The sequence below is a fragment of the Brevundimonas intermedia genome (assembly GCF_027922165.1).
Lineage (GTDB): Bacteria > Pseudomonadota > Alphaproteobacteria > Caulobacterales > Caulobacteraceae > Brevundimonas > Brevundimonas intermedia.
On record NZ_BSFD01000009.1, the window covers coordinates 1 to 111,992 of the forward strand.

General features: G+C 65.2%; 109 protein-coding genes (1 of these 109 running past the window's edge). 45 read left to right on the forward strand and 64 right to left on the reverse strand.

The window, feature by feature from the left end; genetic code table 11:
• Positions 1 to 218: 218 nt before the first annotated feature.
• The 11 genes from PKE72_RS11530 to rfbF all read right to left on the reverse strand — a co-directional run bounded on the left by PKE72_RS11530 (position 219) and on the right by rfbF (position 12,628).
• Positions 219 to 851 (reverse strand): D-sedoheptulose-7-phosphate isomerase, encoded by a 633-nt coding sequence (locus tag PKE72_RS11530; RefSeq protein WP_271165523.1) that lies wholly within the window; start codon positions 849 to 851, stop codon positions 219 to 221.
• Positions 848 to 1,813 carry a GHMP family kinase ATP-binding protein gene (locus PKE72_RS11535; RefSeq protein ID WP_271165524.1) on the reverse strand — a complete coding sequence of 322 codons (966 nt, stop codon included), beginning with the start codon at positions 1,811 to 1,813 and terminating at the stop codon, positions 848 to 850. The genes PKE72_RS11530 and PKE72_RS11535 overlap by 4 nt, the downstream gene beginning before the upstream one ends.
• A gap of 23 nt (positions 1,814 to 1,836) precedes the next feature.
• Positions 1,837 to 3,186, reverse strand: a complete 1,350-nt coding sequence (locus tag PKE72_RS11540) for an HAD-IIIA family hydrolase (RefSeq protein ID WP_271165525.1) — start codon at positions 3,184 to 3,186, stop codon at positions 1,837 to 1,839.
• Positions 3,183 to 4,142 (reverse strand): NAD-dependent epimerase/dehydratase family protein, encoded by a 960-nt coding sequence (locus PKE72_RS11545; protein ID WP_271165526.1) that lies wholly within the window; start codon positions 4,140 to 4,142, stop codon positions 3,183 to 3,185. The genes PKE72_RS11540 and PKE72_RS11545 overlap by 4 nt, the downstream gene beginning before the upstream one ends.
• Before the next feature lie 58 nt (positions 4,143 to 4,200).
• A complete protein-coding gene (locus PKE72_RS11550) occupies positions 4,201 to 6,939 on the reverse strand; it encodes a rhamnan synthesis F family protein (protein ID WP_271165527.1) in 2,739 nt (912 codons plus the stop codon).
• Positions 6,940 to 6,947: 8 nt separating this feature from the next.
• Positions 6,948 to 8,009, reverse strand: a complete 1,062-nt coding sequence (locus tag PKE72_RS11555) for an NAD-dependent epimerase/dehydratase family protein (RefSeq protein ID WP_271165528.1) — start codon at positions 8,007 to 8,009, stop codon at positions 6,948 to 6,950.
• Positions 8,010 to 8,135: 126 nt separating this feature from the next.
• A complete protein-coding gene (locus tag PKE72_RS11560) occupies positions 8,136 to 9,245 on the reverse strand; it encodes an NAD(P)/FAD-dependent oxidoreductase (protein WP_271165529.1) in 1,110 nt (369 codons plus the stop codon).
• 8 nt (positions 9,246 to 9,253) lie between these two features.
• Entirely contained in the window at positions 9,254 to 10,198 is a 945-nt protein-coding gene (locus tag PKE72_RS11565) for an NAD-dependent epimerase/dehydratase family protein (protein ID WP_271165530.1), read from the reverse strand.
• Positions 10,195 to 10,761: a dTDP-4-dehydrorhamnose 3,5-epimerase gene (rfbC, locus tag PKE72_RS11570; RefSeq protein ID WP_271165531.1), complete on the reverse strand. Its 567-nt coding sequence runs from the start codon at positions 10,759 to 10,761 to the stop codon at positions 10,195 to 10,197. Before rfbC ends, PKE72_RS11565 begins: the two co-directional genes overlap by 4 nt.
• Positions 10,762 to 10,770: 9 nt before the next feature.
• Entirely contained in the window at positions 10,771 to 11,823 is a 1,053-nt protein-coding gene (locus PKE72_RS11575; RefSeq protein ID WP_271165532.1) for an NAD-dependent epimerase/dehydratase family protein, read from the reverse strand.
• 34 nt (positions 11,824 to 11,857) lie between these two features.
• Positions 11,858 to 12,628, reverse strand: coding sequence for a glucose-1-phosphate cytidylyltransferase (gene rfbF / locus PKE72_RS11580; protein ID WP_271165533.1), 771 nt, complete (start codon positions 12,626 to 12,628; stop codon positions 11,858 to 11,860).
• Between the two features lie 221 nt (positions 12,629 to 12,849).
• Here rfbF and PKE72_RS11585 point away from each other — a divergent pair, with 221 nt between their 5' ends.
• From PKE72_RS11585 to PKE72_RS11600, 4 genes are read left to right on the forward strand one after another with little or no spacing between them, the layout of a single operon-like run.
• Positions 12,850 to 13,635, forward strand: a complete 786-nt coding sequence (locus tag PKE72_RS11585) for a hypothetical protein (RefSeq protein ID WP_271165534.1) — start codon at positions 12,850 to 12,852, stop codon at positions 13,633 to 13,635.
• 19 nt (positions 13,636 to 13,654) lie between these two features.
• Positions 13,655 to 14,740, forward strand: a complete 1,086-nt coding sequence (locus PKE72_RS11590) for a GSCFA domain-containing protein (RefSeq protein ID WP_271165535.1) — start codon at positions 13,655 to 13,657, stop codon at positions 14,738 to 14,740.
• A 45-nt stretch (positions 14,741 to 14,785) separates the two neighbouring features.
• Complete coding sequence (locus PKE72_RS11595) at positions 14,786 to 18,073, forward strand: glycosyltransferase (RefSeq protein ID WP_271165536.1); 3,288 nt, start codon at positions 14,786 to 14,788, stop codon at positions 18,071 to 18,073.
• Entirely contained in the window at positions 18,066 to 18,944 is an 879-nt protein-coding gene (locus PKE72_RS11600) for a class I SAM-dependent methyltransferase (protein WP_271165537.1), read from the forward strand. The genes PKE72_RS11595 and PKE72_RS11600 overlap by 8 nt, the downstream gene beginning before the upstream one ends.
• Positions 18,945 to 18,951: 7 nt before the next feature.
• Here the strand turns inward: PKE72_RS11600 and PKE72_RS11605 are convergent, their stop codons facing one another.
• The 5 genes from PKE72_RS11605 to putA form a co-directional block, all read right to left on the reverse strand.
• Positions 18,952 to 19,821, reverse strand: a complete 870-nt coding sequence (locus PKE72_RS11605) for a hypothetical protein (RefSeq protein ID WP_271165538.1) — start codon at positions 19,819 to 19,821, stop codon at positions 18,952 to 18,954.
• Positions 19,803 to 20,477, reverse strand: coding sequence for an ABC transporter ATP-binding protein (locus tag PKE72_RS11610; RefSeq protein WP_271165539.1), 675 nt, complete (start codon positions 20,475 to 20,477; stop codon positions 19,803 to 19,805). The genes PKE72_RS11605 and PKE72_RS11610 overlap by 19 nt, the downstream gene beginning before the upstream one ends.
• Complete coding sequence (locus PKE72_RS11615; protein WP_271165540.1) at positions 20,477 to 21,454, reverse strand: KpsE/RkpR family capsule polysaccharide export protein; 978 nt, start codon at positions 21,452 to 21,454, stop codon at positions 20,477 to 20,479. Before PKE72_RS11615 ends, PKE72_RS11610 begins: the two co-directional genes overlap by 1 nt.
• A 233-nt stretch (positions 21,455 to 21,687) precedes the next feature.
• Entirely contained in the window at positions 21,688 to 22,461 is a 774-nt protein-coding gene (locus PKE72_RS11620; protein ID WP_271165541.1) for an ABC transporter permease, read from the reverse strand.
• Positions 22,462 to 22,579: 118 nt separating this feature from the next.
• Complete coding sequence (gene putA, locus PKE72_RS11625; protein ID WP_271165542.1) at positions 22,580 to 25,711, reverse strand: bifunctional proline dehydrogenase/L-glutamate gamma-semialdehyde dehydrogenase PutA; 3,132 nt, start codon at positions 25,709 to 25,711, stop codon at positions 22,580 to 22,582.
• A 108-nt stretch (positions 25,712 to 25,819) separates the two neighbouring features.
• On the opposite strand from putA, the gene PKE72_RS11630 reads away from it, so the two are divergent.
• The 7 genes from PKE72_RS11630 (at position 25,820) to PKE72_RS11660 (ending at position 31,512) form a co-directional block, all read left to right on the forward strand.
• Positions 25,820 to 26,281, forward strand: a complete 462-nt coding sequence (locus PKE72_RS11630; RefSeq protein WP_271165543.1) for an Lrp/AsnC ligand binding domain-containing protein — start codon at positions 25,820 to 25,822, stop codon at positions 26,279 to 26,281.
• Positions 26,282 to 26,357: 76 nt separating this feature from the next.
• Entirely contained in the window at positions 26,358 to 27,443 is a 1,086-nt protein-coding gene (locus PKE72_RS11635) for a glycosyltransferase family 4 protein (protein ID WP_271165544.1), read from the forward strand.
• Between the two features lie 55 nt (positions 27,444 to 27,498).
• Positions 27,499 to 28,998, forward strand: a complete 1,500-nt coding sequence (locus tag PKE72_RS11640; protein ID WP_271165545.1) for a phosphomannomutase/phosphoglucomutase — start codon at positions 27,499 to 27,501, stop codon at positions 28,996 to 28,998.
• 230 nt (positions 28,999 to 29,228) lie between these two features.
• The gene (locus tag PKE72_RS11645) at positions 29,229 to 29,723 is read left to right on the forward strand and encodes a class I SAM-dependent methyltransferase (RefSeq protein WP_271165546.1); all 495 of its coding nucleotides are present in this window, start codon (positions 29,229 to 29,231) and stop codon (positions 29,721 to 29,723) included.
• Positions 29,724 to 29,778: 55 nt separating this feature from the next.
• Complete coding sequence (locus PKE72_RS11650) at positions 29,779 to 30,042, forward strand: DUF6894 family protein (RefSeq protein ID WP_271165547.1); 264 nt, start codon at positions 29,779 to 29,781, stop codon at positions 30,040 to 30,042.
• Complete coding sequence (locus tag PKE72_RS11655) at positions 30,039 to 30,782, forward strand: Crp/Fnr family transcriptional regulator (RefSeq protein ID WP_271165548.1); 744 nt, start codon at positions 30,039 to 30,041, stop codon at positions 30,780 to 30,782. Before PKE72_RS11650 ends, PKE72_RS11655 begins: the two co-directional genes overlap by 4 nt.
• Before the next feature lie 49 nt (positions 30,783 to 30,831).
• Complete coding sequence (locus PKE72_RS11660; RefSeq protein WP_271165549.1) at positions 30,832 to 31,512, forward strand: Crp/Fnr family transcriptional regulator; 681 nt, start codon at positions 30,832 to 30,834, stop codon at positions 31,510 to 31,512.
• On the opposite strand, the gene glmS is transcribed toward PKE72_RS11660, so the two are convergent.
• Positions 31,473 to 33,287, reverse strand: a complete 1,815-nt coding sequence (gene glmS, locus PKE72_RS11665; RefSeq protein WP_271165550.1) for a glutamine--fructose-6-phosphate transaminase (isomerizing) — start codon at positions 33,285 to 33,287, stop codon at positions 31,473 to 31,475. The two genes, PKE72_RS11660 and glmS, sit on opposite strands and share 40 nt — an antisense overlap.
• Before the next feature lie 179 nt (positions 33,288 to 33,466).
• On the opposite strand from glmS, the gene glmM reads away from it, so the two are divergent.
• The 3 genes from glmM (at position 33,467) to PKE72_RS11680 (ending at position 38,769) form a co-directional block, all read left to right on the forward strand.
• Positions 33,467 to 34,816 (forward strand): phosphoglucosamine mutase, encoded by a 1,350-nt coding sequence (gene glmM / locus PKE72_RS11670; RefSeq protein ID WP_271165551.1) that lies wholly within the window; start codon positions 33,467 to 33,469, stop codon positions 34,814 to 34,816.
• Between the two features lie 262 nt (positions 34,817 to 35,078).
• On the forward strand, positions 35,079 to 36,914 hold the full coding sequence (locus PKE72_RS11675) for a DUF885 domain-containing protein (protein WP_271165552.1): 1,836 nt from the start codon (positions 35,079 to 35,081) through the stop codon (positions 36,912 to 36,914).
• Positions 36,915 to 36,939: 25 nt separating this feature from the next.
• Positions 36,940 to 38,769, forward strand: coding sequence for a DUF885 domain-containing protein (locus PKE72_RS11680; RefSeq protein WP_271165553.1), 1,830 nt, complete (start codon positions 36,940 to 36,942; stop codon positions 38,767 to 38,769).
• Between the two features lie 7 nt (positions 38,770 to 38,776).
• On the opposite strand, the gene PKE72_RS11685 is transcribed toward PKE72_RS11680, so the two are convergent.
• Genes PKE72_RS11685 through PKE72_RS11700 form a run of 4 tightly spaced genes read right to left on the reverse strand, consistent with a single transcriptional unit; the run spans position 38,777 to position 41,167 of the window.
• Positions 38,777 to 39,685, reverse strand: coding sequence for an NAD(P)/FAD-dependent oxidoreductase (locus PKE72_RS11685; RefSeq protein WP_271165554.1), 909 nt, complete (start codon positions 39,683 to 39,685; stop codon positions 38,777 to 38,779).
• Positions 39,682 to 40,821, reverse strand: a complete 1,140-nt coding sequence (locus PKE72_RS11690) for a DUF1176 domain-containing protein (RefSeq protein ID WP_271165555.1) — start codon at positions 40,819 to 40,821, stop codon at positions 39,682 to 39,684. Before PKE72_RS11690 ends, PKE72_RS11685 begins: the two co-directional genes overlap by 4 nt.
• Positions 40,822 to 40,826: 5 nt before the next feature.
• Positions 40,827 to 41,039 carry a hypervirulence associated TUDOR domain-containing protein gene (locus PKE72_RS11695; RefSeq protein WP_271165556.1) on the reverse strand — a complete coding sequence of 71 codons (213 nt, stop codon included), beginning with the start codon at positions 41,037 to 41,039 and terminating at the stop codon, positions 40,827 to 40,829.
• Positions 41,036 to 41,167, reverse strand: a complete 132-nt coding sequence (locus tag PKE72_RS11700; protein ID WP_271165557.1) for a hypothetical protein — start codon at positions 41,165 to 41,167, stop codon at positions 41,036 to 41,038. Before PKE72_RS11700 ends, PKE72_RS11695 begins: the two co-directional genes overlap by 4 nt.
• A gap of 184 nt (positions 41,168 to 41,351) precedes the next feature.
• Here PKE72_RS11700 and PKE72_RS11705 point away from each other — a divergent pair, with 184 nt between their 5' ends.
• From PKE72_RS11705 to PKE72_RS11715, 3 genes are all read left to right on the forward strand, one after another.
• A complete protein-coding gene (locus tag PKE72_RS11705; protein ID WP_271165558.1) occupies positions 41,352 to 42,572 on the forward strand; it encodes an NADP-dependent isocitrate dehydrogenase in 1,221 nt (406 codons plus the stop codon).
• A 280-nt stretch (positions 42,573 to 42,852) separates the two neighbouring features.
• Entirely contained in the window at positions 42,853 to 43,434 is a 582-nt protein-coding gene (locus tag PKE72_RS11710; RefSeq protein ID WP_271165559.1) for a DUF2939 domain-containing protein, read from the forward strand.
• A gap of 45 nt (positions 43,435 to 43,479) precedes the next feature.
• Positions 43,480 to 44,031, forward strand: a complete 552-nt coding sequence (locus tag PKE72_RS11715) for a DUF2939 domain-containing protein (RefSeq protein ID WP_271165560.1) — start codon at positions 43,480 to 43,482, stop codon at positions 44,029 to 44,031.
• Between the two features lie 337 nt (positions 44,032 to 44,368).
• On the opposite strand, the gene alaS is transcribed toward PKE72_RS11715, so the two are convergent.
• Both alaS and PKE72_RS11725 read right to left on the reverse strand, forming a co-directional pair.
• Complete coding sequence (gene alaS, locus PKE72_RS11720) at positions 44,369 to 47,017, reverse strand: alanine--tRNA ligase (RefSeq protein ID WP_271165561.1); 2,649 nt, start codon at positions 47,015 to 47,017, stop codon at positions 44,369 to 44,371.
• A 230-nt stretch (positions 47,018 to 47,247) separates the two neighbouring features.
• The gene (locus tag PKE72_RS11725) at positions 47,248 to 48,114 is read right to left on the reverse strand and encodes a pirin family protein (RefSeq protein ID WP_271165562.1); all 867 of its coding nucleotides are present in this window, start codon (positions 48,112 to 48,114) and stop codon (positions 47,248 to 47,250) included.
• Positions 48,115 to 48,379: 265 nt separating this feature from the next.
• Between PKE72_RS11725 and sdhC the strand changes: the two genes are divergently transcribed.
• From sdhC to PKE72_RS11755, 6 genes are all read left to right on the forward strand, one after another.
• Positions 48,380 to 48,844, forward strand: coding sequence for a succinate dehydrogenase, cytochrome b556 subunit (sdhC, locus tag PKE72_RS11730; protein ID WP_271165563.1), 465 nt, complete (start codon positions 48,380 to 48,382; stop codon positions 48,842 to 48,844).
• Positions 48,841 to 49,245, forward strand: coding sequence for a succinate dehydrogenase, hydrophobic membrane anchor protein (sdhD, locus tag PKE72_RS11735; RefSeq protein WP_271165564.1), 405 nt, complete (start codon positions 48,841 to 48,843; stop codon positions 49,243 to 49,245). The genes sdhC and sdhD overlap by 4 nt, the downstream gene beginning before the upstream one ends.
• A 7-nt stretch (positions 49,246 to 49,252) precedes the next feature.
• The gene (gene sdhA, locus PKE72_RS11740; protein ID WP_271165565.1) at positions 49,253 to 51,037 is read left to right on the forward strand and encodes a succinate dehydrogenase flavoprotein subunit; all 1,785 of its coding nucleotides are present in this window, start codon (positions 49,253 to 49,255) and stop codon (positions 51,035 to 51,037) included.
• A gap of 12 nt (positions 51,038 to 51,049) precedes the next feature.
• On the forward strand, positions 51,050 to 51,847 hold the full coding sequence (locus PKE72_RS11745; RefSeq protein WP_271165566.1) for a succinate dehydrogenase iron-sulfur subunit: 798 nt from the start codon (positions 51,050 to 51,052) through the stop codon (positions 51,845 to 51,847).
• A 17-nt stretch (positions 51,848 to 51,864) separates the two neighbouring features.
• The gene (locus PKE72_RS11750; RefSeq protein WP_271165567.1) at positions 51,865 to 52,296 is read left to right on the forward strand and encodes a gamma-glutamylcyclotransferase family protein; all 432 of its coding nucleotides are present in this window, start codon (positions 51,865 to 51,867) and stop codon (positions 52,294 to 52,296) included.
• A gap of 76 nt (positions 52,297 to 52,372) precedes the next feature.
• The gene (locus tag PKE72_RS11755; RefSeq protein ID WP_271165568.1) at positions 52,373 to 53,203 is read left to right on the forward strand and encodes a DNA adenine methylase; all 831 of its coding nucleotides are present in this window, start codon (positions 52,373 to 52,375) and stop codon (positions 53,201 to 53,203) included.
• On the opposite strand, the gene PKE72_RS11760 is transcribed toward PKE72_RS11755, so the two are convergent.
• From PKE72_RS11760 to PKE72_RS11770, 3 genes are all read right to left on the reverse strand, one after another.
• Positions 53,185 to 54,135 (reverse strand): hypothetical protein, encoded by a 951-nt coding sequence (locus tag PKE72_RS11760; RefSeq protein WP_271165569.1) that lies wholly within the window; start codon positions 54,133 to 54,135, stop codon positions 53,185 to 53,187. The two genes, PKE72_RS11755 and PKE72_RS11760, sit on opposite strands and share 19 nt — an antisense overlap.
• A 32-nt stretch (positions 54,136 to 54,167) precedes the next feature.
• A complete protein-coding gene (locus PKE72_RS11765; protein WP_271165570.1) occupies positions 54,168 to 55,310 on the reverse strand; it encodes a ParB/RepB/Spo0J family partition protein in 1,143 nt (380 codons plus the stop codon).
• A 185-nt stretch (positions 55,311 to 55,495) separates the two neighbouring features.
• Complete coding sequence (locus tag PKE72_RS11770) at positions 55,496 to 55,669, reverse strand: hypothetical protein (RefSeq protein WP_271165571.1); 174 nt, start codon at positions 55,667 to 55,669, stop codon at positions 55,496 to 55,498.
• 78 nt (positions 55,670 to 55,747) lie between these two features.
• Here PKE72_RS11770 and PKE72_RS11775 point away from each other — a divergent pair, with 78 nt between their 5' ends.
• The 7 genes from PKE72_RS11775 to PKE72_RS11805 all read left to right on the forward strand — a co-directional run bounded on the left by PKE72_RS11775 (position 55,748) and on the right by PKE72_RS11805 (position 61,981).
• Positions 55,748 to 56,068 (forward strand): 2Fe-2S iron-sulfur cluster-binding protein, encoded by a 321-nt coding sequence (locus tag PKE72_RS11775; RefSeq protein WP_267515239.1) that lies wholly within the window; start codon positions 55,748 to 55,750, stop codon positions 56,066 to 56,068.
• 159 nt (positions 56,069 to 56,227) lie between these two features.
• A complete protein-coding gene (locus PKE72_RS11780; protein ID WP_271165572.1) occupies positions 56,228 to 57,889 on the forward strand; it encodes a DNA-packaging protein in 1,662 nt (553 codons plus the stop codon).
• Positions 57,890 to 57,948: 59 nt separating this feature from the next.
• Positions 57,949 to 58,884 (forward strand): signal recognition particle-docking protein FtsY, encoded by a 936-nt coding sequence (ftsY, locus tag PKE72_RS11785; protein WP_271165573.1) that lies wholly within the window; start codon positions 57,949 to 57,951, stop codon positions 58,882 to 58,884.
• 1 nt (position 58,885) lies between these two features.
• Positions 58,886 to 59,536 carry an inner membrane-spanning protein YciB gene (locus PKE72_RS11790; RefSeq protein ID WP_271165574.1) on the forward strand — a complete coding sequence of 217 codons (651 nt, stop codon included), beginning with the start codon at positions 58,886 to 58,888 and terminating at the stop codon, positions 59,534 to 59,536.
• 114 nt (positions 59,537 to 59,650) lie between these two features.
• The gene (locus PKE72_RS11795; protein WP_271165575.1) at positions 59,651 to 60,265 is read left to right on the forward strand and encodes a MarR family winged helix-turn-helix transcriptional regulator; all 615 of its coding nucleotides are present in this window, start codon (positions 59,651 to 59,653) and stop codon (positions 60,263 to 60,265) included.
• A gap of 406 nt (positions 60,266 to 60,671) precedes the next feature.
• Positions 60,672 to 61,553 carry an AraC family transcriptional regulator gene (locus PKE72_RS11800; RefSeq protein WP_271165576.1) on the forward strand — a complete coding sequence of 294 codons (882 nt, stop codon included), beginning with the start codon at positions 60,672 to 60,674 and terminating at the stop codon, positions 61,551 to 61,553.
• A gap of 101 nt (positions 61,554 to 61,654) precedes the next feature.
• A complete protein-coding gene (locus PKE72_RS11805) occupies positions 61,655 to 61,981 on the forward strand; it encodes a hypothetical protein (protein ID WP_271165577.1) in 327 nt (108 codons plus the stop codon).
• A 442-nt stretch (positions 61,982 to 62,423) separates the two neighbouring features.
• On the opposite strand, the gene PKE72_RS11810 is transcribed toward PKE72_RS11805, so the two are convergent.
• From PKE72_RS11810 to PKE72_RS11835, 6 genes are all read right to left on the reverse strand, one after another.
• The gene (locus PKE72_RS11810) at positions 62,424 to 62,756 is read right to left on the reverse strand and encodes a hypothetical protein (protein ID WP_271165578.1); all 333 of its coding nucleotides are present in this window, start codon (positions 62,754 to 62,756) and stop codon (positions 62,424 to 62,426) included.
• A gap of 278 nt (positions 62,757 to 63,034) precedes the next feature.
• Complete coding sequence (locus PKE72_RS11815; protein ID WP_271165579.1) at positions 63,035 to 63,463, reverse strand: phasin; 429 nt, start codon at positions 63,461 to 63,463, stop codon at positions 63,035 to 63,037.
• 41 nt (positions 63,464 to 63,504) lie between these two features.
• Positions 63,505 to 64,278, reverse strand: a complete 774-nt coding sequence (locus PKE72_RS11820) for a creatininase family protein (protein ID WP_271165580.1) — start codon at positions 64,276 to 64,278, stop codon at positions 63,505 to 63,507.
• A gap of 26 nt (positions 64,279 to 64,304) precedes the next feature.
• Entirely contained in the window at positions 64,305 to 64,919 is a 615-nt protein-coding gene (locus PKE72_RS11825) for a TetR/AcrR family transcriptional regulator (protein WP_271165581.1), read from the reverse strand.
• Positions 64,919 to 66,529: a DHA2 family efflux MFS transporter permease subunit gene (locus PKE72_RS11830; RefSeq protein WP_373878097.1), complete on the reverse strand. Its 1,611-nt coding sequence runs from the start codon at positions 66,527 to 66,529 to the stop codon at positions 64,919 to 64,921. The genes PKE72_RS11825 and PKE72_RS11830 overlap by 1 nt, the downstream gene beginning before the upstream one ends.
• Positions 66,526 to 67,626 carry an HlyD family secretion protein gene (locus PKE72_RS11835; protein ID WP_271165582.1) on the reverse strand — a complete coding sequence of 367 codons (1,101 nt, stop codon included), beginning with the start codon at positions 67,624 to 67,626 and terminating at the stop codon, positions 66,526 to 66,528. Before PKE72_RS11835 ends, PKE72_RS11830 begins: the two co-directional genes overlap by 4 nt.
• A gap of 121 nt (positions 67,627 to 67,747) precedes the next feature.
• On the opposite strand from PKE72_RS11835, the gene PKE72_RS11840 reads away from it, so the two are divergent.
• The 3 genes from PKE72_RS11840 to PKE72_RS11850 all read left to right on the forward strand — a co-directional run bounded on the left by PKE72_RS11840 (position 67,748) and on the right by PKE72_RS11850 (position 71,328).
• Positions 67,748 to 69,049: a flavin monoamine oxidase family protein gene (locus tag PKE72_RS11840; RefSeq protein ID WP_271165583.1), complete on the forward strand. Its 1,302-nt coding sequence runs from the start codon at positions 67,748 to 67,750 to the stop codon at positions 69,047 to 69,049.
• Entirely contained in the window at positions 69,046 to 69,801 is a 756-nt protein-coding gene (nth, locus tag PKE72_RS11845; RefSeq protein WP_271165584.1) for an endonuclease III, read from the forward strand. Before PKE72_RS11840 ends, nth begins: the two co-directional genes overlap by 4 nt.
• A 108-nt stretch (positions 69,802 to 69,909) precedes the next feature.
• Positions 69,910 to 71,328 (forward strand): methyl-accepting chemotaxis protein, encoded by a 1,419-nt coding sequence (locus PKE72_RS11850; RefSeq protein WP_271165585.1) that lies wholly within the window; start codon positions 69,910 to 69,912, stop codon positions 71,326 to 71,328.
• 139 nt (positions 71,329 to 71,467) lie between these two features.
• Here PKE72_RS11850 and PKE72_RS11855 read toward each other — a convergent pair whose 3' ends face one another.
• Positions 71,468 to 71,935, reverse strand: a complete 468-nt coding sequence (locus PKE72_RS11855; protein WP_271165586.1) for a MarR family winged helix-turn-helix transcriptional regulator — start codon at positions 71,933 to 71,935, stop codon at positions 71,468 to 71,470.
• A gap of 147 nt (positions 71,936 to 72,082) precedes the next feature.
• Between PKE72_RS11855 and PKE72_RS11860 the strand changes: the two genes are divergently transcribed.
• A complete protein-coding gene (locus PKE72_RS11860) occupies positions 72,083 to 73,567 on the forward strand; it encodes a methyl-accepting chemotaxis protein (protein ID WP_271165587.1) in 1,485 nt (494 codons plus the stop codon).
• Here the strand turns inward: PKE72_RS11860 and PKE72_RS11865 are convergent.
• A complete protein-coding gene (locus PKE72_RS11865) occupies positions 73,564 to 74,436 on the reverse strand; it encodes an ATP-grasp domain-containing protein (protein ID WP_271165588.1) in 873 nt (290 codons plus the stop codon). The two genes, PKE72_RS11860 and PKE72_RS11865, sit on opposite strands and share 4 nt — an antisense overlap.
• 92 nt (positions 74,437 to 74,528) lie before the next feature.
• Here PKE72_RS11865 and PKE72_RS11870 point away from each other — a divergent pair, with 92 nt between their 5' ends.
• A complete protein-coding gene (locus tag PKE72_RS11870) occupies positions 74,529 to 75,545 on the forward strand; it encodes an adenosine kinase (RefSeq protein WP_271165589.1) in 1,017 nt (338 codons plus the stop codon).
• Between the two features lie 166 nt (positions 75,546 to 75,711).
• Here PKE72_RS11870 and PKE72_RS11875 read toward each other — a convergent pair whose 3' ends face one another.
• Positions 75,712 to 76,842, reverse strand: coding sequence for an aromatic ring-hydroxylating oxygenase subunit alpha (locus PKE72_RS11875; RefSeq protein WP_271165590.1), 1,131 nt, complete (start codon positions 76,840 to 76,842; stop codon positions 75,712 to 75,714).
• Positions 76,843 to 76,951: 109 nt separating this feature from the next.
• On the opposite strand from PKE72_RS11875, the gene PKE72_RS11880 reads away from it, so the two are divergent.
• The 3 genes from PKE72_RS11880 to PKE72_RS11890 all read left to right on the forward strand — a co-directional run bounded on the left by PKE72_RS11880 (position 76,952) and on the right by PKE72_RS11890 (position 80,740).
• On the forward strand, positions 76,952 to 77,917 hold the full coding sequence (locus PKE72_RS11880) for an alpha/beta fold hydrolase (RefSeq protein WP_271165591.1): 966 nt from the start codon (positions 76,952 to 76,954) through the stop codon (positions 77,915 to 77,917).
• A complete protein-coding gene (locus PKE72_RS11885) occupies positions 77,914 to 78,537 on the forward strand; it encodes a class I SAM-dependent methyltransferase (RefSeq protein ID WP_271165592.1) in 624 nt (207 codons plus the stop codon). Before PKE72_RS11880 ends, PKE72_RS11885 begins: the two co-directional genes overlap by 4 nt.
• Positions 78,538 to 78,643: 106 nt before the next feature.
• Positions 78,644 to 80,740, forward strand: coding sequence for a transglycosylase domain-containing protein (locus tag PKE72_RS11890; protein ID WP_271165593.1), 2,097 nt, complete (start codon positions 78,644 to 78,646; stop codon positions 80,738 to 80,740).
• Positions 80,741 to 80,758: 18 nt separating this feature from the next.
• Here PKE72_RS11890 and PKE72_RS11895 read toward each other — a convergent pair whose 3' ends face one another.
• Together PKE72_RS11895 and PKE72_RS11900 are read right to left on the reverse strand one after the other, a co-directional pair.
• Positions 80,759 to 81,619, reverse strand: a complete 861-nt coding sequence (locus PKE72_RS11895; protein ID WP_271165594.1) for an HAD family hydrolase — start codon at positions 81,617 to 81,619, stop codon at positions 80,759 to 80,761.
• A 41-nt stretch (positions 81,620 to 81,660) separates the two neighbouring features.
• On the reverse strand, positions 81,661 to 82,188 hold the full coding sequence (locus tag PKE72_RS11900) for an S-type pyocin family protein (protein ID WP_271165595.1): 528 nt from the start codon (positions 82,186 to 82,188) through the stop codon (positions 81,661 to 81,663).
• Between the two features lie 113 nt (positions 82,189 to 82,301).
• On the opposite strand from PKE72_RS11900, the gene coaBC reads away from it, so the two are divergent.
• Complete coding sequence (gene coaBC / locus PKE72_RS11905) at positions 82,302 to 83,531, forward strand: bifunctional phosphopantothenoylcysteine decarboxylase/phosphopantothenate--cysteine ligase CoaBC (protein ID WP_271165596.1); 1,230 nt, start codon at positions 82,302 to 82,304, stop codon at positions 83,529 to 83,531.
• On the forward strand, positions 83,528 to 83,986 hold the full coding sequence (dut, locus tag PKE72_RS11910; RefSeq protein ID WP_271165597.1) for a dUTP diphosphatase: 459 nt from the start codon (positions 83,528 to 83,530) through the stop codon (positions 83,984 to 83,986). The genes coaBC and dut overlap by 4 nt, the downstream gene beginning before the upstream one ends.
• 74 nt (positions 83,987 to 84,060) lie before the next feature.
• Here the strand turns inward: dut and PKE72_RS11915 are convergent, their stop codons facing one another.
• Genes PKE72_RS11915 through PKE72_RS11925 form a run of 3 tightly spaced genes read right to left on the reverse strand, consistent with a single transcriptional unit; the run spans position 84,061 to position 85,549 of the window.
• The gene (locus PKE72_RS11915; protein WP_271165598.1) at positions 84,061 to 84,645 is read right to left on the reverse strand and encodes a Smr/MutS family protein; all 585 of its coding nucleotides are present in this window, start codon (positions 84,643 to 84,645) and stop codon (positions 84,061 to 84,063) included.
• Complete coding sequence (locus PKE72_RS11920; RefSeq protein ID WP_271165599.1) at positions 84,642 to 84,881, reverse strand: helix-turn-helix domain-containing protein; 240 nt, start codon at positions 84,879 to 84,881, stop codon at positions 84,642 to 84,644. The genes PKE72_RS11915 and PKE72_RS11920 overlap by 4 nt, the downstream gene beginning before the upstream one ends.
• 23 nt (positions 84,882 to 84,904) lie before the next feature.
• Positions 84,905 to 85,549 carry a DUF2975 domain-containing protein gene (locus tag PKE72_RS11925; RefSeq protein ID WP_271165600.1) on the reverse strand — a complete coding sequence of 215 codons (645 nt, stop codon included), beginning with the start codon at positions 85,547 to 85,549 and terminating at the stop codon, positions 84,905 to 84,907.
• Between the two features lie 465 nt (positions 85,550 to 86,014).
• On the opposite strand from PKE72_RS11925, the gene rdgB reads away from it, so the two are divergent.
• Positions 86,015 to 86,617, forward strand: coding sequence for an RdgB/HAM1 family non-canonical purine NTP pyrophosphatase (gene rdgB, locus PKE72_RS11930; protein WP_271165601.1), 603 nt, complete (start codon positions 86,015 to 86,017; stop codon positions 86,615 to 86,617).
• Positions 86,610 to 87,782: a radical SAM family heme chaperone HemW gene (gene hemW, locus PKE72_RS11935; RefSeq protein WP_271165602.1), complete on the forward strand. Its 1,173-nt coding sequence runs from the start codon at positions 86,610 to 86,612 to the stop codon at positions 87,780 to 87,782. Before rdgB ends, hemW begins: the two co-directional genes overlap by 8 nt.
• 61 nt (positions 87,783 to 87,843) lie before the next feature.
• Here the strand turns inward: hemW and dapB are convergent, their stop codons facing one another.
• The 3 genes from dapB to dnaK form a co-directional block, all read right to left on the reverse strand.
• Positions 87,844 to 88,593, reverse strand: a complete 750-nt coding sequence (gene dapB / locus PKE72_RS11940; RefSeq protein ID WP_271165603.1) for a 4-hydroxy-tetrahydrodipicolinate reductase — start codon at positions 88,591 to 88,593, stop codon at positions 87,844 to 87,846.
• The gene (gene dnaJ, locus PKE72_RS11945; protein ID WP_271165604.1) at positions 88,590 to 89,792 is read right to left on the reverse strand and encodes a molecular chaperone DnaJ; all 1,203 of its coding nucleotides are present in this window, start codon (positions 89,790 to 89,792) and stop codon (positions 88,590 to 88,592) included. Before dnaJ ends, dapB begins: the two co-directional genes overlap by 4 nt.
• 173 nt (positions 89,793 to 89,965) lie before the next feature.
• The gene (gene dnaK / locus PKE72_RS11950) at positions 89,966 to 91,873 is read right to left on the reverse strand and encodes a molecular chaperone DnaK (protein ID WP_271165605.1); all 1,908 of its coding nucleotides are present in this window, start codon (positions 91,871 to 91,873) and stop codon (positions 89,966 to 89,968) included.
• A 220-nt stretch (positions 91,874 to 92,093) separates the two neighbouring features.
• Between dnaK and PKE72_RS11955 the strand changes: the two genes are divergently transcribed.
• Positions 92,094 to 92,723 carry an alpha-ketoglutarate-dependent dioxygenase AlkB gene (locus tag PKE72_RS11955; protein WP_271165606.1) on the forward strand — a complete coding sequence of 210 codons (630 nt, stop codon included), beginning with the start codon at positions 92,094 to 92,096 and terminating at the stop codon, positions 92,721 to 92,723.
• Here PKE72_RS11955 and PKE72_RS11960 read toward each other — a convergent pair.
• Both PKE72_RS11960 and PKE72_RS11965 read right to left on the reverse strand, forming a co-directional pair.
• Positions 92,710 to 93,519, reverse strand: a complete 810-nt coding sequence (locus tag PKE72_RS11960) for a siderophore-interacting protein (protein ID WP_271165607.1) — start codon at positions 93,517 to 93,519, stop codon at positions 92,710 to 92,712. The two genes, PKE72_RS11955 and PKE72_RS11960, sit on opposite strands and share 14 nt — an antisense overlap.
• Positions 93,516 to 94,160: a PadR family transcriptional regulator gene (locus PKE72_RS11965; RefSeq protein ID WP_271165608.1), complete on the reverse strand. Its 645-nt coding sequence runs from the start codon at positions 94,158 to 94,160 to the stop codon at positions 93,516 to 93,518. The genes PKE72_RS11960 and PKE72_RS11965 overlap by 4 nt, the downstream gene beginning before the upstream one ends.
• A 108-nt stretch (positions 94,161 to 94,268) precedes the next feature.
• On the opposite strand from PKE72_RS11965, the gene PKE72_RS11970 reads away from it, so the two are divergent.
• Positions 94,269 to 95,021, forward strand: a complete 753-nt coding sequence (locus PKE72_RS11970; RefSeq protein WP_271165609.1) for a dienelactone hydrolase family protein — start codon at positions 94,269 to 94,271, stop codon at positions 95,019 to 95,021.
• Here PKE72_RS11970 and PKE72_RS11975 read toward each other — a convergent pair.
• The 14 genes from PKE72_RS11975 to PKE72_RS12040 form a co-directional block, all read right to left on the reverse strand.
• Positions 95,018 to 95,482, reverse strand: coding sequence for an OsmC family protein (locus PKE72_RS11975; protein WP_271165610.1), 465 nt, complete (start codon positions 95,480 to 95,482; stop codon positions 95,018 to 95,020). The two genes, PKE72_RS11970 and PKE72_RS11975, sit on opposite strands and share 4 nt — an antisense overlap.
• Before the next feature lie 14 nt (positions 95,483 to 95,496).
• Complete coding sequence (locus PKE72_RS11980; protein WP_271165611.1) at positions 95,497 to 96,192, reverse strand: GNAT family N-acetyltransferase; 696 nt, start codon at positions 96,190 to 96,192, stop codon at positions 95,497 to 95,499.
• Positions 96,193 to 96,256: 64 nt separating this feature from the next.
• Positions 96,257 to 96,718 carry a copper chaperone PCu(A)C gene (locus PKE72_RS11985; protein ID WP_271165612.1) on the reverse strand — a complete coding sequence of 154 codons (462 nt, stop codon included), beginning with the start codon at positions 96,716 to 96,718 and terminating at the stop codon, positions 96,257 to 96,259.
• A complete protein-coding gene (gene trpS, locus PKE72_RS11990; RefSeq protein ID WP_271165613.1) occupies positions 96,718 to 97,758 on the reverse strand; it encodes a tryptophan--tRNA ligase in 1,041 nt (346 codons plus the stop codon). Before trpS ends, PKE72_RS11985 begins: the two co-directional genes overlap by 1 nt.
• Before the next feature lie 123 nt (positions 97,759 to 97,881).
• Positions 97,882 to 99,477 carry a murein biosynthesis integral membrane protein MurJ gene (murJ, locus tag PKE72_RS11995; protein ID WP_271165614.1) on the reverse strand — a complete coding sequence of 532 codons (1,596 nt, stop codon included), beginning with the start codon at positions 99,475 to 99,477 and terminating at the stop codon, positions 97,882 to 97,884.
• Positions 99,478 to 99,642: 165 nt separating this feature from the next.
• Positions 99,643 to 102,345, reverse strand: coding sequence for a [protein-PII] uridylyltransferase (gene glnD, locus PKE72_RS12000; RefSeq protein ID WP_271165615.1), 2,703 nt, complete (start codon positions 102,343 to 102,345; stop codon positions 99,643 to 99,645).
• A gap of 50 nt (positions 102,346 to 102,395) precedes the next feature.
• The gene (gene typA / locus PKE72_RS12005) at positions 102,396 to 104,228 is read right to left on the reverse strand and encodes a translational GTPase TypA (RefSeq protein WP_271165616.1); all 1,833 of its coding nucleotides are present in this window, start codon (positions 104,226 to 104,228) and stop codon (positions 102,396 to 102,398) included.
• A 138-nt stretch (positions 104,229 to 104,366) separates the two neighbouring features.
• Positions 104,367 to 104,852, reverse strand: a complete 486-nt coding sequence (locus PKE72_RS12010) for a GNAT family N-acetyltransferase (RefSeq protein WP_271165617.1) — start codon at positions 104,850 to 104,852, stop codon at positions 104,367 to 104,369.
• A gap of 11 nt (positions 104,853 to 104,863) precedes the next feature.
• Positions 104,864 to 105,340 carry a DUF6265 family protein gene (locus PKE72_RS12015; protein ID WP_271165618.1) on the reverse strand — a complete coding sequence of 159 codons (477 nt, stop codon included), beginning with the start codon at positions 105,338 to 105,340 and terminating at the stop codon, positions 104,864 to 104,866.
• Between the two features lie 33 nt (positions 105,341 to 105,373).
• Positions 105,374 to 106,198: an AraC family transcriptional regulator gene (locus PKE72_RS12020; protein WP_271165619.1), complete on the reverse strand. Its 825-nt coding sequence runs from the start codon at positions 106,196 to 106,198 to the stop codon at positions 105,374 to 105,376.
• Between the two features lies 1 nt (position 106,199).
• Positions 106,200 to 106,634, reverse strand: a complete 435-nt coding sequence (locus tag PKE72_RS12025) for a DUF1178 family protein (RefSeq protein ID WP_271165620.1) — start codon at positions 106,632 to 106,634, stop codon at positions 106,200 to 106,202.
• 7 nt (positions 106,635 to 106,641) lie between these two features.
• Entirely contained in the window at positions 106,642 to 107,481 is an 840-nt protein-coding gene (locus PKE72_RS12030; RefSeq protein ID WP_271165621.1) for a carbon-nitrogen hydrolase family protein, read from the reverse strand.
• A gap of 4 nt (positions 107,482 to 107,485) precedes the next feature.
• Positions 107,486 to 107,743 carry a glutaredoxin 3 gene (gene grxC / locus PKE72_RS12035; protein ID WP_271165622.1) on the reverse strand — a complete coding sequence of 86 codons (258 nt, stop codon included), beginning with the start codon at positions 107,741 to 107,743 and terminating at the stop codon, positions 107,486 to 107,488.
• Positions 107,744 to 107,792: 49 nt separating this feature from the next.
• Entirely contained in the window at positions 107,793 to 108,587 is a 795-nt protein-coding gene (locus PKE72_RS12040) for a ComFC family protein (RefSeq protein WP_271165623.1), read from the reverse strand.
• Here PKE72_RS12040 and PKE72_RS12045 point away from each other — a divergent pair.
• On the forward strand, positions 108,586 to 109,479 hold the full coding sequence (locus PKE72_RS12045; RefSeq protein ID WP_271165624.1) for a methyltransferase domain-containing protein: 894 nt from the start codon (positions 108,586 to 108,588) through the stop codon (positions 109,477 to 109,479). The two genes, PKE72_RS12040 and PKE72_RS12045, sit on opposite strands and share 2 nt — an antisense overlap.
• A gap of 6 nt (positions 109,480 to 109,485) precedes the next feature.
• Here PKE72_RS12045 and PKE72_RS12050 read toward each other — a convergent pair whose 3' ends face one another.
• The 5 genes in view from PKE72_RS12050 to argJ are tightly spaced (at most 25 nt apart) and all read right to left on the reverse strand, a layout consistent with a single transcriptional unit that may run on beyond the window.
• Positions 109,486 to 109,665 carry a Flp family type IVb pilin gene (locus PKE72_RS12050; protein ID WP_271165625.1) on the reverse strand — a complete coding sequence of 60 codons (180 nt, stop codon included), beginning with the start codon at positions 109,663 to 109,665 and terminating at the stop codon, positions 109,486 to 109,488.
• A gap of 25 nt (positions 109,666 to 109,690) precedes the next feature.
• Positions 109,691 to 110,101: a (deoxy)nucleoside triphosphate pyrophosphohydrolase gene (locus PKE72_RS12055; RefSeq protein ID WP_271165626.1), complete on the reverse strand. Its 411-nt coding sequence runs from the start codon at positions 110,099 to 110,101 to the stop codon at positions 109,691 to 109,693.
• The gene (locus tag PKE72_RS12060; RefSeq protein ID WP_271165627.1) at positions 110,098 to 110,394 is read right to left on the reverse strand and encodes a type II toxin-antitoxin system RelE/ParE family toxin; all 297 of its coding nucleotides are present in this window, start codon (positions 110,392 to 110,394) and stop codon (positions 110,098 to 110,100) included. The genes PKE72_RS12055 and PKE72_RS12060 overlap by 4 nt, the downstream gene beginning before the upstream one ends.
• Positions 110,384 to 110,611, reverse strand: coding sequence for a hypothetical protein (locus PKE72_RS12065; RefSeq protein ID WP_271165628.1), 228 nt, complete (start codon positions 110,609 to 110,611; stop codon positions 110,384 to 110,386). Before PKE72_RS12065 ends, PKE72_RS12060 begins: the two co-directional genes overlap by 11 nt.
• A 20-nt stretch (positions 110,612 to 110,631) precedes the next feature.
• Positions 110,632 to 111,992 carry the 3' portion of a bifunctional glutamate N-acetyltransferase/amino-acid acetyltransferase ArgJ gene (gene argJ, locus PKE72_RS12070; RefSeq protein WP_271165629.1) on the reverse strand. The gene runs 34 nt beyond the window's last position, so only the last 1,361 of its 1,395 coding nucleotides appear in the window; its start codon lies off the right edge, out of view; the stop codon is at positions 110,632 to 110,634.

A 111,992-nucleotide genomic window follows, 5' to 3' on the forward strand; every position in this document is an offset into this window, starting at 1 on the left:
AGCAGGGCTTCATCGACGCCGCCAAGCTCGAAGAACTCGCCACCAAGCTGGGGAAGGGCACCTATGGGGCCTATCTGAGGCGCGTACTCGCACAGGCCTAAATCCTGAGGTCGTCATTCCGATTGACTTTATCAAAGAAACTTCGCGCAACGCCAATTTACAAGGATAAATCAACCCCAACGTCGTTTACAGATGTTGGCCTAGTTCCGAACTGAAATTCAGAATCGGGTGACCCCTAGGTCCTGCGGATTAACGAGATGGGCATGCCGCAGATACTGTGCGAGGATATGCATCAGGCTCTGATGTATATCTTCAACGATCCCATAGTTTCCTGAAGCCACATGAAGCGAAACGTCGGCCATTTTCGACGCAGTCCCGCCGGCGAACCCGGTCATGGCAACAACTTTCAAACCATGCTGATGGGCCGCCTCAATAGCGCGGACTATGTTCGGAGACTGCCCTGAAGAGCTTGTGGCGATCAATAAGTCGCCCGGTCGCCCAAGGGACGTTACTTGATAGGCGAAGATATCATCGAACGAAATGTCGTTGGCGATCGCCGTGATTAGCTCTGGCGAAGACGACAATGATTTAACCCTGGTGCGGATATTTGTACCGGTGCGTATACCTTTCAGGTAGTCGCAGAGCAGGTGGTTGGAAATCGCCGCCGAACCGCCATTTCCACAAGAAAGTATCGTTGCGTCGGTCTTTATGACATCGAGGAGCAAGCGGGCAGCTGCGTCAATGGCCTCGGGTGCAATGCTACGCCGGGCTAATTGCAGTTCAGCGAAATAGGCTTCGCTATACGCGCTTGCACTATCGAAGCTGCGAGTTGGAAAAATCTTAATGCTCATCGGTCAGTGCACGGATCGGAAAAGATGATACGCGTGCCAAGTGGATCAAACCGGAAGGGCACATGCTTGAGGCCGACGGCCCGCTTCACAGGCTCATGGCAGTCAAGCGGCGCATGCACAAGAAGAAAGCCGCCAGCCCCTGCTCCAAGAAGCTTCCCCCCAGTGGCCCCAGCTGACAGGGCTGCGGCGTACCAGTTGTCAATCTGACTGCTACTAATCCCGCTAACCAGTTCGCGCTTAAGGAGCCAGTTCTCATGCAAAGTGGTGCCGAAATCTGAGATTCGACCGGCTTCAAGATCCGACTGCATGCGATAGACCAAGTCCATCATTCGCAGCAGACGCCTCTCGACAGCAGGGTCGCTCTCCATGGCCATGTTCTGCGCAGCAAGCAATTGTGAGGCGCTGCGGGTGGTACCGGTATAGAACATCATCAACTCGGACTGCAAACGCACCTGATTCTCTGGGAGAATCAGAATCGGCTGCACATCCACGGTGTCATCGGGCCGGAATTCAATAACATTAATTCCGCCAAAGGCAGAGGCGTATTGGTCCTGCTTGCCGATAGGCTCCCCACACCGCTCAATCTCGACCTCACAGGCCCAAGCGGCTAGGTCGCCGGCCGTCGCGCTCTCGCCCAGATAAGCCTTCATGGTGTTCAGAAGCCCAACGGTAAACGCGCTTGAGGATCCCAACCCCGTGCCTCTCGAAGGGATGTCGGCAGTCGTAGTCACCTCAACGCCGCCCTTCACCTGAAGCATCTCAAGGGAGTGGCGGAAGAGGCGGTGCTGGATCTCAGCCAAGCTCGTGACTTCTTCGGTCTGGGAGTAGGCGAGGCGAATGCCGCCATCAAACTTCGGGTTTACGCTGATGTATACATATTTGTCGATTGTGCAGCTCAGAACAGCTCCGCCGTGGCGGCGGTAGAAGGCAGGAAGATCGCTCCCTCCGCCTACGAAGCTCATTCTCAAAGGCGTTCGGCTGATAATCAATAAACCGCTTCCTGACTCTGGCCCACACGCGACTCGAGCGGTCCAGTGGCAATCAAGGAAACAGCTTCAGCAAGGTCAGCGACGACGTAGTCAGGATGGCAGGGGTATTTTCCGTCCGCCCCTCCCTCCCCGGTCTGCACTAAGATCGACCTCAGGCCAGAGCGCCGCGCTGCCTCAATGTCCGCTGTGCTGTCACCAATGAACCAAGACTTCTTCAGGTCAACGTTGAGGATCTCCCTCGCCTGTTCGATGAGTGCAATCCCGGGCTTGCGGCACTCACATTTCCGCTTGAGAGTGGGGACTTCGCCGACAAATCCCGCGTCCGGGTGGTGCGGACAGTACTGAATGAGATCGACGAAGGCCCCGTGATGGCCAAGAAGGGTCTGAAGGCGGCGGTGTATTCGCCCCATACCCGCTTCATCGCACTCCCCACGGGCGATCACGGGCTGATTCGTCGTCACGATGACTCGAAACTCGAGAGCGTTTAGTCTGGCCACAGCCGCGCCTGCGCCATCGATCAGACAAAGCTGGTCAGGATCGCTGATATAGCCGTTCAACTCATTGAGTGTGCCATCGCGATCGACGAAGACGGCGTGCTGCGGCATGCTACGTCGCGCCCGCGCTACCCTGCCGCTCTTCAAATGAGCTTCCGCGAGCTCAAGACGGGATGGCGTGCCGATATCTTTAATATATTCAAAGCTCCTGTAGCCAAAAAGACGAGCGCCTGCCGCGAGCAAAGCCGGGAGGTGATCCTTGGCCAGATCCTGTGGTCGCCCGGTTTCAAGCAACCGCCCCAACCCTTTCCGTCTACATACATAGAACGCGGCGTTTACGAGGTTGTCGTAATCGACCCCGTCTGCATGGGGGTAGCCATGCATGGCGACGACGCGATCCGCGTCATCCAATTCAATCAAGTCGGAGTCGGCTGGATGATCGTTTGGATGGACCAGAAGGGTGACGTCCGCCAAATGAACGCGGTGGTGCTCCAGCATCGCCGCTACGTCGATATCAAAGAGCGTATCACCGTAGACCAGAAGAAACTCGTCATCCAGATCGTCGATAGCGGCGAATAGCGCTCCGGCTGTACCCAACGGCGTGTCGCCGTCGTCGCGAAGGGCCACACGTAAAGGTACGTTCGCGGTAGCGGTCGCAACGAATTCGTCAATATCTTTCGCTCGGTGGTTCACCAAAAGCAAGACATCTTCGATTCCCTGGTCAGCGAGCGCACGCAGTTGTCGCCCGAGCAAAGGTTCGCCGCAGACCTCCACCAAGGGCTTCGGTCGTCCATCAAGTCGAACGGCCAATCGCGTTCCCTTGCCGCCGGCCAAGATGACCGCCTGCTTCAACGACGCGCCTCCTGCACGGCGATATCCAGCACCGCTTGCTGGACTGCTTCAATCGAGGTCCGAGAACTGGACCATCCAGTCGCAGCTAGACGCGAAATATCGTAATTTACGCGAGCAACGTCGCCAACCCAACCCTTACTACCCAATCCATACCGGATTTCAGCATCCGGTGAAACGTGATCGCGCACGGCCTCAGCGATAAGGCGCACCGATGCGCCCTGATCCGCAGGGCCGATATTAAACACCACATACTTTCCCGACTGACCGGTGATGTGCAACATGGCGTTAACTAGGTCCTTCACGTGAATATAGGGCTTGCACTGAGCCCCATCGCCAAGAACGTCCAGAACTCCCGGTGTCCGGTTCAGCTTGCGTACAAAGTCTAGGATGACCCCATGAGTGGCTGGGATGCCCACCACATTCGGAAATCGAAATATATCGGCCCGCTGTAACCAAGACTCGACCGCCGCGCGTATTTGCGCTTCAGACGCCAGCTTCATCGCTCCATAGTTCGAGACTGGCTCCCAAGGCCCTGTGGTCTCCGTAAGACTGGCACCTGCGTGATCGCCGTAGATAGCTGAACTAGAAGCGAAACGAAGAGAAGGAACGCGGAACTCCCGCATGAATTTCAGCACGCCGAACGTTGTTAGAAAGGTCCGATGCAGATCCACCGAGGGATCCTCAACGCCGGCAGGAATGTCCGAGTTGGCGGCGAGATGCCAGACCTCGCTTACCACAATCCCGGCATCCATCACAGCGCGCCCTAGGGCTTCCGCGTCAGCGCAATCGACCTGGCGAAAAAGCAATCTTCCGTCGTCGGGAACATCAGGTAGCGCATCGCGCCGCCCCAGAGACAAATCGTCGATCACCAGCACCTTGAAGCCACGTTCAAGAAGGACGCGTGCCAAATTTGTGCCGATGAACCCAGCACCTCCGGTGATCAGTGAAAAAGTCATACCACGCCCAACCCGACCGGTGCGGGCTCCACATTCAATGGCTCAAAGCCGCATTGGCCTATTTTTGGTTTCGCATAGCATGTTCCAGGGGCGACAACGGATTATCGTAGCCCAAGTCCGCGTGACGACGATAGCCCCTAGAATCAAACCCTTCGTTGGGATTGCGATCTTCGCGGTGACCATACTCTAGATAGTGCTTCAACGGCTCGACACCAGCTTTCGCCACATCACCGTAAGCCGCAATATAGAAAGCCGGATCGAAATGTGGATGGGGACGTAAGCCCATTTTCCAACCATAGGACATGTAGTGGAGCAACGGCGACGCCGTTGTTTCCAACCAAGAGGCCTGCCCGCGATAGAAGTTCGGGTCGAACAGCAAATGAGGCTGTCCACCCCGAGCGCCATGCGCCAAGAAGTGCTTTAAGGCATCGCCATACAGCTCCGATTCATACTGCTCGCAGTAGAAAACGTCATCAAAAATCGGATGGCTGCGCCGCTTCGAATCCCCGCCGCGCAGCAGATACATAGCCATTGGCGTGTCGCCGTCTGCCAACTCCGGAGTGAGCCGTTCAGCGTACTGCAGGTCGATAAGGGGGTGCGGATTCCGGCGCTCAGCCCAACCATACTGCACGAAATGCACCAAAGGATTCTTCCCCGAATCCGCGACATCGGAATTCTGAACCAGGTAGTATGAGCTGTCGAATAGCCACGTCAGTTCTTTTCCGCCAAGGAAACCGCCCGAAGCATACTCGGCCAAAGCATTTTCTTCAGGAACTTCACTAACCGAAATCGCACCTTTATTGCATAGCGCATTGAAATAATCGCCTAAGACTTGGATATCCGATCGCGTCGATCTAACGCCTGACTTCTTACCCAAGCTCCAGATTGACGACGAGCGTTTCTCCAGGGCGCGAAGAGTTTCGCTATTTCGCTCCGCCTGACGCGCCATGAGCATCTTCTGTTTTTTGAGTGTATTCTGCAGGTCCTCGATCGCCTGATGAAGCTCTGCACCCAACGCCCGACCAGAATGACGCGCTTCACCCAAAAAGTAATTTTGCAGGGCCGGCTGTACGCGCTGCAGTAGCTCAACCTGATGGCGTAAATCACCGGTTGGAAGGTAGCCAGTAATTCGATCAAGCTTGTATTCAAGCAGCGTATGACTCACCGAAGCGCTTTGCGAGTCTAAGACGCAGTAGGTGACGTAGCCCGCGTCCGCAGCGACGTTCACCCAAAGGCGCTCAAGTGCGTGCGCTAGGGCGCCGTCAGTCGGATGGGGCTCCTTCTCGAAGTCATCATAGTCCCAGCCCGCTTCAAGCATCTTCTTCACCGCCACGGGACGGAACCAAAACATCCCGCCGTAGACAGCGATAGGTGAAAATTGGTCCAAACGAAGCGCGACCCCCATGCGGGTTGCCGCCTCGATAGCTCGCTGGCGGTTGACAAACCAAGCGTGTCCCGGCGTTGGGTAGCCAAAATGGTACATCGCGGGAGCAACGATTCCGAGCCGGGGATTGCTTTCAAAGAGATCCAGAAGGTTCGCTACGAAACCTTCGCTTCCGACCGTGTTGTGCAGCATATGCCGTTTGAATCGCGCGCCCTTTTGCGGATCTACCTGTGGAGATTTCTTCGTATGCAGGCGACAGATCAGATCATAGTCCCCATTGTTCAGCAAATCTTCGCACGTTACGAGTAGAGCAGCCATGTCGCGCCCACACAATACTTCGACCACACGCACAATAGTCTTTTCTATTTTGGGGTGTCCCGCAACGGCGGCCTCGATACGAGACTTGCGCGCCGCATCCGTTGTGGTGCAAATGAAGTCAAATTTCCCGGGAATGTTAGACGCATACTCCAACAGTTCCGGGACAAGTTCGTCATAGTGGGCGTGTGCGAAGACGGCGATGCGCCCGACGTCGGGCCTCTTGCGTGTCTTCTTTAGCCGCACGTCGGGCAGGACGCGTAGAAGTGAAGCGTTGGTGTACAGGGTACGCGATGTGGTAGCGCGCGTTATATTCTGCCAAATCAATCCTAAATTGTAAGCTGATCGCTTCTCGACGAGATCGAGCGCGCGCGCCACATCCACAGCCTGTTCTTCTACAAAGATCGGATCGTGGAACAATGCGCGTCGCTTGAGGATGGGCGAGCGCCCTTCGATCGTGCGGTCGATTTCCATGAAAGCCGCGTAGGGTGCGCCGTAGTCTTCAGGCTTCACATATGAGGAAACCGCAAAACCGCGCTTCTGAAAATACCCAGTTACCTCTAGCTCATGCAGACGGATCGAATCTTCATAGCTGCGGATAACCGGAATATTGTCCCAGTAATTCTTAAAATATTTTGACTCAAGAATCGGCTTCCTAAAGCTGATGAAGTGCGAATTAAGATGGAAAGGAACGAACTCGCGTCCCATCGCGGGATCCCCAACCACCTCCTTGTGGGCTGTGATGCCCCACATGGCGCACTTGGTCTTTTCCATAGTTCCGAACATTTCGGAGAATGGGAAAATTGGCCCGTAAAAGGTATGATTGAAGAGAATGACCTCCTCATAAGCCTTTAGCTGTTCGAACCCAATGTGATTGAGTCCGGCCCTGTAGGCACCCACGTCAAAACCGTCGTTACTACGAACTAGGATTTCGTCAACAATAGGCTCGACCTTGGCGCGCGATTCCTTGGTCAGCTGCCCGTTTACCACGAATACTATACGTTCGCAGTGCTCTCGCATCGAACGCAGCAGGACAACCATGTAATCATCTAGGATGCCTTGGCCGTCATAAAAGAACGAAATCGCCAGTCGTTTCATCGGTCAGATCACTTAGTCAGAAGCTGAGAATCGATCCAGTCGCACAGCGACCGCAAGCCGGCGTCCAGGGACCAGCGCGGCGTCCAGTCGAGCGCCGCTTCGGTGCTGGCGATCACGCAGGTCGCACTGCGGACGTCGCCATTGCGGTATTGCCCCGACACATGGGGTTCCGGTGCGTCATAAATACGGGAGATGTTGGTTGCGAGATCGCGGATAGTGGTCACCCGACCAGTGCCGACATCGTATACTAGGCGCTGCGGCAGAGGTCGGGTAGCCGCCCGTGTCAGAGCATCGGCCACATCCTCAATATAGACGAAGTCACGTCCAATATTGCCATCCTCATACAGTGGAATGCTCTTGCCTTCCTTCGCCCAGCGGATGAACAGCGGTACGATCCCAGTGTAGGCATTGGTCAGAGACTGGCCAGGTCCGTAGACGTTCTGAAGACGTAGGAACACCAGTTCAATGCCAAAGGAATGCGCCCACGCTGAAAGAATCTGCTCTTGCGCCAGTTTAGTCGCGCCGTAGACGCTGGTCGGACTGGGCATTGTCGTCGCCGCGTCCGATGGCAGGGAACGAGCGCCAGGGAAATCCCACTGACCAGCCGCGAGTTGGGCGTCGGACCTCTGCCCGGGATAAAGAACCTTTCCCTGATCGGCCGCCCAACTACCCTCACCATAAACGGCGCGACTGGAGCTCAGCACGATCCTTCGCGGCCTCAAACCGGCGCTCGCGAAGGCGTCAAGCATGCGGGTAGTGCCGACAACATTGACCTCCGCATGGCGGCTAGCCTCGGTAAGGGACTGCCCCGTACCGGTTTCGGCCGCTAGGTGGATAACGGTGTCGATCTCGATCTTCTCTTGGAAGAAGTCGCGCCAAGCCTCAGGGTCGCACACATCACCTTTGATCAGCTCCACACGCACATCCAAAGCGGCAGGGCGGACTCGATTAGCGTGAACCTGGGGGTGCAAATTGTCGAAAGCAATGACCCGATCAAACTCAGAAGCGAGCGCCTCTGACATGGCGCACCCTATGAACCCCGCGCCTCCGGTAACCAGGCAAGTTTTCATGGTCAAGATCCTCAGCCATTCCGATAACGGCCGTCGACAGGCCGATGAATAATAAATCAAGTCAAAGGGTTACCCTCCGACACTATACAAAATACTATTCGGGTGCCGACCGACGAAGAAAGAAAACTACCATCCGGCCCGGCGCGCCACATATTCTGCGATTGCGAGAGACGAAGTCAGACCTGGTGACTCGATTCCCTGCAACAAAGTTAGCCCTTTAATCCCCAAATCATCCGCAGTTTCGACGCAAAAGTCTGCATCAGGCCCCGCTGGCCCGACCAGTTTCGGCCGAATCCCGGTGTAATCTGGCGTTAGGTCCTCTACAGCGATATCAGGGTACCAGCGACTGATAGACTGATAGAAAGACAGTTGGCGCCCTGGACTGAAGGAATAGTCGATATCATCGACCCATTCCACGTCCGGGCCGAAACGCGCCTGGCCGCCGAGATCAATCGTGGCATGTGTGCCCAGGCCGCCAGGAACGGGCACGGGGTATACGAGATGTTTGAAAGGCGAGCGTTTTCGCAACCGGAAATAGTGGCCCTTTGCGTATCGCAGTGCACGAGTGGCTCCCGGGGCCACGCCTTCGAGTGATTGTCCGACTTTCTCACCGTTTAGGCCGGCTGCAACAACGAGCTGATCGACCATCACTGAAGCTGGATGTTCACCGCCGACGAACAGTTCAAAGCCGCCATTCGGCAGAGTTCTGCCGCGCTCAAACTTCGCGTTAAAAGCAAAAATGCCGCCATTCGCCTCCACGTCGCCCTGGAGAGAGAGCATGAAGGCGTGACTGTCCAAAATGCCGGTGGACGGAGAAAGCAAGCCAGCTACGGCCTTCACAGCCGGCTCCATCAGCCGGACCTCCGCGCCACTCAGCATCCGAAGATTGGTGATGCCGTTACCCCTCGCCTTCGTATAAAGAGCGTCAAGGGTGCTTATCTCGGCGGGCTCCACTGCAATAATTACCTTGCCGCAACGCTGGTGCGGAAGTCGGCGAGTCGATAAGTACTCGTAAAGTAGATCGCTGCCACGCACGCAAAAACGAGCCTTTAGGCTGCCCTGCGGATAGTAAATCCCAGCGTGTATAACTTCACTGTTCCGGGAGCTGGTTTCCTGACCTATACCTTTGTTTCGCTCGATCACCAAGACTGAGCGGCCGGCTTCGGCGGCCGCGCGCGCGACTGCCAAGCCCACGACACCTGCGCCAATGACCGCAACGTCAAAGTCAGCCGACATGCTGCAATTCAGCTCGCGGTCAGCCAGGGGAGAGACTCGGCGTAGTAGGCCGCTAAACGGTCCCAGGCAGCATCATCCGACCAGCCGATCGGCGGCGCCAGGCGATCCGAATTCAGACGGATCATCGGCTCATCAAAGTTAATCTGCTCTCCCAGTTCCAGCTTGCATTCAAGACCCAATCTCGGCCGCATGGCGGCTGCGAAACGCTGGGCGAAGGCGCCTTGGCTTTCCGCAAACCCGATCGGACCAATAGTTTGATCTGTCACAGACGTCACGATGTCCGCGACGAAAGCAGCATAATGCAAAGCCAAACGGTCGACGAAGATGTTGTCTCGGAGGTACGTCGGAGTATTGACACGGGCAGTCTCTCCCTTGGCCCATGTCTGGATGAGGAAGTTACAAAAACGCGGCTCCTCCAGCACACCGAACGGGTTGGCGATGTTGAACTTGCCGAGGCGCACGCCCACACGGCGGGCCCAAAACCTTACAACCTGATAAGAAAGGCTCTTCGAAAGCCCGTAGGGTGAGAATGCCTCCAACAGGCCGTCACCCACGCCGTTGTCGTTCTCGAACACGCTGCCAGTGGCCACCACGGCACGCAGACCATTCGCTTTCATGGCCTCCAGGACAAGCGCCATATTTTTCGTGTTAGCGGCTATGGCCCCCGACACGTCAAAATCAAGGCTCTTGTAGTTGCCCACTTCGGCCGCGTGATGGCAGAGTACATCAAAAGACTCGGAGCGAGTCATGGCCAAAAAGCCGTCGTCGCCGAAGCTTATCGACTCGCGGATCTCGGCAATCGCCGCAAGCTCACGAATCCGCACGCCTCTGACGCCGTCAGAGTTACCAAGGTCGCCTCGCGTCGTGGCGACGACCTTATGGCCTGCTTCGACCAACGCCTTGGCAAACCATAAGCCCGTAAACGAGGTGCCACCGGTGAGGAGAATTTTCACCCAAGGCTCCGGAATGAAGCGACCCCGTGGAATGTGGGATCGAAGTCAGGCCAAGCCGCGTCCTTCTGGGAAATCTCGACTGGCTCGATCGGCCACTCCACGCCGATCTTCGGATCACTCCAACGAATTCCGCGCTCAGCCTCAGGGGCGTAGGCGTCACTCACCATGTAGATCGCTTCAACGTCGTCTGTAAGCGTCAGGATGGCGTGCCCAAAACCGCGGGGAACATACATTGACATACGGTTCTCGGCAGAGAGTTCCGCGCCGAACCATTTGAGATAGGTAGGAGATTGCGGACGCAGGTCCACAATCGCGTCCCAAAGCGCACCCTGGATGCAACGCACAACCTTGACTTCGGCGTGGGGCGTCATCTGATAGTGCATTCCGCGTAGGGTGCCCTTCTTGCCTGAGAGCGAGTTGTTCATCTGGACGAAATGAGAGACTAGGCCCTCCCGCGCGAACTCAGTTTCGCAAAAGGCCCGCGCAAAGAATCCGCGATCGTCGCCGCGCTTCTCCAGTTCGATTAGTCTAGCGCCCTCGAGCGGCGTTTTGTGAAAAATCATCTGCGGATCCTACTTCGCGTATGTCCAGTCGAGGTTCCGGGACAGCCGCCCGGCTTGGATATGACCTTCAAGCATCTTGAGACGCATGAACGGCGAGTTCCTGAAGTCAGGATCATCGAAGGCCATCCGCTCTAGCCCGACAAGGAGACGATCAATGGACGCCAAAAGAGTCACTTGGGGTTGATGTTTCGGCGCTAACTCGCGGAAGAGGGAGAAATCCACCTTGTAGGATCGTTTGTCAGGCTGGGCGTCAGTGTTGATGCTCAGCTTAGTGCCCATGACCTTGTTCTGCACGGCCTCGGCAAGGTCCTTGACCTGATAGTTCCATTCATCAGAGCCGATGTTGACGCACAGGTAGGCTCCGCCATTATCTGCCGAACGATCAACGGCCCAATCTATCGCCCGGGCCATGTCCATGACGTCGATCAGCGGCCGCCACGGACTGCCGTCCGAAAGCACGGTGATCTCGCCTTTTGCTATCGCGCAAGCGACAAAGTCGTTCAGCACTAAGTCCAGCCGAAGCCGGTCGGACATGCCGCAAGCCGTGGCGAACCGCAGGCATGTGACAATCATGCCGCCTCGATCCATTTCGACCAGAGCCTTTTCTGTGCCTACCTTCGAGCGAGCGTACGCGGTTTGAGGTGCTAGTTCGTCGGATTCACTGCGGGCCCCGCCCGGCGCGAAGCCGTAGACGCTGCAACTGGAAGCGAAGATGAAGTTCTTGACGCCTGCCGCGGCGGCCTTACGCGCGCAGGCGATACTTGCCTCCTGATTCACTTCGTGGGTGACGGCTTCATATTGGTTACCCATCGGGTCGTTCGAGATGGCGGCCAAATGCACGACCGCGTCGACGCCTTCGAAGCAGCGGTCGGGGATGTTCCGAACATCGCCGAAATACTGCCCCGTAAGCACGTGTTCGGGCGAATCCAGCGCACCCGACAAAGCATGAGCGAAATACCCCGTGTCGTAACCCCAAATTTCGGCCTCGGGACGAGCCTCGCGCAAGTAACGACCTACGCCAGGACCCACATAGCCCTGATTACCAGTCACTAGGATTTTCAATTTATCGATCCTTCAGCCCACTTGAGGAGGGAGGTTACCAAATTTTCCATGGCGCCTTCCCGGCGCTCCATAGCTCTTCGAGATGACGTTTGTCCCGCAACGTGTCCATGGGCTGCCAAAACCCGTTGTGGAAATACACGCTCAATTGACCGTCGGCCGCCAGTTGCTCCAGGGGTTCGCGCTCCCAGACGGTGGAGTCGTCTTCGATATACTGCTCTACAGCGGGATTAAGGATGAAGAAGCCGCCGTTGATCCATCCACCGTCGCCAGTGGGTTTCTCCATGAACCCGGTTACACGCGAACCCTCGTGCGTCATCGCACCGAAGCGTCCCGGGGGCTGGGTCGCTGTCACGGTCGCCAGGCGCCCCTCCTTCTTGTGAAGTGCAATCCCCGCCGCAATGTCCACGTCGCCCACGCCGTCTCCATAAGTTAGGCAGAACGCTTCGTCGTCCCGGACATAGGGCATGATACGCTTAATCCGCCCCCCGATCATCGTATCCTCACCTGTATCTACGAGAGTAACCTTCCATGGCTCAGCTTTGGCGTTGTGAATCGTGGTCTGGTTGGATGCAAGATCGACGGTCACGTCGCTACGATGCATATAATAATTTGTGAAGTACTCCTTGATCACGTAACCTTTGTAACCAAGACAAACAATGAATTCTGTAACGCCATGGGCACTGTACATCTTCATGATGTGCCATAAAATCGGCATTCCCCCGATTTCGACCATGGGCTTCGGACGGGTGCTGGTTTCCTCAGACAACCGTGTGCCCAGGCCGCCCGCTAAAAGAACCGCTTTCATATGTTGTCCCCTGATAGAAGCGCGCTCGTCGTAGTCGGTGGGTCTGGATGACGTCAAGTCGAAAGGATCAGGGTGAACAGCCCACCTGAGATGGCGGGCGGTGTTCATAACGGTCGACAACGAGGCCGCGTGTGATTTAGATCGTCGGACCATAGGGCAGTAATATCGGGCCGACTCAACGACTGCTTGAACGAACTTATTGTAGGGAACCAAAGGGCCTAATGACCAACATCGTCGCCATGGGGCACAGCCATCTCACGCGAGTCCGATCCGCCCTTGACCATAGGAATTTGCCGCCCGCCGGAACCGGCCCAGCGGATATGGCTGCGGTCTGGCTGCACGACGTCTGGGTACACAACACCGACTACGCCGCTCTTGGCGACAGCGGGCACATTGAATTCAACGCCTACGTAATCGCTCAGGCCGAATCGCAGATCGTTGATATGGCTGATACAATTTATTGCGTTCAATTCGGCGGATCGGGACACGTGGTCTTGGGGCTCCAGCGCCTGTCGCCTGCCTTTGATTTTGTATACGCGGGCGCTCCAGATCTTCCTATTGAGCGCGGCGCCACGGTCCTTCCTGCGGATTTGGTGTCTCGCGCGCTCGATGCACACATGGCTCCGTATATGCTCCAGCTGGAGGCCCTTCGTCGGATGATCAAACAACCGATTGTCTGCCTGGAAACGCCACCACCGTATGAAGATGACGCCTATGTCGCGTCCCATCTCGGCAACTACATCGCACAGCCTGAGAATGTGGTTGGTGCCCCCCTGCGCCGCAAGCTATTCCTTTTACATTCTCAAAAGGTACGTGATTTTTGTCGTTCAAACGACATAGAATACATGGGGGCTCCACCCCACACCATGACTGACGACGGATACTTGGTGCGTGACGGATACGGTGAGGACGCTACGCACGCCAACGTATGGTATGGTGAGCAGGTTCTTCTTCAGATCGAAGAGCGCATTTCGCAAAAGATCGGCGCCTATACCGCTTTCGCCTGACAACACTTAAGGCAACCCGATGACATCTCATCCCTACAAAAATCTTCCCTCGCATACGCGCTGGTATCGGGCGGTCAGCACCATTGAGCTCAGCGCCTTTGATCCCGTCGTCGATTTTCCTTTTGTGATCGCGAGGCACGACAAGGTTGCGACTGCAGGCAGTTGCTTCGCGCAGCATATCGCTCGCCACATGAGGTTGCGTGGGTTCAGCTACTTTGTGGTTGAGCAGGGGCACTTCCTAGCGAGCGACGCGATCTTGGAAGAATTTCAATACTCGACCTATTCCGCCCGATACGGCAACGTTTACACTTCTCGACAGCTGAAGCAGTTATTTGAACGCGCCTATGGATCAACGGCGTATGATCTGGATTCGTGGCCACTTGGCCACGGCCGATACGCCGATCCGTTTCGTCCGACAATTCAGCCCGGCGGGTTTTCATCGTTGGCGGAACTCGAAATTGATCGCGCCCAGCACTTGGCGCAGGTCCGTCGCATGTTTGAAGAGTTGGATTATTTCGTCTTTACGCTGGGGCTGACCGAATGCTGGTTTGACCGTGCGACGGGCGCGGCGCTGCCGATCTGTCCTGGTGTCAGCGGAGGCGAGTACTCCGACGATACAACAGGATTCGTCAATCTTTCAGTCGCCGAGGTCGTGGCCGACATGAAGGAGTTCTTGCAGAATCTGGCGCGGGTCAATCCTCGGGCGCGGGTGATTTTAACCGTTTCGCCCGTACCTCTGGCCGCCACAGCCATAAATCGCCATGTAGTAACATCGACGGTATATTCAAAGTCTGTTCTTAGGGTGGCGGCTGAGGAATTGACATCCGAATTTCCTCACGTCACTTACTTTCCCTCCTTTGAGATCATCACGGCCGGACCGTCGGCCGGCCGCTATTTCGGCGAAGATAGGCGCTCGGTATTGGAAGACGGCGTAAAGCACGTAATGGGCCTGTTCTTCAAACATGCAACTGATGCCGGCGCGGTGGATGCAGCCGCGTCAACAAACGCCGAAGCATCGAGCGTGGCCGAGGGGCGAGCCTCGATCAACGCGATGAAGGAGGTGGTGCAGGTTCTGTGTGACGAGGAGCTTTTGGCGAGGGAGTAGCTACGCAAGCGCTCCCAGCTTGCAGTCAAAGCCTCATAAGGACCCATGCCCTCATCCGTTTCAAAGACAGCTATGTTTCCGCAAGGCGCCAATTCTCGAGGCCGCGTCCCTTCCGACATCCGGGATGAATTGGCCCTGCTCAACGACCAATTGATGCAGCTGACGCATCGTATCGTGGCACGCGATTCCGACTTCGTGGCCATGTTGCAGCGCCAGGCGGAACTTGAGGCCCAGGTGGAGCTGTTGTTGCGGTCAAAAGCGGGCAAGCAATTGCCGCGCCCGTTGCGCGTTCTCAAGAAGCGATTACGGCAGATGGGCCTCCTCCCAAACTTGCGACGAAGCGCCTCCATCGCGACCGGGGACGAGTACCAGGTGCTGCAAAACGCCCGTCGCCATGCCCCTCCGGAACTCCTGCCCTTCCTAAGCGAACTCGACCGCTACCAGTCTTGGTGCTTTGCCAATGCTTTCACAGAAGTCGCGCGGCGTGATCTTGATGCAGCCCTATTGGCTGCGGGAAAGTTACCACGATTTTCAATCATCACGCCCGTCTACAACACCTCGGCCCGTCATCTGGACGAGCTTTTGGCCTCAATAATATATCAAGTCTATTCTAACTGGGAGCTTATACTGGTTGATGACGGAAGCGACTCCGCCGAGACGATCGCAGCTCTGTCACGCATCGAAGGTCTCGATCCGCGAATCCTCGTCATACGCGAAGATGAGAACCGCGGGATAAGCCACGCCACGAATCTCGGCGTTGATGCAGCACAAGGAGAAGTCGTCGCCTTCGTCGACCATGACGACCTGCTGACCCCCGATTGTTTGGGCGAAATCGCTCTCTATTATGCGGCTCACCCTGAGGCGGACATCGTCTACAGTGATGATGATAAGATCGACGACGAGGGGCGTCGATTTGCCCCCCAGTTCAAGCCCGACTGGTCGCCGAGCTTGCTGATGTCGTTCATGTACATGAGCCACATTTTCACGGCGCGCCGATCACTGTACGTCGCCCTCGGCGGACTAAACAGCCACTTTGACGGTGCCCAAGACTACGACTTCGCTTTACGCGCCAGTGAACATGCCCGCCATATCGGGCATGTTCCCAAGATTTTATATCATTGGCGCGCGACGCCGGGTTCCACGGCCGTATCAGGCGACGCCAAGCCGAAAAGCCTGGAGCGCGGCCGGCAGGCCGTCCAAAATGCCCTGCTTCGACGAGGGATCGATGGGCAAGCCATCATTCCCGACTGGGCCAATGCAGCCAAAGTCGGCATGTTCGAGATTGAGTTCGCGGATGATGGGCCCGCCGTCACGATTGTGATCCCGACGTTCAACAAGGCCGAACTTTTACGCGACTGTCTGAAGTCGCTACTTAAGACAACGTATCAAAACTACGACATCCTCGTAATCGATAACGGAAGTAACGAGCCTGAGGCGCTGTCACTGCTTCAGGAGGCCGCAAATGACGGCGTTCGTGTCGTGCGTATTCCGCAACGAGAAAATGGTTTCAGCTACGCCGCCCTAATGAACCAGGCGGTAGCCGAGGTGTCATCTGAATTCGTGCTGTTCTTGAACAACGACACCGTCATCCGTTCAGACAGCTGGTTAAGCCAGATGATGGGATACGCCCAAATGCAGGGCGTGGGCGCTGTCGGCGCTCGGCTCTACTTTGAAGATGGATCCATTCAGCACGCAGGCATCGTACATGGTTATAACGATGGCCTGGTCGGGCACGCTTTCAGAAGTCTTGCCCCGCACGACTGGGGCTATATGGGTTTTGTCCGGACAGCGCGGGAATATTCTGCTGTCACCGCAGCTTGCATGTTAACTCCCCGAGCACTTTTTCTAGAACAAGCCGGCTTCGATGAAGACAACTTTGCTGTTGCATACAACGATGTTGATTATTGCTACAGGCTGATAGGCAGCGGACATCGATGTGTCTATGTTCCTACTGCTGAACTTTTCCATCTAGAGGGCAAGACCCGATCCCGGCACGATGCCCCCGAAGAGGTGATCAATCTGCGTCGCATCTACAAGGACTGGCGGGATCCTTGGTATAATCCTAACCTTTCTCTGGCGACGGAAAGTTTTGAACCCATTCCACGGCGTTCGCCCGGCCGCTTCCAGGGGCGGCTGCGGGTGGCCGCCATCTCCCACAATTTGGAGCGGGAGGGGGCGCCGAACACTCTCTTTGACCTCATGGTTGGTCTCAAGCGAGCGGGGATCGTCGACCCCCTCATTCTGTCGCCACGAGACGGACCGTTGAATGCCGATTACACAGACGAAGGCATTCCTGTCGAATTCTTCACCCCTCCCGCCGTGGGATGTCTCGACGCTAGTTTCGTGGATTTGACAGCGCGCCTCTCGCAGCGCCTAAGGCAGCTCGCCGTGGACGTTGTGGTCGTTAACACGGTGCCGATGTTCTCAGGGGTTTCGGGGGCTACCCTGGCGGGCATTCCGGCGATATGGTGCCAGCACGAAAGTGAAGCGTGGCATACATATTTCAATGCAGAAGCGCCTCGTGTCCGCTCGCGTGCCTTTGCTGCCTTTTCTCAAGCGTATTGCGTCACGTATGTTGCGGACGCCACTCGCGAGGGCTGGGCTCCCCTTCATCTTCGGAACAATAGCCTCACCGTCCGGCACGGCATTCCGCCTGAGCGACAGGCTGCAGAACTGGCAAAGTGGAATCGCAAGGATGCTCGTGAGCGGCTAAAGATCGCCGACCACGAAGTCGCAATCATGCTGATGGGGACCGTTTGTGATCGAAAAGGACAAATCGATCTAGTCGAGGCCGTCCGGCAACTCCCGCTTGACGTCCAGCAGAATGTCCGCGTCTTCATTGTGGGCGCGCATGTCGAACTGACCTATCGGGACCGTCTGCTGAAGGTGCTAGGCGAAATGGCCCCCGACATGTCTGGAAGGGTGAGGCTCACCGGAGCGGTACAGGATATGTCGCTATATTACGCTGCGGCGGACATCTCGATCTGCACCTCCCGCATCGAAAGCGCGCCAAGGACTTTGGTGGAATCGATGGCGTTCGGTCTCCCCATTATCTCTACGCCTGTCTTCGGCATACCGGAGATTCTTGACTTCGGTGTAAACGCTCTCTCGTATGCGCCCGGGGACTGCAAAACGCTCGCAGACCTGCTGACTCGTCTTGTTCGCGACACGGCCCTAAGGCAAGCAATGGGGACGCAAAGCCCGCTCGTCCTGAAAAGTCGCCCCGGTTACGCCGAAATGCTGGATCAATACAGCGCGCTCATCCGCGAAGCGGCCATGCTGGGCCACGACCGTCTTCCTCTTTCTTTTGAAAGTATATTATCGAGTGACTGAATCCAATGCCGCTGCCGACCATTGGGACGCAATGTATGCCTCGGCGACGCGTTCGGCCTGGACCCAGAACCCTATTGTCGCGCAAGAGGTCTATACACGCATGACAGGGCAGTCTGGCTTCTGGCTGGATTGGTTGTTCACGCAAAAGCTCCCGCCCGTGAACCGTCTGCTCGCGGTCGGGTGCGGGGACGGGGGCCACGAATTGGCCATCGCTCGCCTGAACTTCGCTCGCGAAGTGGTCGCATTTGACGCATCTCCCGTGGCCATCCAGCTCGCACGAGCGTCGGCGGAAGCTGAAGGGCTTTCAATAGACTTCTCTGTCAGGCTCTTCGAGGAATTCATCGAAGAGCCTGGGCAAGCGGATGCATTCGACGCGGTTCTATTCTCTGGCTCATTGCACCATGTCGTCGATCTTGAAGGCATGCTGACTTCGGTAAGAAAGGTTCTCCGCCCCGGCGGTATGGTGATCGTAAATGAGTATGTCGGGGCCTGCTACCAGCTTTACCCCCGGTCTCAGGTGGACACTGTCAACAGGGTGCTCGGCCAAGTTCCTCAAGCGTTCCGGACGAGCCGCGACGAGCAGTTGCGGCTTCCAACCATGGATATGATCATCGCGAACGATCCTTCGGAGGGGGTCCGCGCGCCGCTAATACCAGTATTGTTGCCGATGTATTTCCAGCCGACCTACGAGCGCTTCGTCGGCGGAGCCTTGCTGCACCCGCTGTTCGGGCATCTGAATGCTAACAAGGTCAACGACGGGTCACCCGAGAGCGAGGCTTTGGTGTCGATGCTGATCGCGATTGAGAACGAATTGACGGCGGCAGGCTGCCTTCCAAACGACTTCATGTTCGGCCTCTATGAAAAGGCATGAATCTAAGTCAGTTGTCCGGTGCCCTTTCCACGATCACTTCATCGAGTTCCAGCCAACCGGCCAACGCCGAGGTCATGATACTTATGCGGAAGTCAGCGGGCTCTACCTTCGTCCAAGTTCTCGACAGCGTCAGTTCGTACTTTCCAGCGCGTACGAATTCATGGCGTAGATAGACTGCGTCTGCGCCATGCCCCCATTCTATGAACAGGTCCGCCAGGTCTTGCGGTTCAATTTTGAACCTCGCCTTGGCGACCCACACTCCGGGCGGAAGCGCGATGTTAGGTCCGTTGAATAGCAGTCGCCGCCTGCCCAAAAGTTCAATTCTACGGTCGTCGCCCTGGGTATCCTTCTCGTAGGTGAACATATCGACGCCCCATGCCACGCGCGTGCCGGGCAATGTCGGAAGTCGATCATATAGCGCGAAGGCGGCCGCGCGAGGATTGGCGCAGGCAGATGATCCCTCCCCCACTGCCTCAACATGCCCAAGGCCTGGAATTTTTAGACTAGGATCCGATTGATAAGCGACCGCCGCGCCCCGCTCAGCTACGGTTGATGCGATCGCCAAGCGTAGCCCCGCGTGATAGACGGCTTCACGCTCATCGAACCCGTCGTTGATGAGCAGATCCAGTACATGGCTTGGCGAAGCTGTATGGACGATCCAGTGTGCGCGCGCGTCCCCGGTATCGCTGAACCATCCAACGACCACAGAGTTGTCGTTGAAGTCATCAAGAGTTTCGCCCGCCTGGATTTCCGCATACTCCCAGCCCGCCCGTGCGCAGGCCTCGGCTATCTGGGCGCGCCAACCCGACACAGCCGCCGTGGGAACCTGAAAAATGCGGACCTGCTTAAAGGACTGCATCACGCCGCTTTCAACCATTTATAGACATCAACGGCTTCGCCAACATCATCGAAAATTCTGGCTCTGCCCCCTTCAATGACTAAGGCACGTTCACATAGGGATGCAATCATATGCATGTCATGCGAAGCCATGATGTAGGCACGGTCTGCACGTCGTTCAAACAGTTCTTCATTGCACTTACGCTGGAACCGCGCGTCACCGACGGAAACCAACTCATCGATTAGATAGCAGTCAAACTCTATGGCCAGTGTAAGACCAAAGGCTAGGCGCGCTCTCATGCCAGCCGAGTAATGCTTCACGGGCCTGTTCATTGCAGGTCCTAACTCCGCAAACCCTTCTACTCTTTCAAAGACTTGTTCAAAATCACGCTCATATATACGCGTAATAAAGCGAATATTATCGAGCCCTGTCAGGCTGCCCTGAAAGCCACCGCCCAGCCCGATCGGCCATGACGATGTCATCGACCATTTCACCGTGCCAGACGAAGGTTGAAGGATTCCGCCAAGGATTTTTATAAGGGTCGACTTACCCTGCCCGTTTCGACCGAGTACGGCCAACCGACCTTGGCGGCCGAGATCGAAACTGAGATCGCGCAGCACAGGCCTTGAGCCTGGCGCAGGATAAGTCTTGCCCAGTCCGTCAACGCGAAGGCCCACTCCCTCGGCGGTCGTCATCAATGTGTTCTGCTTTCTCGAATGCTAGCCAGCACAAGCCATCCGATACCGTACAACACTAAGGCCGTGGCGAAGACTGTGAGGATCATCATCCAGCGGCGTGGTTCCGAAGAGCTATCCGGCGCAGTTGGGTTCACCACCCGGACCAGATAGAGGTGCTGACGGCGTCCGTCCAACCGTGCGTTGTTTAGTGCGGCAGTGGCCGAAGCGACCAGTCGGTCCGAAAATTCCTTTTCGAGCACCAGATCCTCATAGGCCGCGATCTTAGGCGCCAAGGACCCGCGCTGCCCAACCACGCGCGCCTCCTCCAGGCCAATCTGACGCTGAAGCGCCGCGACTTCACTGTTGATCACACCAATTTGGGGGCTTTGGGGAGTGGTCGACACGACCTGAGCAAGTTGCGCCTGCAGAGTCGCCAGCCTCAACTTCAACTCGCCTATCAACTCGGACGCCGCGAGCGCGGTACGACCCGGATCAATCACTCCTTCTCGATTTCGAAAGGCGGTTAAGCCTGCTTGGGCGTTCATCAATCTGGCCTGCGCTTCCTGCAATGTGCGTTCAGACTCAGCCAGCGCATCACTGGAAGACCGCTCATTCAACCGATTGACTAGGCGTTCTCCGCCATCGAGCAGCGCGTTGTTGATCCGCTGCGCTTCCTTGGGAGAAAAGGCTTCAACACGTAGGGTACTTATGCCCGTTGCAGACTCATGTCCGACCGTCACATAGGATTGAAAGCCTTTATAAAAGGCGTCAAACGACCGATTAGCCCACGGTTGCGGCCGCCGCGAGAAAATATCAATGTCAGCGCGCCCATAAGCCTGACCAATATTCAACGTCCTTTGCAGGTCAAGCACGGCGTCGCGCGAGCGGACATACTCGTGTACAGCGAAAACGCTGGAAGAACCGCTCGAAATCCCAACCCCCTGAAGCGCCGCCCCCAGAACGGACGGTTGTTCTTGCGAGGAGCTTCGGACCATAAATTTCGCCTCCGATACATATCGCGGCGACGCTACAACAAGGTAATATAGCATTGCTAACAATGTTGGCAGTATAACAACTACCAAGAAACCTACCGGCAACCTCTGAAGAAGACCAATTTCAGGTTCGGTAGATTCCAAATCAGTATTGTTAGGTCCAATATAATTTAGCCGAGGCTCAGTCATTTACCGCCCAATCCACATATGTAGCAGTGGTGTGTTTTAAAGTGACATCAATCGATATCAATAAGACGCTGCGCACGTGCCAAAAGCACTAAGCCCAGCAAATTCAACCCCAAAGCCCACGCCGTTATATAGACAATACTGTAGTGGGTTGGAACAAATTCCCCAAAAACGGAAGCGCGAATCATCTCCACGCCATGTGGAAGTGGGTTTAGAAGGTAGAGGGCCTGGTACTGCTGCGGCACCCAATCAACCATAACAAAAGCACCAGACAGAGGAATCATGAGGTACATGGAGACAGGCAAAATTCGCTCCATAAACTCAAATCGGATAGCGATGGCAGCAAAAGTGACAGCAAACCCGTGAGAAACAACCGCTAATGCGAGATAGCCAAAATACAGGAGGAGATAATTTCTAGGAGGATGAACAACGCCAATAATGAGAAGAAATATATAAACGACGATAAAAGCCATGGTCCCGCCTGCCAGCTCCATAAGCGATCGAGATATGTAAATATGCAGCGGCCGAACGCGCCGATGGTACAGTAGGCCAGCGTTTGCCTGAAGGGCCCCATTGGCGTTGCTGACAATGTGTCGGAAAAGGAGGATGGACATATATCCAGTCATAACGAAAGCGGCGACGTGAATGCCGTGTTCGTACTCCGGTTTAATTATCCACCAGAGCCCCATGACGCCAAGACAGAAAAGCAGCGGCTCGGCTACTAGCCAGAGAAAACCAATGCCTTCTCGACCAAAGCGCGTCACAATCTCTCGCATGATCAACGAGCCGATTATCACGGCGTGACGCTTAGCGTAGCGGAACATGCCTTCGCCTTTAACCGCGGACCAAGGCGGCGCGCAGGAATTCAAATAGCACGCCACATCACAGGAGACAGAACGAGTGTCAAGGCCTGCTGACTAGCCACCCCGTCAATCGTGGCCACTACAGATTCAAAAGCGCCGGATCCCCTCCCTGGGCCGCGATGTTCACGCTGATCGCCTTCTCCGACGCATAGCGGATCAGGCTGTTGGGGCCGCCCGCCTTTGGGCCCGTGCCTGACAGTCCTTCACCGCCGAAAGGCTGGACCCCAACTACCGCGCCGGTGATGGAGCGGTTCACGTAGACGTTGCCGGCGGGGACCAGTTCGATCACCTCGGCGGCGAAGGCTTCGATGCGGCTGTGGACGCCGAGGGTCAGGCCGTAACCACGGGCGGCCAGTTTGCCGGCGACCGACTTCAGATCGGCCGAGTCGTAGCGATAGATATGCAGGATAGGGCCGAACACCTCGCGTTCCAGGAAATCGGCCGTGGGGATCTCGGCGATGGTGGGGGCGAACAGGTCGCCCTTTTCGGCGCCCAGCGGCAGGGTGGCGCGGGCGAGGATCTTCGCCTCCTTGGACAGGCGCTCGACGTGGGCTTCCAGGGCGCGGCGGGATTCGGGGTCGATCACCGGGCCGATGTCGGTCTTGGGATCGGCTGGGTCGCCGACGGTCTGGACGGCCAGGGCGCCCTTCAATCCTGCGATCAGGGCGTCGGCGGAGTCCTTGGGGACATAGAGGACGCGCAGGGCCGAGCAGCGCTGGCCGGCCGAGCCGAAGGCCGACTGAATCACGTCGTCGATGACCTGTTCCTTCAGGGCCGTGGTGTCGATGAACATGCCGTTCAGACCGCCCGTCTCGGCGATGAAGGGGATGATTGCGCCGAGGCGGGCGGCGATCGAGCGATTGATGGCGGCGGCCGTGTCGGTGCCGCCGGTGAAGGCCACGCCGTCGATTCCGGGGTGGGTGACCAGAGTCGCGCCGACCGTCTCGCCGCGCCCGGGAACCAGGGCCAGCAGGTCGGGGTTCAGACCGGCCTTGTGATACAGGCGCACGGCCTCTGCGGCGATCAGCGGCGTTTGTTCGGCGGGCTTGGCCAGGACGGCGTTGCCGGCGGCCAGGGCGGCGGCGATCTGGCCGGTGAAGATGGCCAGGGGGAAGTTCCACGGCGAGATGCAGGCGAAGACGCCACGCCCGTGCAGGATCAACTGGTTGGTCTCCCCGGTCGGGCCCTTCAGGGTCTGGGGGGCGGTGAAGTCGCGCTCGGCCAGCAGGGCGTAGAAGCGGCAGAAGTCGGCGGCCTCGCGCACCTCGGCGACGCCGTCGTTCAGGGTCTTGCCCGCTTCGCGGCTGAGCAGGGCGACCAGCCGGTCCAGATCGGCCTCCAGCGCCTCGGCCATGGCGCGCAGGATGACGGCGCGTTTGGCCCCGCCCTGACGGTCCCATTGAACCTGGGCGTTCGCAGCGGCCTCGACGGCGGCGTCGATGTCGGTCGCCTCGGCTTCCGACGCATGGCCCAGCACCTGCGACCGGTCGAACGGATTGGTTACGGCCTGGGCGTCGATCCCGGCGCGCAGCTTGCCGCCGACGATGGGGCCGGACGTCAGCTTTTCGCGGTCGATGCCTTCCAGCGCGCGGGCGTGGGCTTCACGGTCGGCGGCCTGGGAATAATCGCGGCCGAGGGAGTTCTGACGATCGCCGTACATGTCTTGCGGAACCGGAATCTTGGGGTGACGGTCGGGCGCCTGCTCGACCAGGGAGATGGGATCGGCCGCGACGGCCGAGGCGGGCACGCGCTCGTCCAGCAGGGCGTGGACGAAGGAGGAGTTGGCGCCGTTTTCCAGCAGGCGCCGGACCAGATAAGGCAGCAGTTCCTCGTGTCCGCCGACAGGGGCGTAGGCGCGGACGATGACGGTCTCGTTGGCCCAGGCCTCATGCGCCGCGTCGTAAAGCGCCTCGCCCATGCCGTGCAGGCGCTGGTGCTCGACGGCCACGCCCCTGTCGCGCGCTATGCGCCGCACAGCGGCCAGAGTGTGAGCGTTGTGGCTGGCGAACTGGGAATAGATGGCCGGCGCCGCCTCGATCATGGCCTTGGCGCAGACGAGATAGTTCAGGTCGGTCGCCGCCTTGGTGGTGAAGACCGGATAGTCGGTGCGGCCGAAGACCTGGGCGCGCTTGATCTCGGTGTCCCAATAGGCGCCCTTGACCAGGCGCACCATCAACCGGCGGCCCGAGCGACGGGCCAGGTCGGCGACCCGCTCGATCGTCTCCAGCCCGCGCTTCTGATAGGCCTGAACCGCCAGACCCAGGCCGGTCCAGCCGCCCAGGCTGGGTTCGTGCGCCAGTCGGTCCAGCAGTTTCAGCGACAGGGCCAGACGGTCCGCCTCCTCGGCGTCCATCGTATAGTTGATGTCGTATCTGGCCGCGATCTGGGCCAGGCGCAGGATCCGAGGATAGAGGGTCGCCCAGACGTCGTCCTCATGCGTCGCCTCGTAGCGGGGCGAGAGGGCCGACAGTTTCACCGAGACGCCGTGGCCGTGTTCCGGTCCCTGGCCCTTGGACGTCTTGCCCACGGCCTCGATGGCGTCGGCGTAAATCTTCTCGTAGCGGTCGGCGTCGGCGACGGTGCGGGCGCCCTCGCCCAGCATGTCGAAGCTGCACAGCCAGCCTTCCTTGTTCGACCGTTTCAGCGCGCCCTGAATGGTGCGACCGACCACGAACTGTTCGCCCATGATCTTGACGGCGGTGGCTACGGCCTGGCGGATGACCGGCTCGCCCAGACGACCGGCGATCCGCTTCAGGAAGCCGGGCAGGTCGCTGCGGGCCTCGTCATCGACATCGACCAGTTTGCCGGTCAGCATCAGGCCCCAGGTCGAGGCGTTGACGAACAGGCTGTCGGACTGGCCCAGGTGGCTGGCCCAGTCGGCCGAGCCGATCTTTTCGGCGATCAGCCGGTCGCGCGTCTCTTCGTCCGGCACGCGCAGCAGGGCCTCGGCCAGGCACATCAGGGCCAGGCCCTCGCGGGTGCCCAGGCTGAACTGCTGAAGGAAGCTTTCGACCACCCCCTGCTTCTTCTGGCTGCGCCGGGCGTGTTCGACCAGGGCGGTGGCCTCCGCGACGACATCCGGGCGTTCGGCGGAGTCCAGCGGCATGCGGGCCAGATTGGCGGCTACGGCTTCGCGCTCGTCCCGGAACTTGTGGTGGTCCAGACCGTCCCAGGCGGTCAGGCTCGAGGGCGTGAAGGCGGGCGAGGTCATGGCGGCAGGTCCTGTGGATTTACGCCGTATATGCCGGAGTTAACTGAAGGTGCTTCGTATGATAAGGGGCTGGGCCGAAGATTGTTCGGCATCTGGGCCCGATTTTAGATGATCGAGATAGACGCCGTCGACCGCCGCCTCCTTCGGGTGCTTCAGACCGACGCCCGCATCTCCAACGCCGAACTGGCGCGGCAGTGCAACCTGTCGCCCGCCGCCTGTTTCGAGCGGGTCAAACGCCTGCGGGAAAAGAAGATCATCACTGGCTACGCCGCCATGATCGATCCGGCCCAGGTCGGTCGCGACCTGCTGATCTTCGTCGAGGTCCTGCTGGACCGCACCACCGGCGACGTCTTCGAAGCCTTCGCCGCCGCCGTGCGCAGCCAGCCGGAAGTGCTGGAATGTCATATGGTCGCCGGCGGCTTCGACTATCTGATCAAGGCGCGCGTCGGAGACATGGACGCCTATCGGGCGTTTCTTGGGGACGTTCTGGTGAGGATGCCGGGCGTGCGGGAGACCAGGACCTACGCCGTTCTCGAAGAGGTGAAGTCGACGACGGTGCTGCCGCTGTAGCGAACGTCTCGCCTTCGTCATTCGAACCGTCTAGAAGTTCCGCCCTTACTTAACGGCTCAGGGTCCGCCCGCCTCAATGCGCATCGTTCTGGCCACCGACGCCTGGGAACCTCAGGTCAACGGCGTCGTCCGCACCCTGACCCGCACCGTCGCGGAATGCCGCGGCATGGGCCACGAGGTCGAGGTCATCGAGCCCAGCCTGTTCAAGACCATTCCCTGCCCGACCTATCCGGAAATCCGGCTGGCCCTGGGGGCGGAGGAGGAGATCCGCGAAATGCTGCGCGCCTTCGAGCCCGAGGCCGTGCACATCGCCACGGAGGGGCCGATCGGCATCGCTACCCGCCGTATCTGCGTGGAGTGGAAACTGCCGTTCACCACCAGCTACCACACCAAATTCCCCGAATATGTCTCGGCCCGGTTCCCGATCCCGGTGCAGGTCGGCTACGCCTATATGAAGTGGTTCCACAAGCCGTCGGGCCGGCTGATGGTGGCGACCCCGACCCTGCGCGACGAGCTGGTCGAACATGGGTTCAAGAACGTCTCCCCCTGGTCGCGCGGCGTAGACACCGAGATGTTCAACCCCGATCTGGACCGGATCTATGACGAGATGGGGGGCAAGGACTGGCCGCGACCCTTCTTCCTGAACGTGGGCCGTGTGGCGGTGGAGAAGAACATCGAGGCCTTCCTCGAACTCGACCTGCCCGGCACCAAGATCATTGTCGGCGACGGCCCGGCGAGAGCAGAGCTTCAGGAAAAGTATCCTGAAGCGAAGTTCCTGGGCGCCAAATTCGGCGATGATCTGGCGCGTTGTTTCCGTGACGCCGACGTCTTCGTCTTCCCCAGCTGGACCGACACCTTCGGCCTGGTGATTCTGGAGGCCATGGCGGCGGGTACGCCGGTGGCCGCCTATCCGGCCCACGGACCGATCGATATCATTCCCGGTTCGAACGCGGGGGCGATCGATAAGGACCTGAAGGCCGCTTGTCTGCAATGCCTCAAGCTCGACCGCCGGGATGTCCGAGCCTATGCGGAAAAGTTCAGCTGGCGCGCCTCGGCCGAGCAGTTCGTCGAGAATCTGGAGCCCTACCCAGAACCCGAGCGCGGCCGTTTCTGGCGCCGCCTTCGACGTATAGCCCGTATTAGAAAACGCGCCGCCGCCTAGTCCGGGCATGCATCGCCAATGATCGCAAGCCAGACCCCAAGGACAAGGAAGAGTCATGCTCAAGCCGCGCCAAGACCTGAGCCCGAACACCGCGGCCTATGAGACGCAGGCGCTGGTCAAGCCGACGGGGTTCCGGGAGTATGACGCACGCTGGATCCTGGAGAAGGAGATCAATCTCCTCGGCATCCAGGCTCTGGGCCTGGGCCTTGCCACCTATGTTCATGAGATCGGCGTGGCGCCGAAGATCGTCACCGGCCATGATTTCCGCAGCTACAGCCTCAGCGTCAAACAGGCCCTGATCCTGGGCCTGCTGGAAGGCGGAATGGAGGTGCTGGACGTCGGCCTGGCCCTGTCGCCCGTAGCCTATTTCGCTCAGTTCGAGCTGGACGCGCCCTGCGTGGCCATGGTCACCGCCAGTCATAACGAGAATGGCTGGACCGGCGTGAAGATGGGGGCGAACAAGCCCCTGACCTTCGGCCCTGAGGAAATGGCCCGGTTGAAACAGATCGTGCTGAACGGCGAGGGCGTGGCCCGGCCGGGCGGGAAGCTGGTGCGGGTCGAGGGTTTCCGCGAGACCTATGTCGCCGACGTCGCCTCCAAGGTCCAGATCAAGCGCCCGCTGAAGGTGGTCTGCGCCTGCGGCAACGGCACCGCCGGCGCCTTCGCCCCCGACGCCCTGCGGCGGATGGGGGTGGAGGTGATCGAGATGGACACCGACCTCGACTATACCTTCCCAAAATACAATCCGAACCCGGAAGATCACGCCATGCTGGTGCAGATGGCCGAGCGGGTGCGCGAAACGGGCGCCGACCTGGCCCTGGGCTTCGACGGCGATGGGGACCGCTGCGGCGTGGTGGACGACACGGGCGAGGAAATCTTCGCCGACAAGATCGGCCTGATGCTGGCCCGCGACCTGTCCAGGGTCTATCCGGACAGCACCTTCGTGGTCGATGTGAAATCGACCGGCCTCTACAAGACCGATGAAGTCCTCAAGGCCAATGGCGCCGAGGTGGTCTACTGGAAGACGGGTCACTCCTACATCAAGCGCAAGACCGCCGAACTGGGCGCTCTGGCCGGGTTCGAGAAGTCGGGGCACTTCTTCATGGCCGGCGACCTGGGCCACGGCTACGACGACGGCTTGGTCGCGGCCGGCGCCGTGCTGGCCATGCTGGATCGCAATCCGGGCAAGACGCTCAGCGAACTGAAGGCGGCCCTGCCGGACGCCTGGACCAGCCTGACCATGTCGCCCCATTGCGACGACGAACTGAAGTACGGCGTGCTGGAGCGGATTGTGAAGGAATACTCCGATCTGGCCGAGGCCGGCGGCGAGATTCTGGGCCGAAAAATCCTTGAGGCCATCACCGTCAACGGCGTGAGGGTGCACCTTGAGGACGGCTCATGGGTCCTGGTCCGCGCCTCGTCGAACAAGCCCGAACTGGTGGTGGTGGTCGAGAGCATGCGGTCCGAGGACGACATGCGCGACCTGTTCCGCAAAGAGATCAAGCCGCGCCTGGCCGCCTATTCCGAGATCGGCGCCTTCAATCAGGAAATCTGAAGACTCGCATTTGTCGAACCTGGTCCAAAAAGATGAGCATGCCGATGTCTATCAAACGCTTCCGCAGCAGAATCCGGAAATTCCTCCGGATGAAACCAACTTCGACAGATCCCAGGGATCTTAAGGCACGGTTTACGGACGTGTATGAAAGGCGCTGCTGGGGATCGTCGGAATCCGCCTCGGGGCCTGGCTCGACCTTGGACTCTGGGTCTGTCCATCGGGCGTTGCTCGTGCTGCCGCAAATGGTCGAAAGATATGGTATTCAGTCGATCGCCGATGTGCCGTGTGGCGACTTCAATTGGATGCCGCAGTTCCTGAAGAACCATCCAGATATCGAATATACAGGCTATGATATTGTCGATGGTTTGATAGCGGAAAACCAAAAACGCTATCCCGAAGTGTCGTTTCGCGCTTTGGATATCACCACCCAGATACCGGCGCGCGCTGATTTGATCTTTTCCAAGGACATGGTGAATCATCTAGTCGAATCCGATGTTTGGAAGGCGATTGCAAACATGATCCGGTCCGGCGCCACCTATTTGCTAATCACCTCAAATGGCGACCCTGTTCCGAACGAGGAGCTCCCCCGCAACTTCGGGGGCATGTCCAGGATTCTAAATTTGAGAATCGCGCCCTATGACTTCCCTGTCCCGCTCCACGACGATGGTTATCTGGCGATGTGGCGGACCTCCGATTTGGCTTTCGTCCTGGATCGCGCAGCTTGATCTGAACCAATCGACCCGATGACCGCTTCCTCCAGACCTGATGCTGGAGGCCCGATTGCCGCACTTCTATTTTCACACCGACAACGGCGATTGTATTCGGGATGATCAGGGCGAAGATCTGCCCGATGTCGAGGCTGCGCGTGAAGAGGCGGTAGCGGTTCTGGGGGAGATTCTGCGGTACAGGGGCGCGGCATTCTGGGAGACGGCTTCGTTCAGCGTGATCGTGACCGACGCCGATGGGCATACGGTGGTCAGCGTTACAGCCAAGGCGTCCGACGCCCCGCCTGAGGGCTGGACGCTGGCAGAGAGCGGGACATGACCAAGCCCGGACCCCAACCGAAGATCGCTACACTGATCGACAAACTGTCCCAGCGTGATCATGTCAGCCCGGAAGAGATTGAAGCGCTTCGAGACGTTCTGGGGACTCCCCAGGAGGTTCGCGGCGGCGTGGACATCGTCAAGGAGCACGCGCATCCCCAGCAGAGCACTCTGCTGATCTCTGGGTTCTCGGCGCGGTACAGCAGCCTTTCGGACGGCGGGCGCCAGATCACCGAGATCAATGTGCCCGGTGACTTCATCGATCTGCACAGCCTGCTGATGAAGCAGATGGACCATGGCGTCGTGGCCCTGACCGACTGCGTCGTCGCACCGGCGCCCCATGTGAAGTTGATCGCCCTGACCGAACGCCACCCGCACCTGACACGGCTGCTGTGGCTGGACACGATCATCGATGCGGCCATCCACCGCCAATGGCTGGTCGCGATGGGTCGGCGCAGCGGCCTGGGCCATCTGGCCCACCTGATCTGCGAACTGTATCTGCGCCTCCAGGCGGTCGGTCAGTCCGGGCGACTGCGGTTCGATCTGCCCCTGACCCAGGCCGTACTGGCCGACGCCCTGGGCCTGTCCACCGTCCATGTCAGCCGTCTGGTCACCGAACTCCGGGGCGAAGGGGTGATCAACTGGAGCGGAGGCCAGGTCGAAATTCTGGACTGGCACAGGCTGGCGGAGATCGCAGAGTTCGACGCCACCTATCTGCGGCTACAGAACGAACCGGTCTGACTTAATCCATGTTATCGCGCGCGACCCCGCTCTGGGGTTGATCGGCGTCATGTCCGAACAGAATCTCGCGCAAGCTCTGCTCTCCCGCTTGGCGGTTCAGGGCGTCGATCTGATGGAACAACTGACCGCGTCCGGGGACCGCATCTCGCCGGTTCAGGACGGCCTGTCGGTCGTCACCCTGGTGCTAGAGGGCGCGGTGGCGCGGCAAGGGCGGGACTCCCTCTGCCTCGGGCTGGCCGGTCCGGGCGACCTTCTGAACTTTGACGCCGCTGTCGGGGGACTGGCGAAGGAAGACGGCTTGTGGCTGACCGCAGGGCGGCAGATCACGATCCCGGCGGCACGTTTGGTCGAGATGATCGAGCGTCCTACCCTGGTCGAGACCGCCCTGGCGGATCTGCGCCGCCGGATGGACGCCGCCCATGCAGAAGTGAAGCGTCAGGCGCGCGGAAGGGTCACGGAGCGTCTGGCAGCGCTGCTGCTCGATATCCATGGCTTGAGCCAGGCGATGGAAATACCGCTGCGCCAGAGCGACATCGCCGATCTTCTGGCCGTTCGCCGGGCCGGAATCTCAACCGCCGGCGGCGAGTTGCAGGCGGCAGGGGCCATTCGGGTCGGGCGGGCGGCGATCCGTCTTTGCGACGTTGACGCCCTGAGTACAGCGGCGGTCGGCGCCGCTCGCGAACGGGCGGCTCACTCCACCGTGACGGACTTGGCCAGGTTGCGGGGTTGATCGACGTCGGTGCCTTTCTGGACGGCGGTGTAATAGGCCAGAAGCTGGACCGGCACGGCGTAGACCAGGGGCGCGATCAGGGGGTGGCAGTCCGGGGCGTGGATGCGGCGGATGCCGGCGCCGTGCGGATCCGGAGCCCTTTCCGGTGCGATCATGATCACCGGGCCGCCGCGGGCGGCGACCTCCTGCAGGTTTGAGGCGGTCTTCTCGAACACATCGTCCAGGGGGGCCAGGGCGATGGTGGGGGTCTCTTCGTCGATCAGGGCGATGGGGCCGTGCTTCAGCTCGCCGGCGGCATAGCCCTCGGCGTGGATATAGCTGATCTCCTTCAGCTTCAGCGCGCCTTCCATGGCCAGGGGGAACATGGCGCCCCGGCCCAGGAACAGGACGTCGTCGGCCTTGGCCAGATCGTGGGCCACCGCGCGGATGCTGGCGTCCATGCGAAGGGCCTCGGCGATCAGGCGGGGGCTTTCGAACAGGGCCTTGACCAGTTCGTGCTCCTGGGCCGCATCGATACGACCGCGCGCCACGCCCGCCGCCACGGCCAGGGCCAGCAGGGCCGCGACCTGGGCGGTGAAGGCCTTGGTCGAGGCCACGCCGATCTCGGGCCCGGCATGGGTCGGCCACAGCACATCGGCCTCGCGCGCCATCGACGAGGAGTGGACATTGACCACGGCGGCGGTCATCAATCCGTGCGCCTTGCACCAGGTCAGGCTGGCCAGGGTGTCAGCCGTCTCGCCCGACTGGCTGACGGCGACCGCCAGGGTCTTTGGCGACACTGCCGGCGAGCGGTAGCGGAACTCGGACGCGATCTCGACGTCGCACGGCAGACCGGCGATCTTCTCGAAGGCGTAGCGGCCGATCTGGCCGGCGTAGAAGGCGGTGCCGCAGGCGACGATCTGGATGCGGTCGATGGCGGCGAAGTCGACGGCGTTGGTTTTGGCCGTGCCCGTCACCAGGTCGAGATATTCCGACAGGGTGTGCTGGACGCTGTCGGGCTGTTCATGGATCTCCTTTTCCATGAAGTGGCGGTATTCGCCCTTCTCGACCATGGCCGAGGAGGCGGAGACCTGGACCACAGCCCGTTCGACCGGCTTGCCGGCGACGTCGAACATCCGGGCCCCGCCCTTGGTCACGGCGACGTAATCGCCCTCTTCCAGATAGGAGATCTTCTGGGTGAAGGGGCCGACCGCCAGGGCGTCCGAGCCCAGATACATTTCATCCTCGCCCCAGCCGACCACCAGGGGACTGCCGCGACGGGCGCCCAGGATCAGATCGTCCTCGCCGTCGATCAGCACCGCCAGGGCGTAGGCGCCGGTCAGCCGATCCAGCGTGATCTTGAAGGCCTCCAGCGGCGGCCGCCCGGTGTTCAGCTCGGCGTCCAGCAGGTGGGCGATGACCTCGGTGTCGGTCTGGCTTTCAAAGACATGGCCCTCGGCGGCCAGTTCGGCCTTCAGCTCGGCGAAATTCTCGATGATGCCGTTGTGGACCAGGGTGACGCGGCCGGCCTTGTGCGGGTGGGCGTTGACGGTGGTCGGGGCTCCGTGGGTGGCCCAGCGGGTGTGGCCGATGCCGACCGTGGCCGTCAGCGGCGCCTCGACCAAAACGGCTTCCAGATTACGGATCTTGCCCTGGGCGCGACGGCGCTCGACCGATCCATCCACCACAGCGGCGACGCCGGCCGAGTCATAGCCCCGGTATTCCAGCCGTTTCAGACTGTCGATCAGCCGAGGAACGACGGGTCCATTGCCGGTGACGCCGATGATGCCGCACATGCGCTGGGAACTCCGAGGAAGAAGGAAACAGAAGGGCGCCGCTTTGCACGGACGGCGATCCGGGGCTAAGCCACGCACCAGCCCCCACCGGCCGTCTATGCAATCTTAGGACGGACCGCACCTAAAAAGGGGTTTCGGAAGGTTTCCTGTTCGGGAACCGTCAGACGAAGGACCAGCCCGTGGGCGACAGGAAATATTTCGGCACCGACGGCATTCGTGGGCGCGCCAACACCTATCCGATGACGGCCGAGGTCGCGCTGCGCGTGGGCCTGGCCGCCGGCAAGCTGTTCCGCACGGGCGACGACCGGCGCCATCTGGTGGTGATCGGCAAGGATACGCGGCTGTCGGGCTATACGATCGAGCCGGCCCTCGTCGCCGGTTTCGCCTCGGTGGGCATGGACGTGCGGACCTTCGGCCCAGTGCCGACGCCGGGGGTGGCCATGCTGACCCGGTCGATGCGCGCCGACCTGGGGGTGATGATCTCGGCCTCGCACAACGACTATGCCGACAACGGGATCAAACTGTTCGGGCCGGACGGCTACAAGCTGTCGGACGAGATCGAGCTGAAGATCGAAGCCCTGATGGACGACGGCCTGGACCAGGGGCTGGCGCCGTCGAACAAGCTGGGCCGGGTCAAGCGGATCGACGACGCCCAGGCGCGCTATATCGAGATCGCCAAACAGGCCTTCCCCAAGCGGCTGAGCCTGCAGGGGCTGCGGATCGCCATCGATTGCGCCAATGGCGCCGGCTACAAGGTCGCGCCCACCACCCTGTTCGAGCTGGGGGCCGAGGTCTTCCCCGTGGGGGTCACGCCCAACGGAACCAATATCAACGCCGAATGCGGCTCGACCCATCCGGCCACCCTGGTCGAAGCGGTCAAACGCTACCGCGCCGACATCGGCATCGCTCTGGACGGCGACGCCGACCGGCTGATCATCTGCGACGAAAAGGGCCAGGTGGTGGACGGGGACCAGATCATGGCCCTGGTCGGGCTGGACTGGGCAAAGCGCGGGCGACTGGCCGGGGGCGGGGTGGTGGCTACCGTCATGTCCAACTTGGGTCTGGAGCGTCGTCTGAAGGCCGAGGGTCTGACGCTGGAGCGCACCAAGGTCGGCGACCGCTATGTGATGGAGCGGATGCGCGAGGGCGGGTTCAACATCGGCGGCGAACAGTCGGGCCACATCATCCTGCACGACCACGCCACCACCGGCGACGGACTGATGGCGGCCTTGCAGGTGCTGGCGGTTCTGGTCGAGGCTGGAAAACCGATGAGCGAACTGGCCCGCCAGTTCGATCCGGTGCCGCAGAAGCTGGAGAATGTCCGCTTCACCGCCGGCAAGCCGCTGGAGAACGACACGGTCAAGGCGGCCATCGCCGAGGCCGAGGCGGCGCTGAACGGTTCGGGACGACTGCTGGTCCGGCCCTCGGGCACGGAGAAACTGATCCGCGTCATGGCGGAGGGCGACGACGCGGCCCTGGTCAAGCGGGTGGTGTCGGACGTGTCTGCGGCGGTGAAGGCGGCGGGCTGACAGCCTCCCTCTCCCGGCGGGAGAGGGCTTGAGCGCACGGCGGCGAAGCCGTCGTTCTGGCGCGACCCGAAGCGCGGCGCGAAGCAGCCAAAGAGTGAGGGCTCCGGTGGTGCGAGCTGGCCCACCGGCGGAACCCTCATCCGGCCCTCCGGGCCACCTTCTGCCTATGGGAGCAGGACGGGGCCTGCCTGTCCGCGATTTCACTTGCGGGGCGGAGCGACCGGCGCTCCATTGGCGCCAGACATATTCGCTGGGGCCTTCCATGATCGACCGTCGCCGCCTTCTTCTGTCCGCCGCCGCAGGCGCGGGCCTCGCCGCCGCCAATGGTCAGGCATGGGCGCTGAACGCGCCGGCCGGCGACGCCGGCCAGGCCAAGGCCGCGCTGGCCGCCTTTATGGACCAGGCCTTCGAACAGACCCTGGATCTCAGCCCTGAGGCCGTGACCGCCTTCGGTCTGGACAATGGCGCGCGCGCCGCCGCCAAGTCCCAGCTGACCGCGCCGACTCTGGAGAACGAAGAGAAGTTCCGCGCCTTCACCAAGGCCCAGCGCGCCGCCCTGACCGCCTTGGACCGCGCGTCGATGGACGCCCAGGACGGCATCTATTACGACACCATCGCCGACAATCTGGATGGGGTGATCGCCACCTTCGCCATTCCCTATGGCCAGGGCGGATGGCCCAATCCCTATCGGGTCAGCCAGCAGGGCGGGGCCTATCAGTCGACGCCCGACTTCCTGGCCAACCAGCACACGATCGAGACGGCCGCCGACGCCGACGCCTATGTGGCCCGCGTGGCGGCCTTCGCCGAGGTCCTGAGCGCCGAGACCGAGCGGCTGCGTGAAGACTACGCCCTGGGCGTGATCCCGCCGGACTTCATCCTGGCCAAGGCTATCGGCCAGCAGGACGGCATACTGGCCACCAACACCGCCGCCTCGCCCATGGTCGCCTCGGTGGTGGATCGGACGAAGGCCAAGGGCCTGTCGGGCGACTGGGGCGCCCAGGTCGAGGCCCTGCTGACCCAGAAGGTCTATCCCGCCCTCTCGGCCCAGAACGCCTTGTTGAAGGCGGCCCTGCCGCGCGCAGGACATGAGGCCTCGGTTCGTCGCCTGCCGCAGGGGCAGCAGTATTACGCCAACAGCCTGCGCTTCATCACCACCACCCGACTGACGGCGGACGAGATCCACCGCACCGGCCGCGCTCAGATGGCCGAGCTGAGCGCTCGCGCCGACACCCTGCTGCAGGCCCAGGGCCTGACCCAGGGAACGGTCGCCGAACGGATCCGCGCCCTGGGCCAGGATCCGAAATACGTCTATCCCAACACCGACGCCGGCAAGGCCGAACTGATCGAGAAGCTGAACGATCAGATGGCCGATATGCAGGCCCGTCTGCCCAGCGCCTTCGGCCGCCTGCCCAAGGCCTCGGTCCAGATCAAGCGCGTGCCGCCCGAGGTCGAGGCCGGCGCGCCGATGGGCTACTACAACTCGCCCAGCCTGGATGGGACGCGGCCGGGCATCTATTGGATCAATCTGAAGGACACGGCGGAGTGGCCGTCCTGGACCCTGCCGACCCTGACCTATCACGAGGCGGCGCCGGGCCACCATCTGCAGATCAGCCTGCAGCAGGAGAGTGCGGCGGCGCCCAAGTTCATGAATCTGCTGGGCTTTGCGTCCTATGTCGAGGGATGGGGCCTGTACGCCGAACAGCTGGCCGACGAGCTGGGGGCCTATGAGAACGATCCGGTGGGGCAGATCGGCTATATCCAGTCGCTGATGTTCCGCTCCGCCCGTCTGGTGGTGGACACCGGCATCCATTCCAAGGGCTGGAGCCGCGAACAGGGCATACAGTACATGATGGAAGCCTATGGCGATCAGGAAGGGGCCGCCGTGTCCGAGGTCGAGCGCTATTGCGGCTGGCCGGGTCAGGCCTGCGCCTACAAGGTCGGTCACAACGAATGGGTCAGGCTGCGCGAAAAGGCCAAGACGAGCCTGGGCGGCAAGTTCGACCTGAAGGGCTTCCACGACACGGCCCTGGCCGCTGGGGGCGTGCCGCTGTCGGTGCTGGAGCGGATCGTGGACGGCTGGATCGCGACGCAGGCCTAGGCCTGCGATGGCCGAGGAGGCTGAGATGATCGACCGACGCCAACTGTTGAAGACGGGCGCTCTGGCGAGCGTTGCAGCATTCGCCGCGCCGGCCTTTGCACGCGCCCAGACGGCGGCGGCGGACGCCGTCGTCGCCCGGATCGGCGAGCAGGCCGTCGATATCAATCCGCAGCTGGCGACCAATCTCGGCCTCGACACAGGAGCCCGCGCCGGCCTGAAATCCGCCCTGGCGGGGCGGGGCCTTCAGGACCGAGCCAAGGCGATCGCCCTCAACGAGGCCTGGCTGGCCGAGATCCGCGCCGTCGACGCCTCGACCTTGACTGGCCAGAGCGCCGCCAGTTTCGAAGTGGTTCGTTTCCAGGCCGAGGCTCTCGATGCGGCAAAGGGTTTCGGCTACGGCGATTTCGGCTTCGTCGATCCCAGCGTGTATCCGCTTCAGCCCTATACGGTCTCCCAGCTGACCGGCGCCTATCAGGCGACGCCGGATTTCCTCGACACCCAGCATTCGATCGAGACCGCCGCCGACGCAGACGCCTATCTGTCTCGCCTCTCGGCGTTCGCACAGGTTCTGGGTCAGGAGACCGAGGCCAGCGGCCTAGACGCGGATCGCGGCGTGATTCCGCCGATCTTCATCGTCGCCAAGGCGCTGGACCAGATGCGGGCCTTGCGTGCGCCGACCGCCGCCGAGGCCGGCCTGACGCGCAGCATCGCCCGACGCACTGCGGAGAAGGGCATCGCTGGCGATTGGTCGGAGCGCGCCGCCGTCATCGTCGAGCGAGAGATTTATCCCGCGCTGGAGCGACAGATCGCCCTGCTCGAGACCTGGAGGCCTCGCGCCACGACCGACGCGGGCCTCTGGGCCCGGCCTCAGGGCGAGGCCTATTACGCCGCCAATCTGCGGCTGATGACCACCACCGATCTCGACCCCGAGACCATCCATCAGATGGGGCTGGACCAGTCGCGCGACATTCTCTCACGCATGGACGCCCTGCTGAAGGCCGAGGGCATGACCGAGGGGACAGTCGGTCGGCGAATGGCCGCCCTGGGCCGACAGCCGTCGCAGATCTATCCGAACACCGATGCGGGCAAGGCCCAGATCCTGGCGGATCTGAACGCCCAGATCGCCGACATGGAGGCTCGGCTTCCGCAGTATTTCGGACGGCTGCCGAAAGCGAGGGTGGAGGTCCGCCGCGTCCCCGCCGCCATCGAGGCCGGGGCGCCGGGCGGCTATGCCGTGGCGCCCAGTCTGGACGGGTCGCGACCGGGCGCCTTCTATATAAATCTGCGCGACACGGCCGAGTGTCCGCGCTTCAGCCTGCCGACCCTGGCCTATCATGAGGCGCTGCCGGGGCATCATCTCCAGGGCACGTTGGCGATCGAAAACACCCGCCTGCCTTTGATCTCGAAGGCGCTTTTCTTCAGCGCCCACGGTGAAGGCTGGGCGCTGTATTCGGAGCAGCTGGCCGACGAGATGGGCGTCTACGCCGAGGACCGTTTCGGGGAACTGGGCTATCTGCAGAGCCTGTTGTTCCGCGCCTCGCGCCTGGTGGCCGACACCGGATTGCACCACAAGCGCTGGAGCCGGGAACAGGCGATCCGCTATATGGTGGATACGGGCGGCGACGAGGAAAGCGCCATAGCCACCGAGATTGATCGATACTGCGTCTGGCCCGGCCAGGCCTGCAGCTACAAGGTCGGACATACCGAATGGGTGCGTCTGCGCGAAAAGGCGAGGACGAGCCTGGGCGACCGGTTCGATATCAAGGGCTTTCACGACAAGACCCTGGCCGCCGGCGGCGTGCCCCTGTCGGTGCTGGAGCGGATCGTGGACGGCTGGATCGCGACCCAGGCTTAGTGGGGGACTAGTCGGAGACCGTCAGCCCGTCGATCCGGCGCAGACGATTGTGGATGTCGGTGGCGGCGACGGCCGCCTCGGCCGTGGCGACGGCGATCTGGTTGAGGCCGCGCACCACGTCGCCGGCGGCATAGAGTCCCGGCACGCTGGTGGCCTGATGCAGATCGACCTCGAGCCGGCCGTCGGGCGCCAGACGGGCGTCGAGGCCCTGCGCCAGTTCGGCATTGGGCGACGTGCCCAGGGCGGAATAGACCAGATCGAAGGCGCGGGTCCGGCCGCCCCAGCCCAGGGCGGTGACCCGGTCCTGTTCCAGATTGACGGCCTCCAACGGTGCGACGATCAGCTCGACGCCCAGCCGGTCCAGTTCCTCGTGCCGGGTCAAAGCCTGGGGCGGCCCGATATGGATCAGCGTCACCCGGTCGGAATAGGTGCGCAGGAAGGCGGCTTCGCGCGCCCCCTTGTCGTCGTGGCCGATGACGGCGACCGCCTTGTCGGTCGCCTCGTAGCCGTCGCAGATGGGGCAGATGCGGACCAGGGCGCGCTGAACCGCCCGCTCCACGCCCGGCAGGTCGGGGTGGTGATCGACGACGCCCGTCGCCAGAAGCACCGCTCGGGCGCGGATCTCACGGCCTTGGACGTGGGCGACGAAGCCGTCGCCGTCGTGGGCCAAACGCTCGACCCGGCCGGGTTCGATGACCGCCCCGAACTCCTCGGCCTGTTCGCGCATCCGCGTCAGGATGTCCGCGCCGGAGACGCCGGAGGGAAAGCCCGGCATATTGTGGCTCAACGGGATCCAGCAGGCGCGGGGCTCGCCGGCGTCGATCACCAGGGTGCGGCGCCGGAACCGGCCGAGATAGGTCGCCGCCGTCAGGCCGGCCGGGCCGGCGCCGATGATCAGAACCTCAGTATCCGTCATCGGGTGCGCCAGGCGACGGGCCACAGGTCATTGGGGACGCCGGCGCAATTCCCCATCGAACTCTCACGCGTCAGGGCGAAGCGGTCGCCGGTCCAGGCCCAGGTCTGGAGCGCGCCGCAGTCCCCGATGCCCCGGCCCTTGGCGAAGGCGGAGAGGGTGCGGGTCTCGGGATCATAGGCGCCGTTGATGGTGGTGTTGTCCGCCATGACCGGGTTCGCGCCCGGTCCGGCGGTTCCGACCAAGGCGACGGGACGGGGCTCGCGTCCGTCCGGCCCGGTCAGGTACCAGAAGTGGGTCAGGTTGTAGGCGCCTGATCCGCAAGCCACCGCCCACAGCACCGTTCGGGCGTCCAACCGTGCGGACGAGACTCCGTCGCCTATGCCGGACATCTGCGACTCCTTGAGGCAGTCGCCCACCTCCCTTCGAGCGCGCAGGGTTGCGGGCAGGGTCTGGCCGCTGTCGCCGAAACCGGTCTGATCGATGCGGGGCGCGACCGGGACGGTCGGCAGGGGCGGGGCCACAGGGACGCTTGAGGCGGGGCGATCGCCCCGGCGGATCAGGGCGGTGGTCGTGCCCAGGCGGCCCTGTTTCTCGTCGATCCAAAGCAGGGCGGCGGCGGCCCCGTTCAGGGAGACAGCCTGGGTCGTCGCGCCCTTGATCGTCATCGAACGGCCCTGGGCCATCGCATCGATGAGGGGGATGGTGTCGGAGCGGATGCGGCCGACCGGCGTCTGGCCGCCGTTGTCCAGGGTCGCCGGGAAGGCGCGGTCGTCGATCTGAAGGCCGACGGCGGTCGAGGCGGGCGCGTCGCTGTCCGGCCAATAGCCGAAGGCGACCTCCGGCCTGGCGTCGGGGCCCGGCGGCAAGGCGATGCGGACCCAGCCCGCCGCAAAGTCGGGTGCAAAGCCGAAGGCCCAGCAGGTCCCGTCGTTGCTGCAGGTGGCGCTCCAGTCCCGGAACTGGCGCGTTTCGCTCCGGGTCTGCAGCACGGCCGGCGCCGACGGTGTCGCCGTCGTCCCGGAAGCGGCGGGCTGGCTCGGACCGGGACGCGGCGCGGGCTCTCGATCGCCACATGCCGCGACCGCTGCGGCGGAAATCGTCAACGCCGCCAGGGCGCCCCTACGAAACAGACCCATGATCCTCATGCCTTTCTCAGCGCCGCAGGTTTGTGCGCGGCGCGGGCGCCGGTCTTGGCGCTCTCGACGACATACTCCGGATTCTCGGGCGAGGCCGCTACCTCATGGCCTTTGATATGCGTCTTGGCGGTGATCTTGCGCACGACCTTTCCGGTGGTCGTCCCCTGGCTGTGATCCCACTTCACGCGGTCGCCGAGTTTGAACGTCCTGTCCGTCATGGTGCGGCCTCCTTCGGCAGATGCGGTTCAGCGAGCAGCCGTCGCATCAGTTCCGCATCGACCACGGGCGGCGGCTCGCAAAAGGCGAGAATCCACCGTTCGACTAGGTCGCGCTCCTCGTCCGTCATGTCGTCGTTCCCCGTTTGATGCGTGGGCCGTCAACAAGGCCGGATCGGCGTGCTTGGTTCAGCTTGGCCACGCGGGGTTTTTTCCGGGCAGGGTTAACCGAAGGCGGGGTTTGCGCGGACGCCCGGCCCGGCTATATCCCCGCCACGATATTCTTTCCCCAAAAGTCAGAGGCGGACCGCACGCATGGCCAAGATCAAGGTCGAAAACCCCATCGTCGACATCGACGGCGACGAAATGACCCGCATCATCTGGCAGATGATCAAGGACAAGCTGGTCTTCCCGTTCCTGGATCTCGAGCTGGACTACTACGACCTGGGCATGGAGCACCGCGACGCCACCGACGACCAGGTGACGATCGACGCCGCCCACGCGATCCAGAAGCACGGCGTCGGCGTCAAGTGCGCCACCATCACCCCGGACGAGGCCCGGGTGAAGGAATTCGGCCTGAAGAAGATGTGGAAGTCGCCCAACGGCACCATCCGCAACATCCTGGGCGGCGTGGTCTTCCGCGAGCCGATCATCTGCTCGAACGTGCCGCGCCTGGTGCCGGGCTGGACCCAACCCATCGTCGTCGGCCGTCACGCCTTCGGCGACCAGTACAAGGCCACCGACTTCCTGATGCCCGGACCGGGCACCCTGACGATCAAGTTCGTCGGTGAAGACGGCGCCGTGATCGAGCATGAAGTCTACAAGGCGCCCGGCGCCGGCGTCGCCATGGCCATGTACAACCAGGACGACTCGATCCGCGAGTTCGCCCACGCCTCGTTCGCCTATGGCCTGCAACGCAACTATCCGGTCTATCTGTCGACCAAGAACACGATCCTGAAAGCCTATGACGGCCGCTTCAAGGACATCTTCCAGGAAGTGTTCGACGCCCACTACGCCGCCGAGTTCAAGGCGCGCGGCCTGACCTATGAGCACCGCCTGATCGACGACATGGTCGCGGCGGCGATGAAGTGGTCGGGCGGCTTCGTCTGGGCGTGCAAGAACTATGATGGCGACGTGCAGTCGGACGTGGTGGCCCAAGGCTTCGGCTCGCTGGGCCTGATGACCTCGGTGCTGATGACGCCCGACGGCAAGGTGCTGGAGACGGAAGCCGCCCACGGCACCGTGACCCGCCACTATCGCCAGCACCAAAAGGGCGAGGCCACCTCGACCAACTCCATCGCCTCGATCTTCGCCTGGACCCGCGGCTTCAAGCACCGCGCCAAGCTGGACGGCAACGAGGCCCTTGGCGTCTTCGCCGACACCCTGGAGAAGGTCGTCGTGGACACTGTCGAAGCCGGCTTCATGACCAAGGACCTGGCGCTGCTGGTCGGCGATCAACAGGGCTGGCTGACCACCGAGGGCTTCCTCGACAAGGTCGCCGAGAACCTGAAGACGGCTCTGCCCGACGTCGGCTGAGCCCGTCCTCAAGCAGCGCGAAGCGCGGTAGGGCACCAAGACGTCCTCAAGCAGCGCGAAGCGCGGTAGGGCACCAAGACGTCCTCAAGCAGCGCGACGCGCGGTAGGACACCAAGACGTCCTCAAGCAGCGCGACGCGCGGTAGGACACAGACCGTCCTCAAGCAGCGCGACGCGCGGTAGGACACCAAGAAAGAGCCCCGTCGGATCCGTCCGGCGGGGCTTTTCGTTGCGTCGTCGCAGAGGCCGTGCATGATCGGGCCGAGGGCGGGGGAAGCGACGTGAAACGGCTGTTCGGCAATCTGGTGGTTCTGGGGCTGGTGGCGGCCGTCGTGGCCTTCTTCGCCGCGCCGGCGGTGGGCTTCTTCGCCATAAGGTCGGCGGCGGAGGCGGGGGACGTGCAGGGGCTGACCCGGCTGATCGACTTCCAGGCCGTGCGCCAGTCGCTGCGGCCGCAGCTGAGCGGCGCGGTCCAGGCGCCGGCGCCCTCGTTCCTCGAAGACCCGATCGGGGCGGTCCGGCGCCAGATGGAACGGAACCCGATCCTGAACACGCCGGACGTGGACGCCTATCTGACGCCGGCCGCCCTGTCGGCCCTGACGCGCGGCGAAGGGCGCTACGCCAGCCACTGGTCGGCGGCGACTCCACCGGCGGCCGGCGCCGAGACGCGCAAACCCTGGCCCCGGCCGGTGTTCTGGAGCGTGAACCGGATGCGGATGGCGGTTGAGGACCAGGGCGGATCACGCACCGTCTTCACCTTCGAGCGGCGGGGGCCGTTCGAGTGGATGCTGGTCCAGATCGGCCTGCCCGACGGGTCGGCGCCGGCGGCGCCTCAGGCGGCTGCGCCTGCGACGGCGCCCTAGGCGCAACATCTGGCCCGTCTCGACGTTTCGGCATCAGGAGTAAGCATGAAGAAGATCGCCATCGGACTGGTCGCGGCCATTCTGGGCCTGGCCTTGGCCGCCTGTTTCATCTCGCCCTTCGTGGCGGCCCAGGCGCTGATCCGGGCGGCGCGGACGGGGGATGTGGCCGGTCTGGAGCAGTCCGTGGACTTCCCCGCCTTCCGGGCCAGTCTGAAGGCCGAGCTGAACGCCCGCGCGGCGCTGGAGATCCGCGAGCGGACCGGCGGCGACCGGGCCATGGCCGCCCTTGGGATGCTGCTGGCGCCGTCGCTGGTCGAGGGGGCCGTGGACGGTCTGGTCACGCCCGAGGGGATCGCGGCCATGGTCCGGTCCGGCGACAAGCCCCGGCCCGAGCGACCCGTGCCCGCGTCCGACACGCCGGCGACGCCGAAGGAGCAGATCCATCAGTCCTGGGCCTATCGCGGGATCAACCGGTTCGCCGTAACCCTGACCCGCGACGACCGGCCCGACGACGCTCTGGTGCTGATCCTGGAGCGGCGCGGGCCCTTGCACTGGAAGCTGGCGGGGGTGGATCTGACGCCCGACCCGATGGGGTAGGGGCGCCGGCCCAGTTGCACTGCACCCCCGAAAACGGGTGCAATGTGCAAAAGAGTGCAATTTCGGCGGAGGTCAGGAAGACCGGCGCCGCCTGGTGCAGAGTTCTTAGTCATTCGTCACGTCCCGCGATCATGCTGCCATTCTACGGGCGTTTGAACGCGTGATGGGTCGATCGGCTTTCCGCGAAGCCAAGGGGTTGAATCGCCGAAGGATTGTTTTCGGAATTGCGCGCGGACGGCGCTGAGCGGGCCTGATCTTCCCCGCCATTCTTCCTTTCGTCATTCCGGGCGAAGGGCCGCTTGGCCCGTAGACCCGGAATGACGAAAGATGGGTGGGCTCAGTCCTTCAGCGCCTCACGGACGGCCGCCAGACCGTCTTCGGCCTTGGACCCGTCGGGGGCGCCGCCCTGGGCGAAGTCGGGTTTGCCGCCGGCGCCCTGGCCGCCCATGGCGATGACGGCGGCGCGGGCCAGGTCGGCGGCGTTGACGCGGTCCGTCAGGTCCGAGGTGACGGCGACGGTGACGGCGGCCTTGCCCTCGGTGACACCGATCAGGGCGACGACGCCGGTTCCGACCTGTTTACGGAAGTCCTCGGCCACGCCGCGCAGGCCCTTGCCGTCCACCCCGTCGAGGACGCGGGCCATCAGCTTGATCCCGCCGATCTCTTCCGGCGCAGAGGCCGCGCCCGAGCCGCCGCCCAGGGCCAGTTGCTTCTTCAGCTCGGCGACCTGTTTCTCCAGCGTCTTGACCGAGCCTTGCAGGGCCTCGACCCGTCCGGGGACGTCCTGGGTCTGGATCTTGAAGTCGCGGGCCAGGTTGCGCGTCACCTTGGCCTGGGATTCCAGATAGAGGCGGGCCGCCTCGCCGGTCAGGGCCTCGATGCGGCGCACGCCGGCGGCGACGCCGGTTTCCTGGATCACCTTGAACAGGCCGATGTCGCCGGTACGGGCCACATGGGTGCCGCCGCACAGTTCGACCGAATAGGGGGCGTTGTCGCTGACCAGCGAGCGGCCGAGCGTCAGGACCCGGACTTCGTCGCCGTATTTCTCGCCGAACAGGGCGATGGCGCCGGCCTCGATGGCCTCCTGCGGGGCCATCAGCCTGGTCTCCGCAGGGACGTTCTGGCGGATGACGGCGTTGACCTCGGCCTCGATGGCCGCCAGCTCGTCCTCGGTCACGGGAGCGCCGTGGCTGAAGTCGAAACGGGCGCGCTCGGAATCGACCAGCTGGCCCTTCTGGGCGACCGCCGGGCCGAGCACATTCTTCAGGGCCGTGTGCAGCAGGTGGGCGGCCGAGTGGTTGGCGCGGGTGGTGGTGCGCTTGTCGGCGTCCACCAGCTGGGCGACGCGGGCGCCGATCTGCAGCGCGCCGGCCGTGATCTGGGCCGACAGGACGTGCAGGTCGCCGGCGTGCTTCTTGACGTCCAGAACCTCGGCTTCCCCACCGGGCCATTCCAGCGTGCCCTGGTCGCCGGTCTGGCCGCCGCTTTCGGCATAGAAGGGGGTGTTGTCGAACAGGATTTCGACGATGTCGCCGGCCTCGGCCGTCTCGACCGGAGCGCCGCCGTTCATCAGGGCCAGAACCTCGCCCGAACCCTCGATGTTGTCATAGCCGGTAAAGACGGTCGGCCCCATGCGGTCGCGGATCGCCAGCCATTCATTGGTGTTGGCGGTCTGGCCCGAGCCCTTCCAATGTTCGCGCGAACGCTGGCGCTGTTCGGCCATGGCGGATTCGAACCCGTCGACATTGACCGAGAAGCCGCGACGCCGGGCTTCGTCCTGGGTCAGGTCCAGCGGGAAGCCGTAGGTGTCGGACAGGGTGAAGGCGGTCTGGCCGTCCAGCATGTCGCCCGGCTTGAAGCCTTGAACCGCGGTGTCGAACAGGGCCATGCCCCGACCGAGCGTGGTGCGGAAACGGACCTCTTCCTGTTTCAGCGTGTCCTCAATGAAGGGCTGGGCGCGGGCCAGTTCCGGATAGGCGTCGCCCATCTGGGCCACCAGGGTCGGGACCAGACGGTGCATCAGCGGGTCGGCGGCGCCCAGCAGGTGGGCGTGACGCATGGCGCGGCGCATGATCCGGCGCAGCACATAGCCCCGGCCCTCGTTCGACGGGGTGACGCCGTCGGCGATCAGGAAGGAGGACGAGCGCAGGTGGTCGGCGATGACCCGGTGGCTGGCGGCGCGCTCGCCGTCCGACTTGGTCGATGTGGCGTCTTCCGAGGCGGCGATCAGGGTTTTGAACAGGTCGGTCTCGAACACCGAATGCACGCCCTGGAGCACGGTGGTCATCCGCTCCAGCCCCATGCCGGTGTCCACGCTGGGCTTGGGAAGGTTGCGAACGATCTGGTCGTTCTCCTTCTCGAACTGCATGAAGACGTTGTTCCAGATCTCGACGTAGCGATCACCGTCCTCGTCCGGCGAGCCGGGAGGGCCGCCGGGGATCTTGTCGCCGTGGTCCCAGAAGATCTCGGTGCAGGGGCCGCAGGGACCGCTGTCGCCCATGGCCCAGAAATTGTCGCTGCCGGCGATGCGGATGATCTTGTCGTCGCCGAAACCGGTGACCTTCTTCCAGATCGCGGCGGCCTCGTCGTCGTCGATATAGACCGTGACCAGCAGGCGTTTGGCGTCCAGGCCGAATTCTTGCGTGACCAGTTTCCACGCCCGGTCGATGGCGTGTTCCTTGAAATAGTCGCCGAAGGAGAAGTTCCCCAGCATCTCGAAGAAGGTCAGGTGGCGGGCGGTGTAGCCGACATTGTCCAGGTCATTGTGCTTGCCCCCGGCGCGGACGCATTTCTGAGAACTGGTGGCGCGGGGATAGGGCGGCTTGGACGCGCCGGTGAAATAGTCCTTGAACGGCACCATGCCCGCATTGACGAACAGCAAGGACGGATCGTTCTGCGGCACCAGCGGCGCCGAGTGCACCTTCTCATGGCCGTCGGCCGCGAAGAAGTCGAGGTAGGTGGCGCGGATCTCGTTCAGGCTGGGCATTTGGGCGTGTCTTCGGCTGGGCGGTCGCTAAGGAACCGGCGTCATATAGGGTTTTGTCGGGGAACGCATCATCCGCCCCTTCCTGCCGTCATCCTGGGCCTTGTGCCCAGGATCCATACGCCCGGTATCGGACGTCGGGCCGTGTCCCCGACCGCGCCTTCACGGCGCACACCGGGCGTATGGATCCTCGGGACAAGCCCGAGGATGACGAATTTAGCGGGCGGCATTCCTCACACCCGCGGCGGCGGACCGAACTTGCCGGACTGATAGTCTTCGATCGCCTGGATGATTTCTTCGCGGGTGGTCATGACGAAGGGGCCGTGGCTGAAGACCGGCTCATTGATCGGTTCGGCGTGGCCCAGCAGGACGACGGCGTCGGTCTGGGCCGTGATCGCGACCGCGTCGCCGTCGCCTAGGGCGGCGAGGTTCCATTCGGGCACGGGGGTTCCGGCGACGCAGACCCCGCCCTTGATCGCATAGAAGAAGACGGTGCGGCCGGCGGCGACGGGGACTTCGAACCGGGCGCCGGCGGGCAGGCGGACGACAGCCAGATGAATGTCGATCAGCGACTGGATCGGCGCCTTGACCCCCAGCCATTCGCCGGAGACCGGCTCGACCGTGACGCCGCTCTCGGTGGTGAAGGTCGGGATGTCGGCGGCCTGAAGCCCCACATAGTCGGGCTTGGTCATCTTCAGCCGGGACGGCAGGTTCACCCACAGTTGCAGGATCTCCATCGGCCCGCCGTCGCGCTTGAAATCGGCCGGCGACAGTTCGGCGTGGATCAGGCCCGAGCCGGCGGTCATCCACTGGATCCCGCCCGCCTTGATGATGCTCTCGCCGCCGCCGGAGTCGTTGTGGGCCAGTTCGCCGTCCAGGATGAAGGTGACGGTTTCGAACCCCCGGTGCGGGTGCGGGCCGAAGGGCAGGCCGGCGTTGCCCGGCGCATAGGTCTGGGGCCCGTGGTGGTTCAGGAACAGGAAGGGATCGACCTGGTCCAGTCCCGGACCGGGCACCGGGCGGCGCGTGGTCAGGTCGCCGATGTCGTCGCGGTGGGCGGGATGCAGGCGAAGAACGGGGCGGGGCGTGGTCTCGGTCATGGGGTCCATATAAGGGCCGGCGCGGTTTTGGCGAGCGTGGCGCGGCGCGGCGATCCAAAACCCAGGGCGCCGCGTAAAAGCTTCGTCTCAGGCGGAGCGTGGATCGATCATGCCTTGAATATCGCGATTTCGACACGGATCGGGCTAAGCGACGCTAGAATCCGCTAAGTGATCAACGGTCCGTTGACACCGTCCCTCTAGGGTCACAAAAGCCTTCGCAACCGCACACGGCGATTGAATTCATTCGCTTTTGAGAACCATTCGCATGACTCAACCCAACCCGACCCCGGGGGTTGCATCGGGCGACCGGACCGGTCGTTTCGTCGTCCAGCCCAACGGTCACAAGACGCCGCTCTCCCCCCACATGGGAATCTGGCGCTGGCACGTGACCATGGCCGCCTCGATCCTGTTCCGCGCGACCTTGATCGCGGCCAGCGTCGGCCTGGTGTTCATTGTCGCCTGGCTGGGCGCCCTGGCCTTCGGGCCCGAGGCCTATGAGACGGCCCTGGCCCTGGCGGGTTCGCCGCTGGGCCTGTTCGTCGGCTTCGGCCTGACGGCGGTCCTGTTCTCCTTCATCCTGAACGGCGCGCGCCACACGATCAACGACACGGGCAACGGGCTGACGATCAAGTCGGCGACTGCGCTGTCGAACATCGCGGTCTGGGCGCCGGTCCCCCTGGCGATCCTGTTCTGGGTCGTCCTGTTCGCTGTCGGGAGGGTCTCGCTGTGAGCGGCGCCGTTAAGTTCAAGAACAACGTCAAGATTTCCGAGCGCCACGGCGGCGGCGAATGGCTGGCCGAGCGGGTGCTGCTGACGGCCCTTCTGCCGCTGGGCCTGTGGGTCGCCTCGACCGGCTTCACCCTGGCGGGCGCCGCTTATGACGCCGTGCTGGACTGGTTCGCCAATCCGCTGAACGCCGGCCTGCTGGCGGTCACGGCCGTGCTGCTGTTCGGCTATCTGAGCCTGGCCTGGAAGGTCATCCTTGAGGACTATGTGCCCCAGGCCGGCGCCCGCAAGGCGCTGACGGGTCTGCTGAACCTGGTCTTCTTCGTGCTGGCGGCCGCCAGCCTGTTCTTCATCGTGCGGTTGGCGCTGGGTTCTGCGCCCCTGCCCGCCGGTTTCGGAGCCTGATTCCCTGATGGCCGCTTACGAACTGATCGACCACGAATACGACGTCGTCGTCGTCGGCGCTGGGGGCTCCGGCCTTCGCGCCGCCCTCGGCGCCGCCCAGCAGGGACTGAAGGTCGCCTGCGTCACCAAGGTCTTCCCGACCCGCTCGCACACGGTCGCGGCGCAGGGCGGCATCTCCGCCTCGCTGGGCAATATGGGCGAGGACAGCTGGCAGTGGCACATGTACGACACCGTCAAGGGGTCGGACTGGCTGGGCGACCAGGACTCGATCGAATATCTGGTCCGCAACGCGCCCAAGGCCGTCTACGAGCTGGAACACTGGGGCGTGCCTTTCAGCCGCACCGAGGAAGGCAAGATCTATCAGCGCGCCTTCGGCGGCATGACCCGCAACTTCGGCGAAGGCCCGGTGCAGCGTACCTGCGCCGCCGCCGACCGCACAGGCCACGCCATCCTGCACACCCTGTACGGCCAGTCGGTGCGTCGCGAAGTGAAGTTTTTCGTCGAATATTTCGCGCTGGACCTGATCATGCAGGACGGCGCCTGCACCGGCGTGACGGCGCTGCAACTCGACAACGGTCAGCTTCACCAGTTCCGCGCCAAGATGGTGGTTCTGGCCACCGGCGGATACGGCCGCGCCTATTTCAGCGCCACCAGCGCCCACACCTGCACCGGCGACGGCAACGCCATGGTGTTGCGCGCCGGCCTGCCGCTGCAGGACATGGAGTTCGTCCAGTTCCACCCCACCGGCATCTACGGCGCCGGCTGCCTGATCACCGAGGGCGCGCGCGGCGAGGGCGGATACCTGACCAATTCGGAAGGCGAGCGCTTCATGGAACGCTATGCCCCGACCGTGAAGGATCTGGCCCCGCGCGACATGGTCAGCCGCTCCATGACCATCGAGATCCGTGAAGGGCGCGGCGTGGGTCCGAACAAGGACCACATCTTCCTGCACCTGGACCACCTGGATCCCAAGATCCTGCACCAGCGCCTGCCGGGCATTTCCGAAAGCGCCAAGATCTTCGCCGGCGTGGACGTGACCAAGGCGCCGATCCCGGTCCTGCCGACCGTCCACTACAATATGGGCGGCATACCGACCAACTATCACGGCGAAGTCCTGACCCTGCGCGACGGCAACCCCGACAGCGTGGTGCCCGGCCTGATGGCTGTGGGCGAGGCGGCCTGCGTCTCGGTGCACGGCGCCAACCGCCTGGGCTCCAACTCCCTGACCGACCTGGTGGTGTTCGGCCGCGCCGTCGGCCTGCGCTGTGGCGAGGTGGTGGACAAGGCCTCGGCCGTGCCGTCCGCCTCCAAGACCCAGACCGACGCCCACCTGGCCCGCCTGGACCGCTTCCGTAACGCCAACGGTTCCACTTCTACGGCGGAACTTCGCCTTTCTATGCAGAAATCTATGCAGGCCGATGCAGCGGTGTTTCGGACCGGCGAGACGTTGCAGCAGGGCGTGGACAAGCTGCGGGCGATCGATGCGGCGGGGGATGATATCAAGACCACCGATCGCGGCCTGATCTGGAATACGGATCTGATGGAGACGCTGGAGTACGACAACCTGATCGCCCAGGCCGTCGTCACCATCGAGAGCGGGCTGAACCGCACGGAATCGCGCGGCGCCCACGCCCGCGAGGACTATCCGGACCGGGACGACGCCAACTGGATGAAACACACCCTGGCGTGGAAGCGTCCGGGCGAGCAGGTCCAGATCGACTACCGCCCCGTGCACAATTACACGATGTCCGACGACATCGCGTACATCGAGCCCAAGGCTCGGGTTTACTGAGGTCGAACACAGATGGTTCAACTCTCCCTCCCCCGCGGCTCCAAGCCGACCAAGGGCAAGGTCCACAAGGCCGCGCCCGGCTCCAAGGACGTCAAGACCTACAAGGTCTATCGTTATGACCCCGAGGTCGACGCCGACCCGCGCTGGGACACGTTCGAGGTGCCCACGGGCGACCACGGTCCGATGCTGCTGGACGCCCTGATCCACATCAAGAACGAGATCGACCCGACGCTGTCGTTCCGGCGCTCGTGCCGCGAAGGCATCTGCGGCTCCTGCTCGATGAACATCGACGGGCGCAACACCCTGGCCTGCACCAAGGGCTGGGACGAGTGCCAATCGCACAACATCACCATCGCCCCCCTGCCGCACCAGCCGGTGATCAAGGACCTGGTGACGGACCTGAGCCTGTTCTACGCCCAGTATGACTCGATCCAGCCCTATCTCCAGTCGGACGAGCCCGACCCGGAACAGGAACGGCTCCAGACCCCGGCCGAGCGCGAAAAACTGGACGGCCTGTACGAGTGCATCCTGTGCGCCTGCTGCTCCACCTCCTGCCCCAGCTACTGGTGGAACCAGGAGGAATACCTCGGCCCGGCGGCGCTGCTGCAATCCTATCGCTGGATCTCCGACAGCCGCGACGACGCCACGCAGAAACGTCTGGACGACCTGGAAGACCCGTTCAAACTGTACCGCTGCCACACCATCATGAACTGCGCCCAGGTCTGCCCCAAGGGCCTGAACCCGGCCAAGGCCATCGCCGAAACCAAGAAGCTGATGGTCGCCCCCAGCCGCAAGAAACAGGCGGCCTAACCGCCGCCTATGCCCCGATGACCGCTGAGGTCCTGCTGTTCGCCTATGGCACGCTGCAGGACCCGGCGGTCCAGACGGCCGTCTTCGGACACGTTCTGGAGCCCCACCCTGGAACGGGCGCCCCGGACCGACTGAGCGGTTTTCGCCTGTCGCACATCCCCGTCGAAGATCCCCCCATCGACGGGCCCACCGTCGACGCCCCCCAGATCGCGGCCGAGACCGGCCTGACCCACTATCCGATCCTGGTCCCGACGACGGCCGAAGCCCCGCCCGTCCCCGGCCGCCTCTACCCCCTGACCCCCGCCCACCTGACCGCCGCCGACGCCTATGAGGGCGAGGCCTATCGCCGGGTGCGGGTGACGACGGAGGCGGGGGCGGAGGCGTGGGTTTATGTGGCGGCGGAGGGAGTCGACCTCAGGGGCAACGCAGTGATATTGTCGCCTTATTAGCGGCGCTGGTTTTTCGGGCCGTCGAACAGAGCGTGGCGAGGCAGATATAGTGGCATCGGAACAGGGCATTCCTACGATGCGTTCGATCTCTCCGTTCCGCTATCCGGGCGGCAAAGCATTCTTGTATAAGTATCTGCTGGGTCGGCTCGCGTCTTTGCCTGATGGTCAGCGCTTCTATGCCGAACCATTCTGTGGTGGGGCCGGAGCGGCTGTCATCCTGTTGAAACTTGACGCAGCCAGCGAGATTCACCTGAACGACGCCGATCCTAAGGTGTTTGCCGCGTGGCAGGCGATCTTGAATGAGCCTGACCGCTTTGCTGCGGAGATTATGAAAACCCCGGTCGACATGCCGACTTGGTATGCATGTCGAGACCTCGTTCAAACTTCCACGGAGCCAAACTTCGAACTGGGTTTCGCGACCTTCTTTCTGAACCGCACGAGCCGGTCGGGTATCGTCGTGGGAGCTGGCCCGATTGGGGGGTACGATCAACGCGGCAACTGGAAAATTGACGCTCGCTTCAATCGAGAGGCGTTATCGGATCGCGTTCGCTGGTTGGGCTCGATGCGGGAGCGCATCCATATCACCCATGAAGATGCGCTGACCTTCCTCTCAAGATCGGCCTCGCGGCTCGAAATTGATCGGACGTTGTTCTTTGTTGATCCGCCTTACGTGACAGCGGGGGGGCGGCTCTATCTGAACGCGATGAACGATGGGAAGCACATCGCTCTTAGCGATATGCTTCAGGACGGGAAGCTGCCGCATTGGGTCCTCACTTATGATGACCATCCTCTAATCAGAGAATTGTATGATCGTCAGATCATCACGGACTTGGCGGTAACCTACAGCCTTCAAAACAAGCGCAAGGAGCGCGAAGTTCTAATCAACGATCAGGCCGCCTTGGCGTAATCGTAAAAATCCCCGAGCCAATTACGTAGTTCATCGACACGATCTGCACCATCAATTGCGACGCCGTTGAGACCAAGCTGTAGTCCTTCCCATGCGCACAGCGGTAGCCGAAGGCGATCAAGTATAGCGCGGTGAAATTGATGAAGGTGGTTCCAATCGCGCTCGTCGAGGACGCGATAGGGGATCACGGTAACGTGGGATAGGTTGCCCGTCATCAAGTCCTGCATGTAGGCACGTTCGAATGTCCGTGCGTGGTCAGCGACGGGCTTATCGGTCCAGTTTTTCCCGCTCGCCGTTTGGCCGAAGAAGAAGGCCGTAGGCGGGGGCCTACCCCCTGGTGTCCAAGCGATGACATCTACGCCGCCGTCCTTCTCTTGCGGTGGAGTATACTGTCCCGGCGGATTTCTCACGGTGAAACCGCCACCTGCAGCGGCCGCTCGTGTCAGCAAAGCGATAATGGTTTCGCCCTGCTGTCTCGGCCAGCCAACGCTGAAGGCGGGTCCGCGGGTTAGCCCGGCAAGGCCGAGTGTCGCGATGATCTGAAAAACCTGGTTCCGAAGGGTGGTCAACATCTGGCCAGCAGGCGGAGCTAGCAGGATCTCTGATCCAGTGACGTGGGCAGCAACAAGGCAGATGAGGTAAAACGCAAACTGGGTGTCTCGCCACTCTCCATTGGCAATCAGCTCGTCGCCTGCGTCCGACAGCTGAAAGGGATAAGTGGGGCCAAGCGCTTGGCGCCGCTTCTCGACCTCGTTCTCCAACTCTTCAACGAGTTGCTCGCGCTTTTTGTCGCGCTCGCCGATATCATCTTCAGGTGTTTCCTCCTGCTCAAGCAGAGACCCGATTAGGGCGTCTACCCGAGCAACGTGGAATTCGTCGAACAACGCCGCCAGCTCAAGCCAGTCGACGAGGTCGTCCACCTTCAGGCTCAAGGTGGGAGCATCGATCGGTCCGGCCATCCGCGTTATTTCGGCACGCTTGTGACGGCCGCGTCGACCTGAAGTTTGACCATTGATGCTCGACGGGCTGCTGATTCCGCGATTGTCTGGAGCTCCGGCTGCGATACTGGGTCAAAGCCTTCCATGGTTGAAAGCGCGTGAGACAACTCAGCGTTTGCCGCGATGAGGTGGCGCTGGAAACGAACATCAGCCGGCGTTGCGGTAATGATCGCTTCGTTAAGGTCATTCCGCTCGGCAAGGATGCGAATGGCGGCGGGGGACGCCAGCACTTCTCGTAGTCGACCCAGATCCGGGTTTTGGCTCTTCACCGCCGGCTCGATGTCACGATCCTTCGAGCCATAAAGCCAAGTCAGCAGATTGCGCAATTCGTCGTATCTGTCCGCCGGTACCGGGTTGTTATCCGGATCCGCGCTCCGATCAGGGCGAGGCATTCCGAGGTAGTTTGTGAACTCCTCGTAGGAAAGACCTGTATAAAGGTGAGAGAAGCTGAACGATTTCTTCTTTCTGTCTCCAATGTCGTAAACACCGTTTTCCTCGGCCTGGTTCAGCACGTGTAGGGCTGCGACCATCCGGTGCATCGTCATGTGCTGGTCGCCCATGCGGCTGGCGATCTGCTGCAAGTTCATGCCGCTCTGGCCTGGTTTTTTCTGCTCATCAGCTAGCCATCGGGCGGCAAACCTTGCTTTGGCGAATGCATCCCAAGACTGAGGGCCGTTGATGTGTTTGAACCCGATCAGGTCCCGGGCGTCGTCCTCGTGCGCTACACGAAAGACAAGCAGCTGATTTAACGTCTCAGCCTTCTCTCGCGTGATCGGGGGAACAGATACTCGCGCCGCCTTGGCCAGCTCGGGATCTCTAAGGGCTTTCACTGCCGCGAGCCGCCGGTTGCCTTCCAGGACGGCCAACCGCCCGCCGCGCTCAATAACGATAAGCGGCTCGATGTTTATGTAGCCAGCCGTAGAGATTGATTGGACCAGCTCGGCCAAATCCGCGGAGGTAGCCAGCATGGCCACTACCGCGCTGTCGCTATCGCTTGTCGGTTCTTTGTCCGGCGTGAAGCGCGGATTGTTCTGATCGAAATCGAGGAGTTCAACCGGGACCTTGTGGGCCTCCCCGATCGGTGGAAGGTGAATATTACCTTCAGCCATGCTGTGTCCTTGGCTCAACCGCAGAGCTCAGTGCTATCCGGGCGATGTGGGCTCTATGGCCCTTTCGCAAATTCTAAGTCAACAGCCCCGTCCGACACGGCGCGGGCGATCTATGCCTTTCGGAGCGCCCTTCTCTCGAGGCCACGCAGGTGTCAGCGGCGATCAAACCTGCCGTTTCAATCAGTCTATGGGCCGTCCCGGCGCAGGTCGTCTACATCTAGGTCCAGCGGCGCGCGGCCTTCCAAGGCAAGCAGGCGGCTGCTCCAGTCTGAATGGGCCGGGGTTTCCGTCATGACCTCGCCGGGCTCCGCCGAAGTGGGCGCGGGCGGGGCGGCGGGGATCTTGCGCCTGTCGGTCATGGCGGGAGGATGCCATGGAGCGTCTGCCCCGTCGATGAGCGCCCTTGCGCCCACGCCCCGGCTTGATATGAGCGGCGCATGGCCAGCATCACCTATATCGAGCATGACGGAACCGAGCACGTCGTTGACGTGAAACCGGGGCTCTCTGTCATGGAGGGCGCGATCCGGAACAATGTGCCGGGGATCGATGCGGATTGCGGGGGGGCCTGCGCCTGCGCCACCTGCCATGTCTATGTGGATGAAGCCTGGCGCGAGGCGGCGGGCAAACCCTCGGCCATGGAGGAGTCGATGCTGGACTTCGCCGAAGAGGTCGAGCCCAACAGCCGGCTGTCGTGCCAGATCCGGGTGTCGGAGGCGCTGGACGGCCTGGTGGTGCGGTTGCCGCAGAACCAGCACTGATCGGCGGGTTCTTCGTCCCACTTAGGATGGCCCGACTTGTGATGGGTTGGGCGGTCCAGCGCTTATAACTGGACGATCGAAAGTCTGGGACTTCAGCGGCTTGAGGCGCGCGAGGGCCGATTTGCGCGCCTGAGGTGCGGGTGCGCGAATACTGGGCGCATGACAGGCAAGAGCAAATTCACGGACAAGGTGTGGAACGAGGAGATCGGGCCGCGCTACGCCAATGACCACAGCGTCACCGGCAAGCAGATCGCCGAGGAGCTGGGGCTGCACGAGGTGACGCTGAGTTCGCAGATGCGGCGGCGCGGCTTCTATCGCTATCAGCGCGCGGGGACGCCGCCGCCCGCCTTTACGGCCGCGGCGGCGGAGGGGCTGAAGCGGTGCGAAATCCTGGCCTTCGACTGGGATCCCGACAAGCCCGAGGCGACGATGGCGACGCTGAACGCGCGCGCGGCCCTGGCGGCGCGGGAGGGGTGGCTGCCGGAAATGGGCGGGTTGCTGCGGGCCAAGCGGTTCGTGGGCATGGACGCCGTGCGGTTCGGCCCCTGGGCGGGGATGTCGCTGGCCAAGGCGCTGGGGATGCCGGATGCCGCGGGGCTGGGCGACGATGCGGAGCCGGGGCCGGAGCTGGTGCTGAGGACGGCGCAGCAGCCGCCGGAGGACGCCTGGTCCGCCTGGCTGTTCCTGGGCGGACGGGGGGCGGGCAAGACCCTGGCGGGGGCGTCGTGGGCGGCGGACGAGGCCGAGCGGCTGGGGCCCGGCGGGCGGCTGGCCCTGGTGGGGGCGACCCTGCACGATGTGCGCGAGGTGATGATCGGCGGGCCCAGCGGCATCATGGCCCTGCCGCGCTGGCGGGGGCGGGCGCGGCCGGTCTATGAATCGACGCGGCGGCGGCTGGTGTTCCCGAGCGGGGCCGAGGCCTGGGCCTTTTCCGCCGAGGACCCCGACAGCCTGCGCGGGCCGCAGTTCGCCGGGGCCTGGGCCGATGAATTCTGCGCCTGGGCGCGGCCGGACGAGACCCTGGCCATGCTGCGCCTGGGGCTGAGGCTGGGGCGGGATCCGCGTCTGGTGGTGACGACCACGCCCCGGCCGATGGCGGCGCTGAAGGCCTTGCGGGCCGAGGCCGGGTGCGTGACCACCCATGCGCCGACGCGGGACAACGCCGAGAACCTGGCGCCGGGGGTGATCGCGCGGCTGGAGGCTCTGTACGGCGGCACGCGGCGGGCGGCGCAGGAGATGGAGGGGCTGATCCTCGACGTCGAAGGGGCGCTGTTCCGGGCGGAGGATCTGGCGCGGGCTAATCTGGATAGCGGAGCGGCGCCGGCGCGGTTCGACCGGGTGGTGGTGGCGATCGATCCGACCACCACGCCGGGGGGCGACGCCTGCGGCATCGTGGCGGCGGGGCGTGTGGGGACCCAGGCCTATGTCCTGGCCGACCGGTCGATGCGGGGGCTGAGCCCCGACGGCTGGGCGCGGCGGGCCCTGGCCTGCGCCGCCGAGTTCGGGGCCGGGGCCATCGTGGCCGAGGTCAATCAGGGCGGGGACATGGTGGCCCATGTGCTGAAGACGCTTGAGCCCCATGTGGTGGTGCGCGAGGTGCGGGCCACGCGCGGCAAGCGGATGCGGGCCGAGCCGGTGGCGGCCCTGTACGAACAGGGGCGGGTGACGCACCTGGGCCGGCTCCGCGACCTGGAGGAGGAGCTGATGGCCCTGGGCGGGGACGAGACGGGCAGTCTGGACCGGGCCGATGCCCTGGTCTGGGCCCTGACCGACCTGATGCTGGGGGAGGAGGGGGAGGGGCCGTGGTTCAGGGTCTTGTAGCCCCATGACCCCGCCATTGGCGCGTGACGGGCGGCGGCGGGCGCGCTAGAGCCTGATCCATGAACGATACGCCGAAAAAGGGCTGGTTCCAGCGCCTGTCCGCGGGGCTCTCGCGCTCCTCCAAACAGATGACCGACCAGGTCGTCGCCAGCTTCGTCAAGGAACCCCTGTCCGAGGCGGCGCTGGAGCAGCTGGAGGAACATCTGCTGGAAAGCGACCTGGGGCCGGCGGCCTCGGCGCGGATCGTCGACCGGTTCCGGGCGCTGAAGTTCGGCAAGGACGCCCAGGAGCGCGAGGTCAAGGAGGCTTTGGCCGAGGCGGTGGCGGCCGAACTGGCGCCGCGCCAGGCGACCTTCGATCCGCTGAAGGGGCCCAAACCCTATGTGGTGCTGTTCGTCGGGGTGAACGGCTCTGGCAAGACCACGACCCTGGGCAAGATCGCCGCCGACCTGACGGGCAAGGGCGCCAAGGTGATGATCGTCGCCGGCGACACCTTCCGCGCCGCCGCCCGCGAACAGCTGAAGGTCTGGGCCGACCGGGCCGGGGCCGATTTCGAGAGCCGGCGGGACGGGGCGGATGCGGCGGGCCTGGCGTTTGACGCCTATACCAAGGCGCGGGCCGAGGGGTTCGACGTGGTCCTGATCGACACGGCCGGGCGGCTGCAGAACAAGTCGGCCCTGATGGACGAACTGCTGAAGATCGTGCGGGTGCTGAAGAAGGTGGACCCGGAGGCGCCGCACGACACGCTTCTGGTGCTGGACGCCACGGTGGGGCGCAACGCCCTGGCCCAGGAACAGATCTTCGGCCGCACCGCCTTCGTCACCGGGGTTGTGATGACCAAGCTGGACGGGACGGCGCGGGGCGGGGTGCTGGTGCCCGTGGCCCAGGCGTCCGACGCGCCCCTGATGCTGATCGGCGTGGGCGAGGGGGTGGAGGATCTGCAAGCCTTCGACGCCCGCGCCTTCGCCCGCTCGCTGGTGGGACTGGAAGACTGAGATGACCGAGACATCCGCCCCCGAGACCAAGAACCGCCAGTGGATCCGCCAGCTGGTGGATTTCGGCGCCCTGGCCGCCTTCATGATCAGCTATTTCGTGACGCGGGACATGATCCTGGCGACCTGGGTGCTGGTGGGGGCCTCGGCCCTGGCGCTGGGGGCCGGCTATGCGGTCGAGCGGCGGTTCGCGCCCCTGCCGCTGATCACCGGCCTGTTCGCCCTGGTGTTCGGCCTGCTGACCGTCTTCACCCACGACGACCTGTATGTGAAGCTGAAGCTGACGGTGCAGAACGGCCTGCTGGCGGTGGTGCTGCTGGGCTCGATCCCGCTGAAGAAATATCCGTTCAAGGCCCTGCTGGGCTCGGCCATCAAGGTCAATGACGCCGCCTGGCGGACCCTGACCCTGCGCTACGGCCTGTATTTCCTGGCCGTGGCCGTGCTGAACGAGGTGTTCCGCAGCCCCGCCGCCGTGACCGCCATCTGGCACGCCCTGGGCCGCGACACGCCCAATCCGAACGACGTCTGGACCGGTTTCCGCGGGGTTCTGTGGATCGCCGCCTCGGTCTTCGGCCTGTCGCAGGTGCCGCTGATCATGCGCAACATGACCAAGGACGAAGAGCCCGGCCCGGTCTCGCCCGACACTGGACTGTGATGGAAGCGCGGTAGCGCACAGACAAAATGTCGCGTAACCGACATACTTCTCGCGTCAAATCGTAAAGCGCCGCTGGTACGCGTGCGGACGAAAGACAATCGGGGGACGGTCGATATGGTCAAGTCGGGCAAGGCGTTGCGCAAGGTCGGGCCTCTGGCCACCTCGCCCAGCCATCTGATGCACCGCGCGCTGCAACTGGCGCTGGACATCTATTCCGAGGAAACGGGCGCCGACGGCCTGACCCAGCGCCAGTTCGCGGTTCTCGAGGCCGCCTCGCTGAAGGCCGGCCTGACCCAGACGGAACTGGTGCGGATGACCGGCATCGACCGTTCCACCCTGGCCGATCTGGTCACCCGCATGACCGCCAAGGGCCTGCTGGAGCGCGAACGCTCGACCCTGGACGCCCGCGCCAAGGCGGTTCGTCTGTCCACGGAGGGCGCCGCCCGTCTGGAGGCCGCCCGGCCGCTGGTCGAGGCCGCCGACAAGCGGATCATGGCCCTGCTGCCCAAGGGCCAACGCGAGGTCTTCCTGAGCCAGCTGGCCGAACTGGCCGCCGCCGCCGACGCCGCCCCCGACGCCGCCAAGGCCGAGGCCAAGGCCGCCAAGAAGGCCGCGAAACTGGCCGAGAAGGAAGCCAAGAAGGCCGAAAAGGCCGCGAAGAAGGCGGTCCGCCCGGCCAAGGCCGCCAAGGCCAAGAAGCCCAAGCTGAAGGTGGTCGAGGTCGCCTGATCGGCGCCCGGCCGACGCCCTCGGACGCGTTGCGAGGATGACGGGGGTACGGCGCTCGCCGTGTGACGCCTGTGGGACGTCAAGAGCCCCTCCACCGCTTCGCGGTCCCCCTCCCCACGGTGTGGGGAGGAGACGGCGATGAACTAGGCCTAGGTTTCCGCTCGCAATTCTCAAACCGTCATCCCAGGGCTTGTCCCTGGGATCCATACGCCCGGTGTTCGAAGGGGGTGCGCCCTGCGGACACACCGGGCGTATGGATCCTCGCCACAAGGGCGAGGATGACGAGGCGGGGGCGGATTTCTCCCTCAGCGGCGCTGGGGTCCGCACCCCGTTTCAAACCGCAAGATAGGGCGAGCGCGCGACGGGGGCGGGCGCCAATCTGGGCCCATCACGACGGATGAGGACGATGACGACGGCGCTGGACCACTATCATGCCCGGATGCTGAGGGTGCTGGATCATATCGACCGGCATCTGGACGGCGATCTGGACCTGGAGACGGTCAGCGGCGTCGCGGCCTTTTCCAAATTCCATTTCCACCGGCAATTCAAGGCGACCTTCGGGCTGTCCCTGCACCGCTATGTCCAGCTGGCGCGGATGCGACAGGCCTCCAAGCGGCTGGCGGACGAACAGGGGGCCAGCGTGACCGACATCGCCCTGGACGCCGGTTACGAGACGCCCGACGCCTTCGCCCGCGCCTTTCGCCAGAGGTTTCGGCAGTCGCCGTCCGATTTCCGGAAATCGCCCGACTGGGCGCCGTGGCTTCAGGCCTTCGGGCCGCTCAACTCAGCCAGGAGCAGGCTCATGCCCACGACCTTCACCCCCGATCAGGTGACGATCCGCGAGACGCCCCCGATCCGCGCAGCGATCTTCGAACATCGGGGCGATCCCGCGACCATCGACGCCACGGTCCAGCGGTTCATCGCCTGGCGCAAGGCCGCCGGCCTGTCGCCCCAGACCCATCCGACCTTCAACATCTGGCATTCGGAACGGCGCCCCGCCGACCCGGCTGATTATCGGATGGACCTGTGCGTCGGCCTGAACCCCGGTCAGCGGGTGGAGGCTGAGGACCCGTCGGTCAAGGCGGGCGAAATCCCCGGCGGGCGGTGCGCCGTGCTGCGCGTCACCGGCGACACCCATAATCTGGAGCCCGCCGCCCTGTATCTGTACCGCGAGTGGCTGCCGGCCAGCGGGGAGGAGATGCGGGACTTTCCGATCTATTGCCAGCGGCTGTTCGTGGGGGAGCCGGAGATGGGGGCGGCGGCGGAGTTGTTCTTGCCGCTGAGGTGAGGGGAGAGGCCGGGGTTCGGGGCTGGCGGCAGTTTCACAAATCGAACCGCTGCGGACCTTCCTCGCTCCCCATTCTCACGTCATTACGATAACGTCAGCCCATGAAATGGCTTGATGAGCAGCGAGCATATTTGAAGAAGGTCGGCCCAGCTCGTTACTGGACGATGATCGTCGGCACGGTGCTGTTTGTGTCGATTTGGAGCTTCTCCGAAGTTTGGGTCTCGGGCCAAATTGGCTGGCCAGAAGCATACGGTGTCCATTGCCATCGCAAATGCCTGCTGCCGTGGATGTGGAATAGTCCGAAGCTGCTGCTCGACGGGAGCGTGCCCGCTATAGCGATGTTCGCACTTCTTTGGTTGCCATTGCCTGCCTTTCTGTGGGGCATCAGTAAACTGGCGCGCAATCCCAAGTCTCGGAAGCGGATGTGAGCGAACTTGGCGACGGAAACGCTGTTGTAGGACTGCCGCCGACCGCACCAACATCCCTTGGCGTCGCCTGCTTTTGGGCTGACGACGCATTGTTCGACAGAACCCCAAACCGTCATCCTCGGGCTTGACCCGAGGATCGAGCGGTCCGCCGCTTGTGCGATCACCCTGACACAGCGCCCGATCGGCGCCCGGTCCTCGGGTCAAGCCCGAGGATGACGAAGCGGGGGGAGTTAAGAGCCCCTCCACCACGCTACGCGCGGTCCCCCTCCCCGCAAGCGGGGAGGATACTAGGGCGCGGCAGCGTCTGCTAGGTGATCAGGAGCCGATTTCGCAAACCGACCCATAGCTGAACTTTGGCGCGTCCGCTCTTGGGCTTTGGGGCCAATGTCCGCTTTCCGCGCTGGTGTCGATGTCGTGGTCCGACCCATTTCGGACATTCTAATCACATCGCGAGGCTCTCGAAGTCAGGCATCTCTCCGAGCCTGACGACCGGAAGTGAGTTATCCGTTTTCGCTGCTTCCAGAACGGTGAGGTCAGCCTCAACCCAGTTGGAAAAACCGAGGTCGCGCCAAGAATATCCTTCCGTCTGCTCGCTGCTGAAAAGCCAAGCCACATAGGCTTGCGCGACAGTCTCGCCCCACTGGAGGGCTTCCGCAGGGGTGCTGCTGACGATCCAAAGGGCGACACTGTCCTCGTCGTCAAATCCACGCGCGGCGTTGTTCCTATACTGATTGGGCGTTTCGAAGCCGAAACGGAAGAGGTGCTTGTCGATCATGCTTTGACAGTATGCGATGACCATCACCGGTCAATGTCAGCTTTCCACCCCAAACAGCCCTTCGCAATGTCCGCCTTTGGACCCCACCCCGTCATCCTCGGGCTTGACCCGAGGACCGAGCGGTCCGCCGCTTGTGCGATGATCCTGACGCAGCGCCCGATCGGCGTCCGGTCCTCGGGTCAAGCCCGAGGATGACGAAGCGGGGGGGCGTTGAGAGCCCCTCCACCACGCTGCGCGCGGTCCCCCTCCCCACTGTGTGGGGAGGAGACGGTTTCGCCCTACGACTTCCTCAACCGCTTCGCGTTGGCGACGGCGGTCTTGTGGATGGGGGTGAGGGCGTCGGTGTGGGCCTGGGTCAGTTCGGCGGTCAGGGTCTGGGCCTGGCCGGCGGCGCGGCTCCACCAGCCTAGGGCGTAGCGGAGCTGGGCCTGGGCGGCCTCGGCGGGGGTGTGGGCGCCGGCGATTTCGGTCGCGGCGTGGAGGGCGCGTGCGCCCTCGTCCAGGGCGTCGCGGCTCAGGCGTTCGCCGACTGCGCCGGCGCTGGCGGTCAGGGCGGCGGCGGAGGCGGCCATGGCCTCGGTCTTTTCCGAGCTCATCAGCGCCAGTTCGACCGGGTCCTGGCCCTTGGGGTCCGTCAGGCCCTGGGCCATCAGGGTGGTGCGGGCGGCGATGACCTCGGCCGAGGCGGACAGGAGTTCGGCGCCCAAGACGGCCGGAGTCAGGACAGCCGGCGAGCGGGCTTTGCGGGTCAGGACGTCTCTCCGGGCCGGACTTCGGCGGCGAAGGCCGCGACGTCGGACAGCAGGGCGGGCACGGCCAGGTCGATGATCCGCCGGCCCTTTTCGGGGCTGGCCTGGGCGGGGTCGGAGCCGATGCGGCCGTCGGGGAAGCGGGCGCGATAGTCGAGGGCGTCGCGGATCGGGCCGCTGGGCGCGATCTTGGGGGCGTATTCCGCCGTCTTGATCCGGTCGGGATAGGCGGCCTGGGTCACGGCGATCTCGGACGGGGTGGCGTGCATGCCGTGGCCGGTGGGGAAGATTTCGTTGCACAGGCCCTGGACGCCCGGGAGGTCCCACCAGTTCTTGAGCTTCAGAACAAACGGGGGTTCGTCCTCGACGAAGCTCCACTCGGCGTAGATTTCCGAGAAGGTGGCCTCGATGGTGGCGACGTTTCCGCCGTGGCCGTTGAGGAAATAGATCCGCTCGAACCCGTGCCGGCTCAGCGACGAGACCCAGTCGGTGATGGCGGCCATGAAGGTGGAGGGGCGCAGGCTGATGGTGCCGGCGAAGGCCAGGTGATGCTGGGCCATGCCGATGTTGAAGGTGGGGGCGACCATCAGGGCGGCGTCCGACCGCTCGGCCTCATGGGCGATGATCTCGGGGCACAGCCAGTCGGTGCCCAGCAGGCCCGTCGGCCCGTGCTGCTCGTTGGAGCCGATGGGGACCACGACCGTCTTCGACAGGGGCTGGTCCGCCGCGATACGGGCGTCGATCTCGGGCCAGGACGACAGGTGGATCAGCATGGGCGAACTCCTTTACGCGACCGGTCTCAACTAGCGCGATCCACGGTTGGCGCATAGGCCGTGACGAAGAGGCGGGCGGCCTCGCGGGCGCGGCGGAGGCGGCGGTCGGCGTCGATCTGGGGCACGTTCAGCATGGCCCGCAGATGGCCGTGGCCCAGGACCAGGCCCGAGAACATCTCGGCCGCCTCGTCCGGGTCGGCCACGTTCAGCCGGCCGGCGCGCGTCTGGTCCGCCAGCCAGGCCGCCAGCAGTTTCAGGCTGCGCAGGGGCCCGGCCTCGTACACGGCCTGGGCGATCTCGGGCGCCTCGGTCGACATCAGCATCACCCCGCGCATCGAGCCGACCTTGTCCGGGTGGCAGATGCGCTCCAGCAGGATCAGGGCCAGGGCCTCCAGCACCTCGGCGGGGGCGCCGGCGGACTTCAGCGGGGCGACGATGGCCTCGGACCTCTGGTTCGCCATAGCCCGGGCGATCTCCAGCTTGGAGGCGAAACGGTTGTAGACCGTCTGTTTGGAGACACCGGCGACGCGGGCGATTTCGTCCATCGAGGCCGCCAGGCCCTTGTCCGCGAACAGGGTGGCGGCGGCGTCGAGGATGGCCTCGCTCTTCTTCTCGTCGATCTGGCCTCTGCGGCGCGCCATCAGTGGGCGTCCGACGGGGGCGCGCCCGGCTGGGCCTTGACCGGCTGGGCCAGCAGGGTGACGAAGGCGGCCCCGGCGCACATGATCCCCAAGAGGGCGAAGGCGTCGCCGAAGGCCATGGTCGTGGCCTGTTTCTGCAGGATGCCATAGACGGCCTTCATCGCCGAGGCGGCCGGGTCGATGGCGCCGGCGTACCTCTGAGCCAGGCCGGCCATCATGTTGCGCATGGCCTGGTCGCCCTGGGCGATGCCGCTGGTCAGTTCGCCGATATGGACGGCGGTGTTGGTGGTCAGGCTGGTGTTCAGAATGGCCAGGCCGAAGGCGCCGCCGACATTGCGCGCGAGGTTGACCAGGCCCGAGGCGTTCTTGACCATATGCGGCGGCAGGGTGGCCATGGTCACCTGCTGCGAGGCGATCATGGCCAGCATGACGCCGACGCCGCGGAAGGCCTGGACCGAAGCGAACTCCCAGAAGCCCCAGTCGTCGGTGACGACCCGCGCCTCCCACATGCCCCAGGCGCACAGCATGAAGCCGCCGAACATCAGGATCCGCGCGTCCATCTTGCGCACCAGCCGCCCGGCGAAGGGGGCGGTGGCGAACATGGCGAGACCCGAGACGATCATGGTGGTGCCCACCTGGGACGACGAATAGTCCAGCACCCGACCCAGGAACAACGGCAACAGGAAGGTGCCGCCGTACAGGGCGAAGCCGACGATGAAGGTCATGATGAAGCCGACCAGGAAGTTGCGGTTGGCGAAGGCGCGCAGCTCGACGATGGGCTGACGATAGGCCAGGGAGCGCCAGATGAAGATCGGCCCGGCCACGGCGGCGACCACCGACAGCAACAGGATGGAGGTGTCGTCGAACCAGTCGTTCTTGGAGCCTTCCTCCAGCACATATTGCATGCTCATCAGGAAGGTCGCCATGAAGCCCAGGCCCCACCAGTCGAACCCCTTGGCCAGGGACGGGTCGCCCTTGTCGAAGTTCCCGTAGCGGCCGACCAGAAACAGGACCACGAGGCCCGGCGCGACATTGATGAAGAACAGCCAGCGCCAGCTGAGCCAGTCGGTCAGGTGTCCGCCCAGGGTCGGGCCGACGGTCGGCGCCAGGGTGACGATCAGCCCCATGACCACGCTGGCCGTGACCCGCTTGTCCGGCGGAAAGGCGGTGAAGGCCACGGCGAAGACGGTCGGGATCATGGCCCCGCCGACGAAGCCCTGGATGGCCCGGAACAGGATCATCATGTCGATGGAGGTCGACAGGCCGGTGGCGATGCTCATCAGGACGAAGCCGGCGCAGGAGGCCAGGAACAGCCGCTGGGTGCCCCACAGTCGCGACAGGAAGCCGGACAGGGGGATCATCACCACCTCGGGGATCAGATAGGCGGTCTGGATCCAGCTGATCTCGTCGGCCGAGGCGCCGACCCCGGCCTGGATCTGGGGCAGGGAGGCGGCGACGATCTGGATGTCCAGAATGGCCATGAACTGGCCCACCACCATGCCGGCGAAGCCGAGCAGCAGCATGGTCCAGTTGATCTCGGGATGGCCGGCGACGGGGCCCTTGGCGTCGGAAGGGGCCCCGCCGTTTGCGGCAGGGGCGACGGCGGTCACGGGCGGGGCGCCTCGTTGGCGGCCATCTGGGCGCCGACGGCGGCCTCGGCGAAGCTCTGGCCGCCCTCGCTCTTCAGGTCCACCTTGACGTCTACCGATAGGCCGGGGCGCAGGGCCAGGCCCCGATCGGCGCCGCTGACGACGATGCGGACCGGGACGCGCTGGGTGATCTTGGTGAAGTTGCCGGTGGCGTTCTCAACCGGGATCAGGGCGAACTCGGAGCCGGTGGCGGGGGCGAAACTGTCGATCCGGCCCTCGATCTTGCGACCGGGGAAGGCGTCGGCCGAGATCTCGACCGTCTGGCCCAGACGCATCTTGTCCAGCTGGGTCTCCTTGAAGTTGGCCACGACATAGGTCTGGGTCAGGGGCACGATGGACAGGAGCTGGGTCCCGGCGTTGACGTACTGGCCGGGGCGGACGCTGCGGGCGCCGACGACGCCGGCGATGGGGGCGCGGATGACGGTGCGTTCCAGGGCGATGCGGGCGGTCTCGACCCCGGCGCGGGCCTGTTCGACGGCGGCGACGCTCTGTTCGCGGGTCGAGCCCAGCACACCGGCGGTGCGCTGTTCGGCGACCAGGGCGGCCTGGGCCTGTTGCACGCTGGCGTCGGCGGTGGCGGCGCCGGCGCGTTCGGTCTGGATCCGCTGCTGCGAGACCCAGCCCTGCTGGGCCAGCTTGCCGTAGCGGTCGACCTCGGCGCGGGCCAGGCCGGCCTGGGCGCGGGCCTGGGTCACGGCGGCGGCGCGGGCGGCGATGGCGGCCTGTTCCTGTGCGGACTGGGCGTCGACATTGCCGACGGCGGCGATGGCGGCCTGGAGATTGGCCTCGGCGCGGGCGAGTTCGGCGCGCTGGTCGCTGTCGTCCAGCTTGACCAAGACCTGACCGGCCTCGACCCGCTGGTTGTCGCCGACCAGGACTTCGGTCACCCGGCCCGCCAGCTGGGGGCTGATCAGGGTGGTGTCGGCCTGGACGAAGGCGTTGTCGGTGCTCTCCCACCTCTGGCCGTTCATCCACCAGACAATCCCGCCCGCGATCAGGGCGATACCGACGAGGACCGCGGCGAACAGCGGCAGGCGTTTCTTCAGTTCAGGCGACATGGGACATCCGGGGGAGGGTGCGGCGTTTTGAAGCGGGGCTAAAATGGACGTCGCCGTCCAAAAATCAATATCCAATCGACAAATGCCGGATCACGCGTGGTTTTCGTGTATTTCCCTGCCCATGATCGATCGTGTTTCCGCCTCCCATCCGCTGCCGTCCCAGGTCGATGTGGCGATCATCGGCGCGGGGGCGGCGGGGATCGCCGCCGCGCGGCGGCTGATGCGGCCCGGCCTGTCCGTTCTGGTGCTGGAAGCCCGTGACAGGGTCGGCGGCCGCGCCTGGACGGCGCGGGTCGAGGGCGAGGGCCTGGACATGGGGTGCGGCTGGCTGCACTCGGCCGACGACAATGTCCTGGCCGGGCGGGTGGAGGCCGAGGGCCTGACCCTGGACCAGACCCCGCCGCCGTGGCGGACCCAGGCCTTCGATCACGAGATGACGCCCGCCGACCAGGCGGCGTTCGGCGAGGCCTTCGCCGCCTTCGATCAGCGCGTGACCGAGGCGGCGGCGCGAGGTGAGGACCGGCCCGCGTCCGACTTCTTCGATCCGGACAGCCGTTGGAACGCCCGGATGGACGCCATCTCGGGCGCCCTGAACGGCGCGCGGTTCGCCGAGGTGTCCAGTCTGGACTACGACGCCTATGGCGACACCGGGGTGAACTGGCGGGTGCGCGAGGGCTATGGCCGACTGATCGCCCGGCTGGGCGAGGCGGCAGCGGACGCGGTGGTGCGCGACTGCGCCGTGCGTCGGATCGACCGGTCCGGCCCTCTGCTGCGGCTGGAGACCAGCCGGGGCGAGCTGACGGCGCGGGTCGTGATCCTGACGGTTCCCAACAGTCTGATCGCCACCGAGGCGGTGCGGATCGACCCGCCGGTTCCGGCCTGGCTGGAGGCGACGGCGGGCGTGCCCCTGGGCCTGGCGTCCAAGGTGCATATGACGATGCGGGGCGCGGGGGACTTCCAGCCGGACACCCAGCTGTGGACCCGGACCGACACCGCCGAGACCGGCGGCTATCATCTGCGGCCGTTCGGGCGGCCGATGATCGAGGCCTATTTCGGCGCCGGACTGGCCTGGGGGCTGGAGGCTGAAGGGCCCGCCGCCCTGGTCGACTTCGCCGTGTCCGAACTGGTTGCGGCCCTGGGGTCGAACCTGCGGCGCAGGCTGGAGGCCGTGGCGGTGTCGAACTGGGGCGTCGATCCCTGGTCGCGCGGCGCCTATTCCCACGCCTTGCCGGGCCATGCGGGCGACCGGGCCAAGTTGCGGGTTGCGGTCGAGGACCGGATCTTCCTGGCCGGCGAGGCGACGGCGCCGGTCTATTACGGTACGGCCCACGGCGCCTGGATGGAGGGCGAGCGGGCGGCGGATGCGGCCCTGATAAGCCTGGGCCTTGACCCGCGCGGCGACGACGGCGACAGCGAGGCATGAAGCCGACCAAGGCCCGAAAACCCGCCGCCAAGCCGCTCAAACCCGGCCCGAAACGCCCGGCGGTCATGACCGGGGCGTCCGTTCCGGTGCTGCGCTGGCCGCCGGACGAGGACCGGGTCGAGACCATTTTCGAGCGGCTGTCCGGGATCATGCCCGAGCCGAAGACCGAGCTGAACTTCTCCAACCCCTTCACCCTGGTGGTCGCCGTGGCCCTGTCGGCCCAGACCACGGACGTCGCCGTCAACAAGGCCACCGACCGGCTGTTCCAGGTCGCCGACACGCCGGAGACGATGCTGGCTTTGGGGGAGGAAGGCCTGGTCCCCTATATCGCCTCCATCGGCCTGTATCGCGGCAAGGCGAGGAATGTCATCGCCCTGTCCCGCCTGGTGCTGGAGAAGCATGGCGGCGAGGTTCCGCTGAACCGCAGCGATCTGCAGGCCCTGCCCGGCGTGGGGCGCAAGACCGCCTCTGTGGTGCTGAACGAGCTGGGGATCGAGGCCGCCATCGCCGTGGACACCCATGTCTTCCGCGTCTCGCACCGGCTGGGCCTGGCCAATGCGGGGACGCCGGACAAGGTGGAGGCCCAGCTGTTCAAGGTCGTGCCCGACCAATGGCTGCCCAAGGCGCACCACTGGCTGATCCTGCACGGCCGCTACACCTGCACGGCGCGCAAGCCGAAATGCCTGTCCTGTGTCATCGCCGACCTGTGCCCGTCGCGGGCGGGGCTGATGGCGCTGGGGGAGGCGGGTTAGCGGGAACGGCGCGGGGCGTTGGAGTTCGTTTCACTCGCGAACGAAAAGTCGGCCCTTGGTAAGGGTTGCGGACTAATTTAAGCGCCAAGCTTGCGCGCGAGACCCCTGATGAAGTCGATCTTCCGAAAACGTTCCGCCGAGGACAACGGGGAGGTTTCGGAACTTCGCAGCACGATGGCGGCGGTCCAGCGGTCCCAGGCGGTGATCGAGTTCGGGCTGGATGGAACCATCATCAAGGCCAATCCAAACTTTCTCGCCGTGGTGGGCTATGGGCTGGACGAGGTTCAGGGGCGCCATCACCGCATCTTCATGGACCCCGTCGAGGCCGCCTCGCCCGACTACGCCACGCTGTGGAGAAGGCTGAACTCCGGCGAGTTCATCGCCGACAAGTTCGTCCGTTACGGCAAGGGCGGGGCCCGCGCCGTGATCGAGGCCAGCTATAATCCGATCTTCGACGTCGATGGAAAACCTTACAAGGTGGTCAAATTCGCCACGGACGTCACCGCCGCCGAGGCGGAGCGTGAGCGCCGCGCCGAGGCCGACCATGAGGCGGCGGAGGTTCAGGCCGCCGTGCTCCGGGGGACGGGTCGGGCCCTGTCGGCCATGGCGGACGGCGACCTGTCCTACCGGATCGGCGACGACTTCCCCAAGGTCTATGCCTCGCTGCGCGAGGACTTCAACCGCGCCCTGGCGGCGATGGATCAGGCGGTCGGCGACATCCGCGGCAATGCGGTTTCGATGCAATCCGGGGTCAACGAAATCAGCCGCGCGTCCGAGGACCTGTCGCGGCGGACCGAAAGACAGGCCGCCAGTCTGGAGGAAACGGCTGCAGCCCTGGACAAGATCACGGTGACGATCCGTCAGACGGCCGAAAACGCCCAGGCGGCGGACGCCGTGGTGAGCCAGACCCGCCTTCAGGCCGAGACCGGCGGCGGGGTCGTGCAGCGCGCCATATCGGCCATGGGCGAGATCGAGAAATCCTCGGACCAGATCGGCCAGATTATCGGGGTGATCGACGAGATCGCCTTCCAGACCAATCTTCTGGCTCTGAACGCCGGGGTCGAGGCGGCGCGCGCGGGCGAGGCCGGTCGCGGCTTCGCGGTCGTGGCGTCAGAAGTCCGGGCCCTGGCCCAGCGGTCGGCGGACTCGGCGCGCGAGATCAAGGCCCTGATCTCCGCCAGCGGGGTGCAGGTCAAGGACGGCGTCACCCTGGTGCGCGAATCCGGCGACGTCCTGGCCGGGATCGCCGAGCGCATCAACGAGATCACCCAGCTGATGGCCGAGGTCCGCACCTCGACCCAGGAACAGTCGATGGGCTTGGCGGAGGTCAACAGCGCCGTCAACGACATGGACCAGGTCACACAACAGAATGCGGCGATGGTGGAGCAATCGACCGCCGCCAGCCTGAGCCTCAGCCAGGAAGCGACCGATCTCGCGCAGCTGGTGGGCCGGTTCCAGGTCAGCGAGGGCGGCGCGCCCGCGCCGATCCGCCAGGCCCAGGCCCGGATCGAAGCCTTCGCCGCCTAGGGCGGGCCCGTTCGCCCGCGTTTGGTCGCCGGCGCCGCGTTCTGACGCCTGCTTCATCGCCGACCGGCGCCCGTCGCGGGCGGGGCTAATGGCCCTGGGGGAGGCGGGTTGGGGCGGCCCCGATGGAAGCCGCCTTCCGCTAGGTCTCGCTCGCCTCCAGATCGGCGATCATCTTCTGAAGGAGATCGCGCAGCTGGGCGATCTGCGGCTCGGAAAGCGGCAGACGCTCCACGACCTCGCGGCGAACGTCCATAACCTGCGGCCTCAGGCTCCAGGCCTTGGCCGTGGGCTGGACCCAGACCTTGCGCTCGTCCTTGTCGTCCCGCCGACGGTCCAGCAGGCCGGCGGCCTCCATCTTCTTGACCTGGGGGGTCAATGCGCCCGTTTCCATATGGGTGCGTCGGCCGACCTCGCCCATGGTCACGGGACCTTCGGTCTCCCAGAGGGCGAGAAGGATGAGGTACTGCGGGTGGGTCAGGTCCAACGGATCCAGCAGGCGCCGATAGAGACGCGTGACCAGACTGCCGGTCGTCTGGAGGGCCAGACACAACTGAGCGTCGATCTCGAGATCGGGAATGCGTTCCTGGGCGAGTATTTTGGCGGCCATGGGTTTCTTTAGACCACGCTTCGCTCGGGCCAAACAGAACCGAAGCAATTGGTTCCAGCGAACTCCAAAAATATATAAACAATGATATAATCATTTGTTAGGTAGATGGCCCTAATGCCGGCGACCTTGTTCAGAAGGAGCCTGCAAATGTTCGGCAGCAGCCAAAGACGCCGTGAAGCGGAAGAGCTTCAGGAACTGCGTGAAATGACCGCGGCGCTTCGGCGCGCCCAGGCGGTGATCGAGTTCGAGCTGGACGGCACGATCATCACCGCCAACGAGAATTTCCTGGCGGTCGTCGGCTATGATCTGGAAGAGGTTCGGGGGCGGCATCACCGCATCTTCATGGATCCCGCCGAAGCGGCCACGCCGGCCTACGCCGATCTCTGGCGCCGGTTGAACGCGGGGGAGTTCGTCGCCGACAAGTTCGTGCGGTACGGCAAGGGCGGCGTGCGGGCGGTGATCGAGGCGAGCTACAACCCGATCTTCGGCGCCGACGGCAAGCCCTACAAGGTGGTCAAGTTCGCCACCAACGTGACCGAAGTCGAGGTGGAGCGGGAGCGTCGGGCCGAGGCGGACCAGGCCGCCGCCGAGGTTCAGGCCCTGATCGTCAGGGCGACGGGGTTGGGACTGTCCGCCCTCGCCGAAGGCAATCTGTCGTACCGAATCCAGGACGTCTTCCCCGGCGACTACGCGATCCTGCGTGAGGACTTCAATCGCGCCATGGCCGCCCTGGATCAGGCTGTGGGCGTCATTCGCAACAACGCCGGGTCGATCCAGTCGGGCGCCAACGAGATCAGCAATGCGGCCGAGGATCTCTCGCGCCGCACGGAACGGCAGGCCGCCACCCTGGAAGAGACCGCCGCCGCCCTGGACCAGATCACCGCCACGGTCCGCAATGCGGCCGAGAACGCCCAGGCGGCCGATACGGTGGTGAGCCAGACCCGACGTCAGGCCGAGACCGGCGGCGCCGTCGTCCAGCGCGCCGTAACGGCCATGGGCGAGATCGAGGCGTCCTCGAATCAGATCGGCCAGATCATCGGGGTCATCGACGAGATCGCCTTCCAGACCAATCTGCTCGCCCTGAACGCCGGGGTCGAGGCGGCGCGCGCGGGCGAGGCCGGTCGCGGCTTCGCGGTCGTGGCGTCAGAAGTCCGGGCCCTGGCCCAACGGTCGGCGGACTCGGCGCGCGAGATCAAGGCCCTGATCTCCGCCAGCGGGGTGCAGGTCAAGGACGGCGTCACCCTGGTGCGCGAGTCCGGCGAGGCCCTGACGGCCATCGCCGAACGGGTCAACGAAATCACCCATCTGATGGGCGAGATCCGCGCCTCGACCCAGGAGCAGGCCCTGGCCCTGACCGAGGTCAATAAGGCGGTCAACGAGATGGACCAGGTCACACAACAGAATGCGGCCATGGTCGAGGAGACGACCGCCGCCAGCCTGAACCTGAACCGCGAGGCGGCCGACATGACGCAGCTGGTCGGCCGGTTCGAGGTCAGCGGGGGCGGGGCCGGCCAGGCGCCGGCGCCGCTCCGCCGGGCCCAGGCGCGGATCGAGGCCTTCGCCGCAGAGTCGGCGCTGCCCAAGCCGCGTCTCGTCGCCGGCGGCGGAGGCGGCGACTGGGAGAGCTTCTAGGCGTCCAATCTCGCCATGACGGCGCGGGCGAAACCGGCGCCGTCGGCGGGGTCGTGGTCCAGATAGAAGTCGGGCTCAATCAGCTCGGCCTCCATCAGCACCCAGGCGCCCGCGTCGTCGCGGGCCAGGTCGATGCGGGCGTAGAGTAGGGGTTCATCGATGGCGGCCAGCACCTGTTCGGCTAGGGCCATTGCCGCGTCGTCCGGCGTCACGGCGGTATAGAGGCCGCCGAACTGGACCTGGATGCGGAAGTCGCCGGAGACCGGCCGCTTGTTGACCGCGTGGCTGAACCGGCCGCCGAAGAAGAGCAGCGAGGTCTCGCCCTCGGTCTCGATCGATTTCAGATAGGGCTGGATCATGGCCGGGCCTTCCGGGGCGTCGGTCAGGACCTGGCCCGGCGTCAGGCGCAGGGTGCGAAACGCCCCGGCCGAGACGGTCGGCTTGATGATCAGGGTTGGAGCGCCGGTCTCGGCGAAGGCGGCGTCCACCTGGTCCTGAGTGATCGCCTCGCTCCAGCGGGTCGGCGGGATGGGCACGCCCTGGTCCGCCAGTCGGGCCAGATAGGTCTTGTCCGAGTTCCAGCCCAGCACTGACGCCGGATTGGCGACAGGCAGGCCCGCCTCGGTCCAGGTCGCGCAGGCCTTCAGCCAGCGGGCGTGGTCGCGGTGATAGCCCCAGGCGATGACCGGCAGGATCAGGTCATGGGCCGCCAGAGCCGAGGCGTCCTCGACATGATCGGTCCAGGGCGTGGGGACGACGGTCGCGCCGCCGCTTTCCAGCGTCGCCTTCAGCCTGGCCAGAACTTCGGGCCAGCGACCGGCGTAGGTCTTGTCGGCGGGGTCGGGGGTCAGGACGGCGATCTGGGACATGACGCCTGCCTATCGCAACGCGCCGACGCATATAAGGGCTTCCTTATATGTTTTCGGGTGACGTTCCGGTCTTCAACCGCTAAGGCGCGACCATGACCCAGAACACCGCCCAATATGACGTCTGCGCTGTCGGCAACGCCATCGTCGACGTGCTCAGCCCCTGTGACGCCGCCTTCCTGACGGCCCAGGACCTGGCCCCCAACTCCATGCAGCTGGTCGACGCCGAACGCAGCGCCGCCCTGTACGACGCCATGGCGCCGGGGGTCGAGGCCTCGGGCGGATCGGCCGGCAACACCGTGGCGGGCGTCGGCTCGTTCGGCGGTCGCGCGGCCTATATCGGCAAGGTGGCCGACGATGTCCTGGGCGAGGTGTTCAGCCACGACATCCGCGCCGCCGGCGTCCACTTCGCCACCCCGGTCCTGACCGGCGGGGCGGACAAGGGCTTCGGCACCGGCCGCTGCCTGATCAACGTCCTGTCGGACGGGGCGCGCACCATGGCCACCTTCCTGGGCGCCGCCAACCAGCTGTACGCCGACGACATCGACGAGGCCCTGATCGCCTCCAGCGAGATCGTCTATCTGGAAGGCTATCTGTTCGACCCGGCGCCGGCCCGCGCCGCCTTCGAACGCGCCGCCGCCGCCGCGCACAAGGCCGGCCGCAAGGTGGCCATCACCCTGTCCGACACCTTCGTCGTCGCCCGCTGGCGCGCCGAACTGCTCAGCTTCATCGAACAGTCGGCCGACATCGTCCTGGCCAATGAGGCCGAACTGGGCGCCCTGTTCGAAACCGAAGACTTCGACGCCGCCGCCGCGCAACTGGCCGCCATCGTCGAGATCGCCGCCGTGACGCGCGGCGCGGAAGGCTCGGTCGTGATCAAGGGCGAGGAGCGCGTCGTCGTCGCCGCCTATCCGGTCGCCAAGGTGATCGACACCACGGGCGCCGGCGACCAGTACGCCGCCGGCTTCCTGCTGGGCCTGGCGCGCGGTCTGACACTGGAAGAGGCCGGCAAGCTGGGCTCGCTGGCCGCGTCCGAAGTCATCGCCCACTGGGGCCCGCGCCCGATGGTGAAACTGGCCGACCTGGCCGGGGAAGCCGGGTTGAAGCTGTAAGACCTCTTCCTTCTCCCCTTGCGGGAGAAGGTGGCCCGAAGGGCCGGATGAGGGGTCCGCCGGTGGGCCAGTTCGCACCCCCTTGCCCCTCACCCTTTCGCGCAAGACCGATCGCTGATGCTCTCGGGCGCTCAAGCCCTCTCCCGGCGGGAGAGGGTGCGCCGTGTCAGCTCTTCCACCTTAGCGTCGTGGGCTGGATCGGGTTCACGAACGCCCGCCCCTCAGCCCTGCTCCTGGCCCATTCGCGTTTCAGCTGCTGATACCATTTGGCCTGTTTGTCGGCGTCGTCGATCCAGATCAGGGCGGGGTCGTAGCGCAGGCCTTCGTTCTGCAGGTTCACCATGCCGCCGTCCTGTTTCAGGAAGGCGACCACCCCCATCCGCAGGAAGGGTTTGGCCAGGTCGAAGACCCAGTGGTCCGACCAGAAGATCTGGGTGATCCGCGTCTTCGTCTCGCTGATCGGGGTCAGGCAGGTCAGGGCCAGGACCTGTTTTTCGCCGACCTGGATATGCTCCCAGCGGTAGCCGGGCAGGCGGAAGGTGATCTCTGTCGCCGGGGCGCCGCCCAGGATCTTGTAGAGCCGGCTGTTGGACGAGGGGGCGTGGCGCGCCATGGCCCAGCCGAAATCGGCGGGGACGAAGGCCTTGGCCTTTTCGTGCATCGAACGTTCGGACCGCCACCACCATTGCTGGTGGACATAGGGGCCGTGGGCCGGGTCCATCAGGCCGACGACGGCGTGGTCGATATGGCTGTCGAACTCCATCGTCTCGACCAGTTTCGGCCCCGCCCCGACCACGCCGGGGAAGACCGGCGGCGCGTCGTCCGGCTCCATCGGATTGCGGGCGTCGGACGCCATCCAGACGAAGACCATGCCCTGGCTCTCGCGTACCGGAAAGGCGCGCACCTTGATGCGGTTCGCCTCGAAGGCCTGATCCTCGACCAGGGACGGAATGGCGGCGCAGACCCCGTCGGGGCGGAAGCGCCAGCCGTGATAGGGGCATTCGATGGTCTCGCCCTCGCCGGGCTTTTCGACCAGTTTCCCCGCCGACAGGGGCGCGGCGCGGTGGGGGCAGATGTCGCGCATCGCATAGACGGCCCCGGCCCGGGTGCGGCCGATCAGGACGGGCTCGCCCATGATCTCGTAGCGTTTCAAACCGGCCGGAGCGACGTCGCGGGACAGGGCGACGAAATACCAGGCGTCGGTGACGAACCCTTTGCCGAAGGGCTGGGCGCCGACCTTCGACGGGGCGGCTTCGGCTTGCGGGGACTGGACGGGGGGAGCGTCTGCAGGCTTCATGCGCGCCTTCTAACAGAGGGGCGCGGGGTCTGTCCTCCTGTAGCCTACAGAGAACTTTACAAAACAAAGTAGAGGCGGCATAAGGACCGTCTCACAGGGGAGTTTCGCCATGTTTCGCGTTCTAGGTTTCGCCGCCATGCTGTTCGTCGCCTCCGCCGCCCAAACTCCGGTTCGGGCCCAGGACGGGCATGGGGCCCATCCCGAGGCCGGCCACGGTCATCATCACGCGGAGTTCGCCTCCGACCGCATCCACGTCCGGGTGGACGGGGATATGGACGGGCGTGACATCATCCTGATCCCCGGCCTCAGTTCCTCGCCGGAGATCTGGCAGGGGACGGTAGATCACCTGACGGCCCAGGAGGGCGTCGGCTGGCGCGTCCATCGCATCCACGTCCAAGGCTTCGCCGGCGCTCCGGCTGAAGGCAACGCCCAGACCGGCGCGACGCCCGGTCCCGTCGCCGCCCCGGTCGCCGAGGAAATCGCTCGCTATATTCGCGAGAAGGGTCTGAGCCGCCCCGCCGTGGTCGGTCACTCGATGGGCGGGACCATCGGCCTGATGCTGGCGGCGCGCCATCCGGACAGTGTCGGCAAGCTGATGGTGGTGGACATGATCCCCTTCATGGGCGCCATGTTCGGCCCGCCCGGAACCACGGTCGAGGCGGTGACGCCGGTCGCGGACCAGATTTACGCTGCTCAGGCCAACAGTCCGCGCGAGGCCTATGTCGCCCAGGCGACGACGGCCATCAACGGCATGATCAATACCGAAAGCCGCCGCGAAGAGGCGCTGGAGGACATGCGGACCAGCGACCAGAAGGTCTCGGCCGCCGCCTTTCGCGAACTGGTGACCACCGATCTGCGGCCCGAACTGAAGAAGATCACCGCCCCGACCGAGGTCCTGTACGTCAAGTTCAACGACCCGCGCATGACGCCCCAGATCACCGACGCCATCTATCAGATGTCCTACGCCGGCCTGCCCGGCGTGAAACTGAAGCGGATCGACGACAGCGCCCATTTCATCATGTTCGACCAGGCCCAGGCCTTCTACGGCGAGCTGGACGCCTTCCTGCCGCGATGAGCCATCCGGCGGCGGATCGGATCGTCGGCCTGTACGAGGACAAGGCGGCCGACTGGATCTGCGATCGCGGCGCGGCCCTGTATTCCGCAGAGGGCGGGCTGGACGAGGCGAAGTGGCTGGACCTCTTCGCCGCCGACCTGCCGCCGGGCGCGTCTATTCTGGACGTCGGATGCGGCTCGGGCTGGCCGATCGGCGCGGCCCTGCTGGAGCGGGGGTTCAGGGTCGTGGGGCGGGATTCCTCGTCGGCCCTGATCGCCCACGCGCGGCAGACCCTGCCGGCCGGCGTCTGGGAGACCGCCGACATGCGCGACCCGCCGCCGGACGGCGTGTTCGACGGCGTCCTGGCCTGGCACAGCCTGTTCCACCTGACGCCCGAGGATCAGCGGCGGGTCCTGCCGGCCCTGGCTCGCCAGGTGGGCGAAGGCGGGCGGCTGATGTTCACCAGCGGCCCCGCCCAGGGAGAGACCCTGGGCGAATGGCGCGGCGAGCCGCTGTATCACGGCAGTCTGGACCCCGCCGCCTATCGCGCCCTGCTGATCGCGGCCGGCCTGGCGGTGGAGGGCGATGGGGCCGAGACCGGCGTCTGGCTGGCCCGTCGCGCCTTTCTTTCGGCGAAATAGCCGCTCACGCTGGCGTGAAGTGAGCGGAGCCGTTTCGGCGGCGGTTCATACGGGGTACACATCCGTAGGGCTAATCCCGCCGAAGCGCGGTTCTTGAGGATATTCGATGGCGGGTCCAGGGTTCGGGGGCGGACAGCAGGGCGGCGCAAAGCCGGCCCGCACGCCGTTGCAGAAGGCGCTCTACTGGGGCGCCGTGCTGGCCGTCTGGGGGCTGATCTTCCTGGTCGTCTTCTTCGCTGTGTTTGCGCGCGGCCTGCCGGACACCTCGACCCTGTACAATGTCGATCGTCAGCCCTCGATCACCTATCTGGACCGCAACGGCGCCCTGATCGCCACCCGGGGCACCCAGATGGCGCCGCCTGCCGATCTGGACGCCCTGCCCGACTATGTGCCGGCGGCCTTTATCGCCATCGAGGACCGGCGCTTCTATCACCACCCCGGTTTCGACCCCATCGGCATGATGCGGGCGGCGGCGACCAATATGCGCGCCGGCCGGGTGGTCCAGGGCGGATCGACCCTGACGCAGCAGCTGGCCAAGAACCTGTTCCTGACGCCGGACCAGAACCTGCGCCGCAAGGTGCAGGAGCTGATGCTGGCGGTGTGGCTGGAGATGAAATTCTCCAAGAAGGAGATCCTGGCCCTGTATCTGAACCGGGTCTATTTCGGCGCCGGCGCCTATGGGATCGAGGCGGCGTCGCAACGCTATTTCGACAAGTCGGCCAAGGATCTGACGGTCGGCGAGGCTGCGCTTCTGGCCGGGCTGCTGAAGGCGCCCTCGCGCTATTCGCCCGTGTCCGAGAGCGAGCGGGCCGCCACCCGCGCCACCGTCGTGCTGAACGAGATGGAAGAGGCCGGGGTCATCACCGCCGCCCAGCGCGAGGAGGCCGTGACCCAGCCGATCATCGTGTCGCGCACCCTGGCGACCCAGCACGCCCAGTATTTCATCGACTGGCTGGACCAGTCGATCCGCGGCCTGGTCGGCGAACCGACCGAGGACATGGTGGTCGAGACCACCCTCGATCTGACCCTGCAGACCGCCGCCGAACGGTCGGTGCGGCGCATCCTGGACCGCGACGAGGGCAAGGGCGTGGAACAGGCGGCCCTGGTCGCCCTGGACGGCGACGGCCGGGTGCGGGCCATGATCGGCGGCGGCTCCTATGCCGACAGCCAGTTCAACCGCGCCGTCGAGGCGCGTCGTCAGGCGGGCTCGGCCTTCAAGCCCTTCGTCTATCTGGCGGCGGTCGAGGCCGGCTATACGCCCCAGACCCCGGTGGTCGATCAGCCGATCACCATCGGCAACTGGTCGCCGAAGAACTATTCCAACACCTTCAGCGGCAATATGACCCTGGCCCAGGCCGTGGCCCAGTCGACCAATACGGTGGCGGCCTATGTCGCCGACCAGATCGGGCGTGACAGCGTGGCCCGCGCCGCGCGACGTCTGGGCATCGAAAGCCGTATCGGGCTGGAGCCGGCCATGGCCCTGGGCGCGGTCGAGGTTTCGCCGCTGGAGATGGCCACCGCCTATGACGCCTTCTCGAACGGCGGCCGCCGGGTCGAGGCCTATGGCATCAGCCGCATCCGCACCCCCCAGGGCCGGGTCATCTATCAGCGGGCCAGCGGCCAGAGCGGACAGGCGATCAATAATCCGTCGCTGTACTACATGAACCAGATGCTGCGCGGGGTCATGACCTCGGGCACCGGGCGCAGCGCGGCCATCGCCGGGCGCGACCTGGCGGGCAAGTCGGGCACGACCTCGGACTACAAGGACGCCTGGTTCGTCGGCTACACCGGCGGCTTCGTCACCGCCGTCTGGGTCGGTAAGGACGACAACACCGCCATGCGCGGCGTGACCGGCGGTTCGTCGCCCGCCGCCATCTGGAAGGGTTTCATGGAGGCGGCCCTGCCGCGCCTGAACGCCCCGCGCATCCCTGACGGCCCGGCCATGCCCGAAGGCTGGGTCGCGCCCGATCCGGTCGGCGACCTGATGTCCGGCATCGGCGAGGACGGTCTGCCGATCGAACCGGCGGATCCGATCGGCGGCGACCCCTATGCCGAACCGTCGGGAACCCCGGCTCAGCCGACATCGCCGACGCAGCCCGCCGTCCGCCCGACCGCCCCCCAGCCGGCGCCGCGCGACCCGCCGGACCAGCAGCCGGAAGGCCGCCAACCGGCCGAGAAACGCAGCGACCCGCTGTTCTTCTGACGGTCCCCTAGGGGACCGTTACATCCCCGCCGGCATGGCGCCGGCGTTGATGGCGATGCGGCCGACCAGGCCCTTGACGATCAGGTCCAGGGCCGAGCCCTCGCGATAGTCGGCGGCGGCGACGAAATTGACCCGGTCCTCCGAGATCAGGGAATAGACCTTCTTCTGGTCCTTCTCGTTCGAGCGGGGATCATAGACGGCGATCGAGAAGCCGCCCTTGGTGTGCATCATCTTCATGGTGGGGACGTCGGTGTCGCCGTCGCCGATGAAGATCATCCGCTCGAACGGCACCGGCCGCTGGTCGTCGGGGATGAAGTGGTTGATCCGCTCGTGCTCCCAGTGGTTCTTGACCCCCTTGTTGATGCGGAACAGATACTGGGTCTTGGTGGTGTAGTTGACGCCCACGGCGGGCCAGGCCGCCTCGCCCTTGTCGTCATAGACATAGTGGGAGGCGAAGACGTGGTTCAGGGCGGGGCGGATCGGCGTGCCGTCGATCATCTCCTCCAGACCGGCCGAGACGATATAGTGTTCGATCTCCAGCCCGTAGCGCGCCCCGAAGGCGTTCATCCGGTCGAACCAGCTGAGGTCCTTGAGGCCTTCGAACAGGGCCACGGCCTCGCCGTGCCGACGCAGGGTCTCGCGCGTCACCGGCGCCCCGTTCTGGCGCGCGTGGTGGAGCATCAGTTGCATGTACATCAGGATGCCGTCGCCGTCGGCGTCCTTGGTCAGGCGTTCGGCCTCGCCCCAGAAGGCGCCGATGTCCATGCCCACGGAGGGGATGAAGCTGACCTCCTGCATATTGCCGCGCGCCAGGGTGCCGTCGAAATCATAGATCAGCGCCGTCTTCAGCAGCGGCTTTTCGCCGGGGGTGTCGGACATCAGGCGGGGCTCCAGAGCGGGGTCGAACCCTGCCCTCTATATCAGCCGTCGTCCTGCGTCGATTGCCGCCTCTGGCCGAAGCTGGGGGCCGCGCTCTTCTGCTCGGCCCAGTAGTCGGCGCCGGTGGTCGGTTTGAACATGGTGCGGGGCGTGCCGTCGCGCGCCGCCACGGCGAAGGTGTTGGTCGAGGCCTGATAGATCAGGGTGTCGCCATTGGGCCGTTTCACCGTCTCGGCGTCGCGCGGCGGCTTGGCGGTGAAGGCCGTAACCTTGTCCAGATAGTCCTCGGCCGAGGTCGCGCCGAAATCGGCCCCGTTGCGGTCGTAGAGGCGGGCGATCTTGGCGTCGACGGTCTCGCGCCGGCCGGTTGTCAGGACCGGCTTGGGCTGGGCCGCTGCTGCACCCTCCGCCGTTTCCGTCGCGGTCATGGCCAGGCCGATGGGCGCCGCCTCGGCCGTCCGGTCCCGCGTCTGAACCGCCGAGGCGTTGTCGCAGGCCGCCAGCCCCATCATCATCAGCCCCGCCGCCGCCAGAGCCCTCGCCGCGCGCTGTCGCTTGTTCGCCGTCATCCCCGTCCCCCATCCAATACCCGTCAAGCGCGATAAGAGCACAACCCAATTGTTCCTGCAATGTTCTTTTCCTCCGTCTCGACGGCGTCGCGTGGGGCCGCTAGACCGAGGTCATGGACAGTCGCCCCCTCTCGAACCGCAAAATCCTGCTGATCGTCGGCGGCGGCATCGCGGCCTATAAGGCGCTGGAGCTGGTGCGGCTGATCGCTAAGGCCGGCGGCCAGACGCGGGTGATCCTGACCGAATCCGGGGCCGAGTTCGTCACCCCCCTGTCGCTGGCGGCGCTGAGCGGCCATCCGGTGCGGTCGGGCCTGTTCCACCCCGACGACGAGACCAGCATGGGCCATATCGAGCTGTCGCGCTGGGCGGATCTGGTGGTCGTGGCGCCGGCGACGGCGGGCCTGATCGCCAAGGCGGCGAACGGCCTGGCCGACGACCTGGCCTCGACCACATTGATCGCGACCGACAAGCGGGTGCTGCTGGCCCCGGCCATGAATGTGCGGATGTGGGAACACCCGGCGGTTCAGGCCAATATGGAGCGGCTGAAGGCCTTCCCTGGCTTCCATGGCGTGGCGGTGGTCGGGCCGGACGACGGCGAGATGGCCTGCGGTGAATATGGGCCCGGCCGGATGGCCGAGCCGACGGCGATCCTGGAGGCCATTCAAGGCCTGTTGGCCGGCGCCGCAGGACGGCCTCTTGCGGGCCGAAAAGCGGTGGTCACGGCCGGGCCGACGTTCGAACCGATTGATCCGGTACGGGGGCTGACCAATCGCTCCAGCGGCAAACAGGGCTACGCCATCGCCGTCGCCCTGGCCGAACTGGGGGCTGAGGTGACCCTGGTGTCGGGGCCGACGGCCCTGGGCGCGCCCGTGGGCGTGACGCGGATCGATGTGGAGAGCGCGCTGGAGATGCAGGCGGCGACCCAGGCCGCCCTGCCCGCCGACATCGCCGTGCTGTCGGCCGCCGTCGCCGACTGGCGCGTGGACACCATCGCCGGGGGCAAGATCAAGAAGGGGCCGGGCGGCCCGCCGACCCTGGCCCTGATCGAGAACCCCGACATCCTGGCCGGGATCGCCGCGCCGGGACCGAACCGGCCGGCCCTGGTGATCGGCTTCGCCGCCGAGACCACGGACCTGGAGGCCAACGCCCGGGCCAAGCTGTCGCGCAAGGGCTGCGACTGGATCATCGGCAACGACGTGTCCGACGACGTCTTCGGCTCGGACGGCAACGCCGTACTGCTGGTCACCGCCGACAAGACCGAAAGCTGGCCGCGCCAGTCCAAAGCCGCCATCGCCCGGGGCGTCGCCGCCCGCATCGCCGACCATTTCACGAGCGTTCAATGACCACCGAGACCGTCATCCAGATTCTTCGCCTGCCCCATGCCGAGGGCCTGCCCCTGCCGGCCTATGAGACGGCGGGATCGGCCGGGATGGACCTGCGCGCGGCGGTGCCGGAGGATCAGCCGATGACCTTGGCGCCGGGCGCCCGCGCCCTGGTGCCCACGGGCCTGAAAATCGCCCTGCCGTTGGGGTTCGAGGCCCAGGTGCGGGCGCGCTCGGGGCTGGCGCTGAAGCACGGCGTGATCTGCCCCAATGCGCCGGGCACCATCGACAGCGACTATCGCGGCGAGTGCGGCGTGATCCTGGCCAACATCGGCGCCGAGCCCTTCGTCATCCGGCGCGGCGAACGGATCGCCCAGCTGGTGATCGCCAAGCATGAGCGCGCCGACTGGGCCGAGGTCGAGACGCTGGACGAGACCGCACGGGGGACGGGCGGGTTCGGGTCCACGGGGCGGTAGGCGAAGACAGGCTTTTTCCTGCGGCTTATCAGCTGTAGTCTGTGAGCGGTTTTCCAGACTAGGCCGACGGGCGCTCAGGCTCTGCGTTTCAGGGTGACGTAGAAGGCGCCGTTGCCGCCGTGCCTCTGGTGGGCGACGGTGAAGCCGGACACGACGCTGCGCAGGCCCGGCGCCTGCATCCATTCCCCGAAGGAGGCGCGGATCACCCCGCCGCCCAGCCGGCCCTGGCCCGTGATGACCAGGACCGCGCGCATCCCGCGCGCCTGGCAGGATGTCAGGAAGGCCCGCAGTTGATCCTCGGCCTCGAACCGGCCGAAGCCGTGCAGGTCGATACGGGCCTCGATCGGGTCGCGCTCGCGCGACAGGCGCTGCTTGCGGCGGGGTTCCAGATCCTCGGGCGCGGGCTTGGTACGGTTGCCCACCGGGCGTGGCTCTGTCGGTTTTGCGACGGCGGCGGTCCGGGCGGGCGAAGGCTTGGCCAGAGGGCGCGGCCGCTCGGTCGGGGTGACGACCAGATGGGCCGGGGCCTCGGCCCCCGGCGTGACCCGAGCGGGCTTGCGGCTGCGGGGGGCGGCGACCGTGCCGGTGATCCGGCTCCAGATACGACGGTCCTCAGGCGTCAGCCCGTTCTCGTCGCGGCCGGAGCCCTTGCGTTTCATGCCGCGTCGTCGTCCTCGAAGGCCTCGGCGGGGCCGGGTTCGTGACCCAGCAGGTCGCCGGGCTGACACTGAAGTTCGCGACACAGGGCGTCCAGGGTCGAGAAACGAACCGCGCGCGCCTTGCCGGTCTTCAGAATCGACAGATTGGCCACCGTCACCCCGACGCGGTCGGCGAGCTCGGTCAGCGACATGCGGCGTTCGACGAGGACGCGATCAAGCTGGACGCGGATGGCCATAAGGAGGTCCTACTGCAAACGGGTCAGATCGTCAGTTCGGATTCGCGGCGCAGGCGCGCGCCCTCGCGGAACACCTCCGCCAGGACGAAGACGATCAGGACCGAGAATATGGGGGTCAGCAACTCGCCCAGCCCCTGCGGGTCCATGACCCCGGGCGCCAGACGGGCGGCGACGACGCCCTGGGCCAGCCAGACGCCGCCGGTGACGACCGCCAGGATCAGGCCGATCTGGCGCAGACGCCGGACATTGGCGGGATGGAAGGGGTCGCCCATCGTCAGGGTGCGGAAGATCCGGCGCAGACTGCGCAGGATCAGCATGAAGCCGCCGAAATAGGCGGTGGCCGCGCCCAGACCGAATAGCAGCAGGGTGCGCGTCAACGGCAACTGTCGCCCGCCTTCGTCGCCGCTGACGGTGATGTTCACATTATCCAGGGGGATGAAGACGGCGGCGACCAGCAGCAAAAGGAGCAGGCCGGTGATCAACCAGAGGAGAATATAGGCCACATCCAGCGCCACTTTCAGCACGCTGGAGACGGAGCTGGGGCCCATGGCCCTGAGGGGGGCGGTCAGAACGCCCAGGGATTTCAGCAGGGTCGGGATCGTGCGCGCCCCCGTCGGGACAGAGGCCGCGTCTCGCTTCAGCGGATTTCGCGGCGGGAGCAGGCGCATGATCGACAGGTCTCAGATCGGAAGGAGGGACGAAGCGGCCGCGCGGGGTCCGGCGAACCCACGCGCAGCTCTATACATCGCGGTCTTCTTCAAGGTCGTCAAAGCTCTCGTGATCGAAACAAGGGTGGACTTGGGGCCGATCAGAAGGCTTGAACCAGGATGGCGACCAGGGCGGTCGGCAGGGCGGCGATCAGGACCGTGTTGACGAAAGCGGCGCCGACCTTGTCCAGGAAGAGCGAGAGGTTCATCGTATGCATTGTGGTTCTCCGTCGTTTTGTTTTGGGCGATTATCGCCCTTTGGTTTTGTTTTCCGCACGATCATTCCGGTTTTTCCGGAAGGTCAGAACGTTGCGGCCCCCGTTCCTGACGATCAATAGATAGGCCGTGCGGTACGGAAAAGCACGTTACATATCGTTTAACGATATTAAACTTTGGCAATAGACTGTTTCAGGGGCGTGATCGTCGATGAATCTCAAGCTTATCAAGGGGATGCGGATCGTCGCCGCGACCCACAACCCCGGCAAGGTCCCCGAGATCGCCGCCCTTCTTGGTGAAGATTACGAGATTCTCACCGCCGGTCAGTTGAATCTGCCTGAACCGGACGAGACCGAGACCACCTTTACCGGCAACGCCATGCTGAAGGCCCGCCACGCCGCCGAACAGTCGGGCGAGGTGGCGCTGGCCGACGATTCCGGGATGTCCGTCGCCGTCCTGGACGGGGCGCCGGGAATCTTCTCCGCGCGCTGGGCCGGCCCGGGCAAGGATTTCGCCGTGGCGATGAAGAAGGTCGAGGACCGGCTGGAAGAGATCGGGGCGACAGATCGCGCCGCCTGGTTCACCTCGGCCCTCGCCGTGGCCTGGCCGGGCGGGCCGTGCGTGGTGGTCGAGGGCGTGGTCCACGGGCGGCTGACCTTTCCGCCGCGCGGCGACCGGGGCTTCGGCTATGATCCCATCTTCATTCCGGAAGGCGGCGCCCTGACCTTCGGCGAGATGGAGCCTGCGGCCAAGGAGGCGATCAGCCACCGCACCCGCGCCTTCGCCAAGCTGCGGGCCGCGTTGATTGACTGACGCCCCTGATACTGATGGGGATCCGGGGACGGACGTCGGCCTGTACGTCCACTGGCCCTATTGTTCGCGCATCTGCCCCTATTGCGACTTCAACGTTGTGCGCGACCGGGGGCGGGTCGAGGAACAGGCGGGACTGGTCGAGGCGATCCTGGCCGATATGCGAGCCCAGCGCGCGCTGACCGGGCCGCGCCGGCTGGCCTCGGTCTTCTTCGGCGGGGGCACGCCGTCGCTGATGGCGCCTGAGGCCGTGGCGTGGATCATCGCCCAGGCGCGCGACCTGTTCCCGCCGTCGGGACCGATCGAGATTTCGCTGGAGGCCAATCCGACCGACGCCGAGGCGGCCCGGTTCGCCGCCCTGGCCCAGGCCGGGGTGAACCGGCTGTCGATGGGGGTGCAGGCGCTGGACGACGCCTCGCTACGGTTCCTGGGCCGGGATCATTCGGCGGCGGAGGCGCGGCGCGCGGTCGCTCTGGCCGGGCGGGCGTTTTCGCGCCTGTCCATCGACCTGATCTACGCCCGGCCGGGCCAGACACCCGACGACTGGGCGACGGAGTTGGGCGCGGCCCTGGACATGGGGTTCGAGCACGTCTCGCCCTACCAGTTGACCCTGGAGCCGACGACCGCCTTCGGTCGGGCCCTGGCGCGTGGAACCCTGATCCCGCCGGACGAGGATCAGGCCGCGGCCCTGTACGAGACCACCCAGACCGTGCTGGAGGCCGCCGGTTTCGACGCCTACGAGGTGTCCAACCATGGGCGGGGCGTGGCGGCGCGGTCGGCCCACAATCTGCATGTCTGGCGCGGCGGGGACTATCTCGGCCTGGGGCCCGGCGCCCACGGGCGGCTGACGCTGGACGGCGCGCGCACCGCCACCGTCGCCCACCGCCGGATCGCCGACTATGTGGCCGGGGTCGGGGCGGGAAGGCCCTGGACGGGGACGGAGCGGCTGGACGCGGCCGGGGCGGCCGAGGAGCGGCTTCTGCTGGGCCTGCGCACCGTCGAGGGCGCGGCGGTCGGGCTGTTGGCGGACCTGGGGCTGTCGGTGGATGCGGCGCCGACGGTGGATCTGATCGCCGACGGCTTTCTGACGCTCGGCGGCGGCCGACTGATCGCCACGCCGCGCGGCCGGCCGGTTCTGGATGGGGTGTTGAAGGCGTTGCTGACCTAGTCGCCTCGATCAACCCTCACCCTCGGGACAAGCCCGAGGGTGACGGGCTCAGGGGACTGAGTCAGGCCTGACGGAAGCCCAGCACGTCCTGCATGTCGTACAGGCCGGGTCGGCGGGTGCGGACCCAGGCGGCGGCGGCGACGGCGCCCTTGGCGAACAACGCCCTGTCGATCGCGGAATGGCTGAGGGTCAGGACTTCGTCCTCGGAAGCGAACAGGACCGTGTGTTCGCCGATGATGCCGCCGGCGCGGATCGAGGAGAAGCCGATCTTGCCGTTCTCGCGTTCACCCTGAACGCCGTCATAGGGGGCGGAGCGTATGTCGGCGAGATCGGTGAACCGGCCCTCGGCGGCGGCTTCTCCGAGCATCAGGGCGGTGCCCGAGGGGGAATCCACCTTGCGGCGGTGATGGGCCTCGGTGATTTCGATGTCCCAGTCCTGGGCGTCCAGACGCTGGGCCGCGTGCTGGACCAGGCCGATCAGGATGTTCACGCCCAGCGAGAAGTTGCCGCTCTTGACGATGGCGATCTTCTCGGCGGCCTTCACCAACTCGGCCTCCTGCTCCGGGGTGAAGCCGGTCGAGCCGATGACCAGGGCCGGGCCGCCGCGCGCGGCTGCGCCCTGGGCCAGGGCCAGGGAGGCGTCGGGCGTCGAAAAGTCGATGATGACGTCGCACAGCGAGATGTCGGCCGTCTCGCCCCAGTCGAAGCGGGCGGCCACGACCACGTCCTCGCGCGCATCCAGAACCTGGGACACCGCGCGACCCATCCGGCCGCGATAGCCGGAAATGCCGGCGTGGAAGATGGCGCTCAAACCGCGTTCTCTTTCGACCCGTCCGCATCCTGATTGCCCAGGATGTCGGCCCAGAAGCGCTTCGCCTTTCCGGCGAAGCTGGAGTTGCGTGGGTTCTGCCCCTCGCCGAACGACAGGGCAAGCTCTTGCAGCAATTCCTTCTGACGGGGCGTCAGGTCGGTGGGGGTCTCGACGAACAGCTCGACCACCAGATCGCCGCGCGCGCGACCGTTCAGATGGGGCATGCCCTTGCCCTTGATGCGGACCGTCTTGCCGGTCTGGGCGCCGGCGGGCACGGCGACGGAGGCTCTGCACTTGCCGTCACAGGCTTCGGACACCAGGCAGGGAGCCTCGATCTCGCCGCCCAGGGCCGCCACCGTCATCGGTACGGGCACCGTGACCAGCAGGTCCAGGTTGTCGCGTTCGAACAGGTCGTGCGGGGTCACCGACAGGAAGACATACAGGTCGCCGCGCGGGCCGCCGCGCTGACCGGCGTCGCCCTCGCCCGACAGGCGGATGCGCGAGCCGTCGTCGACACCGGCGGGGATCTTCAGGTTCAGGGTGCGGGTCTTGCGGACCTGGCCATGGCCGTGACAGGTCGTGCACGGGTCGGCGATCATCTGGCCCGCGCCGTGGCAGCGGGGGCAGGTCCGCTCGACCTGGAAGAAGCCGTTGGCTTGGCGCACGCGGCCGGCGCCGTTGCAGGTGGTGCAGGTGACCGGTTTGGTGCCCGGCTTGGCGCCTGAGCCCTCACAGGTCTCGCAGGTCAGGGTGGCGGGGATGTCGATCTCGACCTCGGCGCCCTTATAGGCCTGCTCCAGGCTGATCTCGAGGTCATAGCGCAGGTCCGAGCCGCGACGCGGTCCGCCCTGCTGGCCCCGGCCAGCCTGACGTCCGCCGAACGCGTCCCCGAAGGCGTCGCCGAACACCTGGGAAAAGATGTCGTTGATGTCCGAGAAGCCTTGCTGGCCCTGGCCGAAGCCGCCGCCTGCGCCGCCGTTCACGCCCGCATGGCCGAACCGGTCGTAGGCCGCGCGCTTCTGATCGTCCGACAGGACCGTATAGGCCTCGGAGATTTCCTTGAACTTGGCCATCGACTCTTCCGAGCCGCCGTTGCGGTCCGGGTGGTGGATCATGGCCAGTTTGCGATAGGCCGATTTCAGGCCCGGTGCGTCGATCGTGCGTTCGACGCCCAGTATCTCGTAATAGTCACGCGCCATCGGGCGTCAGTCCTCATTACTTCCCCTGCCGCCCGCCCTGAACCTCTGCGGGTTCTGGGCAAGACGGTGTCCCGGCTGACATGGGGGCCGGGACGAATGATGCAAGTTTCATGAAAAGACCCCGCCTATCGCAAGACAAGCGGGGCCGTATCATTTCGCCGACCTGTTGCGGATCAGGCGCTCTTCTTTTCGTCGCCGTCGGCGTCCGAGACGTCCTCGAACTCGGCGTCGACCACGCCGTCGTCGGCCGGCTGGCCTTCGGCGGCTGCGTCGCCCTGTTGCTGGGCGTACATGGCTTCGCCCAGCTTCATCGAGGCCTGGACCAGGGTGTTGGTCTTGGCGCGGATGTCCTCGGCGTCCGTACCCTCGCGGGCGGTCTTCAGCTCGGCCAGGCCGGTCTCGATGGCGGTCTTGACGTCGGCCTCGACCTTGTCGCCGTGTTCGGCCAGGGCCTTCTCGGTCGAGTTGATCAGGCTGTCGGCGGCATTCTGGGCCTCGACCAGATCCTTGCGGACCTTGTCGGCGGCGGCGTTGGCCTCGGCTTCCTTGACCATCTTGTCGATGTCGGCGTCCGACAGGCCGCCGTTGGCCTGGATGCGGATCGACTGTTCCTTGTTGGTCGCCTTGTCCTTGGCCGAGACGTTGACGATGCCGTTGGCGTCGATGTCGAAGGCGACCTCGATCTGCGGCATGCCGCGCGGCGCCGGCGGGATGCCCATCAGGTCGAACTGACCCAGCATCTTGTTGTCGGACGCCATCGGACGCTCGCCCTGGAAGACCCGGATCGTCACGGCCGACTGGTTGTCGTCGGCGGTCGAGAAGGTCTGGCTCTTCTTGGTCGGGATGGTGGTGTTGCGCTCGATCAGGGGCGTGAAGACGCCGCCCAGGGTCTCGATACCCAGGGTCAGGGGCGTCACGTCCAGCAGCAGCACGTCCTTGACGTCGCCTTGCAGAACCCCGGCCTGAACGGCGGCGCCCAGGGCCACGACTTCATCCGGGTTCACGCCCTTGTGCGGCTCCTTGCCGAAGAAGGCCTTCACGGCCTCCTGCACCTTGGGCATGCGGGTCATGCCGCCGACCAGCACGACTTCATCGATATCCGAGGCCTTCAGGCCGGCGTCGGCCAGGGCCTTTTTGCACGGCTCGATGGTGCGGGCGACCAGGTCGTCGACCAGGGCTTCCAGCTTGGCGCGCGACAGTTTGATGTTCAGGTGCAGCGGGCCCGAGGCGTTCATGGTGATGAACGGCAGATTGACCTCGTACTGGGTCGTGGAGCTGAGCTCCTTCTTGGCCTTTTCGGCTTCTTCGCGCAGGCGCTGGAGGGCCAGCTTGTCCTGGCGCAGGTCGACGCCCTGTTCCTTCTTGAACTCGTCGGCCAGATAGTCGGCCAGGCGCACGTCGAAGTCCTCGCCGCCCAGGAAGGTGTCGCCGTTGGTCGACTTCACCTCGAAGACGCCGTCGCCGATCTCCAGGATCGAGACGTCGAAGGTGCCGCCGCCCAGGTCATAGACGGCGATCTTCTGACCGTCGTTCTTCTCCAGGCCATAGGCCAGGGCGGCCGCGGTCGGCTCGTTGATGATGCGCAGGACTTCCAGACCGGCGATCTTGCCGGCGTCCTTGGTGGCCTGACGCTGGCTGTCGTTGAAATAGGCCGGGACGGTGATGACGGCCTGGGTGACCTTCTCGCCCAGATAGGCCTCGGCGGCCTCCTTCATCTTGGTCAGGGTGAAGGCCGAGATCTGCTGCGGCGAATAGTCCTTGCCGTGGGCGCGGACCCAGGCGTCGCCGTTCGGACCCTTGACGATCTCATAGGGCACCATGCCCTTGTCCTTCGCCACGACGGGATCGTCGAAGTTGCGGCCGATCAGGCGCTTGATGGCGAAGAAGGTGTTGGCGGGGTTGGTGACGGCCTGACGCTTGGCCGGCTGACCCACCAGGGTCTCGCCGCCGTCCTGAAGGGCGACCACCGACGGGGTGGTGCGGGCGCCTTCGGCGTTCTCGATCACCTTGGGGCTCTTGCCGTCCATGACGGCCACGCACGAGTTGGTGGTGCCGAGGTCGATGCCGATAATCTTGGCCATGGGCGTACTATTCTCTCCGTATAGGCGGGCGATGCGGCGGCCTTCGATGAAGCGCTGCGCGTGACCGCCCCCTGTGGGTTGGCGTGATTAGTGCCGGATAGCCCCAAACTTCTCGGGGTTTCTCCGAAGCTGGCCCCGATATGGGAAAGTCCCATAGGCCTGCAAGGGCGTTCTGCGATTCAGCGGTGCGGCGGAACCGGTTTTCGCGCAGGATGAGGCGATGTCTGCGATTTCTGAGGTCAAAACCGCCGTCGAGGGCTTCCGCCTTTGGCCCGGCGCCCTGGACGCCCAGGCCCAGGTCGATCTGGTCGACGCGGTGTTCGCGCGGCTGGATGCGGGGCCCTTTTACCAGCCACAGACGCCGGGCGGGCGGCCGTTTTCGGTGCGTATGAGCAATTTCGGGCCGCTGGGCTGGGTCTCGGACCGGGGCGGCTATCGCTATCAGCCGACGCATCCGGAAACGGGGCGGGCCTGGCCGGATATTCCGCCTGTGCTGCTGGACCTTTGGGACGCCACGGTCGGCGGGCCCCGGCGGCCGGACGCCTGTCTGGTCAATCTGTACCGCGATGGGGCGAAGATGGGTCTGCATCAGGACAGGGACGAAGCCGATCTGGGCGCGCCGGTCCTGTCAGTGTCGCTGGGGGACGCGGCGATGTTTCGCATCGGGGCCGCCCAGGGTGGACGCACCACGACGGTGCGCCTGGACAGCGGCGACGTCTGCGCCCTGACGGGCCCGGCGCGACTGGCCCGGCACGGGATCGACCGCGTGCTGGAGGGCTCGTCGCGCCTGATCCCCGGCGGCGGGCGACTGAATCTGACGCTGCGTGTTGCGGGGGTCAGTCCTCGATGACCTCGTGGGCGCCCGCGCCGCCCAGCCGCCAATAGCCGGCGGCCTTCATGGACTTGGCCGAGAAGCCGAGCCCCAGCACGCGCGTCCGCAGGGCCTTTGCCACGGCGGATTCGGCGGCGATCCAGACATAGGCGTCCTTGGGATCCACCCCGGCCAGGGTAGTATCGACCGCCGCAAGCAGGGTCTCGGCCCGGCCGCGCGAGGCGCCGTCACGGACGGCCCAGGTCACGGCGACCTGAGCCGCGCTGTCGAAGGCCAGGGTCGAGTCTGCGTCCGCGACCTCCGCCACCACATGGGCGCGGACGCCGGCGGGCAGTTCCTCCAGACGACGGGCGATGGCGGGCAGGGCCGTTTCGTCGCCGATCAGGACATGGTCGGCGAAGGCGGTGGGGACCACGAACGACCCGCGCGGCCCGCCGACGCCCAGGACCGAGCCGACCTTGGCCGCCATCGCCCATTCGGTCGCCGGACCGCCGTGGCCGACGACAAAGTCCAGCGTCAGGCGGCGGGCGGCGGCGTCATAGGCGCGGGGGGTGTAGTCGCGCGCTACGGGACGGGGCTCAGGGAAGACCGGACCGTCGGGCCCGAGCGTCGGCAGGACCGGGGTCTGGCCCTCGGCGACCGGGAAGATCTTCACATGGTCGTCGAAGCCCAGGGAGACGAAGCCGTCCAGATCTGCGCTCTCCAGCACGATACGGCGATAGGCCGGGGTCAGGTCCTGGACCGCAGCCACGGTCAGGGTGCGGAACTTCAGTTCGTGCCGTACGCGCCGGGGGATGCGCAAGGCGTCGGTCATGCCTGTTCCACCTTGTCGGCGGCCTCGGTTAGGATGGCGGCGATGGCCTGGACCTGGGCCTCGGTCAGGGCGGTCTCGCCCGTCAGACGGCCGTGGATCGTGTGGCGCAGGCGGCCGATGGCGTCCTGGATGGCGGTCGGACGCAGGGCGCGGGCGGCGAACTTGTCCATCGTCGCCTCGGCGGCGCGCAGGACTTCGGCGTTCTCGGCCAGCAGGGCGCGGCCCGCCTCAGTGATCGAATACAGTTTCTTGCCGCCCTGGGCCTCGGACTCCAGCGCGCCCATCTCCTCCAGCAGGGTCAGGCTGGGGTAGATGACGCCGGGGCTGGGCGAATAGGCGCCGCCCAGCCGGGTTTCGACCGCCTTGATCAGTTCATAGCCGTGGCTGGGCTTCTCCGCGATCAACGACAGCAGGACCCAGCGCAGGGTCCCGTGGTCAAACAGGCGCGCGCCGCCGCCGCGTCGGCCGTGGCCGGGACCACGACCCTCGCCGCCTTCCCAGCCCGGCCCGAAGCCCGCGCCGCGTCCGCCGCGCATCGCGCGACCGAAGGCATGGCTAAACCCATGACCGAAGCCGCCGTGGCGGCCGTGTTTTTCGCCGCATCCGTCGCGGCGGCCTTGAAAGATCCCGTTGGACCTCATGATCGACTCCTTTTCGATATATCTATTCACAAGCGATCAGATATATCTGAATGACGAAATGCGCAAGGGGGGGTGGTCTTCTTCGGCGCGGTGCGTCGTAAATCGGGAATGGACGATCTGAAGCGCCGCTGGGCCCGCCTCGAACCCTATCTGACCATCGTCGGCCCTGACGACGACCGGCCCCGGCCCGCCGTTCTGCTGTTCCACGGCTGCGGCGGCCTGCGCGATCATCTGCCCCGTTACGCCGAGGCGGCGAAGGCGGCGGGCTGGCGAGTCTTTATCATCGACTCCTACGGCCCGCGCGGCTGGGGCCGGGCCTTCACCCTGTCGGCGGTCTGCACCGGCCTGGCCTTTCGGGGATACGAGAGGGCCGGCGACGTCCTGGCGGCCATCCAGGGGATTTCGGCCCGGCGCGATGTGGACGCGACCCGGCTAGCCTTGGCCGGCTGGAGCCACGGCGGCTGGTCGATCATGGAGATGATGAGCGCCGACCCCGCGCCAAACACCCTGGGCGTGGCCGATCCCGGCGCGGCCGACCTGTCGGGGGTGCGGGCCGTCTGGCTGGCCTATCCCTATATCGGGCCGTTCGCCTTCAACCGGATGAAGCCCTGGCGGCACTGCCCCAAGGTGCTGGCCGTGACCTGCAAGCGCGACCACCTTACCACGGTGCGCAACGCCGAACAGGTCAACGCCATGATCCGCAACTGCGGCGCCGAGGTCGAAAGCTGGGTCGCGGCCGGCACCCACGCCTTCGACGAGCCGACCAACAACGGCCCGATGCGTCACGACCCGGATCTGACCGAAGACTCGCTGCGCCGCTTCCGCGCCTTCCTCACGGACGTGGTCCCGAGCCTTCCCTAACCGATCGTGGCGACCGTGGTGATGGTCGCCCGCACCGAATGGGCCATTTCGCAGTGGTCGTGAGCTTGGTGGTGCAGGGCGTCCAGCTCTTCCTGGCTGGGCACCCGGCCGGTGAAACTGGTGCAGGGGTTCAGGGTCACCTCGGCGATATAGCTGCGCCCCTGTTCGTTCTTGCCCATCTTGCCGAAGGCCTCGTCAACATAGGTGTCGATCACCAGTCCGGCGTTGGCGGCGAAGGCTAGGAACCACAGCATGTGGCAGCTCGAAAGGGATGCGATCATCGCCTCTTCCGGGTCGATGGCCGAGGGATCGGACATGGGAACCGGCACGCTGACCGGGGACGAGGAGCCGGGCGCCGTGGCCCCGCCGTCGAACGACCAGCTGTGGGCGCGGCTGTAGCGCTTGTCGAGGAAGGGCTGGTCGCCCCGGCTCCAGGCAATTCTGGCTTCGTATTGGCCCATGGTCGGTCCCCGTTTCAGTCGGCCAGGATGGTATAGACCATCGGCGCCCGAACCTCGAAGCCCAGAGAGCGATAGAAGGCGATGGTTCCATCGTGATCGGCGAAGGCGTGCAGGAAGGCCGCTTCGCCCGAGGCATGGATCTCGCCGACCACGGCCCGCGACAGGGCCGCAGCATAACCCTTGCCGCGATGATCGGGGTGGGTGCAGACCCCGCTCAGTTCAGTGAAGCCGTCGACCCGCAACCGCCGCCCGGCCATAGCGACCAGAACCCCGTCCTGCTTGATTCCGACGAAAGGGCCCAGCTCTCGCGTCTTCGAACGGAAGGGGCCGGGCCGGGTCAGCAGGGCCAACTCCAGCATGGCCGGGGCGTCGGCCTGGGTCAGGGCCTCCATCTCGATCTCAGGCGCGCGGGCCGCGATCAGGACAGTCGAGATCATCTGCACCAGGCCGATGCGGCGGTCGACGGAGATCCCGTCCGGCAGGACGTCGACCATCGGCCCGTCGGCGCGTTCGAGGAGGCTGGCGGCCGAATGTAGCCGGGCCAGTTTGGTCAGGCGGGCGCGGCTTTCGGGCGACGCGTCGGCGGCGGAGACGAAGACCCCGACCTCAGGATCAATCCGTACCGCCCGCGCGTCGGAATCCCCCGTCGTGAAGGATGACAGGCGGGTGGTCAGAGCATTCCAGACAGCGCGGTCGAGGGGGTGGGGCAATCGTGTCTACCTGCTTGCCTGGAACTGGCTGATGCTGCCTAAAGGCAAGGCGCGCACCCTTCTATCACCGGGGCGACGGCGTTGGCGGACCCATGGGCTCGGCGTTGACGGTGAGCGTTCCTGCCTTTTCGAAAACCAGGGTCACCGTCATCCGCGCCGGCGGCACATCCGGTCCCGTAACGTTGACAAGTCTAGCCGATATGCGGGTAAGGCCTGGGCGAATTGTTGTGTCGCCATCCACCCCATTCGTCGGCTCGCCGTTGACGAACGACTGGATCTGGAGATTTTCCACAGCGCCTGCCGTCGTGCTCGCAGAGAGCAGCCTATCGTTCTCGGACCCGGCGTTCCTCACTTGAATCGAAAGTAGGCCCAGCCGGTGATCGCCCGCATCCTTACCGTCCGGTATATGAAGCGTATACGTCGCAACCCGCGCCTGACCTACCCAGACAGGGCCAGAGGTCGCGATCGCGGGCGTCGTGTCCACAGCCGTGACCTGTGCAGCCAAGGCCAGCAGTAATGTGAACATCAAACCCTCCAGAATCCCACGATCTTCTTGACCTCGTCCACCACCGGATCGGCGATTTCGGCGGCGCGTTCGGCGCCGTCCTTCAGCACGCGGTCGATCTCAGCCGGGTCGTCCATCAGGCGGCGCATCTCGGCCGTGACCGGGGCCAGGGAGGCCACGGCCAGGTCGGCCAGGGCCGGCTTGAAGGCGCCGAAGCCCTGGCCGCCGAACTGTTCGATCACCTGTTCGCGCGTCAGCCCGGCCAGGGCGGCGTAGATGGCCACCAAGTTCTTGGCCTCGGGCCGGTCGTTCAGGCCGTCCAGGGTTTCCGGCAGGGGCTCGGGATCGGTCTTGGCCTTGCGGATCTTGGACGCGATCGTGTCGGCGTCGTCGGTCAGGTTGATGCGGCTGTTGTCGGACGGATCCGACTTGGACATCTTGGCCGCCCCGTCGCGCAGGGACATGACGCGCGTCGCCGGTCCCTGAATGATGGGCTCGGGCACGGGGAAATAGCCGGGGACGCCGAAATCGTTGTTGAACTTGGCGGCGATGTCGCGGGTCAGTTCCAGATGCTGTTTCTGGTCCTCGCCGACCGGCACCTCGGTCGCCTTGTACAGCAGGATGTCGGCGGCCTGGAGCACGGGATAGGTGTAGAGGCCGACCGAGGCCCGCTCCTTGTGCTTGCCCGACTTCTCCTTGAACTGGGTCATCCGGTCCAGCCAGCCCAGGCGGGCGACGCAGTTGAAGATCCAGGCCAGTTCGGCGTGGGCGCGGACGGCGGACTGCGGGAAGATGATCGACTTGGCCGGATCCAGGCCCGAGGCCAGATAGGCGGCGGCGATCTCGCGCGTCTGGGCCGCCAGCTTCTCGGGCTTCTGCCAGACGGTGATGGCGTGCAGGTCGGCGACGAAGACGAAGACCGGCGCGCCCTGGTCCTGCAGTTCGACGAACCGCTTCAGGGCACCGAGATAGTTGCCCAGGTGCAGGGCGCCCGACGCCTGGATGCCGGACAGGATGCGGCGTGGGCCGGTGTAGAGGGCCGGGGGAGTTTGATCGGTCATGGATTCGGGTCTCGAAAAGTCAGGGTCAGGCGGGACGAAGGGTGCGGCGGTTCAGCCGCGCCATCGCCGGTCGAAGATCGGGCCCGAAAGGATCATGGCTCGCGCTTATCGCCTTGGCGGGGTTCAGTCCAGACCGGACACGGCCGAACCGCCGGGCTCGCGGCGCAGCGTCGCCTTCAGCTCGGACAGGGTGACGGCGCGGAAGGCCAGCAGACAGGCGCCATAGACGCCGGCGCCCAGGCCGCAGACCGCCAGGACGGCGATCTCCTTGGCCAGCAGCACCTGGCTGAGCAGTTCATAGTTGATCCCCGCCAGCAGCAGCAGGCCGGCCATGACCGCGCTGGCGGCCAGGACGCGGGCGATGCGCGAGACGAAGGCCGGCGACGGCCGCCAGCTGTTCTCGCGGACCAGAACCCCGGCCAGCAGGCCGACATTGATCCAGGCCGAGGCGCTGGTGGCGATGGCCAGGCCCAGCACGCCGTCCCAGCCCAGAGCGCCGAACCAGAAGAACAGGCCGGAGCCCAGGACGACGGTGATGATCACGGCGGCGACGGCGAAATACATGGGCCGGCGCGTGTCCTCGCGCGCGAAGAAGGGCGGGGTCAGGACCTTGGCCAGGACGAAGGCCGGCACGCCCCAGGCGAACTGGCGCAGCACGTCGGCGGTGCGGGCGGCGTCGGCGCTGGTGAAGGCGCCGCGCGTCACCGTGGCGTCGATGATGAAGAAGGGAATGACGAACAGGGCCACGGCGGCGGGCAGGGTGAAGGCCATGGCCAGGTTGATCCCGTCGTCCAGCGTCTTCTGCCCGCCCTCGTGGTCGCCGGAGACGAAGGCCCGCGTCAGGCGCGGCACCAGGGCCAGGCCGATGGCCACCCCGACCAGGCCCAGCGGCAGCTGATACAGGCGGTCGGCGTTGTACAGCACCGAACGGGCGCCGGCGTCCGATCCGGCCAAGACCTGGGAGACGACCGAGTTGACCTGCATGGCGCCCCCGGCCATGGCGCCGGGCACGGCCAGGGCCAGGGCGCGCTTCACATTGGGCGTCAGGCGCGGCAGGCCCAGCTTCAGCTTCACGCCCAGACGGCGCACCCCCCACCACAACAGAGCCGCCTGGATCACGCCCGAGACCGTGACGGCGGCGCTGGTGGCCAAAAGCACGGCTTCCGGCGAAACCGTCAGCACGAAGCCGCTGATCAGCGGGGCCAGGGTGCACAGGTTCAGGAACACCGGCACCGCCGCCGACAGGGCGAACCGCCCGCCGGTGTTCAGCACCCCCGACAACAGGGAGGCGATGGTCATACAGGCCAGATAGGGCATGGCCAGCTGGGTCGCGATCACCGCGACCCGCATCACTTCGGCGTCGTCCTTCCACGCCGACAGCAGCAGCGGCACGATCCAGGGCATGGCGACCTGCAACAGGATGCAGAAGGCCGCGACCACGGCGAACATGAAGGACATGGCCTCCGACGCCGTCACCGCCGCCGCCGCGTCGCCCTCGCGCGTCTTGACCCCGCCATAGACCGGCACGAAGGCCTGGGCGAAGGCGCCCTCGGCGAACAGGCGTCGGAACATGTTGGGCAGCATCAGGGCCGTGGACCAGACGTCCATCAGCGCCCCCTGGCCGAAGTTGGCCGACAGGGCCAGATCGCGTCCGAAACCGAGCAGGCGGCTGCCTAGCGTCAGGGTCGACTGAACCAGGGTGTTGCGGGCGAGGCTCATGCGAAATCCGAAATTCTATCTCCCGCTCATCCCCGCGAAAGCGGGGACCCAGTGCTTTCGCGGCGCAAGCCTGTCCGGGATCGACGACGTCGATGCGGGAAAGACTGGATCGCCTAAAGATCTGGGTCCCCGCTTTCGCGGGGATGAGCGGATGTCTTGTCTCGCTTAGCGCGCTTCCGGCGGCGGCGATACGGGCTTGGCGCGGGTCCGGCGACCCAGGTCCGAGACGTCGCGGGCGCTGGCGCGAGCCGAGGCGACCTTGCGGCCCTCGGGCGCCGGGGCGCGGCTGTCCAGCACGGCTTCCAGCGCGGCGCGCAGTTCGGCGATGCGCTGTTCGGAGGTGATCTTGCGGCCCTTGCCGTCCACCACATAGAAGCTGTCCACCGCCCGTTCGCCATAGCTGGCGACATGGGCCGAGCGGATGTTCAGCCCCTCGTCGTTGAAGACCCGTGACAGGGCCGCCAGCAGGCCCGGCCGGTCGGCGCCCGACACCTCGACCACCGTGGCCGCCTCGCTGGCGTGGTGATCGACCATGACCACGGGCCGGACCTCGAAGGCGGCCTTGCGGGCGTTGCCGGCGGGGGCGGGGGCCTTGCTGATACGGCCCTCGCCGCGCGCGGCTTTCTCCAGCGCGTCGGTCAGGGCCTTGAGCCGGCGGGGTTCGGCCTGGCCATAGGGCAGGCCCGCCCCGTCCTGCACCCGGAAGACGTCCAGGACCACGCCCTCGCTGGTCGTCGCCACCCGGGCGTCGGTGACGTCGGCGCCCAAGGCGGCCATGGTCTGGGCCAGGTCGGCGAACAGGCCGGGCCTGTCGGTGGCGGCGATGGAGATTTCGGTGGCCTGGACCGGCAGGCCCAAGACCGGGGTCAGGGGCGCGGCCTGGGCGGCGGCGCCGGTCTGACGCGCCCGCTGCACCAGGGCGGGATGCGCCGCCAGCGGATTCTCGCGCGCCACGTCCTCGCCGCGGAACAGGGCGGCGACCTGGTCATAGAGGGTGCGCATCAACTGACCCTTCCAGCCGTTCCAGACGCCCGGCCCCACGGCGCGGATATCGGCCACGGTCAGGACCAGCAGCATCCGCAGCCGCTCGGGATCGCCGACCAGCTCGGCGAAGGCGCGAATGGTGGCCGGATCGGACAGATCGCGCTTCTGGGCATAGTCGGACAGGGCCAGGTGGCTGCGGACCAGCCAGACCACCAGTTCGATGCGGCGCGGATCGACGCCCAGTCGTTCGCAGGCCCGGCGCGCGGCGATGGCCCCGTCCTCCAGCTGCCCCCGTTCTCCGCCCTTTCCGACGTCGTGCAGCAGCATGCCCAGCATCAGGGCTTCCATATCCGAGATCAGGTGCACGATCTCCGACGCCATCGGGTGGTCGGACTTCAGCTTGCCGCGCGCGATGTCGTTGATGAAGCCGATGGCCTGGAGCGTGTGCTCGTCCACCGTATAGGCGTGGTACATGTTGAACTGGGTCTGGCCGACGATCCGCCCCCATTCGGGCAGGAACCGCCCCAGCAGGCCGGTCTCGTTCATGAGGGTCAGGGTGCGGTACGGCCTCTGGCCATGGGCCAGGACGCTGAGGAAGGCCCGCGTCGCCTCCGGATCGCGCCGCAGCCTGGGCGTCACCAGCGACAGGGACCGGGTCACGGCCGAAAAGGCGTCGGGGTGCAGGTCCAGGTCGTGCCGGTCGGCATAGACGAACAGGCTCAGCAGCTTGACCGGATCGCGCTCGAACACCGTCGCGTCCTCGACCGACAGCCGGCCCTGATCGACCCAGAAGCCCTCGATCTCCAGCTTGCGGCGGTTGGTCCGGAACGGGATCATCAGGCGCGACAGGCCCTGGGCCGTCTTCTGGTGCCGGGCCTCCAGCTTGGCCGACATGGCCCGCGTCAGGGCGCCGACGTCGCGCGCGATCAGGAAATATCGGCGCATGAACCGCTCCACCGCCGGTTCGTCGCCCCGCCCCTGCCAACCCATCCGCCGCGCGACCTCGGGCTGCATGTCGAAGGTCAGCTTCTCCTCCGCCCGTCCGGCGACCAGGTGCAGATGGATCCGCACCCGCCACAGGAAGTCGAAGGCGTCGTCGGAGGCGCGTCGCTCGCGCGGGGTGAACAGTTCGTCCATCACCGTCGCGCCCAGCCGGCTGTCGGGCGCCAGGGATCGGGCGATCCAGTACAGGGTGTTGAGGTCGCGCAGCCCCCCTTTGCCGTCCTTGACGTTGGGCTCGACCTTGTAGCGGGTCACCCCGGCCTTCTGGTGTCGGGCGGCGCGCTCCTCCAGCTTGGCGGCGATGAAGGGGCGGGGGTCGGCCTTGGCCACCATGTCGCGGAACCGGCCGATCATCAGGTCCGACAGCCGGTCGTCCCCGGCCAGGTGCCGGGCCTCCAGCAGGGTGGTCCGCACCGTCATGTCGGTGCGCCCCAGGGTCAGGCATTCCTCGACCGATCGCACGGCCGGCCCGACCTTGATGCCCAGATCCCACAGCACATAGAGGACGAATTCGATCACCGTCCCGCCGCGCGGCGTGGCCTTGGCGGGCCGCAGGAACAGCAGGTCCAGGTCGGAATAGGGCGCCAGAACGCCCCGGCCATAACCGCCGACCGCCACCAGCGACAACCGTTCGCTCTCGACGGCCGAAACGGGGAACAGCACCTCGGTTGTGACCCGCCACAGGGCCGCCAGCATGTCGTCGGCGGCTGTGGCGTAGATGCGGGCGACCTCGCGCCCCTTCATGCCCCCGTCCAGCTTGCGCTCGGCGCGGGCGCGGGCGGCGTCGTAACTGTCGCGCAAAACGGACGCGACCGCCGCGCGCGGATCTCCCGCGCGGGCGGCCTCGTCAAGGCGGTCATCCAGACTGAGCGAAACGGTCATGTCAGCCTTCTATAGGCCACATCCCCCTTCGCGTCCGTGAACGACGGTAATTACTCCGGACGAACGCGCTTCTTGCGGAACGACGGGTTCAGGGTCTGCTTGCGCAGGCGGATGGACTTCGGCGTAACCTCGACCAGCTCATCGTCGTCGATATAGGCGATGGCCTGTTCCAGCGACATCTGGCGCGGCGGGGTCAGGCGCACGGCCTCGTCCTTGCCGGAGGCGCGGACGTTGGTCAGTTGCTTGCCCTTGATCGGGTTGACGTCCAGGTCGTCCCAGCGCGCGTTCTCGCCGATGATCATGCCCTGGTAGGTCTTCTCGCCGGCGCCGACGAACATGACGCCGCGATCTTCCAGGTTCCACAGGGCGAAGGCCGCCGTGTCGCCGTCGGAGTTCGAGATCAGCACGCCCTTCAGACGGCCGGCGATCGCGCCCTTGTATTCTTCGTAGTGGCTGAAGACCCGGTTCAGCACGCCCGAACCGCGCGTGTCGGTCAGGAACTCGCCTTGATAGCCGATCAGTGAGCGCGACGGGCATTTCAGGCTGATGCGGGTCTTGCCGGCGCCCGACGGGCCCATGTCGGTCATTTCGGCCTTACGGGCCGACAGCTTCTCGATGACGATGCCCGAGAACTCGTCGTCCACGTCGATCATGACGTCTTCGATGGGCTCCATCTTCTCGCCGTTAGGGCCTTCCTGGAAGACCACGCGCGGACGCGAGATCGAGACCTCGAAGCCTTCCCGGCGCATGTTCTCGATCAGAACGCCCAGCTGTAGTTCGCCACGGCCCGCGACCTCATAGGCGTCGCCGCCTTCAGTGGTGGTGACGCGGATGGCGACGTTGGCTTCGGCTTCCTTCAGCAGACGGTCACGGATGACGCGCGACTGAACCTTGTCGCCTTCGCGGCCGGCCAGGGGGCTGTCATTGACCGAGACGGTCATGGAGATGGTCGGCGGATCGATGGGTTGAGCGGGAAGCGCATCGACGACTTCCATGGCGCACAGGGTGTCGGCCACGGTGGCCTTGGACATGCCGGCGATGGCGACGATGTCGCCCGCTTCCGAACCCTCGTCCAGGGCCTGACGCTTCAGGCCGCGGAAGGCCAAGACCTTGGTGATGCGGCCGCGTTCGATTTCCTTGCCTTCACGGTCCAGGGCGTGGATCGCCATGCCGGGGACGGCCTTGCCGCTCTCGATCCGGCCGGTCAGGATCCGGCCCAGGAAGGGGTCGGACTCGATCAGCACGTTCAGCATCTGGAACGGCTTGTCCTTGTTTTCTTGAACCTTGGGCGGCGGGACGTGGTCGACGATCAGGTCGAACAGCGGGGCCAGGTTGTCGTTGGGCTGGTTCAGATCCATCGTCGCCCAGCCGTTGCGGCCCGAGGCGTAGATGTGGGGGAAGTCCAGCTGCTCGTCCGTCGCGCCGATGGCGGCGAACAGGTCGAAGGTCTCGTTGTGGACGCGGTCCGGATCGGCGTGGGCGCGGTCAACCTTGTTGATGCACAGGATCGGACGCAGGCCCATCTTCAGGGCCTTGGTCAAGACGAACTTGGTCTGGGGCATGACGCCCTCTTCGGCGTCCACCAGGATGACGCAGCCGTCCACCATGCCCAGGATGCGCTCGACTTCGCCGCCGAAGTCGGCGTGGCCGGGGGTGTCGATGATGTTGATGCGGGTTTCACCGGCCTTGCCGTTCCAAAGCACCGAGGTGCACTTGGCCAGGATGGTGATGCCACGCTCCTTTTCCTGGTCGTTCGAGTCCATGGCGCGCTCGGTGGTCGCCTCATTGGCTCGGAAGACGCCGGACTGGGCGAGCAGTTGGTCCACCAGGGTCGTCTTACCGTGGTCGACGTGGGCGATGATGGCGACGTTGCGCAGGTTCATTTGATAATCGCGAAAAGGCGCGGCCGGGATGCAGGCGGCCGCTGGTCATGAAAAGGCATGCAGGGAGCGCGCGCCTCTTACAGGCATGTGGACGGAAAGACCAGAGCAGGCGTTTCGCCGCCACGGATCAAGCGCGTCTTAAGCGTCCTGAAGGTCACGCATCATATAGCGGGCGTCGGATCCGTAGCTGGCCAGTTTCGCCGCCATGCCGGGGGTTTCGCGTTCCGCAAAACCGTGGCGGGACCAGAAATCCACAGCGTCGTTGACCGCGACCAGGGCGACGGCGGGCCAGCCGTCCTCGGCCGCCTGATCGGCCAGTCGCTCGATGACGGCGCGCGTGACCCCACCGCCGCGCGCCTGAGGGTGCACGGCCAGGTCGTGCAGATAGATCAGGTCCGGATCGGCCGGCAGGCCCTCGATCACCGTGTTCAACGGCGGTGCGCTGTCGGCCCGCCACGGATAGGCGATCAGATAGCCCTTGGCCGGGGCGTCGCCGTCCGCCAGCACGAAACAGCCGCGCGGATAGAGCGCCAGCCGGTTCTGGAAACAGGCCCGGTCCTCGAAATGGTCGGGAAACGACAGGCGGGCGACCTCGACCACGGCGTCGATGTCGGCCGGCCGCATCGGCCGCCAGCCTAGCTGGGGCAGCGCACGTTCAACTCCGCCTTGTGGAAGCGCCATCGGATGATCCTCTCCTGACCGTCCAGCACGCCTTCGATCCGGGCGTTCAGGACATCGCCGTCCCGTTCATAGACGACGCGTTTGGGAAAGTCGTCGTCGGACGCCTGTTCGAACACCACGCGGGTCGGGCCGGAGGCGACGACTGGAAACATCGTCGGGGCCTGGCCTTCGGGATGGGCGAAATAGGCCAGCGGGGCGGCCGGGGTCGGATCGATCGGCGCGATGCGTGACAGCTCCCACCCCGCCCGACCCCCGCGCACGGTCAGCGACGTCCCGAGCATCAGGTTCAGACGCGGGTCGGTCCAGGTCTCCGACACTTCGCGCCCCGGTTCGCAGGACAGCCAATAGCCGGCCATCCAGCCCAGGTCGGGGCGCAGGTCCGGCGCGGGGGCCGCCTGCAGGGCGGCGGCGAGAAGCAGCGGGGTCAGCATGGTCGGTTTCCCTCTCCGGTCGATAGCGACAGGCTAGGCGGCGTGCGGCCCCGCCGGCTTGTAGGTTTGCGACGCGATGGCTCGGGCCAGCGCCTGCTGTTCCCGCGCCCAGTCGGTGGCGGTGCAGCCGAGGAACCGCCGGAAGTCGCGCGCCATCTGCGGCTGGTCGAAATAGCCGGCCTCCAGCCCTGCCGCCAGCCAACCCTCGGTCTCGCCGTCCGGCTGGGCCGCGTGGTCGAACACCCGACGAAAGCGGAAAATCGAACGCAGCAGGCGGGGCGAGACTCCGACCCGGTCGGCGAAGCGCCGCTGAAGCGCCCGTTGCTCCCCCGGCGACCGAGGCGGCGCAGGCTGCTCGGCGGCGGCCTCATCGATCTCGGCGCGGACCATCGGATCAATCGTCCAGTTCTCGTGCTGCTTCTGGTGGGTCAGCCAGGCGACGAAGGCCGCCGCCTGCCCTGCGGGATCGCCCTTTGGCGGATCGAACCCGGCCAGACGTTCAACCATGTTCAGTCGTCGGTCGGTCGCCTCGTTCAACGGCCGACCCAGAAAATCCCGCGCCCCGTCCGGCTCGAACCGGACGGAGACCAGTTCGGTCGGCCCGGTCGGCTTCATGGCCAGGGGCCGGGTCATCTGGCCGGCGAACAGGGCCGAGGGCTGAAGGTGGAATGCGCCGTCCTCGCCCTGTTCGGCATAGGGGGCGCCGATGTCGAACACCAGTTCGGGGCAGCCGTCGGGAGCGATGCGCTGGATCGTCGGCGTCGGACCCGGGGCGGCGTAGGTCCAGAGGACCCGGACGAAGGGCCGCAGCGCCGGCGGCGGCGCGAACTCCTGATACCGTTCCTCCCCCGAGGCCACCTCAGTTGACCTTGGATGGGTCCGGCGGCGGGGCGGGCAGGGCGGCCACCGGCACGCCGTCCTCCTTCAGCTTCTTCACCTCGGCAGGCGTGGCCTCGCCATAGATCTCGCGCTTTTCGGAGCGGCCCTCGTGGATGTCGCGGGCCTCGCGGGCGAACGCATCGCCCACATAGTCGAAGTTCGCCTCCACATGGGCGCGCACCTCGCGCGCCGCCTCCATCATCATGGTCTGCATCCGGGCGGCGACGTCGGGCGGGGTCGCCGTTTTCCGCGTTCCGCTGACCGCGGGGGCCATGATCGCCTTCTGCACCGCGCGCGAGCCGCAGAAGGGGCATTCGACCAGGCCGCGCGCCGCCTGATCGTCATAGTCGGAGGACGAGCCGAACCAGGCCTCGAAGTCATGGGCCTGGTCGCAGTTGAGGGCGTAGCGGATCATGAGCGCATCAGGGAACAGACAGGAAGTCGCGGTCGTGGGTCAGGGCCGGCACCGCGGCGCGAGCCTTGGCCACGGCGTCCATGTCCAGCTTCGCTGTTAGGATGCAAGGCTCGTCGTGATCCGCCTTGGCCAGAATCTCGCCCCAGGGGCCGACCACGGTCGAGCGGCCCCAGGTGCGGCGCCCGTCCTCGTGCAGTCCGCCCTGGGCCGGGGCGAGGACGAAGGCGCCGGTCTCAATGGCGCGGGCGCGCAGCAGGGTCTCCCAGTGGGCCTCGCCCGTCGGCGCCGTAAAGGCGGCGGGCACGGCGATCATCGACGCTCCGGCCTTGGCCAACTGGCGGTGCAGGTGGGGGAAACGGATGTCGTAGCAGATGGTCAGGCCCAGCCGGCCCCAGGGGGTGTCGGCCACCGCCGCCCCGTCGCCGGGCCGCACCGTCGCGCTCTCGCGGTATCGCTCGCCATTGGGCAGATCGACGTCGAAGACGTGCAGCTTGTCATAGCGGGCCACGATCCCGCCGGACGTATCGATCAGCAACGACCGGTTGGCGGCCCGTCCGTCGCCGGCGTGACCCGACTTGACGATGGCCGAGCCGATCAGCAGCCAGACCCCCAGTTCCGCCGCTAGGCGTCGCAGGCGCAGGACGGCGACATCGGCCGTCTCGTCGGTGATGACGGCGTCGCGGCGGTCGCGGCGCTGTTCCAGGACATTGGTCCCTTCGGGGGTCAGGATGAATTTCGCCCTGCCCGCCGCCGCCTCGCGGATCAGGGGCTCGACATGGGCCAGGGCCGCCTGCGCCGTCGCCGGCGTGCGGGTCTGGATCAGGGCGATGTCGAGCCCGCTGCTCATCGGGTCAGGCGGCCAGAAGCGGGTCGAGCTTGCCGTCCCGGTCCAGGGCGTGGATGTCGTCGGAGCCGCCGACGTGCTGACCGGCGATGAAGATCTGCGGGAAGGTCATGCGCCCGCCCGACTTCTCGACCATCTCAGCCTTCTTCTCGGGGTCGTTGGAGGCGACGATCTCGGTGTAATCGACGCCCTTCTTCTTCAGCAGCGCCATGGCGCTATAGCAGTAGGGGCAGCCGGGCTTGGTGTAGATGACGACTTCGGCCAAATCAGAACTCCAGAAATTGGGCGCCCCGTACAGGCGGGGCGGTTTGGATCTACATAGTCAGTTCACGGGCGTTTCGCACCCGTGCGATGACGGCCAGATCGACGCCCCGCGCCCCGGCCTCGATCAGGGCGCGAGCGCAGGCCTCGCCGGTTGCGCCTGTGGTCAACACGTCGTCGATCAGAAGGATGCGCCGGCCCTTGATCCGGCGGCGTCCGGCCTCGGTGACGGCGAAGGCCGTCTTCACGTTCAGCCGCCGCCCTCTCCGGCTCTTGCCGCCCTGGCTGTCGGTGTGGCTGGTGCGAACCAGGGCGTCCGGCAGATAGTCCAGCCTGGCCTGGCGAGCCAGGGGACGGGCGACCTCGGCCGCCTGATTGAACCGTCGTGACAGCAGGCGGAACGGGTGCAGGGGCACGGGGACCACGGCGTCGGCCTCCTCGATCAGATCGGCGGCGGCCCGGCCGATCCAGCGGGCGAACAGGGGGGCGAACTGCTGCTGGTCGCCGTGCTTGAACCGCAGGATCAGGCCGCGCGAATGGTCGTCATACAGGCAGGCGGCCCGCGCCCTCTGGAACCTGTAGGGCTGGGCGATACAGGCGGCGCAGCGGGTCTCCGCGAACGCCCCGCCGTCGAATTCGAAGGCCGCGCCGCAGCCGTCGCAGACCGGCGCCTCCAGGAATTTGATCCGGCTCCAGGCGTCGGGAGTCAGCCCCGCCGCCGCCGTCGCCTCGCGGCTGTCATGGGCCAGGGGCGGCAGGACCAGGTCGGCCAAGCCGCGCCCCACATCGCGCAACTGACGTCCCGCCCCTTCCCAGGCGCGCCGCCAGCCCCCATCCTGCACATCCATGACCGCCTCCCCCGAAGCCCCGCCCCGCATTTTCGACGCCCGCCGGCGCGAGGCCCGTCTGGCCCGCGCCGCCCATCGGCTGCACCAGGCCGACTTCCTGCACGTCCGGGCGGCCGAGAACGCCGCGGGCAGCCTGGAGGCTATCCTGCGCGAATTTCCGGTCGCCGTCGATCTCTCGGCCCATTCCGGCCCCTTCGCCCACGCCCTGGCGGCCAGCGACGCCGCCGGCCGGGTGGGTGCGGTCGCCACGCCCACCTCGCGCACCGAACGGGCTGCGCCGGGCGCCGCCGCCTTGCCGCTGGCGGACGACTCGACCGACCTGATCGTGTCCCTGCTCAGCCTGCACTGGGCCAACGACCTGCCCGGCGCCCTGGCCCAGATCCGGCGCGCCCTGAAGCCGGACGGCCTGTTCATCGGCACCCTGTTCGGGGCGGGCACCCTGAAAGAGCTGCGCTCGGTCCTTACCGAGGCGGAACTGGCCGAGCGCGGCGGCGCCCAGGCGCGGGTCTCGCCCTTTGCGGACGGCTATGACGGGGCTGCCCTGTTGCAGCGCGCCGGCTTCGCCCTGCCAGTGTCCGACGTGGACCGGTTCACCGTCCGCTATCCCGACCTGTTCGCCCTGGTCCGCGACCTGCGCGCCATGGGCGAGACCAATGTGCTGCACGGCCCGATCCGGCCGCTGAGCCGGGCCGTGATCGCCCGCGCCGCGCGCCTTTACGCCGAACGTCACGCCGACGCCGGCGGCCGCATCCCCGCCACCTTTGAGATCATTCATCTGGCCGGATGGAAGCCGCACGAAAGCCAGCAGAAGCCGCTGGCGCGCGGGTCGGCCAAGGTCCGGCTGGCGGACGCGCTGGGGGTGAAGGAAATGACCGGCGACGAGATCGATTGAAGGCGATCAGCCCTTCAAGGCGTCGGAAATCTTCTGCATCGTCCGGCCGTAGCTGCCCTCGTTCGATCCGCCGATGGCGGCGAGGCCGCTGATGATGACCAGAACGATCAGGGCGCAGATCAGGCCATATTCGATGGCGGTGGCGCCGTCCTCGTCGTTCAGGAACCGGGCGATGAAACGTCTCATGGCCGGCCTCCCTGGTCGGCGGTGATCAGAGCAGGTCGCGCAACCAGGCGACCAGAGGTTCGTCCGCCGGCGGCATGGGATAGTCCGAAAGCTTGTCCGGCTTCACCCAGGCCAGGCCGTCGTGTTCACGCGCCGTGACCACGCCGTCCCACCGTCGGCACAGATACAATGGCATCAACAGGTGAAAGGAATCGTAAGCGTGGCTGGCGAAGACGAAGGGCGCCAAGCAGGATTCGCTGACGGTGACGCCCAGCTCCTCCTGCAATTCGCGGATCAAGGCCGCCTCGGGCCGCTCGCCGGGCTCGACCTTGCCGCCCGGAAACTCCCACAGGCCGGCCAGTTTCTTGCCCTCTGGCCGTTTCGCGATCAGCACCCGCCCGTCCACATCGATCAGGGCGACGGCGACGACAAGGACGGTGGGGAGGGTTTCAGTCATTCGTCAAACAGCTTTCGCAGATCATAACCCGCATAGACCACGTCCAGCAGCAAGAGGCCGTCGTCGCGGATCTGGTAGAGAAGATGAAGGCGCCGCGCCGCCAGCCCCATGCGCAGTGTCGGGTCGCCACCCACAGCAGGACAGCTTTCTGGATATTCGCTTATGCGATCAAGCAAGTGACCTAAGGCGTCGCGCAGCCTGCGAGCCCCCGCAGGGCTTTCCTGGGCGATCGAAACCATCAAATCGGCGAGCTGAGCCTGCGCCCTTGCAGAAAGTCGGACGTCAACGCCCACGTTCGGCTTCGACCCCGTCAATCAATTGATCAAGATCGGCCAACACTTCTGTCGCGGCTCGCGCGGGCGCCGCCTCGGCGTCCTCAATGGACCGTGCGACCCAGGCCATGGCCTCCGCCGAAGGCGATGGTCCACGCAGGTCGTCGATCAGTTGCTGGCTGACCATCGGCCCGTCCATGCGAGCATAGGGATCGAATGGTTTCGGCTTCGCGCTCATGCCCTCACCTTACCACGAAATCAGCTGCGATAATCGCCGTTGATCTCGATATAGCCCTTGGTCAGATCGCAGGTCCAAACCGTGGCCGAGGCCCGGCCCGCGCCCACATCCACGGTGATGTCGATCTCGGCGCTCTTCATATAGGCCGTCATGGCCGCCTCGTCGTAGGTCGGGGACGGAGCGCCGTCGACGGCGGCCTGGTGCGGGCCGAACTTGATCGCCAGACGGTCGCGGTCCACCGGCTCCTCGGTCTTGCCCACGGCCATGACGACCCGGCCCCAGTTGGCGTCCTGACCGGCGATGGCGGTCTTGACCAGGGGGCTGTCGGCGATGGACTTGGCCAGCTTGCGGGCCGAGGCGGGGCTGGCGGCGCCGTCCACCGTCACCTTGACGAACTTGGTCGCCCCCTCGCCGTCGCGCACCAGCTGGTGCGCCAGGTCCAGCATCACCTTGTCCAGGGCCGCCGAGAAGCTCTTCAACCGCCGGTCGCCGACCCGACCGATCCGCGGCGCGCCCGAGGCGCCGGTGGCGAACAACAGGGCCGTGTCATTGGTCGAGGTGTCGCCGTCCACCGTCACGCTGTTGAAGGTGGTGCGAACGTGCAGACCCAGCAGGGCCTGAAGCACGTTCGGATGGATGTCGGCGTCGGTGACGATGAAGGCCAGCATGGTGGCCATGTCCGGCGCGATCATGCCCGATCCCTTGGCGATCCCGGCGATCCGGACCTTGTAGCCCTCGATCTCGGCCTCGGCGTAGGACCCCTTGGGGAAGGTGTCGGTGGTCATGATGCCGCGTCCGGCCCGCGCCCACTGCTCGGACGGATGGATGTCGGCGTCCAGGCCGGCCTCGATCTCGGGCAGTTTGGACACGATCTTCTTGTCGTCCAGCACCACGCCGATCACCCCGGTCGAGGCCAGCATGACGTCGCGCTGGCGGCAGCCGAACCGTTTGGCCACCTCGGAGGCGGCGCGGCGGGCGGCGTCGGCGCCGGCCTTGCCGGTGAAGGCGTTGGCGCAACCGGCGTTGACCACCAGGGCGCGCACGTCCTTGCCGCCCTCTGCCCCGCCCAGCGCCTTCTTGCACCAGTCCACCGGCGCAGAGCCGATCTTGTGGCGGGTGAAGACGCCGGCGCAGCTGGTGCCCCGCGCGAACCGGAACACCACCAAGTCATCACGCTCATGCTTGTAGAAGCCGGCGCGGGCGGTGGCGATCTCGACCCCGCCGATGGGGGGAATCGTGGGGAAGGGCACGGCCAGGGGCGAGAGGGCCAGGCCCGGCTTGCCGGCGGTCGGGGCGGGCGCGGCGGCGGGTTCGGCCGCGCGGGTGGCGCGTTTCAGGGCCGTGGCGAAGGGGTCGAGGGCCTTTTCGAACGCCTGTTCGA

Coding starts and splice junctions, on each gene's coding strand:
- PKE72_RS11530 (WP_271165523.1), bottom strand. CDS start 851: ATGAGCATTAAGATTTTTCCAACTCGCAGCTTCGATAGTGCAAGCGCG.
- PKE72_RS11535 (WP_271165524.1), bottom strand. CDS start 1,813: ATGAGCTTCGTAGGCGGAGGGAGCGATCTTCCTGCCTTCTACCGCCGC.
- PKE72_RS11545 (WP_271165526.1), bottom strand. CDS start 4,142: ATGACTTTTTCACTGATCACCGGAGGTGCTGGGTTCATCGGCACAAAT.
- PKE72_RS11550 (WP_271165527.1), bottom strand. CDS start 6,939: ATGAAACGACTGGCGATTTCGTTCTTTTATGACGGCCAAGGCATCCTA.
- PKE72_RS11555 (WP_271165528.1), bottom strand. CDS start 8,009: ATGAAAACTTGCCTGGTTACCGGAGGCGCGGGGTTCATAGGGTGCGCC.
- PKE72_RS11560 (WP_271165529.1), bottom strand. CDS start 9,245: ATGTCGGCTGACTTTGACGTTGCGGTCATTGGCGCAGGTGTCGTGGGC.
- rfbC (WP_271165531.1), bottom strand. CDS start 10,761: ATGATTTTTCACAAAACGCCGCTCGAGGGCGCTAGACTAATCGAACTG.
- rfbF (WP_271165533.1), bottom strand. CDS start 12,628: ATGAAAGCGGTTCTTTTAGCGGGCGGCCTGGGCACACGGTTGTCTGAG.
- PKE72_RS11585 (WP_271165534.1), top strand. CDS start 12,850: ATGACCAACATCGTCGCCATGGGGCACAGCCATCTCACGCGAGTCCGA.
- PKE72_RS11590 (WP_271165535.1), top strand. CDS start 13,655: ATGACATCTCATCCCTACAAAAATCTTCCCTCGCATACGCGCTGGTAT.
- PKE72_RS11595 (WP_271165536.1), top strand. CDS start 14,786: ATGCCCTCATCCGTTTCAAAGACAGCTATGTTTCCGCAAGGCGCCAAT.
- PKE72_RS11605 (WP_271165538.1), bottom strand. CDS start 19,821: ATGGTTGAAAGCGGCGTGATGCAGTCCTTTAAGCAGGTCCGCATTTTT.
- PKE72_RS11610 (WP_271165539.1), bottom strand. CDS start 20,477: ATGACGACCGCCGAGGGAGTGGGCCTTCGCGTTGACGGACTGGGCAAG.
- PKE72_RS11615 (WP_271165540.1), bottom strand. CDS start 21,454: ATGGTCCGAAGCTCCTCGCAAGAACAACCGTCCGTTCTGGGGGCGGCG.
- PKE72_RS11620 (WP_271165541.1), bottom strand. CDS start 22,461: ATGTTCCGCTACGCTAAGCGTCACGCCGTGATAATCGGCTCGTTGATC.
- putA (WP_271165542.1), bottom strand. CDS start 25,711: ATGACCTCGCCCGCCTTCACGCCCTCGAGCCTGACCGCCTGGGACGGT.
- PKE72_RS11630 (WP_271165543.1), top strand. CDS start 25,820: ATGATCGAGATAGACGCCGTCGACCGCCGCCTCCTTCGGGTGCTTCAG.
- PKE72_RS11635 (WP_271165544.1), top strand. CDS start 26,358: ATGCGCATCGTTCTGGCCACCGACGCCTGGGAACCTCAGGTCAACGGC.
- PKE72_RS11640 (WP_271165545.1), top strand. CDS start 27,499: ATGCTCAAGCCGCGCCAAGACCTGAGCCCGAACACCGCGGCCTATGAG.
- PKE72_RS11655 (WP_271165548.1), top strand. CDS start 30,039: ATGACCAAGCCCGGACCCCAACCGAAGATCGCTACACTGATCGACAAA.
- PKE72_RS11660 (WP_271165549.1), top strand. CDS start 30,832: ATGTCCGAACAGAATCTCGCGCAAGCTCTGCTCTCCCGCTTGGCGGTT.
- glmS (WP_271165550.1), bottom strand. CDS start 33,287: ATGTGCGGCATCATCGGCGTCACCGGCAATGGACCCGTCGTTCCTCGG.
- PKE72_RS11675 (WP_271165552.1), top strand. CDS start 35,079: ATGATCGACCGTCGCCGCCTTCTTCTGTCCGCCGCCGCAGGCGCGGGC.
- PKE72_RS11680 (WP_271165553.1), top strand. CDS start 36,940: ATGATCGACCGACGCCAACTGTTGAAGACGGGCGCTCTGGCGAGCGTT.
- PKE72_RS11685 (WP_271165554.1), bottom strand. CDS start 39,685: ATGACGGATACTGAGGTTCTGATCATCGGCGCCGGCCCGGCCGGCCTG.
- PKE72_RS11690 (WP_271165555.1), bottom strand. CDS start 40,821: ATGGGTCTGTTTCGTAGGGGCGCCCTGGCGGCGTTGACGATTTCCGCC.
- PKE72_RS11695 (WP_271165556.1), bottom strand. CDS start 41,039: ATGACGGACAGGACGTTCAAACTCGGCGACCGCGTGAAGTGGGATCAC.
- PKE72_RS11700 (WP_271165557.1), bottom strand. CDS start 41,167: ATGACGGACGAGGAGCGCGACCTAGTCGAACGGTGGATTCTCGCCTTT.
- PKE72_RS11705 (WP_271165558.1), top strand. CDS start 41,352: ATGGCCAAGATCAAGGTCGAAAACCCCATCGTCGACATCGACGGCGAC.
- PKE72_RS11715 (WP_271165560.1), top strand. CDS start 43,480: ATGAAGAAGATCGCCATCGGACTGGTCGCGGCCATTCTGGGCCTGGCC.
- alaS (WP_271165561.1), bottom strand. CDS start 47,017: ATGCCCAGCCTGAACGAGATCCGCGCCACCTACCTCGACTTCTTCGCG.
- PKE72_RS11725 (WP_271165562.1), bottom strand. CDS start 48,114: ATGACCGAGACCACGCCCCGCCCCGTTCTTCGCCTGCATCCCGCCCAC.
- sdhC (WP_271165563.1), top strand. CDS start 48,380: ATGACTCAACCCAACCCGACCCCGGGGGTTGCATCGGGCGACCGGACC.
- sdhA (WP_271165565.1), top strand. CDS start 49,253: ATGGCCGCTTACGAACTGATCGACCACGAATACGACGTCGTCGTCGTC.
- PKE72_RS11745 (WP_271165566.1), top strand. CDS start 51,050: ATGGTTCAACTCTCCCTCCCCCGCGGCTCCAAGCCGACCAAGGGCAAG.
- PKE72_RS11750 (WP_271165567.1), top strand. CDS start 51,865: ATGACCGCTGAGGTCCTGCTGTTCGCCTATGGCACGCTGCAGGACCCG.
- PKE72_RS11755 (WP_271165568.1), top strand. CDS start 52,373: ATGCGTTCGATCTCTCCGTTCCGCTATCCGGGCGGCAAAGCATTCTTG.
- PKE72_RS11765 (WP_271165570.1), bottom strand. CDS start 55,310: ATGGCTGAAGGTAATATTCACCTTCCACCGATCGGGGAGGCCCACAAG.
- PKE72_RS11770 (WP_271165571.1), bottom strand. CDS start 55,669: ATGACCGACAGGCGCAAGATCCCCGCCGCCCCGCCCGCGCCCACTTCG.
- PKE72_RS11775 (WP_267515239.1), top strand. CDS start 55,748: ATGGCCAGCATCACCTATATCGAGCATGACGGAACCGAGCACGTCGTT.
- PKE72_RS11780 (WP_271165572.1), top strand. CDS start 56,228: ATGACAGGCAAGAGCAAATTCACGGACAAGGTGTGGAACGAGGAGATC.
- ftsY (WP_271165573.1), top strand. CDS start 57,949: ATGAACGATACGCCGAAAAAGGGCTGGTTCCAGCGCCTGTCCGCGGGG.
- PKE72_RS11790 (WP_271165574.1), top strand. CDS start 58,886: ATGACCGAGACATCCGCCCCCGAGACCAAGAACCGCCAGTGGATCCGC.
- PKE72_RS11795 (WP_271165575.1), top strand. CDS start 59,651: ATGGTCAAGTCGGGCAAGGCGTTGCGCAAGGTCGGGCCTCTGGCCACC.
- PKE72_RS11800 (WP_271165576.1), top strand. CDS start 60,672: ATGACGACGGCGCTGGACCACTATCATGCCCGGATGCTGAGGGTGCTG.
- PKE72_RS11805 (WP_271165577.1), top strand. CDS start 61,655: ATGAAATGGCTTGATGAGCAGCGAGCATATTTGAAGAAGGTCGGCCCA.
- PKE72_RS11810 (WP_271165578.1), bottom strand. CDS start 62,756: ATGATCGACAAGCACCTCTTCCGTTTCGGCTTCGAAACGCCCAATCAG.
- PKE72_RS11820 (WP_271165580.1), bottom strand. CDS start 64,278: ATGCTGATCCACCTGTCGTCCTGGCCCGAGATCGACGCCCGTATCGCG.
- PKE72_RS11825 (WP_271165581.1), bottom strand. CDS start 64,919: ATGGCGCGCCGCAGAGGCCAGATCGACGAGAAGAAGAGCGAGGCCATC.
- PKE72_RS11835 (WP_271165582.1), bottom strand. CDS start 67,626: ATGTCGCCTGAACTGAAGAAACGCCTGCCGCTGTTCGCCGCGGTCCTC.
- PKE72_RS11840 (WP_271165583.1), top strand. CDS start 67,748: ATGATCGATCGTGTTTCCGCCTCCCATCCGCTGCCGTCCCAGGTCGAT.
- nth (WP_271165584.1), top strand. CDS start 69,046: ATGAAGCCGACCAAGGCCCGAAAACCCGCCGCCAAGCCGCTCAAACCC.
- PKE72_RS11850 (WP_271165585.1), top strand. CDS start 69,910: ATGAAGTCGATCTTCCGAAAACGTTCCGCCGAGGACAACGGGGAGGTT.
- PKE72_RS11855 (WP_271165586.1), bottom strand. CDS start 71,935: ATGGCCGCCAAAATACTCGCCCAGGAACGCATTCCCGATCTCGAGATC.
- PKE72_RS11860 (WP_271165587.1), top strand. CDS start 72,083: ATGTTCGGCAGCAGCCAAAGACGCCGTGAAGCGGAAGAGCTTCAGGAA.
- PKE72_RS11865 (WP_271165588.1), bottom strand. CDS start 74,436: ATGTCCCAGATCGCCGTCCTGACCCCCGACCCCGCCGACAAGACCTAC.
- PKE72_RS11870 (WP_271165589.1), top strand. CDS start 74,529: ATGACCCAGAACACCGCCCAATATGACGTCTGCGCTGTCGGCAACGCC.
- PKE72_RS11875 (WP_271165590.1), bottom strand. CDS start 76,842: ATGAAGCCTGCAGACGCTCCCCCCGTCCAGTCCCCGCAAGCCGAAGCC.
- PKE72_RS11880 (WP_271165591.1), top strand. CDS start 76,952: ATGTTTCGCGTTCTAGGTTTCGCCGCCATGCTGTTCGTCGCCTCCGCC.
- PKE72_RS11885 (WP_271165592.1), top strand. CDS start 77,914: ATGAGCCATCCGGCGGCGGATCGGATCGTCGGCCTGTACGAGGACAAG.
- PKE72_RS11890 (WP_271165593.1), top strand. CDS start 78,644: ATGGCGGGTCCAGGGTTCGGGGGCGGACAGCAGGGCGGCGCAAAGCCG.
- PKE72_RS11895 (WP_271165594.1), bottom strand. CDS start 81,619: ATGTCCGACACCCCCGGCGAAAAGCCGCTGCTGAAGACGGCGCTGATC.
- PKE72_RS11900 (WP_271165595.1), bottom strand. CDS start 82,188: ATGACGGCGAACAAGCGACAGCGCGCGGCGAGGGCTCTGGCGGCGGCG.
- coaBC (WP_271165596.1), top strand. CDS start 82,302: ATGGACAGTCGCCCCCTCTCGAACCGCAAAATCCTGCTGATCGTCGGC.
- dut (WP_271165597.1), top strand. CDS start 83,528: ATGACCACCGAGACCGTCATCCAGATTCTTCGCCTGCCCCATGCCGAG.
- PKE72_RS11915 (WP_271165598.1), bottom strand. CDS start 84,645: ATGAAACGCAAGGGCTCCGGCCGCGACGAGAACGGGCTGACGCCTGAG.
- PKE72_RS11920 (WP_271165599.1), bottom strand. CDS start 84,881: ATGGCCATCCGCGTCCAGCTTGATCGCGTCCTCGTCGAACGCCGCATG.
- PKE72_RS11925 (WP_271165600.1), bottom strand. CDS start 85,549: ATGCGCCTGCTCCCGCCGCGAAATCCGCTGAAGCGAGACGCGGCCTCT.
- rdgB (WP_271165601.1), top strand. CDS start 86,015: ATGAATCTCAAGCTTATCAAGGGGATGCGGATCGTCGCCGCGACCCAC.
- dnaJ (WP_271165604.1), bottom strand. CDS start 89,792: ATGGCGCGTGACTATTACGAGATACTGGGCGTCGAACGCACGATCGAC.
- dnaK (WP_271165605.1), bottom strand. CDS start 91,873: ATGGCCAAGATTATCGGCATCGACCTCGGCACCACCAACTCGTGCGTG.
- PKE72_RS11955 (WP_271165606.1), top strand. CDS start 92,094: ATGTCTGCGATTTCTGAGGTCAAAACCGCCGTCGAGGGCTTCCGCCTT.
- PKE72_RS11960 (WP_271165607.1), bottom strand. CDS start 93,519: ATGACCGACGCCTTGCGCATCCCCCGGCGCGTACGGCACGAACTGAAG.
- PKE72_RS11965 (WP_271165608.1), bottom strand. CDS start 94,160: ATGAGGTCCAACGGGATCTTTCAAGGCCGCCGCGACGGATGCGGCGAA.
- PKE72_RS11970 (WP_271165609.1), top strand. CDS start 94,269: ATGGACGATCTGAAGCGCCGCTGGGCCCGCCTCGAACCCTATCTGACC.
- PKE72_RS11975 (WP_271165610.1), bottom strand. CDS start 95,482: ATGGGCCAATACGAAGCCAGAATTGCCTGGAGCCGGGGCGACCAGCCC.
- PKE72_RS11985 (WP_271165612.1), bottom strand. CDS start 96,718: ATGTTCACATTACTGCTGGCCTTGGCTGCACAGGTCACGGCTGTGGAC.
- trpS (WP_271165613.1), bottom strand. CDS start 97,758: ATGACCGATCAAACTCCCCCGGCCCTCTACACCGGCCCACGCCGCATC.
- murJ (WP_271165614.1), bottom strand. CDS start 99,477: ATGAGCCTCGCCCGCAACACCCTGGTTCAGTCGACCCTGACGCTAGGC.
- glnD (WP_271165615.1), bottom strand. CDS start 102,345: ATGACCGTTTCGCTCAGTCTGGATGACCGCCTTGACGAGGCCGCCCGC.
- typA (WP_271165616.1), bottom strand. CDS start 104,228: ATGAACCTGCGCAACGTCGCCATCATCGCCCACGTCGACCACGGTAAG.
- PKE72_RS12010 (WP_271165617.1), bottom strand. CDS start 104,852: ATGCGGCCGGCCGACATCGACGCCGTGGTCGAGGTCGCCCGCCTGTCG.
- PKE72_RS12015 (WP_271165618.1), bottom strand. CDS start 105,340: ATGCTGACCCCGCTGCTTCTCGCCGCCGCCCTGCAGGCGGCCCCCGCG.
- PKE72_RS12025 (WP_271165620.1), bottom strand. CDS start 106,634: ATGATCCGCTACGCCCTCAACTGCGACCAGGCCCATGACTTCGAGGCC.
- PKE72_RS12030 (WP_271165621.1), bottom strand. CDS start 107,481: ATGAGCAGCGGGCTCGACATCGCCCTGATCCAGACCCGCACGCCGGCG.
- PKE72_RS12045 (WP_271165624.1), top strand. CDS start 108,586: ATGACCGCCTCCCCCGAAGCCCCGCCCCGCATTTTCGACGCCCGCCGG.
- PKE72_RS12040 (WP_271165623.1), bottom strand. CDS start 108,587: ATGGATGTGCAGGATGGGGGCTGGCGGCGCGCCTGGGAAGGGGCGGGA.
- PKE72_RS12050 (WP_271165625.1), bottom strand. CDS start 109,665: ATGAGACGTTTCATCGCCCGGTTCCTGAACGACGAGGACGGCGCCACC.
- PKE72_RS12055 (WP_271165626.1), bottom strand. CDS start 110,101: ATGACTGAAACCCTCCCCACCGTCCTTGTCGTCGCCGTCGCCCTGATC.
- PKE72_RS12065 (WP_271165628.1), bottom strand. CDS start 110,611: ATGAGCGCGAAGCCGAAACCATTCGATCCCTATGCTCGCATGGACGGG.